Genomic DNA, 113334 nt, shown 5'->3' with positions numbered 1-113334 from the left:
GGAGTTCGAGAGTCGTTGTGCCGAAGGTGAGCACCTTGGTGTAGTCCGCGAGAGTGGTGAAGACTCGCTGATAGCCGGTGACAAGCGCGGCGACTTCCCCAAGGCCGACGGACTCCCCATCGCGGTCGAGGAGCCGCTGATGAATAACGGGCGGGGGCGCGGTCAGATGGACGAACAGACCCTTGCGATTGATCACACTCTCCGCCAGGTCGAGCGCCTCGCTCCAGGTGATGCGTGACCTGCCGCGGTGCAGGGGGCCGTAGACCAGCTCACTGATGAAGCAGCGATCGAAGAGGATGCGGCCGGCACCGCTGAGGATCTCGCGGTACCGGGTGGCCAGGTCGAGATGGTCCGGCGTCCTGGGAGAGTGGATCACCCGGAAGCCGTGCTGCACTGCGAACCGCTCCGCGAGTGTGCTCTTCCCTACCCCGTCGGGACCTTCGAGGACGAGTGTGTCGTGGGTGGTGGCCATCTCTTCGAGGTTCACAGCGTCAGCCATGCCCGTACCGCTTCCAAGTCGGCGAGGTAAGCGTGGACGGCGTACTGGATCATGAGATTGCGCTGGTTCGGTTCGCGGCCGGAAGCGTGGGTGTATGTCGGGCGCGGATGGAACGCGGCGATCCGCACGCCGGAGGCGAGAGCGGCACCGATCAGAAGAGCGGTACCCGGCGGGGTCTCAGGTCCGGAGACGTCCGCCAGGAAGCGCGGCGCATCGCACGCTGTGGTGAAGTCACCGATGGCTTCAGCGATCGGGTCGGCGACAGCGAATCGGCGGGGCAGCGCGAGGCGATGCCCCGCCCCCAGACACAGGCGGGCGAGGCGATCGTGGCCCCACGCCGCGTAGGGGGACCCCTCGACGTAGACGAGTCCGTCCCTGCGGCGGGGCGTCGGCTGGGGGCAAGGAGACGGCAGCTCCAGTACGGCGTCGACCGCCGTGTCGAGCGCGGTGTCGATCTGAGACAGGTTCCGGGCACCGAAGGCGGCGTAGTGGGTCGCACCTTTCTGAGGCGAGGAGGACGGCGGTCCGAGGTGAGGTATCCGGATGGTATGCCTGGCTACGGCCTGGATGAGCGGGTCCGGGAAGTCGAGGGGAGCGCCGTTCTTGGTGAGGGAGTAGGTCTGGAAGTCGGTTGTGAACAGGAGCACAGGGACGCCGATAGCGGCGGCGTAGCCGATTTCCATGCAGACTCCGTCGTCGAGGCTCGGTCCGTGGAGGATCGCGATCATCGCGTCGAGGCGGCCGAGGCGTTCCCGGTCCAGCTCGAACAGGCGACGGCCCTTGACCTCGGCGACCAGCTCCTCCTCGTCGGTGTCGCAGAAGGGCAGGAAGACCCGCTCGGAGCCGACCTTTTTGGCAAGCCGCTCGGCGAGCGCGGCAGCGAGGGCGCGGTCGTGAGCGGCGAAGAGCCGATGGGCTACGTAGATGGACACCGGAAGGAGCCCTCCGAATCGGTGATCAAGCACGGGGTCGCGCCGGGACAGGAAGGGGCGGAGCCGCCACGAAGTGGGCCGCTGCTTCCGTCGCTTCGGCCAGAGCCTGGGTGGGTGTAGCGCCCCGGGACCGGTGCGCTAGGAAGGCGCCGGCCAGGGTGTCACCGGCGCCCGACACCTCTCGTGGTGGCTGGGAAGGAGGCAACACCGAGGCGGCCTCTCGGCCGAAGGACCACACCCGGGCCGGGCGAGGCCCGTCGGTCACTACGACTTCCGGCAGAGCCGTCGTATCGGCGAGGGACTGAAGGAGCCGGTGTTCAGCGGCGTTGACGAACAGTGCGCTTGCCTGGTTGAGCCAGGGGGCGGCGGTCCGGATCATGGTCTCTGCACTGGTCAGAAAGAAGTCGATGCTGAAGGTGGCCCTGTGGTGCGTGAGTCGGCTGAGGACGGCTGCCGCATCAAGAGGGTGGCGGCAGCAGACGTGGTACTCGCCGTCCGGGTACCGCTCGATGTGCGCTAGAACGTGGTCGGTCAGTCGTTCGGCGACGCCGTAGGCGGCACGGACATTGATGAGTTCGCCCTGGAGGTTGTACCGCAGGTCGAAGCGGGTGGACGGCCCTTCGGCCTTACTGCACGCCGACCAGTCGATGCCGCCCAGCCCCGGCGCCTGTGGTACGTGGGCCAAATCCTGGCCCAGGACGCAGACCGGTGCGGCGTGGCGGCCAGCCCTGGCCGCCGCGAGCGCCACGAACAGTGCGGCTCCGCCGATACGAGCACCTCCACGGTGGTTCGGGTAGCGGGTCACGTCCCGGCTGACGTTGCCCAACACGTCGAGGCGCGTCACCCTCGGCCCCTCGTATGGGCAGCCCGGCCGCGGTGGGCGCAGCCGACGGCTCTGACGCACAGCGGCCTGTGGGCGCAAAGCTTCGGCGAGGGGCCGTTCAGGTACAGCCGCTTGAAGTAGATCAGGGTGAGGTGCACCCACCAGGTCGGCTCTGCACCCTCCGGGATGGTGACCTGGTGGTCGTGCTCGGCGGCCAGGGCGCGGAAATCGCGTGCCCGCGCGTGGACAGCGGCTTCCAGGACGTGACGCATCCGTTCGTGGGCCACCGCTCCGGGCGGCAGGTCGATCCCCAGAGCGGGCGCGAGTTTGCTGACCATGCCGGAGTCCACAGGGATGATTCCGCAGTGATATCCGCGAGCGGTGAGGATCGCGCACTGGGCCACCTTGTACGACGCCCCGTGCACGCGCTGTGTGAAGTCGCCGATCAGCTCGTCGTTGTCGGCCGACGCCGACAACGGATCAACGCCCTCCTTGCTCCAGCCTCGCAGCAGCTCGGCGAGCGAGCGCAGGTAGTCGATCCTCGTCCGGGCCAGACCGAGAGGGCGAACCAGCTCGGCGAGTTCGACCTCGGTCGCAGCCACCAGCGCGTCGAAGCCCAGGGCGTCCGCTGCCCGAATGACCTTCGCATAGGTGCCGACCATGCGGTAGGAGACCCGGGTGGACCAGCCGGCGGCGAGCATCCGCACGCGCGGGTCAGTGATCGTCATGGGCCACCACCGGTTGTTGTCGTGGTTGGCCTCGACTTCGGCCCGGACATCCGGCAGTGCGGCGGCTCGGGCAACGAGCCGGTGCACCCGTCGGATCTCCAGCGGCTTCACCGCCGAGCGGCGGACAGTGGTCATGCCGGGACTCCTGAACTGAGGCGGGCGGCGAGGAGGGCCATGGCGAGGTTCGAGGAGAAGACGGGTGTCCGGAGCCGCTGTTCCAGCTCGGTCACCGCCGCAAGGGTGTGCCACCCGGTACAGGACAGCACCACAGCCTGCGCCGCGTCGACCGCGCGCTGCGGAAGCTCCTCCACCAGTGCCAGGACCCTGTCGGTGGTGATCCGCGAATACCCGTCGTCCTGACCGAGGCTCGCGTGTCCCAGGACCTCGATACCGGTCTCCGCGAGCGCGCTGGCCTCGGCCTCTGTGACGTCGATTGGATAAGGCGTGCCGAGCACCACCTGCGTCACATCCGCAGCGGCCAGCGCAGCGAGCACCGCGTCGAACGCCGTGGTGACGCCTGCGGGCAGGTGCGGTCCGCCAGTGAACCCGGCCGATGTACACGCGAGGAGAACCGCGTCCAGCTCGACCTGGGACAGCGAGCCCAGTGCTTCCGCCGAGGCCGCCCGTAGCCCGTGCCAGAACGATGTATCGATGGCAGTCGTTCCAGAGGCTGGGACCAGCCGGGTGTGGTGGAAGACCGTGTTGCGCAAGCCGAGGCGCGGCAGCTCGGTCTCGACCGCCACATTCGCCCAGGGGAGCAGCAGCCCGATCCGCACGATCCGGTGGGCAGCCGCGTCAAGCGCCGCCAGGGTTGCGAGCGATCCGTCAGGCAGTTGGTGCAAGGCGCTCTCCGTAGATCATCCGTGGGGCATGTCCGGTGACCATGAGGTCGGCCGTGGTTCCGAGTGGAACGGCCGCATCCTGTTCCACGACCTGGATGGAGTACGAGCCGAGTCGTCGCCACCAAGTCCCGCCCTGCCCGATGAAGTAGGAGTGCAGGCCCGGCACCCGCAGGCCCGTGGGATACACCCGTTCCTTCATCGGCTGGTCCCAGGTGTGGTCGATGTCCGCCTTCCAGGTGACGAAGTGTTCGGCGGAGGGCAGCGGTTTCCGCTCGCCGAGGGCGGCCAGCGGCGTCCCGGGGAAGGCCCGTGCCAGACGGACGTTGGTGCGGTGGCACAGCAGACCGGCGTCGAGGATCGCTGACAGACCCTGGAGGTTGGCCGCATGGGTCCGGTGGGTCTCCCCGGGCAGGCCGTAGATCAAGTTGAGGCCGGGCAGAAGTGTCGGCAACCCCCCGGGACCACGAGTGGCCCCGGCCTCGTTGACGTTCTCGACCGCCCGCATGAGGACCTCGGGCGTGCACGTCAAGGTGTTCCGCTGGATGACGACGGGGTCGAACGACTCGATGCCCATGGGCGCGCAGTTGCCCTCGGTGCAGTAGGTAGCGACCAGCTTGGCGATGCGCCGACCGACGGGTGAGGCCACGGCGAGGGGGTCCGCGTTGTCGATGTGCAGGACTTCCAGCTCCGGGCACCGTTGGCGGATACCGTCCAGCAGGGCACGAATCGCCTCCTCGTCCCGGTTGCGGTAGGAGAAGAAGCAGGTCTGCTGGCCAAGTCGGAAGTTGCGGACTCCGCTGGCGTAGAGCTGCTCCACCTCGGTCACGACGTCGTCCACCTCGCGGAAGGCAACTAGCGGAGACTTGGCCGGTTCATTGCAGAAATCGCAGAACTTCCGGCGCGTGCAGCCCCGGTACAGCTCCAGTTCGGCGATCGGCCGCCAGGGCATCTGCTCGATCAGGCCCGTGAACGAGTCGCGGTCGCGCCGCATCTGCCGGTAGTCCGCCGGCCGGCGACTCCCTAGGAGGAGATCGCCCGACGTCACGGTATGGGTGTGGATGGCGTCGAACAGCCCGGCGTACTCAGCAGACGCCGCGGTGGCATACGTGGACAGCGGGCCCAGCAGGAAGCGGTGCCCTCGGGCGCAGGCGAGTGCTCGGGCAATCTCCGGCAACGACCCGTTCACTGCGTGGAGGTGAGTCGACGGGACCGCGTCGCCTGCTACCACAACGACGATCTCGGCGTCGCGCAGAAACTGAACGGCGTTGTTCCGGTTGACGGTGGTCGAGTATGTGAGCGGGTCGCTCTGGGGCGGCTCGACGGCCGGTTTCCCTCCTGCCAGACACCATCTCACGTCATCGATGGTCAAGTACCGGACGTCAGCCTCGGGGCGGGTTCGGCGCAGTGCGGACCAGGCGGCGCGCACGTAAGTCGACAGATAGGGCGGTACGCCGAGACCGCTGGGCTCGACGGTGAAGCAGTCCAGGATGACTACGGGCCGCATGTCTCTCCCTTCGGAGCCGGGGCGTCGGTGTGCTCCAGCGGGATGTACGCCGGGCGGCCGACAGCCCGCAGCGCTCCCAGTCTCATCACTCACCGGGCACGGGAGGAGGGGGTGAAGGGGTTGTTCGGTTGCACGGAGGTTGGTCTGTCATCCCTGAGTGTTCGACACTGAGACACAGAGTGATTGACAGGGCATCATCTACTCATGGGCGGTGATACGACGAGGGCAAGCGGGGGCAATACGGCCCTCATGGCCCGTATCAAGGAAGCGGGTTGCTCGAACGCGGCCTTGGCTCGGCGAGTCAACGAGTTGGGCGCCCTCCAGGGCGAGATCACGCGCTACGACAAGGCGTCGATCACCCGCTGGGTCCAGGGGATGACCCCCAAGGGCAAGTCCCCCCAGTTCATCGCCGAGGCGATCAGCAGCTTCTTGGGCCGGCCCGTTTCTCCCACCGACCTCGGGTTTCCGCAGCAGGCCCAGCGGTCCGTGGTTGCCCGTGCACTGTCGTACCGTGAAGACGTGGGCGAAACACTGCACACACTCGCGGAGCTGGGCTCCACGGACATCTCGCGACGCAGCCTGCTCGGGGCTGTCCCGTTCGTCGCGAGCGCTCTCACGGACCCGCAAAGGCAGTGGCTTCTGTGGCTCCTCGAAGACGAGCAGGCTCCTCACCTTGCCGCTGTGGCAGGAGGCGGACCCGTCGAGCAGGTCGGAGCCATGATCGATATGTTCGACCTGATGGACAACCGCTTTGGCGGCGGGAACGTTCGTCCCAGCATCGTCGGCTATCTCAGTACCCAGCTCACCCCCATGCTCCAGCAACGTGGTCTTCCCGCGAACCAGCGGCGCACCCTCTACGTCTACGCCGCGAAGTTGGCCGCCATGGCGGGCTGGTGCTCGTACGACACGGCTGATTACGGCCTTGCCGAGCGATACATGATCCAAGCACTTCGTCTGTGCGCCGAGGGCGGTGACCAGGTCCTCGGCGGACAGATCCTCGCGGGCATGTCCCACCTCGCGACCAGCCTCGGCAGTCCCCGGGAAGGCGTCGCCCTGGCCCGCGCCGGTATCGTGACCGCCAAGTCTTCGGGCAGTCCCCTCGGGCTCATGCGTCTTCACGCCATGGCTGCCCGTGGACACGCCATGCTGGGCGACTCCCGACAGGCAACAGCCTCGCTCGCTGCTGCCGGAGCCGCCATGGAGCGGAGTCGCGGCCCTGCCGAGGAGTCCCCCTGGGTCCGCTTCCTCGATCACCACTACCTGGAGGCCGAGGCCGCTCTCGTCCACCGTGATCTCGGCGAGGCGACGGAGGCCGAACGGCTCGCGGCAGCCTCGGTCCAGGCCAACGCGGACCGGCGTCGGCGGCAGGCGATCAGCAGCTCGGTGCTGGCGACCGCACTCCTTCAGCAGGATCGCCTGGATGAAGCGGTGGGCACGGCCAGTGGTGCACTGGACCTGCTCGGTGGAGTCCACAGCGAACGGTCCGTGCAGGCTCTGCGCGACTTCCGAGCCCGTCTCACCCCACGTCGCCACGAGACGATCGTCCGCGAGTTCGAGCGCAAGGCCCGCCCGGTGCTCGGTATGTCCGCCGCCTGAACCGAATTTCAGTAGCCCTGCGCAGTCGGTGCGTTCTGTCCTCGGTCCACGGGAAGGTTGACTCCCGTGACAGCGCGGGCCTGGTGGGAGAGCAAGAAGGCGATCACGTCCGCAACCTCCTCGGGACGCACCAGCTCACGCCCCGGGAACTCCGCAGTGAATCGCTCGTAGGCGACGGGATCCTCCTGCCGCATTCGGTCCCATCGCTTCCCCGGGATCATCATGGACCCAGGGGAGACGGCGTTCACACGGATGCCGTGCGGGCCCAGCTCACGTGCCAGTGAGGACACCATGTGGAGCTGTGCGGCCTTGCTTGCCCCGTACTGGGCCTGCGGCCCGGGCTTCCAGCCGGAGATCGATGACACGACCACGACCGACCCGCCCCCGGAAGCCCGGAGGTGAGGGGTGACGGATGCGGCGAGTCGGGCGAAGTGGCCGACGTTCAGGGCCCAGGTAACCGCCCAGTCCTCGGGAGTAGCTTCGGTGATACCTCGGCCCCGGGCACCTCCCGCGCAGGCGACGGCACCGTCAAGGCCGCCGAACGAGGCAGCAGCCGAGACCACGAACTGTTCCAGTCGTTCCGGTTCGGTGACGTCCAGCGGCTGGGTGAACAGCTCATCGCCGGCACCGAGAGATCGGCGTAGTCCGTCCAAGGACTCCGCCTTTCGCGCGCAGGCGGCGACCCGGGCTCCTTCGGCCAGTAGCAGGCGGACCACTTCCCCGCCCAAGCCTCTGGAACCACCCGTCACCACGAAGCGTCGGCCCGTGAATCTGCCTGCATCAGGGGACGAGCGCCTTGCCCGCTCCGTGTTGCCTGTCGTGCGTACAACCTCCGGCCCGCCGTGCCATCTGACGTGTTTCAAGCCATCCTCCCTGTGTCCTTCTTCTTCGCTCGTCGCAGCGGTTCTCTTGTGGTCGTGCCCGATTCGGGACAGACGCGCAGCCGGCGATCAGCCGGCCTCGGTGTCTCTTGCTCGGGCACAGCACGTCTCCGGCTTCGAGCCTGCCGCAACCCAGGCCGCGGAGCCGGGTTCGGGCAGTCCAACATGCATCGAGCGAAAGGCGGCGGCCGTGCTCCGCGCTTCTCGCCCACTCGGGAGGCACACCGTGTCCCAGGCACCACCCCCGCGAACCAGGCTCCTGCTGGCCGACACCCCGGATGCCGTCGGGCTGGCCAGGCTCCACATCACCAACGTTCTCGCCCGCTGGGGTGTGCCCCCAGACAGCGTCGAGACCGTCAAGCTTCTGGTGTCCGAGCTGGCGACCAACGCCGTCCGGCACCCGAATAGGAGGGAACAGCAGCGTTCCTCCGAGGCCGACCAGCACGCGGCCGGGACCTTCGAGATCATGCTGGATTCCGACAACGACACCATCCGGTTGTCGGTCTGGGATCGAGATGCTCGGCCGCCCGTTCTTCAGGAGGTCGGTGTCGAGGCCAGCGGAGGGCGAGGAGTCTTCCTCGTCGCCGCGATGAGCCGACGATGGGGCTGCTACCCCGCGAACGGGCGCCCGGGGAAGGTCGTGTGGGCGGAGGTGTCCGTCTGCCCCGAGGAGCGCCGCGCCGAGAGCGATTGGGCGGAGGTGTGATGGACCTGATTGTGCGGGTGGGTCACACGCTCGGGAGCGTGGCGCTGGTGGTGGCGGGTGTGTTTCTGGCGCTGTTTGCGATCTTTTTGTGGATCGTGCGGGCACTGGCCAGAGCGGAGGACGGGGAGTGAGTTGGGTGCCGAGCAGTGCGGCGCCGGCCGTGTCGGATGAGCACTCGTGGGTGATCGGGCCGTGCTAATTCTGGTGCGGCTACCGGCAGACGTTGATTCTGCGGGTTGGGACGATCTCGACAGAGCGGCCGGTGGCGCACGCGCCGTTGTACGCGTGCGGTCCGTGTCTGGAAGCGCTCGGTGCGGCGGTGGAGGACTACACTCACGCAGCCGGGCACCTGCCCATCGATGACGACGGGCGTGACGTCCCCCTGTACGCACCGCCGGAGTGGAACCGCCCTCGTGTGCTGCGGTCGCGGCCGGGAGGTAAACACCGCAGGCCGTCCACGCGGCTGGGGCTCGCGTGGTGGGAGCTGATCGCGGGCGGCGAATAACAGCCAGCGTGGTTACTCCCGCTTTCTGCCGGGGAGCCTCGACCACCGATGCTCCCCGTGGCAGCGGCCCGGTCGCCCGGGGGCTGGAAGAGATCTTGCGGATCATCTCCTGTCCGAGGCCCGCTGCCGACCGAGCCCAAAGATGTTGAGGGCCGCCGCCCTGTCCCAGGACGGCGGCCCTCAACGGCGGTTTCCCGGACACCCACGCAGGTAGCCGGAACCCCTGATTTAGATGTCGAAGTAGAGCTCGAACTCGTGCGGGTGGGGGCGGAGCTGCATCGGGGCGATCTCCTTCTCCCGCTTGAAGTCGATCCACGTCTCGATCAGGTCGGCCGTGAAGACGCCGCCGGCCTGCAGGTACTCGTTGTCCGCCTCCAGGGCCTCGAGGACCGCGGGGAGGGACGTCGGGACCTGCGGAAGCTCGGCGTGCTCCTCGGGGGCCAGCTCGTAGAGGTCCTTGTCGATCGGCTCCGCCGGCTCGATCTTGTTCTTGATGCCGTCGAGGCCCGCGAGCAGCAGCGCGGAGAACGCCAGGTACGGGTTGGACGACGGGTCCGGGGCGCGGAACTCGACGCGCTTCGCCTTCGGGTTCGAGCCCGTGATCGGGATACGCATGGCGGCCGAGCGGTTGCGCTGCGAGTAGACCAGGTTGACCGGGGCCTCGAAGCCGGGGACCAGGCGGTGGTACGAGTTCACCGTGGGGTTGGTGAACGCCAGCAGCGACGGGGCGTGCTTCAGGATGCCGCCGATGTAGTAGCGCGCCATGTCGGACAGGCCCGCGTAGCCCTGCTCGTCGTAGAAGAGGGGGCTGCCGCCCGCCCACAGCGACTGGTGGACGTGCATGCCGGAGCCGTTGTCGCCGAAGATCGGCTTCGGCATGAAGGTGGCGGTCTTGCCGTTGCGCCAGGCCACGTTCTTGACGATGTACTTGTACAGCATCAGGTCGTCGGCGGCGGCCAGCAGCGTGTTGAACTCGTAGTTGATCTCGGCCTGGCCGGCGGTGCCCACCTCGTGGTGCTGGCGCTCGACCTTGAGGCCGGCCTTGATCAGCTCCAGGGTGATCTCGGCGCGCAGGTCGGCGAAGTGGTCCACGGGCGGGACGGGGAAGTAGCCGCCCTTGTAGCGGACCTTGTAGCCGCGGTTGCCGCCCTCCTCGATGGCGCCGGTGTTCCAGGCGCCCGCGATGGAGTCGATGTGGTAGTAGCCGGCGTTCGACTTGGTCTCGAAGCGCACGTCGTCGAAGACGTAGAACTCGGCCTCGGGACCGAAGTAGGCCGTCTCCGCGATGCCGGAGGAGGCGAGGTACGCCTCGGCCTTCTTCGCCACGTTGCGCGGGTCACGGCTGTACGCCTCGCCGGTCACCGGGTCGTGGATGAAGAAGTTGATGTTGAGCGTGGAGTCCTTGCGGAACGGGTCGATCCGCGCGGTGGTCAGGTCGGGGACCAGCGCCATGTCCGACTCGTGGATGGCCTGGAAACCGCGGATCGACGAGCCGTCGAACATCACCTGCGCGGTCGGGTCGAACACCTCGGCCGGGATGGTCAGGTGCTGCATGATGCCCGGCAGGTCGCAGAAGCGGACATCGACGAATTTCACGTCGTTGTCCGCGATGTACTTGTTGATCTCGTCGGCGTTCTGGAACATCCGATGTCCTCCTAGCCCCGGCCGTGGAGGGACGGGGATGTGCAGCTCGGGGTACGGCCCGTGCGCGGGCCTGCCGCTGCGACCCTATGGACACGCCATTTCTCGGGCATGACTCACTTGTTTCACCGATGTTAACCGGACTTCTCGGCCGATACCGGTGACGGGCCGTGTGCGGCGCCGCGCTACCGTGGGGCCGTGGACAAGCGGCAGGCAATCGGCTCCTGGCTCTCCGGACCCCGCGCGGCGGCCGAGGACATGGGCGTGGACTTCGGCTACCGGGGCGAACGCCTCGGTCTCCCCGAGACGGGCCCCGGGTCCGTCGCCCGGTTCGGCAGGCGGCTGGCCGCCATCGCCGTGGACTGGGTGCTGTGCAATGTGATCGCATACGGTCTGCTCACCGATCGCGGCGACCCGGCCGCCGTGAGCGACTGGGCGCTCGCCGTCTTCGTGGTCATGTCCCTGATGACGGTCGGCACGCTCGGGTTCACGCCGGGCAAGCGGCTCCTCGGGCTGCGCGTCGTCGCGGTGGGCGGCGGCCGGCTCACGTTCCCCCGCGCGGCCCTCCGCACGGTGCTGCTGGGCCTCGCGGTCCCCGCGCTGATCTGGGACCGGGACATGCGCGGCATGCACGACCGGCTCGCCGGCGCCGTCGAGGTCCGCGCCTGACCGGCGAGCGGCGCCGTACGCGAACGGGCCGGCCCCCCGAGGGGAACCGGCCCGTTCACGTTCTCTCCGCCCGTCGGCGGGTCAGCGGCTGCGGGGCGGCTTGTTGCCCCTCGGCATCCGCATGCCCTTCGGGAGCGGCCCCTTGGGCAGCGGCATGTTGCTCATGAGGTCGCCCATCGCGCGGAGCCGGTCGTTCACCTCGGTGACGCGCGGCCCCGCCAGGACCCGCGGGTACTTCAGGATCGTGGTCCGCAGCTTCTTGAGCTCGACCTGCCCCTCGCCCTGCCCGATGAGCACGACGTGCACCGGCACGTCCGAGACCACGCGGTTCATCCGGCGGCGCTCGGCGGCGATCAGGGTCTTGAGCCGGTTCGGGTTGCCCTCGCCGACGAGGACCACGCCGCACTTGCCGACCGCGCGGTGCACGACGTCCTGCTGCCGGTTGGCCGCGATCGCCGGGGTGAACGCGATGCCGCGCTTCATGTTCTCGAGCACGGCGGCCGCTGCCCCCGGCTGTCCCTCCATCTGGCCGAACGCCGCGCGCTCGGCCCGCCGCCCGAAGACGATCGCCGTCGTCAGCAGGGCCACGAGGGCACCGAGAATGCCCAGGTAGATGGGGTGTCCGAGCAGGAATCCGATGATCAGGACCACCGCGAAGGTGCCCAGACCGACGGCGGAGATGATCCAGCCGATCCAGCGATCGGACCGCCGGGTCATCTTGTACGTCAGGGCGATCTGCTTGAGCCGCCCCGGATTCTCGGAATCCTGTTCCTTGTCCTTCCGCGCCATGCGCGCAAGTCTACGGGGCACCCCGCGCGCCGCCGCGCGCGGTGGCCCGGAAGAGCGGCTCAGGGGCGAGGTACGGGCAGGACGGCCGCCCGCCCGGTGCCGCCGCGGCCCGCCGCGACGGAGGCGAGCACGCGTTCGACCTCGCCGCGGGCCGCGGCCCGCTCGCGGTCGGCCAGTACGGCGGCGCGGGCGTTCTCGAGAGCCGTGCGCTGCCCGCCGCGCAGCAGCATCCCCTCCAGCGTGCGCAGCGTGCGCCGTACGGACGGACGCGCGGAAGCGGTGTTCGCCATGGCCGGACCCCTCCCCAGGGCGGTCGGACTGTATGTCCCGATGGTTGTCTGCCGGTGTTACGACGCCATGACCCGGGGGTCAAACCCGGTGAAAGCCCGGACGACGGCCGCCCCGCACCCCCGCGGCACGGCCGCCGTCCGCCCGCGCGACGTCAGGCCGCGGGAACGCCCTCGCGCCGCTCGACCGCCTGCCGGTACAGGCGGCCGGCGCGGTAGGAGGACCGCACCAGCGGCCCGGACATGACGCCCGCGTAGCCGATCTGCTCGGCCTCCTCCTGGAGCTCCACGAACTCGTGCGGCTTCACCCACCGCTCCACCGGGTGGTGCCGGGGCGTCGGCCGCAGGTACTGGGTGATCGTGATCAGCTCGCACCCGGCGGCGTGCATGTCGCGCAGGGCCTGGCTGACCTCCTCACGGGTCTCGCCGAGGCCGAGGATCAGGTTCGACTTGGTGACGAGCCCCGCCTCGCGCGCCAGCGTCAGCACCCGCAGGGACCGCTCGTAGCGGAACGCGGGACGGATGCGCTTGAAGATCCGCGGGACGGTCTCGACGTTGTGCGCGAGCACCTCGGGACGGCTGCCGAAGACCTCGGCGAGCTGCTCGGGCACCGCGTTGAAGTCGGGGATCAGCAGCTCGACGCCGGTGCCCGGGATCATGCCGTGGATCTGCCGCACGGTCTCCGCGTACAGCCACGCGCCGCCGTCCGGCAGGTCGTCGCGCGCGACCCCGGTGATCGTCGCGTACTTCAGTTCCATCCGCCGCACCGACTCGGCGACGCGGCGCGGCTCGTCCCGGTCGAGGTCGGCCGGGCGGCCGGTGTCGATCTGGCAGAAGTCGCAGCGCCGGGTGCACTGCTCGCCGCCGATCAGGAAGGTGGCCTCCCGGTCCTCCCAGCACTCGAAGATGTTGGGACAGCCCGCCTCCTGGCAGACCGTGTGGAGGCCCTCCCGCTTCACGAGGCCGTGGAGCTCCTTGTACTCGGGGCCCATCCTGGCGCGCGTCTTGATCCATTCGGGCTTGCGCTCGATGGGGGTCTGGCTGTTCCTCACTTCGAGGCGCAGCATCTTGCGGCCGTCGGGTGCGACAGCGGACACGTCCGGCTCCCTACCACTTTCGATTCTTCGGCGAACACCAGCGTACGCCTGTGCTTCTGGGGCTCCGCACGCCCGCCGGGCTGTGAGCCGGACGGTCGGAGGGGGAGCGGCGGATCAGACCGCGCGGGGCAGCGGTACGGCGGACTCGACGACCTCCCGCAGGTGTTCCTCCATGACGGGCAGCACCTCGCGCACCGTGACGTCGCGGCCGAGCTCCTGCGAGAGCGACGTCACACCCGCGTCCCGGATGCCGCACGGCACGATGCGGTCGAACGAGGTGTTGTCCGGGTCGCAGTTCAGGGCGAAGCCGTGCATGGTGACGCCCTTGGCGACACGGATGCCGATCGCGCACAGCTTGCGGTCCTCACCGCGCTGTCCCGCGTTCGACGGGGCGTACTCGGGGCCGTTCAGCCGCGGGTCGAACTCCTCGTCGTGCAGCCGGGGGTCGAAGTCGAGGGACAGGCCGCCGAGCGCCGCGGCCACCGCGCCGCCGGACCGGTCGTCGTCCACCGATTCGCCGAGGACCCACACGCCGCTGCGCCCCTCGACCCGCGTGGTGGCGAGGCCGAAGTCGGCGCACGTCCTGATGACGGCCTCCTCCAGACGCCGCACGTGGGCGATGACGTCCACCGGCCGCGGCAGCTTCAGGATGGGGTACCCGACGAGCTGGCCGGGGCCGTGCCAGGTGATCTTCCCGCCCCGGTCCACGTCGATGACGGGGGTGCCGTCGAGCGGACGTTCACTGTCCTCGGTACGCCGCCCGGCCGTGTACACGGGCTGGTGTTCGAGGAGGAGGCACGTGTCCGGGATCTCGTCCGCGAACCGGGCCGTGTGCACCCGCCGTTGCTCCTGCCATCCCGCGTGGTACTCCACGGCTTCCGTCCCGAAACCGAGATGGACAAAGCGCAGCTCGCTCACCGCGACCGCTCCTCTTTCCGGCGCGTCTTCCGGCGCGTCTTCCGGTGGTTGTTCCGGCGCATCCGCACTGATGCCCTGGTTCTCGCCTCCACTGTAAGCCCGCGCGTCCGGCCCTCCCGGGCCGGGCTCGTCCTCACACATATGGATGAACTCTGCGTCGCGCCCGCGAGGCGAACCGGTCGGACCAGTACATTCGCGCCGTTCCAGCCGCACAGCCGTAAGGCAGGAGACCGCATCGCCGATGTCCACGGAACGACCCGGAGGAACCCCCTCCCCCCAGTCCTCCCCACCGCGTACGCCGAACCGCCAGTTGGCCGCCCTGATCGCCGAGGCGGGGTTCTCCCACGCCGGCCTCGCCCGGCGGGTGGACCAGCTCGGCCTCGAACACGGCCTCGATCTCCGGTACGACAAGACGTCCGTCACCCGATGGCTGCGCGGCCAGCGCCCGCGCGGTACGACCCCGGCGCTCATCGCCGAGGTCTTCACCCGCCGGCTCGGTCGCCGGCTGTCCGCCCAGGACCTCGGTCTTGAGGCGTGCGCCCCAGTCTACGCGGGTCTCGAATTCGCGACCGGCCCGGCCGAGGCCGTCGACATCGTGTCGGGGCTGTGGCGCAAGGACTCCGGCAGCTACGCCGAACTGCGCAAGATCGCGTTCACACCCGCCGGGCTCGTGGTTCCCAGCCGCGACTGGCTCATCGGGCGCCCCGACGAACGGGTCGCCCGGGGCGAGCCCCCCGAACCCCAACCCCACGCCGGTCCCGCCACCGCCCCCGGCGGGTCCGGCCTGCCCACCGCCCGGGTGCCCGAACAGGTCCGCGGCTCCGGCCGCGCACCGCTGGGCGCCCCGCACGGCGCGGTCCGTCCGCCGGCGGGCCGGCCGCTGCGGCCCGGTGTGCTCGACAGGCTCGACCGCACGGCGGCCCTCGACCCGAGGGCGCCGCACACCGCCGACCGGCTGGACCGCGTGGAGCGCGGCCCGGGCCAGCGCGTCACGGGCGGCGACATCGCCGCGCTCCGCTCGGTCGCCGACCTCTTCCGCGGCCTCGACCAGACGTACGGCGGCGGCCACGCCCGCCAGGCCCTCGTCCGCTACCTCGAACACGAGCTGGAGCCCATGCTGCGCGGCTCCTACGGGGAGCAGGCCGGCCGCCGCCTGTTCGCCGCCGCAGCCGACCTGACGCGGCTGGCCGGCTGGACGGCGTACGACATCGCCGCCCACGGTCTCGCCCAGCGGTACTTCGTGCAGGCGCTGCGCCTCGCGCAGGCGGCGGGCGACCGGGCGTACGGCGGGTACGTCCTGGTGTCGATGAGCCGGCAGGCCGTCTACCTCGGGCACGGCCGCGAGGCGGTGCAGCTCGCGCGGGTGGCGCAGCAGGGGATGGGCGGCTCGGTGCCGCCCGTCGTCCAGGCGCTGCTGCACGCGGCCGAGGCGCGCGGGCACGGCCTGCTGGGCGAGGTGCGGGCCTGCACGGCCGCGCTCGCCAGGGCGGAGCGCGCCCTGGAGGCCGCACGGGCCGGGGACGAGGTGCCGCAGTGGGCGCGGTCGTTCGACGAGGCGCAGCTCGCGGACGAGTTCGGCCACTGCCACCGCGACCTCCAGCAGTACCGCTCGGCGGCGCGCCACGCGGAGCGGTCGCTGCAGTTGCGGGCGCCGGCGTTCGCGCGCAGCCGCCTGTTCTGCCGGGTGGTGCTGGCGTCGGCGCGCCTGGGTCTCGGGGACGTGGACCAGGCGTGTGCCCTGGCCGCCGAGGCGGCGCAGCAGGCGGCGGAGATGCGGTCGGCCCGGGCGTACGAGTACGTCCAGGACTTCGAGCGCCGTCTCGAACCCTTCCGTGACGCGGCGGCGGTCCGCGTGTACCGGGAGAAGGTGGCGGCCCTGGCGTGACACGCCCCGCACCCGGGCCGGTACGGCCCGGGGCGGGCGGGGGCGCGGCGTGGCGGCGGGGGCGCGCCGGGCCGCCCTCGTCACGCGTCCGCCGCCGTCCGGACGACGACGGCCCGCGCACCGGTGTCCCGTGCCGTGGGGGAGGGGACCGCGTCAGTCCCGGCCCACCGGTTCCGGCCCGCCGGCCGCCGCGGTGGCGCAGCGGCGTGCCAGGCGCGCGAAGGCGTCCCTCAGCTCGTCCGGACCGACGACCTCCATGTCGGCGTCGAACCGGCTCGCGGCGGCGGCGAGGCCGACCCACGACCAGGACTCCAGGACGAGCCGGCAGCGGTCGGGGCCGAGTTCCTCGACGACACCGTCGCGCACGTACGGCGCCACCTCGGCGGCGGGCAGCCCGAGGACGACCTCGCCCCGGCACGGCGCGTGCGCCGGGCCGCCGGCCCCCTCGAACCGGCCGGTGATGAAGGCGGCCACCGAGCCGCCGGGCAGGTCGCGCGGCGTGAAACGCGGTCCCGTCGGGACGCGCGGGGTGATCCGGTCCGCGCGGAAGGTCCGCCAGTCCTCCCGGTCGAGGTCCCAGGCGACGAGATACCAGCGCCCGCCCCAGGTGACGAGGTGGTGCGGTTCGACCCGGCGCACGGCCGGTGCCGCTGCGCCCGCCGGCGTGTGGTCGAAGCGCAGCACCTCGCGGGCGTGGACGGCGGCGCCGAGCGCCGCGAGCACCCCGCCGCCGACGCGCGGCGCGGGCCGGGGCGTGGCGCGTTCGACGGCGGTGACGTCGAGGGCGTCGATCCGGCGGCGCAGCCGGGCGGGCATGACCTGACGCACGGTGGTGAGCGCCCGTGCCGCCGCCTCCTCGATGCCGGCGCCCGTGGTGGCGGCGATCCGCAGGGCGACGGCCACGGCGACGGCCTGCTCGTCGTCGAACAGGAGCGGGGGCAGCTCCGCGCCCGCCCCGAGCCGGTACCCGCCGTCGGGTCCCTTGGCGGACAGGACGGGATAGCCGAGGTCGCGCAGGCGGTCGATGTCGCGGCGCACGGTGCGGGGGCTGACGTCCAGCCGCTCGGCCAGCAGCGCTCCCGGCCAGTCGCGGCGGACCTGGAGGAGCGAGAGCAGCGACAGCAGGCGCGCCGAGGTCTTCTGCATGATTCCCATCCTGCCCCCGGTAGAGGTCACGACCTGGCCGCTGCCGCTGGGACGGTGGTCACCGTGCGAGGCGCCGGGCCGCGGCTCCGCGCCGGCACGTTCCGTACCCGATCCGTCGAGAGAAGAGATCCACCATGTCCGTCAGCACCGTGACCCACCTGAACTTCCGGGGCGACGCCCGGGCGGCGCTCACCTTCTACCGGTCCGTCTTCGGCGGGGACCTCGCCGTCGTCACCCACGGGGACACCGGCGAGGCCCGGGTGCCGGCCGAGGCCGACCAGGTGTCCTGGGGACAGGTGACCGCCGAGGGCGGGTTCCGCGTCATGGCCTACGACGTGCCCTCGCACCTGCCGTGGGACCGGGGCGAGAACGCCTTCTTCGTCTCGGTCCGCGGCGCCGCGGCCGAGGAGATCACCGCCTACTGGGAGGGCCTGTCCGAGGGCGCGACGATCGTTCAGCCGCTCGGGCCGGCCGGCTGGGCGCCGCTGTACGGGATGCTGACCGACCGGTTCGGCGTCACCTGGGTCCTGGACGTCGCCGCCGCCTGACCGCGGCCCCACACGACAGGAGCTTCGGGACGTGACGACAGCGAATGCGGGGCGCCGCCGCCCGGCGGCCGTGCTCGGCACCCGCGCCCTGAACCGCGCCACACTCGCCAGGCACCTGCTCCTCGACCGCTCCCCGATGCCGCCCCTCGACGCCGTCGCGCACCTGTGCGGGCTCCAGGCGCAGGAGCCGCAGGAGCCGTTCACCGGGCTCTGGTCGCGGCTGCGGGCGTTCGACCCGGTGGCGTTCTCGGGGCTGCTGACCGGGCGGCGGGTCGTGCGGACGCACCTGATGCGCCGCACCGTCCACCTCGTCACCGCCGGGGACGCCCTGGCGTGGCGGTCTCGGCACGACGCCATGCTGCGCGGCCGTGTCCTCGGGACGTACCGCCGCGAGCTGGCGGGCGTCGACCTGGACGCGCTCGCGGCGGCGGGCCGGGCGGTGCTGGCCGACGGCGCGCCCCGTTCCATGACCGAGCTGGTACGGGCGGTCGCCGACCGGTGGCCGGGCCGCGCGCCGCGGGCGCTCGGCGAGATGCTGGTCGCCGCCCTCGTCCCCATGGCGCAGCTCCCGCCGCGCGGGGTGTGGCGGACGCGGGCGGGGGTGCGCAACGTGCCGCTCGCCGCCTGGCTGGGGCGCGAGCCCGACCCGCCGGACCCGGACGGGACCGACCGGGCGGGGCGGGAGCTGGTGCGGCGCTACCTGGCGGCGTTCGGCCCCGCCGCGTCGGCCGATCTGCGGGCCTGGTGCGGCCTCGCGGGGCTGCCGGCGGCGGTGGCCGCGCTGCGCGGGGAGCTGGTCTCCTTCCGCGACGAGCGGGGAAGGGAACTGCTCGACCTTCCCGACGCGCCGCGGCCGGACCCCGACACCCCGGCACCGGTGCGGTTCCTGCCCGCGTTCGACAACGCGCTCCTCGGCTACCACGACCGGAGCCGGATCGTGGACGACGCGCACCGCGGCCTGTCGGTGGCGGGCGCGCGCGTCGTCCTGGTCGACGGCCGGGTCGCCGCCACGTGGGACGTCGCCTCCGGGACGGTGACCGTCACCCCGCTGGACGGCCGTGGCTGGCCGGGGGCCGAGCGCGACGCCGTGGCCGAGGAGGGGCGGGCGCTGGCGTCGTTCCTCTCCGACGGCGACAGCGACCGCGTGGAGATCGCGGGCACTCCCCGCTGAGCGGGTTCACCACTCCCGCATGTGCCGCGTGACGACGGCGAGGACGCGTGCGCGCAGCTCCGGCTCCGCGGCCGGGTCGAGGTCCTCGGCCGTGAGGACGGCGTCGGTGAAGGCGTCCGGCCCCGCGGGCGGGGACTCGCGCAAACGCCGGGTGTCGGGCGGGGGAGGCAGAAACCGAGGTCGACGCAGAGTTCGTGGAGGAGCTGACCGACGCGCTCCCCGCGTTCGTCGTCCTGTGGCCGCATCGAAGCAGCATGCACCGTGCTCGGCCGGCGCGGTACCCCCGGGGACACCGCGCCGGCCGGGTCAGCCCGCCGGTACGGGGGCGGGGGAGGGGGCGGCGATCCCGCGCGGTTCCTGGTCGGCCGGCAGCCCCAGGTCCGTGAGCAGCGCGCGGGCCGCGCGCCGCGCCGACGCGAGGTCGCCGGCGAGGCCCGGCAGGTCGCGGTGGTCGCCGCACACGTACAGCCCGCCGAGCAGCCGCGCCGACCGCGGCCCGGTGTACGGCGGCGGCACGACCGGCACGGCGTACGGGTCGTGATGGACGGCCAGCAGCCGCCACTCGTCGGCCGGGACGCCGTACAGCTCGGCGAGCTGCGGTCGCGCCGCCTTGTCGAGGAGTTCGGCCGGCTCGCCCGCCCGGGCGCCGAGCGCGACCGAGGTGACGAGGGTGCGGCCGGCCGGCGCGCGGGACGGGTCGGCGGCCGAGGCGGGCAGCGAGTACGCCAGCGGCCCGCGGCCCGCCGTGTCGACGAGCAGCGCGGCGGCGCCCGTGAGCCGGCCGGGCGCGGCGTGGTGCAGGACGGTGACGGGCCGGAACTCGGGCACGCGCAGCCCCGGCAGCAGTCGCGCCGCCTCGGGCGCGCCGGTCGCGACGACGACGGCGCGGCACCCGAACGTCCCCAGTCCGGCCGTCCGCACCTCGGTGGTGGCCACGGAGGTGACGCGCGCGCCGGTGACGACGGCGCCGGCGGGCAGTCCGGCGGCGAGGAGGTCGGGCAGCGCGGCGGACCCGCCCGCGGGCAGTCCGATGCCGCGGCGCGCCACCGCGCGCAGCGTGAGGTCGCCGAGGCGGCTCGAGGTGGCGAGGTCGGCGTCGTGGAGGAGCGCGGCGAGCAGGGGACGCAGGACCCGCTCCGCCATGCGCGGGGGTATGCCGGGGGCCGCGAGGGCCTCCCGCGCGGTGGGTTCCTGCCGGGGCCGGGGGACGCGGGCGAGCGTGGCCAGGCCGGCGCGCAGCCAGGCGTGGTCGAACGCGGTGGGCAGCGGCCGCAGGCCCGGCGCGGCGCCGATGCGGTGCGGGTGGGGGCCGGTGCCGTGCAGAACGATCCCGCCGGTGAGGCGCCGCAGCGGCAGGGGGCGCGGCAGCCGGGCGAGGGCGGCCGATCCGGGCAGCGCCAGGCGGCTGCCCCGGTCGAGCCGGAAGCCGGCGTGTTCCTCGGTGGCCATGCGGCCCCCGATCCGTCCGGCGGCTTCGAGAACGGTGACGGTCAGGCCGGCGGCCGCCAGCTGCTGGGCGGCGGCGAGCCCCGCCGGGCCGGCTCCGACGACGACGACGTCGGACTCCGTGCGGTGCGGTCGGCGCTTGAGCACGTGGCCTCCTGGTGAGGTGGTCGGTGCGTCCGAGCGGCGGGCTCAGGACCGGGGTGGGGTCATGAGGGTTGTGGTGCCCGCTCGTGGCGCGGGCAACGCCCGAACCGCCTGTGACCCTCTCACGCGGTCCACGCCCGGTCAGGGCGCGTGCCCCGGGCACGGGGGCACACCGACGGCGCGCCGCCGGGCGCGGAACCCGCCGATGGCGCCGTGTCCCGCGTCGCCCGGCGGCGGCGCGGCGCGTTCGGTGCCCGGGTGAACGGTCAGGTCAGTGCCGCCCGTACCGCCGATTCCACCGTCGGGTGGCGGAACGTGAAGCCCGCCTCCAGCAGCCGCGCCGGAAGGACCCGCTGGCTGCCCAGCACGTCCTCGGCGAACTGCCCGAGCACCAGCCGCAGCAGCGGAGCCGGTACGGGGAAGACGGCCGGGCGGTGCAGCACCCGGGCCATCACGCGGGTGACCTCGCGGTTCGTCACCGGCTCGGGGCCGGTCAGGTTCACCGGCCCGGACAGCCCACCGCCCGCGTCGCCGTCGAGCGCAAGCAGGAACCGCAGCGCCGCCACGTGGTCGCCCAGCGAGATCGCCGACCAGTACTGCCGGCCGTCGCCGAGCCGCCCGCCCAGGCCGGCGCGGAACAGCGGGAACAGCCGCCCCCACGCCCCACCCGACCGCGCCACCACCAGGCCGGTCCGTGCGAGGACGGTACGGACGCCGGCGTCGGCCGCCGGCCGCGCCGCCGCCTCCCAGGCGACCGACACGTCCGCAAGGAACCCGCTGCCCGCGGGCGCCGACTCGTCCACCGCGCGGTCGCCCGTGTCGCCGTACCAGCCGATCGCGCTGCCGCACAGGAACGTCGCGGGCCGCCGGTCCAGGGACGCGATCGCGGCCGCGACGGCCGCCGTGCCGAGGACCCGGCTGTCCCGCAGCACCTGCTTGTAGTGGGTCGTCCAGCGGTGGTCCGCCACCCCGGCGCCCGCGAGATGGACCACGGCGTCGCAGCCGTCGATGGCGGCGGCCGTCATCTCCTGCTGCCGCCCGGACGGGTCCCAGCGCGCCTCGTCCGGGCGGGACGGGGCGCCGCGCACGAGCCGGACGACCCGGTGCCCGTCCCCGCGCAGCGCCCGGACGAGCGCGCCGCCGATGAGCCCGGACGAACCGGTGACCGCGATACGTGCCATGGCCCCATCCTCGCCGATCATGCCGACGCGGGGCCACCCGCCGCGTCCCGCGCCGCGCCCCCCGGCGCGCCGCCGCCGCGGAAGCGCGCCCACAGCGCCGGGTAGGCGGCCGCGAGCGCCGCCGGGTCGTCGAGGTCGGGGCGTACGCCCTCCGGCGCGCCCGGCGGTTCGGGCAGGCCGAGGTCCGGCAGCTCGTCGCCGGTGAGGCGCTCGTACGCGTCGTACGCCGCGAACCCGAACTCCTCCGCGTCCGCCGCCACCGCCGGGTCGAAGCCGGGCGGCAGCAGCCGCGCCAGCGCGTCCGGGTCCTGCAGCGCCCCCTCGAACACGTCGCGCCCCCCGGCGATCAGCAGACATCTGACGTTCTCGAACGTCTCGTCGTCCACCGGCGGCCCGTCCCCGGCCCCGACGACGACCTGCGCGGCACCCCACAGGTCCCACCGGTACGCCCGGCCGAGGCGCGACTCGACGTGGCGGGCGAAGTCGGTGACGGTCTCGGGGTCGAGGTCGCACAGCCGCTCCACGAGCAGGTCGGCGTGCGCGTCGGGGGCACCGTCCGCCGCGGCCCGCGTGCTGTCCACCAGCTCCCAGAAGTCCGACTCGTACATCACGCCACCAGCATCCGCGCCACGCGCCCGGACCGCACGCCGAACCGTCCCGGCGCGGGACGGCCGCACACCTCGGAAAACCTGACAGAGGATGACCGGTATCCCTGCGAGTCTCGGACCATCACCCCGCACGACCATGGGAAGGAACCCTGTGCAGCAGCAGACCGACGCCCCCCTCGCCGGCCGGACCGCCCTCGTCGCGGGCGCGACGCGCGGTGCCGGACGCGCCATCGCCGTCGCGCTGGGCGCCGCCGGCGCGACCGTCTACGTCACCGGCCGTACCACCCGTACGTCCGTCAGCGAGGTCGGCCGCGCGAGCGAGACCATCGAGGGCACGGCCGAACGCGTCACCGCCGCCGGTGGCGAGGGCGTCGCCGTCCCGACCGACCACCTCGACCCGGCGCAGGTCCGCGCCCTCGTCGCCCGGATCGACCGCGAGCAGGGGCGGCTCGACGTCCTCGTCAATGACATCTGGGGCGGCGAGCGCCTGATGGACTACCCCTTCACTCGCCCGATGTGGGAGCAGGACCTGGACAAGGGCCTGCGCATGCTGCGGCTCGGCGTCGAGACGCACCTCATCACGAGCCACTGCGCCCTCCCGCTCCTCACCCGCCGGCCGGGCGGGCTGCTGGTCGAGGTGACGGACGGCACCGCCGAGTCGAACGCCCGCTACCGCGAGCAGCTCTTCTACGACCTCACGAAGTACGCGCCGATCCGCATGGCGTTCGGCCTCGGCGAGGAGCTGGCGAAGGTGGGGTGCGCGGCGGTGTCCGTCACGCCGGGCTTCCTGCGGTCGGAGCAGATGCTGGAGGAGGCGTTCGGCGTCACGGAGGAGAACTGGCGGGACGCCATCGCGAAGGAACCGGTGTTCGCGGTCTCCGAGTCGCCCGCGTACGTGGGGCGGGCCGTCGCCGCGCTCGCGGCCGACCCCGGGGTGGCGCGCTGGAACGGCCGGTCCCTCTCCAGCGGGCAGCTCGCCCGGGTGTACGGCTTCACCGACACGGACGGGTCGCGGCCGGACGCGTGGTCGTACATCAGGGACAAGGTGTACGAGGGGAAGGACGTGGACGTGGCGGACTACCGGTGAGCCGCCGTCAGCGGTCGTAGAGCGCCGCCATGCCGCGCGCAGCCGCGGCGAGGTCCGCCCGCAGCTGCGGCGGACCCAGCACCTCGCACTCGGCGCCGAGTGCGAGGAACTGTTCGCGGGCCACGGCGAGGGACTCGACGCGCAGGACGGCGGTGATGCGGCCGGCCGCGTCCGGCGGTCCCGCGGCGGCCAGCGCCTCGGCGGCCGCCGTCCGGTCGGTGACCCGGTGCAGTGCCCGGACGCCGGCCGGGGTGAGGCGCAGTTCCACGGTCGCCGTCAGGAGGGAGCGGGCGAAGGCGGCCGACCGTTCGGCCCAGAAGTCCGGCAGGTCGAACGCCGGGTCACGGGTGAACGGATCGGCCGCCGGGACGGCCCGGGAGAACCGGTCGACCCGGTACACGCGCCACGCGTCCCCGCCCTCGTGGTCGGGCACCCTGGCGGCCAGGTACCAGACGCCGGCCTTCAGCACGAGACCGTACGGCTCCAGCGTCCGCGTGACCGCGGTGCCGTCCCGCCGGGCGTACCCGGCGGCGAGCCGTCGGTCCTCCCAGACGGCGGCGGCCACGGCGGGCAGCAGCGCGGGCGTCGCGGGCGGCTGCCACCAGCCGGGCGCATCGAGGTGGAACCGCTGCGCCGCGCTGCCGGCCGCGTCCCGCAGCTCGGGCCGCAGCGCCGCCGACACCTTCAGCCGTGCCGCCGACGCGGCGTCGGCGAGGCCGAGCGCGCGCAGCGCGGCGGGGACGCCGGAGAGGAACAGGGCCTCGGCCTCGTCGCGGCCGAGGCCGGTGAGGCGGGTGCGGTAGCCGTCGAGGAGCCGGTAGCCGCCGCCGCGGCCGCGGTCGGCGTAGACGGGGACGCCCGCCTCGGACAGGGCCTCCACGTCGCGGGCGACGGTACGGAGGGAGACGCCGAGTTCCGCGGCCAGCTCGCCGGCGGTCATGCCCCGGCGGGACTGGAGCAGCAGGACCAACGAGATGAGCCGGGCAGCGCGCACCGGCCCATCATGGCGGGACCGGCCCCGCCCGGGGAGGGGCGGGGGAGGTGAACCGTGAGGGCCGGGTCCCGGCCTTGGCGCGACATTCGGGACCCGGGCCTCCAGTGGGAACCGCACCGCGGGGCAGGACAGGAGCTTCGCGGCGGGCTCGCTTGCGGTGAAACCATAGCCCTCTGATCGATGATCGATCAAAGGGTTCGGGTCAAAAAATCATCGAATCGGAGAAATTGGCACGGGATGCCAGGCGCTCAGGCACGGGGTGCACAGTTCAGGACATGCTCCTTGACCAGCCGCCCGATCTCCGGGTCACGGCGGGTGAACGCGTCGACCAGCTCCTGGTGCTCCTCCGCGTACGACCGCTGCCGCGTCCCCAGCCAGCGGATCGACAGGGCCGTCCACACCTCGATGCCCAGGGACTCCCAGGTGTGGAGCAGGACGCTGTTGCCCGCGGCGCGGACCAGCGCCCGGTGGAACGCCACCGTGTGCCCGACCTGCGCCTCCGCGTCGGCCAGCCGGTCCGCCTCGTACAGCGCCGCGACCTCCGGCGACAGCTCCGAGACATCCCGCGCCAGCCGCTCCGCAGCCAGTTCGGCCGCCATCTGTTCGAGCCCGGCGCGGACCGGGTAGATCTCCTCCAGATCGGCGGCGGCCAGCGCGCGGACCCTGACCCCCTTGTTCGGCACCGACTCGATGAGCCGCAGCGCCTCCAGCTCGCGCAGCGCCTCGCGTACGGGCGTCTGGCTGACGCTCAGCTCGACGGCGATGCGCCGCTCCACGATCCGTTCGCCCGGCTGCCAGCGCCCGCTGACGATGCCCTCCACGATGTGCTCGCGGATCTGCTCGCGCAGCGAACGCACGATGGGCGGACTCATTCCGCACGCTCCTGTCCTGATTCGGCCCCGGCCCGGAACGGGTCGGGGGAGGCGGCGAGACGGCCGCGCCCCGCCCGGAGAGCTCCGGGCGGGGCGCGGCGCGGTCCTGCTGCCGGGTTACAGGCCGAGCTCACCCTCGAACTGGCCGGCCTCCAGACGCTCCTTCACGTCGCCCAGGTAGCGGGCGGCGTCGGCGCCGTCCACGAGCTGGTGGTCGTAGGAGAGCGTCAGGTAGACCATGTCGCGGATCGCGATGGTCTCGCCGAGGTCCGGGTGGTTCACCACCACGGGACGGCGCACCGTCGCCCCGATGCCCAGCTCGGCGACCTGCGGGTAGTTCACGATGATCGTGTCGAACAGCGCGCCGCGCGAACCGGTGTTGCTGATGGTGAAGGTGCCGCCGGACATGTCGTCGGGCGTCAGGCCCTTGCCGCGGACCTTCGCCGCCAGCTCCGCCGTCTTCTTCGCGATGCCGGCCAGCGACAGGTCGCCCGCACCCTTGATGACGGGGACCATCAGGCCCTTCTCGGAGTCCACGGCGATGCCGACGTTCTCCACGTCGTGGTACGTGACGGTGCCGTCGTCGTTGATCCGGGCGTTGATCGCCGGGTGGGCCTTCAGCGCCTCGGCCGCCGCCTTCACGAAGAACGGCATCGGCGACAGCTTCACGCCCTCGCGCGCCTGGAACGCCTCCTTGGCCTTCGCCCGCAGCCGCATCAGGCGCGTGACGTCGACCTCCACGACCGTGGAGAGCTGCGCCTGGTTCTGCAGCGCCTTGATCATGTTCTCGCCGATGACCTTGCGGATACGGCTCATCTTGACCGTCTGGCCGCGCAGCGGGGACGGCTGGACCGGCGCGGGACCGGACGGCCGCGCCGCGGTGGCGGCGGCCGCCGGGGCGGGGGCCTTCGCGGCCTCGGCCGCGGCCAGGACGTCCTGCTTGCGGATACGGCCGCCGACGCCCGAGCCCTTGACGGACGTGAGGTCGACACCGTTCTCCGAGGCCAGCTTCCGGACGAGCGGCGTGACGTACGCGCCGTCCGTCGCCGGGGCGGGCTCCTGGGCGCGGCGCGCGGCCGGGGCCTGCGCGGGCGCCTTCGGCTGCGCCGGCGCGGGGGCCGCGGCCGGAGCGGCGGGCTGCGCCGGGGCGGGGGCCTGTGCGGCCGGTGCGGGGGCCGGAGCAGCCGGGGCTGCGGGCTGCGGCTCGGGGGCCTTCGCCGGCTCGGGGGCGGCGGGCTCGGCCGGGGCCGGGGCGGCCGGAGCGGCCCCCGCGGCACCGATGACGCCGAGCTTCGCGCCGACCTCGGCCGTCTCGTCCTCGCCGACCGTGATCTCCAGCAGGGTGCCGGCGACGGGCGACGGGATCTCGGTGTCGACCTTGTCGGTGGAGACCTCGAGCAGCGGCTCGTCGGCCTCGACGCTCTCGCCGACCGCCTTGAGCCAGCGGGTGACGGTGCCCTCGGTGACGGACTCGCCGAGCGCCGGCAGGACCACGTCGGTGCCCTCGGCCGCGCCGCCGGACGGCTGCGCTGCGGGGGCCTCGGCCGGCTGGGCCGGGGCGGCGGGCTGGGCGGGCTGCGCCGGCTCGGGCTGCGGCGCGGCCTGCTCCTGCTGCGCCGGCGCCGGTGCGGCGGCGGGCGCGCCGGAACCGTCGTCGATGATCGCCAGTTCGGCGCCCACCTCGACGGTCTCGTCCTCGGCGACCTTGATCGACGCCAGGACACCGGCGGCGGGCGACGGGATCTCGGTGTCGACCTTGTCGGTGGAGACCTCGAGCAACGGCTCGTCGGCCTCCACGTGCTCGCCCTCGGCCTTGAGCCAGCGGGTGACGGTGCCCTCGGTCACGCTCTCGCCGAGCGCCGGAAGGGTTACGGAAACCGCCATGGTTTCTGTTGCTCCTTACGAAAAGTGGCGGATGGAAACGCGCTCCGGTGATGTCGCGCCAAGCTCAGTCATGGGAGTGCAGCGGCTTGCCGGCGAGCGCGAGGTGGGCCTCGCCGAGCGCCTCGTTCTGCGTGGGGTGGGCGTGGATGAGCTGAGCCACCTCGGACGGCAGCGCCTCCCAGTTGTAGATCAGCTGGGCCTCGCCGACCTGCTCACCGAGCCGGTCCCCGACCATGTGGACGCCGACGACGGCGCCGTCCCGGACGCGCACGAGCTTGATCTCGCCCGCCGTCTTCAGGATCTTGCTCCGGCCGTTGCCGGCCAGGTTGTACTTCAGCGTGACCACCTGGTCCGCGCCGTACCGCTCCTTGGCACGGGCCTCGGTGATCCCCACGGAGGCGACCTCCGGGTGGCAGTAGGTGACGCGCGGCACACCGTCGTAGTCGATCGGCACCGGCGTGAGGCCGGCCAGCCGCTCCGCCACGAGGATGCCCTCGGCGAACCCGACGTGCGCGAGCTGGAGCGTCGGGACGAGGTCGCCGACCGCCGAGATCGTCGGCACGTTGGTGCGGCAGTACTCGTCCACCAGGACGAAGCCGCGCTCCATGGCGACTCCGGCCTCCTCGTAGCCGAGGCCCTGCGAGACGGGGCCGCGCCCGATGGCGACGAGCAGCAGCTCCGCCTCGAACACCTTGCCGTTCGCCAGGGTGACGCGCACACCGTCGGCCGTGTACTCGGCGGACTGGAAGAAGGAGCCGAGGGAGAAGGCGATGCCCCGCTTGCGGAAAGCGCGCTCCAGGAGCTTGGAGCTGTTCTCGTCCTCGGCGGGGACGAGGTGCGGCAGCCCCTCGACGATCGTCACGTCGGTGCCGAACGACTTCCACGCGGACGCGAACTCGACACCGATCACACCGCCGCCCAGCACGATCGCGGACTTCGGCACCCGGTCGAGGACCAGCGCGTGGTCGGAGGAGATGATCCGGTCGCCGTCGATCGTCAGGCCCGGCAGGGACCTGGGGACGGAACCGGTGGCCAGCAGGACGTGCCGGCCGGTGTACGTCCGGCCGTTCACCTCGACGGCGGTGGGGGACGCGAGACGGCCCTCGCCCTCCACGTAGGTGATCTTCCGGGAGGCCACGAGGCCCTGGAGCCCCTTGTAGAGGCCGGCGATCACGCCGTCCTTGTACTTGTGGACCCCGGCGATGTCGATGCCGTCGAAGGTCGTCCTGACCCCGAACTCACTGCCCTCGCGCGCGGCGTCGGCGATCTCGCCGGCGTGCAGCAGGGCCTTGGTGGGGATGCAGCCGTTGTGCAGACAGGTGCCGCCCAGCTTGTTCTTCTCGATGAGGGCGACGTCCAGACCGAGCTGGGACGCCCGCAGGGCCGCGGCGTACCCGCCGCTGCCACCCCCGAGGATCACCAGGTCGTAAACGGTGCCGGCGTCGTTCGCCACGTCACGTTCCTCCAAGATGGGGTTGTCGGCCGCCGCTGTGGACGGCGGTGTGCGGCTCGCCTGGGTGGTTGAGCCGGGCCCTGTCCTGCCGGAGCCCATCTTCGCACGCTGCCCCGGAAGGCCGGACGCCGCCCGGTGCCCCGGGGCGGGGCGGCGTCCGGCACCGGATCAGCCGGCCAGTTCCCCGTCGGCGACGCGCTCGGCCAGCCGCACCAGGGTGCGGACGGCGGAGCCGGTGCCGCCCTTGGGCGTGTAGCCGAACGGGCCGCCCTCGTTGAACGCGGGACCCGCGATGTCCAGGTGGCCCCAGCGTGTGCCGTCGGTCACGAACTCCTGGAGGAAGACGCCCGCGGTCAGCCCGCCGCCCCAGCGCTCGCCGACGTTGGCGAGGTCGGCGACCGGGGACTTCAGGGTGTCCAGCAGGTCGGCGGGCAGCGGCAGCGGCCAGGACGCCTCGCCGGCCTGCCCCGCCGTCTCGTGCACCAGCGTCCGGAACGCGTCGTCGTTCGCCATGACGCCGAAGGTGCGCTTGCCGAGCGCCACCATCATGGCGCCGGTCAGGGTGGCGATGTCGACGAGGGCGTCGGGGGACTCCTCGCAGGCCCGCGCGAGGGCGTCGGCCATGACGAGGCGGCCCTCGGCGTCGGTGTTGAGAACCTCGACGGTCTTGCCGCCGTACATCGTCAGCACGTCGCCGGGCCGGGTGGAGCTGCCGGACGGCATGTTCTCGGCGAGCGCGAGCCAGCCCGTCACGTTCACCGCGAGCCCGAGGCGGGCGGCGGCGACGACCGTGGAGAACACGGCGGCGGCGCCGCCCATGTCGCACTTCATGGTCTCGTTCGCGCCGACCGGCTTCAGGGACAGGCCGCCGGAGTCGTAGGTGATCCCCTTGCCGACCAGGGCGAGGGTCGCGGCGGCGGCCGGGCTGCGCCAGGCGACGCGGACCAGGCGCGGCGGGGAGTCGGAGCCCTGGCCGACGCCGAGGATGCCGCCGTAGCCGCCCTCGGCGAGCCGCGTCTCGTCCAGGATCTCGACCTCGACGCCGTACTCGGGGGCCGCGCTCTCCACGAGGGCGGCGAACCGGGCGGGGTTGAGCGCGTTGGCCGGGGTGTTCACGAGGTCACGGGCGCGGGCGACCTCCTCGGCCACGACCAGCGCCCGTTCGGCGGCGGCGGTGTGCGACGCCTCGGCGGCGCCCGGGTCGAGCACGGTGATCCGTGCGAGCGGCCCGGCGCCCTCGTGGCCGCGGCCCTTGAACGCGGTGAACGTGTAGGCGCCCAGCAGCGCGCCCTCCGTCACGGCGGCGAGGGCGCCGTCGCCGTCCACGGGCAGCGCGAAGGCGGCGTGCTCGGAGCCGGCCAGGGCGCGGGCGGCCGCTCCGGCGGCGCGGCGCAGCGTCTCGGGCGCGTACGGCTCGCCCGCCTCGGGGGCGGCGCCGAGGCCGACGGCCACCACGAGCGGCGCCGGGACGCCGTCGGGCGTGGGCAGCCTGGTGATCTCCTCGGCCTCGCCCTTCGCGCCGACGGTGGCGAGGGCCGACGCGAGCCGGCCGCCGAACGCCTCGTCCACGGCAGCGGCGGCGGCCGGCCCGGGGGCGGGCACCGGACCCGAGCCGCCCTTGACGAGGCCGATGACGACGGCGTCGGCCGGGACCGAGGTCGCGGAGAGATTGCTGAGGGTCAGTTCAGTCACGGTGCTGTGGTTTCCGTTCCGTCGGGGTCGTCGGCAGCGGCCCGCGGCCCCGCGGCGCCTCCGGGGCGGTGGGGCGGCGGCATCAGAAGACTACGCCCGGCCTCCGGCGCACCGGGCGTACGCCGTACCGCGCCATCCGCGCCGCCGTGCGGGGGTGTTCAGGACGGATCCGTGTCCGTGAGGCCCAGCGACCGGACCGCGGCGTCGATCGCGGTGGCGAGGCGCGCGGGGTCGTGGCCCGCGCGCTCCCTCACCCGCAGGCCGAGGACGGTGGTGAAGAGCAGTTCGACGGCGTCGTCGATGTCGAGGCCGGCGGGCAGTTCGCCCCGGTGGCGGCCCGTGAGAAGGAGGCCGCGCAGCGCCTGCCGGGTGACGTCGAACGCGGCTTCGGTCCGCCGGCGGACCTCGTCGTCGGTCGTGCCCAGCTCGGTGGCCGTGTTGACCACGAAGCAGCCGCGTCCGTGTTCGGCCCCGGGCGGGCAGGTGACCAGCCACAGCATCCAGTCCCGCAGCACCCGGTGGACGGGCCGGCCGTCGGCGTCCGCGACCAGCCGGTCCCCGGCCCGGGCGGATTCGGTGGCCCGGTAGTGGTCGAGCGCGCGGAGGAACAGGGTGTGTTTGTCGGTGAACGTCCGGTACATGCTGCTCGGCGTGAGGTCGAGTTCGTCGCCGAGGTCGCGCACCGAGGTGGCGTTGTAGCCGCGGCGCCAGAAGAGCCCGGTCGCCCTGGCGACCGCGTCCCGCTCGTCGAACTGTCGTGGGCGTGCCATGCGCGCCAGCCTACCGGAGTTGTGGAGCGATCGTTCCCGTACTAGGGTCGCCCGGCGTATGGGAGCGATCGCTCCCGAACGACTGGAGGAGGCGTCGGTGACGACGACGGAACAGGCCCCCGCCCGGGCGGGCGACCCCGGGGAACCGGGACGGAACCACTGGCCGGCGGTCGCCGCCGTGGCCCTGGGCACCTTCCTGCTGGTGACGGCCGAACAACTGCCGATCGGGCTGCTGACCGGCGTGGGATCGGCGCTGTCGGTCTCCGAGGGCACGGCCGGGCTGATGGTGACGGTGCCCAGCCTGGTCGCCGCCGTCGCCGCGCCCGTGGTCCCGGTGCTCGTCGGCGGCATGGACCGGCGCCTGCTGCTGCTCGGGCTGATGGGGCTGATGACCCTCGCCAACGTCGCCTCGGCCCTGGCGCCGGGATTTGCCGTCCTCGTCGCGTCCCGGGTGCTGGTCGGGGTGGCGATCGGCGGCTTCTGGGCCGTCGCGAGCGGCCTCGCCGTCCGGCTCGTGACGCCGGCGCACGTGCCGCGGGCGACCGCGGTCGTCTTCGGCGGTGTCGGCGCGGCGAACGTGTTCGGCGTCCCGGTCGGCACCCTGCTCGGCGACCTCACGGGCTGGCGCGTCGCCTTCGCGTCGCTGAGCGCGCTGGCGCTCGTCGCCCTGCTCGCGCTGCTGGCCGTCCTGCCGCCGCTGGCCGCCACCCGTCCCGTCCGGCCGCGGTTCCTGGCCGAACAGTTCCGCAACCCGGGCGTGCGCGTCGGCATCCTCGCCACGCTGCTCGTCGTGACCGGCCACTTCGCGGCCTACACCTTCGTGAGCCCCGTGCTCCAGGACCTGGCGGGGATCGACGAACGGTTCGTCGGTCCGCTGCTGTTCGGGTTCGGCCTGGCGGGCATGGCGGGCAACTTCCTCGCCGGAGCGGCGCTGGCGCGCAGCCCCTACCGGACCGCGCTGGCCGTCGCCGTGGCCCTGGCGGTCGCGATACCGCTGTATCCGCTGCTCGGCCGGGGACCCGTCGGCGGTGCCGTCCTGCTGATCGTCTGGGGCCTGGCCTTCGGCGGTGTGTCGGTCAGCCTGCAGACCTGGATGATCAGGACGGCGCCGCAGGCCGTGGAGGCGGCCTCCGCCCTGTGGGTGGCGGTGTTCAACCTGTCGATCGGTCTCGGCGCGCTCCTGGGCGGTCTGATCATCGACTCGTTCGCCGTCGAGGGCGTCCTGTGCCTCGGGGGCGCCTGCGCCGTGGCGGCGGTCCTGACGGTGCGGCACGCCCGCGCCGAGGCGAGCCTGTGCTGACGGACCCGCACGCCGTCCCCGGTCCGCCGCGGCCGGGGACGGTCCCGGGTCAGGGCGCGCTCACCGTCCACACGATCAGCGCGACCGTCGCCGCCGTCTCGGCCGCCGCGCCCAGGACGTCACCCGTCAGGCCGCCGAAACGGCGCGCGCAGTGCCGCAGCAGCAGTTCGGCGGCGGCAAGACCCAGCGCGGTGGACAGCAGGCCGCCGAGCGCCCCGACCGCCGGGCGGTCCCACGCCAGGGCGCCCGCGACCGCCGCGCCGAACGCCACGGCGCACCCGACCGCGAGCGCGGCGCCCGTCGGCACCGTCCGCACCACGGCCGCGCCGAGCCCGTCCGGCCGGGCCGCCGGCGGCGCGTCCGTACGGCACGCCCAGGTCAGCGCCGCCCGCGCCACCACGACGGCGCACACGACCGCCGTCAGCGCGCGCGCCCGCCCGTGCCCGTACAGCTCGTACACCGCCGCGATCTGCGCCAGCAGCGTGAGGACAAGGACGAGCACCCCGAACGGCCCGATGTCGGAACGTTTCATCACCCGCAGCGCCTCACCGGCCGGCCGCCGGCTCCCCAGCCCGTCGGCGACGTCGGCGAGCCCGTCGAGGTGCAGGCCCCGGCTGAGCGCCGCGTGCAGCGCGACCGTGAGGACGGCGGTGAGCAGCCGGCCGGCCTCCAGTTCGAGGAGCAGCCAGGACAGCAGCGCGCAGGCCAGGCCGACGACGAGACCGGCGAGCGGCGCGGCCAGCATCCCGCCGCGCGCCGTCGGCCGGTCGAAGCGGGTGACACGGACGGGCAGCACGGTCAGCGTGCCGAACGCGAGGCGCAGCGCGCTGCGTACGTCCGTCCCGGTGGCGGGGGGTGGCCCGGCGGGAGGCGGGGGCGGCGTGGCGTTCATCGGACCGGAGCGTAGCGGTCGACGCTGTCGGCCATGGACGCGGTACTGGACTGGTGGGAGCGGAACATCGTCGACGCGGGCAAGCTGCCGATGCTGCTCGCGCTGCTCGCGTTCATCGTGACCTGGCTCGTGACACGGTGCGTGACACGCATGATCCGGGCCGGCCGCGGACCGTTCCACGACGTGTCGGCGGGCGGCCGGCACATCCACCACATGGTGCCGGGCGTGATCCTGATGTGCGTCGGCGGTTTCACGGGCGTCGGCACGGACGCCGACGGCTGGCCGGCCGCCGCGACGGCGATCGCCTTCGGCATCGGCGCCGGCCTGGTCATGGACGAGTTCGCGCTGATGCTGTACCTGCACGACGTGTACTGGTCGGCGGCGGGCCAGAAGAGCGTGGAGGCGGTCGTGCTGACGGCGGCGCTGTGCACGATCGCGCTGTGCGGCTTCCTCCCCTTCGGGGTGGACAGCGCGGGACCCGAGGAGTGGGCGGCCCGGGGGAGCTGGACGGTGACGCTGCTCGCCAACGTCGTGTTCGCCGTGGTCGCGCTGCTCAAGGGCAAGTACCGGCTGACGGTGTTCGGCGTGCTCGTGCCGTTCGTCGCGCTGATCGGCGCGGTACGGCTGGCACGCCCCGCATCGCTGTGGGCGCGGAAGGTGTACGCCCGCAGGCCGCGCACGGCGGCACGGGCCGACCGGCGGGAACGCGCGCACATGGCCCGCTGGGGACACCTGGAGCGGCGCCTCGACGACCTGCTCGGCGGCACCCCGACACACCCGCGCCCCGCGGGTCCCGGGGGCGGGACCGGCGGCCGGTGACGGAGCCGCGCCGCACCGCGACCAGCCCGCCGCGCCGCAGCCCTGCCAGGGCACGGCTGACGGTCACGCGTGTCAACCCCAGCGTGTCGGCGAGCGCCTGCTGCGCGCCGTCCGGCAGGGGGACCGGACCACCGCCCGGCGTCCCCGCGGCCCGCTCCGGCAGCCAGGCCGCGAGCCGCGCCCCGGCGGACCGCGTGGCCGTCGCGGTGTGGTGCCGCCGTCGATCGCGGCCACCTTGTCCAGCGCACAGGGCGTATCCCCCTCGCCGGACCGCAGCGCCAGGCAGCGGGAGGTGGCAGGCGGGCACACCGGCGTCGCACAGCACCCGCCCCGCGGGGACGTCGCGCGGCAGCGATCCGTCCCGCACCTGCCGCAGCACGGGTTCTGGGAGGCCGGCGAGCAGTGGGTTCTGGGCACCCGGTGCGTCATCGGACACGGACCGGGTCACACCGGCGGCCGTACCCTCGGCGGGTGCTGATCCTCGTCTGCTGACCCGCCTGCACGCGGAGGGCGTGCTCGTCGCCGCCGGACCGTGGGCGGACGACAGCGGGGCCGTCCTCGTCCTCGACACCGACCGCCCCGGCCCGGAGCGGATCGTGGCGGCCGACCCCTACTTCCGCACGCCGGGAGTCCGGGTGAGCGGCGTGCGGGAGTGCACGCCGGGGGTGGGTCCCGGCGGGGCCTGACGCGGCGTCACGTCGCGTCGGCCGCGACCGCCGGCGCGCTGTCGGCGGAGTGCCCGGGACGTTCCGGGAGTTCGGCGGCCAGGGCGGCGGCGGCCCGCACCAGCGGCAGCGCCAGCAGCGCGCCCGTGCCCTCGCCGACCGTCACCCCGTGGTCGAGCAGCGGCTCGGCGGCGAGCCGGTCCAGCGCCTTCGCCTGCCCCGGCTCGCCGCTCGCCTGCCCGGCGAGCCACCAGTCCGGCGCGCGGAACGCGATCCGCTGCCCCACCAGCGCGCACGCGGCCGACACCACGCCGTCCAGCAGCACCGGCGTCCGCCGCACGGCGCACTGGAGCAGGAAACCGGTCATCGCCGTCAGGTCGGCGCCGCCCACCGCGGCGAGCAGCCGCACCTGGTCGCCGAGGACCGGGCGGGCGCGCCGCAGACCGTCCCGGATCGCCGCGCACTTCCGCATCCACGCGAGGTCGTCGATGGGCATGCCGCCCCGGCCCGTCACGACCGACGCGTCCGTGCCGCACATGGCCGCGATCAGCACCCCGGCCGCCGTGGTGCCGCCGACCGACAGGTCGCCGAGGACGATCAGGTCCGTGCCGGCGTCGGCCTCCTCGTCGGCGACGGCCATGCCGAGGCGGAAGGCGCGCTCGGCCTCGTCGGCGGTCAGGGCGTCCTCGACGTCCAGCGCGCCCGAGCCGCGCCGGATCCGGTACCGGGTGACCTCGGCGGGCAGGCCGCCGGGGTCGCAGTCGAGCGAGGTGTCGATGACGCGCACCGGCACCCCCGCCCCGCGGGCGAGGACGGCGCCGGGGCTCGTGCCGTCGAGCAGCGCCCGCACCAGCGTCGCGGCGCTGCCGGCCGGCCGGGCCGACACCCCGCGGGCGGCGATGCCGTGGTCACCGGCGAACACGACGGCGGTGGTCCGCTCCAGGGGCCGCACCGGCACCCGGGACTGGACGGCCGCCAGCCAGGTGCCGATCCCGTCGAGCCGGCCGAGCGCCCCCGGGGCGAGGCCGACACGCGTCCGGCGCTCCTCGGCGCGGCGCCGGAGCCGGGCGCCGGGACGTTCGATGAGGTCGCCGAAGTCATGGAGGTTGAGGCCGCCGTCCGTCATGCGCACGAGACTACCGCCAGCCCGCACACCCTCCCGGCGGCCGACGCAGCACCCCACCTGCCGCAACGGACACGCGCCCCGGCCACGGCCGTTGGCCGGGCATCAGGTGACGCCGACGCACGCGCCGACGAGTTCCCCGGCCGGCTCGCGGGCTGCCCCGATCACGGTCGCCCCGCGTCGCGGCGGTGCACGGCCGCGCATGCATGAGGTGGTGCTCGCCGGCACGTCGGGTTGTGTGTCGGATTCCCGGAGGGGCGCGGGAATCGGGGACGGCCGGTCCGCATTCCCGGCGACTCGGCGCGGCCGCCTGCTACGTCGCTCCCCGGGCGCAGCGGCGCGCGGACGATCCTCGCCGGCGCGTCGGGTCCCCGGCGGGAACTCCTGCTCGTGCCCCGCAGGCACGGTGGACTGGCCGGTCCGCCGCGGAGTGCTCGCCCGTACCGGGTGGCACGCGCAGTTCTGGCCACCCGGGCGCGTTCGGGAGCGCCCCGTCCGCCACGGGGCGGTGTCGCGGTTCCCGCGCCCGGAAGGGAGTGGCCGGGGCTGGTGCGGCCGCCCCGCGTACGGGTGGCCTCCGCGAGAAGCGGGGCCGGTGCCCGCCCGCGCGGGTGCGGGAGGCGTTCCGCATGGCCGCGCGTGGCTCGGGCGGCCGTGCTGCGGTCCGGTCGCATCTCTCGCCCTCCTGTGAGGGGTCGGCGTACCGCGTGGCATGCGAGGGGGAGCCGGGCCGGTGCACGGCGGGCGGCCCCGCCGGGGGTGGTCGCCGTGCTGCGCGACCTCACGTCACGGGTCCGCGTCGCCACCCACCGGCGTGCCGTTTCCGGGCGGACAACGCGCGGCAGGGCCGCCCGCGCCGCCGCATCGCCTGCGCGCCCAGGGGAATCCGGCGACTCGTCGGACGCGGTCCCTCCGCCGGCGCGTGCACCGGGTCGGACATCCGTGCCCCGGCGTTCGACCTGCCGTACCTCCGGGCCGAACGGTCGTCCACCGGTGCTGCCCGTGCCGCACCCCGGTCGGCGCGGGCAGCACCGACCGGGGTGCGGCCGGCCGTCACGGGCGCAGTTGCAGTGCCGTTCCCGCCACCGTCAGCACGACCTGTTCGCACTCCGCCGCCACCGCCGCGTTCAGCCGGCCCAGTTCGTCGCGGAAACGGCGGCCGGCGGCCGTCGCGGGCACCACGCCCGAGCCGACCTCGTTGCTCACCGCCACCACCGTGCGGCGCGTCGCGCGCAGCGCGGACACGAGCGCGCCGGTCCGGTCGGCCAGGTCGCGCGGCGCGCCGGCGGCCCACCGCGCGTCGTCCCAGGCGCCCACCGCGTCCATCGCGTCGGTCAGCCACAGCGCCAGGCAGTCGATCAGCAGCGGCGGCCCGTCGTCCGCCGCCAGCAGCGGCACCAGGTCGCACGTCTCCACGGTCGACCAGCCCGGCGGGCGGCGTTCGCGATGCGCCGCCACCCGCGCCGCCCACTCCCCGTCGCCGTCGCGCCGGCCGCCCGTCGCCGCGTACACGACGCCGGGGAACGCGGCCAGTCGCCGCTCCGCCTCGGCCGACTTGCCCGACCGTGCGCCGCCGAGGACGAGCGTCCGGCGCGGCAGGTCGGGCACGAGCCGGAAGTCGCCCACCGTCACCGTCGTCCCGTCGGGGACGGCCCGCACGCCCGCCGCCGCGAGACGCCGGTGCGTCTCGGCGCCCGGCGGGACGTCGTGGTCCAGGTGCACGGCCACCAGGTCCGTCGTCAGCGCCGCCGCGCCCGCCGCCCGCAGCCGTGCCAGCGCGTCGGGGCGCCCCGTCACGTCCAGCAGGCACAGGTCGTACGGCGGCCCGCCGCCCGGCCCGGCCGGTGCCGCGCCCGGCGGCAGGTACAGCAGACGGCCGCCGTCGGGACCGGTCACCGCGTACCCCGTGCCGGGGACGTCCACGGCGACAGCGCGCACCCGGTGGCCGCTGATCAGCGCGAGATCGCGCCCGTCCGGCAGCCGCACGGCACCCGGCAGCCCGGCCGGCATCTCGGGCAGAGGCCCCCGCCCCGGGTGGGTCAGCAGGACCTGCCGCACCCCGGCCAGCGACCGCCCCGCGCGGGCGGCGGCCAGCGCCGCGCCGGGCGTGAGATCGATGAGCAGCACGTCGTCGATCAGCAGCGAGGTCGCCGTGCGGGCGTCGTCGCCCAGGGCGCGGGCGCACACGGCGCAGGGGCAGCCGGGACGGGGCAGGCCGGCGGGCGCGCCCGTGCCGAGCAGGGTGACCTCCATACGGTGATCCTCTCCGGTACGTCCCGATCGCCCCGCCCCGGCCCCGGCCCGCCGCGCCCCCGCCCGTCCGCGCACACCGGCGCCCGGCTCGCGCGCCGTACGGGCGGGGCGGGCACGCGCGGTGGTGCGCCACGGGCCGGACCGTGCTTTAGTCTGCGGGCAGGCAGTCGCGGCAGGGGATCAGGAGGCGGACATGACGTGGGAATGGCGCTTCGAACGGGCGGACGGCACGGCGACCGAACCGCCCCAGGATCCCGGTGACTTCGGCACCCAGGGCGACGCCGAGTCGTGGATCGGGGAGACCTGGCCCGAGCTGATCGAGGCCGGCGTGGACCAGGTGTCGCTCCTGGAGGACGGGACGAAGGTCTACGGCCCCATGGACCTGCACGCCGCGTCCGACGCCGGCTGAGTCCGCGCGGCGGCGGGGCGGGCACCGCCCGGGCCCTGCCGCCGCTCACGCCTCGCCGAGCGTGACCCGCGCGTCGCGCTTGTCGCCGTCCCGCGCGTAGCGGACGGACACCGTGTCGTCGGGCCGCTGCGCGGCGAGCGCCTCGGCGAGCGACACCACGTCGGTGACGGGTTCGCCCCCGAGTTCCACGACGACGTCGCCGGGCCGCAGCCCGGCCCGGTCGGCCGGCCCGTCGTCCGTCACCTCCACGACGGCGGCCCCGGCCGGCTCGAACCCGTCGCCGAGCACCGTCCGCACGGACACCCCGAGCGCGGCCTGCCCCGAGTCGACGACCCGGCCGTGCTCGATCATCTGGTCGGCCAGGAACGTCACCGTCGACGCCGGGATCGCGAAGCCGATGCCGGCCGCCTGGCCCCCGCCCATCCCCGGGTCGCGGGCGGCGAGCGTCGGGATGCCGATGACCTGCCCGGACAGGTTGACGAGGGCGCCGCCGCTGTTGCCCGGGTTGATCGCGGCCGACGTCTGCACCATGTTGCCGAGGGTGGCCCGCCCCTCGCCCTCGCTGACGGAACGCCCGACCGCCGACACGATGCCCTGCGTCACGCTGGACGACAGGCCCAGCGGATTGCCCATCGCGAGGACGATCTGCCCGACCGCCACCTTCCGCGAGTCGCCGAACGTCGCGGGCCGCAGCCGGTCCGGCGGGTCGTCGAGCGCGATGACCGCGAGGTCCTGGTCCGGGTAGGCCGCCACGAGGCGCGCCGCGAGCGGCTGCTGCCGTGTCGCCAGCAGCACCTCGAACTCCTCGCCCTCCCCGACCACGTGCGCGTTGGTGACGATGTGGCCCCGGTCGTCGTACACGACCCCGGAGCCGAGTCCGTCCTCCGTGGTGATCTGCACGACGGACGGCAGCACGTCCTGCACCACGTCCTGGTAGGCGTCCTGCAGGTCCTCGGTCCGCGTCGGCGCCGGGGCGCGCGTCGCGGTCCTGGCGGCCGCCGGCTCACCCGACGCGGTGGCGCCGGCGGTGCAGCCCGAGGCGCACGCGAACAGGGCCGCCACGCACAGGACGGCGGCGGCCGGCGGACGGGACCGGGGAAGGGACGTTCGCGCCATACGCCGCATTCTGGACGCTGGGGTGCCCGCGGCACGGCAGGGGCGCGCGCGTCGGCGCCCCGGTGGCGCAACCGGCGGGCCGGCCCGGACGCGTCAGCGGCGCGGTTCCTCGCCGCGCTTGATCTGCGGCCGCGGCAGCCGCATGCGCCGCATCTGGAGGGTCCGCATGAGGGCGTACGGGCCGGCGCCGCGCAGGTTCTCGTTCGGGAAGCGCGTCCTGAGCTGCTTCTTCAGGCGCCGCCACAGCAGCACCGAGTCGAGGACGATCGCCACGATCACGACCAGCCACAGCATCAGCGCGATGTTCCTGGCCTGCATCGACGGCAGCATGCTGAGGACGAGGATCACCACGGCGATCGGCAGGAAGTACTCGGCGACGTGCCACTTCGCGTCCACGTAGTCGCGCGCGTAGCGCCGGACCGGGCCGCGGTCACGGACCGGGAGGTGCCGTTCATCGCCCGACAGCAGGGCCTCCCGCTGCTTCGACAGCGCCGTGCGGCGCTGCTCACGGGCACGGCGGGCGGCCTCCTTGCGGTCCGCCGGGGCCTTGGCCGTGGCACGGCGCAGGGCCTCCGCCTCGCTGCGCTTGGGGGTGGGCCGGCCCTTCGGGGCCTGCGGGTCACGCGCCCGCTCCTCGCTCTCCGCGTCGGAGGCGGGGGCGGTCTCTTCTTTCGAACGGCTTCGGAACACCCCCCCAGCCTACGGGCTCCCCTTCCGCCCGGCCCGGGCGGAAGGGGAACGAATCGGCAACGCCGCGCCTCGTCGCCCGGGGCGAGCGCCGTCTCCACCCCAGGCGGGAGACGGCGTGCGCCGCGATCGTCCTGTGGGAGGAGTCATTCGCGGCCGGGCGGTGCGCTAATGGAGAGAGGCCCCGTAGGGTAGTAGGGGATCAGCAGTTTGGTCATCGGTTCGAGCCCGGCAGAAGGGGGCGCGCGAAGCCCATGAGCGGTGTCATGAAGCGGATGGGGATGATCTTCCGCGCGAAGGCCAACAAGGCCCTGGACAAGGCCGAGGACCCGCGCGAGACCCTCGACTACTCGTACCAGAAGCAACTGGAGCTGCTGCAGAAGGTACGCCGCGGCGTCGCCGACGTGGCCACGTCGCGCAAGCGCCTCGAACTCCAGCTCAACCAGCTCAACAACCAGTCCACCAAGCTGGAGGAGCAGGGCAAGAAGGCCCTCGCCCTCGGCCGCGAGGACCTGGCCCGTGAGGCCCTGACCCGCCGCGCCGGCCTCCAGCAGCAGATCAGCGACCTGCAGCAGCAGCACGAGACGCTGCAGACGGAGGAGAGCAAGCTGACGCTGGCCGCGCAGCGCCTCCAGGCGAAGGTGGACGCGTTCCGCACCCGCAAGGAGACCATCAAGGCCACCTACACCGCCGCGCAGGCCCAGACGCGCATCGGTGAGGCGTTCTCCGGCATCTCCGAGGAGATGGGCGACGTCGGCCTCGCCATCCAGCGCGCCGAGGACAAGACGGCGCAGATGCAGGCCCGCGCCGGCGCGATCGACGAGCTGCTCGCCTCGGGTGCCCTGGACGACCCGACCGGCTCCACGAAGGACGACCTGACGGCCGAGCTGGACCGGATCGCGGGGAACTCGGACGTAGAGTTCGAGCTGGAGCGGATGAAGGCGGAGCTGGCCGGCGGCAGCTCGGCCGGGCGCCAGGCCATCGAGGGCGGCTCGCCCGGCGCGGGCACCGAGCCGCAGGCCGGGCAGCAGCAGGAGTCCCCCCGGTTCGACAAGCAGTGAGCGGCCCACGAGACGGCCTGCCGCGAGGACGGGCGCGAGGAGTAGCGACGTGATCGTACGGATCATGGGGGAGGGGCAGGTCCGGCTGGACGACAGCCACCTCCCCGTGCTGAACAGGCTCGACGACGAACTGCTCGCCGAGGTGGAGAACGGCGACTCCACCGGTTTCCGCCGCACGCTCGACGCGCTGCTCGCCGCCGTGCGTGAGCTGGGCTCCCCCCTGCCGGACGACGCGCTCGAGCCGTCCGAGCTGATCCTGCCCGCCGCCGAGGCGTCCATCGACGAGGTGCGCGCGATGCTCACCGACGACGGACTCATCCCGGACTGACCGCCCCCGCCGCCCGTGAATCCCGAGCAAGGCATCCGTGTGGCCGGCTGGCTGCGGCGCCACCCGCTGGCGGCCGACGTCTGCGTCGCCGTGTTCGTGCTCGGGGGCGTCCTGTGCGCCACCGTCACCGTGTACGGGCACGGCGGCGGTGAGGGCTTCGGCAAGCGTCACCTCGCCCCGCACACCCTGCTGCTGACCGTGGCCGCCTGCGCGGCGCTCGTCGCGCGCCGCCGCCGTCCCGTGGCGGTGCTGGCCGCCGTCACGGGCCTCACCGTCCTCGAACTGGTCCTCGGCAGCTTCTCCTACGACCCGGACCAGCGCAGCACGGCCATGGTGATCGCGGTCGTCGTCGCCCTCCTCACGGTCGCCCTGCGCACCGACCGGGCCACCACGCGCCGCGCGGCGCTCCTGCCGCTCCTCGTGCTGCCGCCGGTCGCGATGGTGTTCGGCACCCGTCCCTGGTACTCGTCGGACAATCTCGGCGTCTTCGCCTGGACGGCCCTCGCCGCCGCGGTCGGGGAGGCCGCGAGGACGCGCCGCGCCATGTTCGAGGCCATCAAGGAGCGCGCGGAGCGGGCCGAGGCCACCCGCGAGGAGGAGGCCAGGCGCCGTGTCGCCGAGGAGCGGATGCGGATCGCCCGTGAGCTGCACGACGTCGTGGCCCATCACATCGCCCTGGTGAACGTGCAGGCCGGTGTCGCCTCGCACGTCATGGAGGCGCGGCCCGACCAGGCGAAGGAGGCCCTCGCCCACATCAGGGACGCCAGCCGCCGCGCCCTCGGGGAGCTGCAGAGCACGGTCGGGCTGCTGCGCCAGCAGGGCGAGCCGCTCGCGCCGACCGAACCGGCGCGCGGCCTGGCCGTCCTCGACGACCTGGTGGACGGCTTCCGCAACGCCGGCATGACCGTGTCGGTGGACGCCCCGGCGGCGGCCGGGCACCTCCCGTCGGCGGTCGACCTGGCGGCGTACCGGGTCGTCCAGGAGGCCCTGACCAACGTCCAGAAGCACGCCGGGCCGACCGCGACGGCCTGGGTCCGGATCGTCCGCACGGGGGGCCGGAGCGCTCCGGAGCTGACCGTCACGGTGGACGACGACGGGCCGGTGCCCGCCGCCGGGGACGGCCGTCCGCCCGGCCGGGACGCCGGCGGTGGGCACGGGCTCACCGGCATGCGGGAGCGCGCCGCCGCCCTGAGCGGCAGGTGCGAGGCGGCGCCGAAGGACGGCCGCGGCTTCCGGGTCCGTGTGATCCTGCCGCTGGAGCCGCCGCACCCGGACGCGGAGACGGTCACGGCGGCCCGCAGGACGTGCGGCTGGAGCGGGTTCGCGGCCGACCCCGCCGGGCGGCACGCGTGATACGTGTCGTCCTGGCCGACGACCAGGCCCTGCTGCGCAGCGCGTTCCGCGTCCTCGTGGACTCCGATCCGGGCATGACGGTGACGGGCGAGGCATCCGACGGGGCCGAGGCCGTACGGGTGGTCCGCGAGGCGGGCGCCGACGTCGTGCTGATGGACATCCGCATGCCCGGCACGGACGGCCTGGCCGCCACGCGCGCCATCGGCGCCGACCCGTCGCTGGCGGGTGTGCGGGTGGTGATCCTGACGACGTTCGAGTCCGACGACTACGTGGTCGAGGCGCTGCGCGCGGGCGCCTCGGGGTTCCTCGGCAAGGGCGCGGAGCCGGAGGAGCTGCTGCACGCCATCCGGCTCGCGGCGGCGGGGGAGTCGCTGCTGTCCCCGTCGGCGACCCGGGGCCTGATCGCCCGCTTCCTGGCGCGCGACGGGGCGGGGGGACCGCCGCTCGACGCCGCACGGCTCGACGTCCTCACCGCGCGCGAGCGCGAGGTGCTGGTGGAGGTCGCCGGGGGCCTGTCGAACGACGAGATCGCGCTGCGGCTCGGCGTGAGTCCCCTGACGGTCAAGACGCACATCAACCGCCTGCTGACGAAGCTGTCCGCGCGGGACCGCGCCCAGCTCGTCGTCACCGCCTACGAGACGGGCCTCGTACGCCCCCGCGCGGTCTGACACGCGGGAGTCACGGCGGGCGCTCTCACTGGAAGTAGGCCGACGGTATGTACGGGCGCGGGGGCCGCATGCCGCGCAGGCACAGGAATCCGTCGGTGCGCAGGGCCAGCCCGGCGGCCAGGCCCACGTCGAGCGCCCACTCCTGCTCCGTGGTCAGCCGGGGCACGGTGGCGGCGGTGCCCGGCGGCAGGCTGAGGAGCGCGGACGCGAGGAGACGGACGGCGATCCTGCGGGAGGTGGCGGCGAGGAGTTCGACGCCGCCGCTGTCCGCGTCCAGGTAGCAGTAGCCGCTGCCCGCCAGGTCGTCGGCGACGACGACGCGGCAGTGGCGCAGCAGCTCGTCGTGGTCCGGGCCGTGGGCGCTGCCCCGCAGCCGCCGGTCCACGGAGTCCATGAGGTCGCGCTGCGCCGGGCCGCCCTCGATGGCGGGGCCGTCCGGGACGGTGAGCCGTGACCCGTCGACCGTGCCGGACAGCGTCATGAGCGGGTGCAGCGTGAACCCGGCGCCCCGCAGCACCCGGGCCGCGGCCGGGTGGTCGCCCGCGCAGGCCATGCCGCGCAGGGTGCCGCGCGCGTAGCCGAGGACGTGGCGCACCAGCTCCGTGCCGACTCCCTTGCCGCGCGCCTCGGGGGCGACGGCCAGCAGGGTGAGGCCCCACAGGGTGTCGCGGCGGGCGGCGAGCGCCGCGCCGACGGGCCGCCCGGCGGCGTCCTCGGCGAGCCAGCAGCCCTCCGGGTCGGTGCCGGCGAGGTGCCGGACGACGCGGCGCCGGAGCGCGGGCCGGTCCGCCGCCGTGCCGTCGGCGCCCGTGCCGGCGGTCTCCCCGGCACCGGCGGCGGCGACGGCCCGTACGGCCTCGGCGTCCTCGCGGGTGTCCCGTACGCGGCGCAGCAGCATGCCCTCGATCCTTCCCGCCGCGCGGCTCCGGCGCACACCGGAGGGGGCCGGCCGGCCACGGCGGGCGGCCGGACCCGTGCGTCACGGCAGCGCGAGCATGCGCTCCAGGGCCAGCTTGGCGTAGTGCTCGGTCTCGGCGTCCACGCGGATGCGGTTCACGACCTTGCCGTCCGCGAGCGACTCCAGCGCCCAGACGAGGTGGGGCAGGTCGATGCGGTTCATCGTGGAGCAGAAGCAGACCGTGCGGTCCAGGAAGACGATCTCCTTGCCCTGCGGGGCGAAGCGGTCCGCGAGGCGGCGGACGAGGTTCAGCTCGGTCCCGATGGCCCAGCGGCTGCCCGCCGGCGCCTCCTCCAGCGTCCGGATGATGTGCTCGGTGGAGCCGACCCGGTCGGCCGCGGCGACGACCTCGTGCTTGCACTCGGGGTGGACCAGGACGTTGACGCCGGGGATGCGCTCGCGCACCTCCCGCACCGACTCCAGGGTGAACCGGCCGTGGACCGAGCAGTGCCCCCGCCACAGGATCATCCTCGCCCGCCGCAGCTCGTCGGCGGTGAGGCCGCCGTTCGGCTTGTGCGGGTTGTAGACGACGCAGTCCTCCAGGGACATGCCGAGGTCGCGCACGGCGGTGTTGCGGCCGAGGTGCTGGTCGGGCAGGAAGAGGACCTTGCCCTCGCCGTCGGGGCGCTGCGCGAAGGCCCATTCCAGGGCGCGGCGGGCGTTGGACGAGGTGCAGACGGTGCCGCCGTGGCGGCCGGTGAACGCCTTGATGTCGGCCGAGGAGTTCATGTAGGTGACCGGCACGGTGGAGCCGGCGACCCCGGCGTCGGTCAGCACGTCCCACGCCTCGGCGACCTGCTCGGCGTCGGCCATGTCGGCCATCGAGCAGCCGGCGGCGAGGTCGGGGAGGACGACGGCCTGGTCGTCGGAGGTGAGGATGTCGGCGGACTCCGCCATGAAGTGCACGCCGCAGAAGACGATGTACTCGGCCTGGGGGCGCGCCGCCGCGTCCCTGGCCAGCTTGAACGAGTCGCCCGTCACGTCGGCGAACTGCACCACCTCGTCCCGCTGGTAGTGGTGCCCGAGGACGAAGACGCGCTCGCCGAGCCGTTCCTTGGCCGCGCGCGCCCGTTCCACGAGGCCGGGGTCGGAGGGCGCCGGCAGGTCACCCGGACAGTCCACGCCGCGCTCGCTCGCCGGGTCGGACCCGCGGCCGAGCAGGAGGAGGGCCAGGGGGGAGGGGGTGACGTCCAGGCTCTGGGTGGTGGTCATGGCACCCACCCTTCTTTCCGTAGGAAGCCGACAAGACTTTTCGTCGTATTGACGCAATGGATGATAACCCGCTTCGCGTCAGTCTGACGATGCCGATTACGTCACTCCACCCCGGCGGCCGTGCCCGACCCGGGCGGTGTGTGCGAGCATGGCAACGGCGGTACAACGCTGGAGGACGCCGGAATAAAACCGGACGAGCGGCTGTTGCAGCCCGCTGCCAGAGCATTCCGAACGAGTACCGGGAGAGACGCAGATGTCCGTAACGGAAGAGACCGCCGTGAGCGACGGCATCATCCTTTCCGACGCGGCCGTGGCGAAGGTCAGGGGCCTGCTCGAGCAGGAGGGGCGCGACGACCTCGCGCTCCGGGTGGCGGTCCAGCCCGGGGGATGCTCCGGTCTGCGCTACCAGCTCTTCTTCGACGAGCGGTCCCTCGACGGCGACGTCGTGAAGGACTACGACGGCGTCAAGGTCGTCACCGACCGCATGAGCGCCCCCTACCTCGGCGGCGCGTCCATCGACTTCGTGGACACCATCGAGAAGCAGGGCTTCACCATCGACAACCCGAACGCGACCGGTTCCTGCGCCTGCGGCGACTCGTTCAGCTGACGGGGACCGGCCACCGGCCGGCCGCGCGGACGGAGGCGGCGACCCCCTGCGGGTCGCCGCCTCCGGCATGTCCGCGGCGGCTCAGCCGATGGCCGGCACGCCGTTCTCCAGGACGCGCACCTCCCGGTCGCCGACCGGCGCGTCAAGTTCCACATCCACGCTCTGCCGCTCGGCGACCAGGATGCACTGCTCGCCGGGGTCGCGCTCACCGACGGCGGCGACGCTCACCGTGATGCCGTCCGCCGTCTCCTCGGCCGTGCCGGCGTAGGTGTCGCAGACGCCGGCCCAGAAGGTGACGGTCAGGACGCGGTCCCCGGGCTCGTACGGTTCCACGGACGTGCCGGGGTCCAGGGGCTCGGCGGACCCGTCGGGTGCGTCGGGCGCCGGCTCCGCGGGACCGGCCTGCGTGCCGCCGTCCCCGCTCCCGCTCTCCTCGTACGCCACGGCCGGCTGCGCCGCCTCGTACGGGCCGCCGCCCTCCTGCCCGGCCGCACGGAACAGCCAGGACGGCACCAGCACCGGTTCGTCGTCCGAGTAGCGCAGGGCGTAGCCGAACTCGGCCGTCACCGGCACCGGTTGTGCCGCGGACACGGCGCACTCCACGGCGTCCGTCGGCTCCTCGGCCGCGGCCGCGCCGTCGTGGGGCAGGTCGGGGGCGGCCGGCGGCACGTCGCAGGGCCGGGCCGGCGCGACCTCACCGCCGGAGCCGTCGCTCCCCGCCTCCCCCGCGGTGGGGACGGACGCGTTGTGGGCGTCCAGGGCCTCCCGGGCGCCGGTCACGCCCCGCTCCTCGGCCTCGGCCGGGACGCCGAGCGCCCCCTGCGCGGCGACCACGGTCCCGCGCCCGTCCACGAGCACCGTCGTCTCCATCCCGCTCACGGGCAGCCCGTCGAGCAGCGGGAGGGCGCGGACGACACGGCTGCCGCCGGCCGTCCCGCCCGCCTCGACGACGGCCCGGTCCGGGTCGTCGAGTCCCAGCTCGGCGAGCAGGGGAGCGGCGGCCTCCAGGGCGTCGGACGGGTCGGGCGGCCCGGCACCGATGTCCACGGCCGTTCCGTCGGCCGGGTCCGCGATGTACGTGCCGCCGCCGTACGTCCAGGAGCCGGGCGCGGCGCGCTGCACGGTCAGGCTCGCGGCGTCCGCGTCGGGTCCCGCGGCCACCCAGGAGGCGCCGCCGTCGCGTACCTCCCCGTCGATGCCGAGCGCGCGGGCCAGGCCCGCCGCCGTCTGCCGGTCCACGTCCGCCGCACCGTCCTCGGCGAACCGGTACACCGCGGCGATGCCGGGGCCGTTTGGCAGGTCGCCCTCGGCGACGAGGAGCCGTCCGCCGCCGTCCGGGAGCAGCGGATCGGGGACCGCGGCGTCCCCGCCGCCGGCCTCCGGCCCGCCGGGCACGGCGTCCAGGGCCAGGAACTCGGAGGCCGAACCGGACGATCCGGCCGGTGCCTCGCCGCCGGGACCGCCGGAGCCGCCGGCCACGAGGACCCCGGCCGTCACGGCGGCGACGACCGCGGCGGCGGCGAGCACGGGCACGGCCCGCCGACGCCCCCGCCACCACGGCGCACCCGCCGTGTCCCCGGCGGCAGGGGCCTCCGGGACCCGCTCCTCCGGCCCGGTGTCCCGGCTCGGCGCACCGCCGTCCGTGCCGGACGGGGCAGGGTCCCCCGTCCGGGTGCTCGTGCCGGCATCACCGGTCGCCGCGTCCGCCGGTCCGGCCGTGTCCGGCCCCTCGCCGGCAGGACCCGGCACCGGGGCCGTACCGCCGTGTCCCGCCGTCGTCCCACCGGCGGGAATGTCGCCCGTCATGGCATCGCCTCTCGCAGCATCTCCGAACCGCCGTCGGTTCCACGCCCGTTGGACGGGCCCGCGGGACGGCCGGTTCCCGCCGGTAGCCTGGGTCCCTCCGATCACCTCCAGGAAGCAGACACACCGTGCGCATCGCCGTCTCGGGCTCCATCGCCAACGACCATCTGATGACGTTCCCCGGCCGGTTCGCGGACCAGCTCATCGGCGATCAACTGCACACCGTCTCCCTCTCCTTCCTGGTCGACACCCTGGAGGTGCGGCGCGGCGGCGTCGCGGCCAACATCTGCTTCGGCATGGGCCAGCTCGGCGCCTCACCGATCCTCGTCGGCGCCGCCGGGCAGGACTTCGAGGAGTACCGCGCCTGGCTCGACCGGCACGGCGTGGACACCGGCTCCGTCCGCATCTCCGACCTCCTGCACACCGCCCGCTTCGTGTGCACCACCGACGCGGACCACAACCAGATCGGCTCCTTCTACACCGGCGCCATGAGCGAGGCCCGCCTCATCGAGCTCCAGGCCGTCGCCGACCGGGTCGGCGCCCTCGACCTCGTGCACATCGGCGCGGACGACCCCGAGGCGATGCTCCGGCACACCGAGGAGTGCAGGACGCGCGGCATCCCGTTCGCCGCCGACTACTCCCAGCAGCTCGCCCGCATGGGCGGCGACGAGATCCGCGCCCTGACCGAGGGCGCCGCCCTCCTCTTCCACAACGAGTACGAGAAGTCCCTCATCGAGACGAAGACCGGCTGGTCCCCGGCCGACGTCCTCGCCCGCGTCGGCACCCGCGTCACCACCCTCGGCGCGCGCGGCGTCCGCATCGAACGGGCGGGTGAGCCCGACATCGAGGTCGGCTGCCCCCAGGAGCACGCCAAGGCGGACCCCACCGGCGTCGGCGACGGCTTCCGCGCCGGGTTCCTCGCCGGCCTCGTCTGGGGCGTCCCCCTCGAACGCGCCGCGCAGATCGGCTGCATGGTCGCCACCCTCGTCATCGAGACCGTCGGCACCCAGGAGTACACGCTGCGCCGCGACTCGTACATCGAGCGGTTCACCAAGGCGTACGGCGAGGAGGCCGCCGCCGAGGTCGTCGCCCACTTCGGCTGACCGGCCGGTCAGCTCTCCCGCCGCACCCGGTACGCGACGCCCCCGTCCGGCGCGGGTTCCCCGCCGAGGAACGTCTGCCCCCGCATGCCGCACCACGCCGGGATGTCGAGACGCGCCGCGGGGTCGTCGGCGAGGACGGTCACCGTCCCGCCGACCGGGACGTCACCGATGACGCGCGCCAGCTCGATCACCGGCAGCGGGCACAGCTTCCCCAGCGCGTCCACGGTCACCCCCGCCGCGTCCCGCACGGCGCGGGCGGCCGTGTCCGGTACGTCCGTGAGCTGGGCGCGCACCCCGGCCACCGCGTCCGGCAGGACGGCGAGGAAACGTTCCACCTCCTCGCGCGGCGTGCCCGGCGGCAGCGACACACGGACGTTCCCTTCCGACAGCACGCCCATGGCCCGCAGGACATGGCTCGGCGTCAGCGTGCCGGACACGCACGACGAACCCGACGAGACGGAGAAGCCCGCCCGGCCCAGCGCGTGCAGCAGGGCCTCGCCGTCCACGTACAGGCAGGAGAACGTGACGATGTGCGGCAGCCGCCGCACCGCGTCGCCCACCACCTCCACGTCCGGCACCCGGCGCGGCACCTCGGCCCGCACCAGGTCGACCAGCGCCGCCAGCCGGGCAGCCTCCGCCGCGGCCCCGGCCCGCACCGCGCGCAGCGACGCGGCCGCCGCCACGACGGCCGGCACGTTCTCGAAGCCGGGGGAGCGGCCGCCCTCCCGCTCGTCCAGCGGCGCGCGCGGCTTGAAACGCGCCCCCTTGCGCACCACGAGCAACCCGACACCCCCGGGACCGCCCCACTTGTGCGCGCTTCCCGCGAGCAGCGTCCACGCCCCCGGCACGGCCTCCCAGCCGAGCGACTGCGCCGCGTCCACCAGCAGCGGAACGCCCCGCGCCGCGCACTCGTCCGCGATCTCCGCCACCGGCTGCCGCGTCCCCACCTCGTGGTTGGCCGACTGGACGCACACCAGCGCCGCGCCGCCCCCGGCGTCGATCGCCTCGCCGACCGCGCCGGGCGCCACCCGGCCCGTGCGGTCGACCCCGATCTCCGCCGCATCGCCGCCCGCCTCCCGGTGGGCGTCGGCCGCATGGAGGACGGCCGAATGCTCGACCGCCGACACCAGCAGACGCCGGCTCACCCGGGCGCGGCCCGCCAGCGCCCCCAGGATCCCGGTGTGCAGCGCGTGCGTCCCCGAAGGAGTGAACGTCAGCTCGTCGGGACGGCAGCCGACGGCCTCGGCCGCCGTCTCCCTGGCGGCGTCGAGCAGCAACCGCGCCCGGCGGCCCTCCCGGTGGAGCCGACCGGGGTCGGCCCAGCCGTCGTCGAGTGCGGCGAGGAACGCCTCCCGCGCGACGGGGTGCAGGGGCAGGGACGAGGCTGCGTCGAAGGAAGGCACGCCCGGAACGCTAATACGTCCCGGTGTGTCGCAGGCATACCTCACCGGCCGAACGCCTTCGTCCCCTCCGGCGCGTTAGGCGCACCCTCCCCGCGTGCCGCGTGGGGGCGTCCAGTAGGGTTTGGTCCGCATAAACATCCAAACCCCTGCCCGTGTCAGGGCCGGCCCCCGCTCCGTGCGAAGGCAGCCCGGACCATGGGCGAGACTCTCGGGAAGGCGCTACGTGAGTCCCAACGGCTCCGACCGCTCGTCGCGGCGCCCGATGCGGCGGAGAATTCTGCCGCCGGCGCTCCTTGCGGGCCTGGTCCTGGCAACCGCGACAGGTTGCACATCCGAGGACTTCCCCCGCCTCGGCATGCCCACCCCCGTGACGGAGGAGGCACCCCGCATCCTGTCCCTCTGGCAGGGTTCGTGGGCCGCCGCGCTGGCAACGGGCGCGCTGGTCTGGGGCCTGATCCTGTGGAGCGTGTTCTTCCACCGGCGCTCGAGGACCAAGGTCGAGGTTCCGCCGCAGAACCGCTACAACCTCCCCATCGAGGCGCTCTACACGCTCGTCCCGATCATCATCGTCTCGGTCCTCTTCTACTTCACGGCGCGTGACCAGTCGGAGCTGCTGAAGAACCCCGACCGGCCGAAGAACGTGGTCAACGTCGTGGCCTTCCAGTGGAGCTGGGCGTTCAACTACATCCAGCCGGTCGGCGAGGGCGACGAGTACGCCGAGGACGCGCCGGAGCTGTCGGCCATCCCCGACCGCTTCGAGGACATCTACCCGGAGAACTCCGACGGCGTCCACGAGGTCGGCACGCCCGCGCAGCACGACCCCGACACGGGCGACCCCGGACCGACGCTGTACCTCCCGGTCGGCGAGGAGACGACGTTCATCATCACCTCCCGGGACGTCAACCACTCCTTCTGGGTGCTGCCGTTCCTGATGAAGATGGACGCCATCCCGGGTCACACGAACAGCTTCACCGTGACTCCGACCCAGGAGGGCACGTTCCGGGGCAAGTGCGCCGAACTGTGCGGCACCGACCATTCCAGCATGCTCTTCAACGTCAAGGTCGTCTCCCCCGAGGAGTACGACGCCTACCTCCAGAGCTTGGCGGACGAGGGCCAGACCGGCTACGTCCCGGCCGGCATCGCCCAGACGGACGCCGCCCGGAACGCCGAAACCAACGAGGGGCGAGCGTGAGTATCCTCGAAGAGCGCCAGTCGGCCGACACGGAGGCGCAGCCACCGATCGTCCGGCCCAAGCGGCCAGGCGCGACCGCCATCAAGTGGCTGACCACCACCGACCACAAGACGATCGGGACGCTGTACCTGGTCACGTCGTTCGCCTTCTTCATCTTCGGCGGCATCATGGCGCTCGTCATGCGCGCCGAGCTGGCACGGCCGGGACTCCAGGTCGTGTCGAAGGAGCAGTTCAACCAGCTCTTCACCATGCACGGCACGGTGATGCTGCTGATGTTCGCGACGCCGCTCTTCTCCGGCTTCGCGAACTGGATCATGCCGCTCCAGATCGGCGCGCCGGACGTGGCCTTCCCGCGTCTCAACATGCTCGCGTACTGGCTGTACCTCTTCGGCAGCCTCTTCGCGATCGCCGGCTTCCTCACCCCGCAGGGCGCCGCCGGCTTCGGCTGGTTCGCCTACTCGCCGCTGTCCGACGCGATCAGATCGCCCGGGCTCGGCTCCGACATGTGGATCATGGGCCTCGCCTTCTCCGGCTTCGGCACCATCCTCGGCTCGGTCAACTTCATCACGACGATCATCTGCATGCGCGCTCCCGGCATGACGATGTTCCGCATGCCGATCTTCACCTGGAACGTCCTGCTGACCGGTGTGCTGGTCCTGCTGGCCTTCCCGGTCCTGGCCGCCGCGCTGTTCGCCCTGGAGGCGGACCGGACGTTCGGGGCACACATCTTCGACGCGGCCAACGGCGGCGCGATCCTGTGGCAGCACCTCTTCTGGTTCTTCGGCCATCCCGAGGTGTACATCATCGCCCTGCCGTTCTTCGGCATCGTGTCCGAGGTCATCCCGGTGTTCAGCCGGAAGCCGATCTTCGGCTACATCGGCCTGGTCGCCGCGACCATCACCATCGCCGGCCTCTCGGTGACGGTGTGGGCGCACCACATGTACGTGACGGGCGCGGTCCTGCTGCCGTTCTTCTCCTTCATGACATTCCTCATCGCCGTCCCGACCGGTGTGAAGTTCTTCAACTGGATCGGCACGATGTGGAAGGGATCGCTGAGTTTCGAAACACCGATGCTCTGGTCGGTCGGCTTCCTGATCACCTTCCTCTTCGGTGGTCTGACGGGCGTCATCCTGGCGTCCCCGCCGCTCGACTTCGCCGTTTCCGACTCGTATTTCGTCGTCGCCCACTTCCACTACGTGGTTTTCGGAACCGTCGTCTTCGCGATGTTCGCCGGATTCCATTTCTGGTGGCCGAAGTGGACGGGCAAGATGCTCGACGAGCGGCTCGGCAAGATCACCTTCTGGACGCTGTTCATCGGCTTCCACGGGACCTTCCTCGTGCAGCACTGGCTGGGTGCCGAGGGCATGCCGCGCCGGTACGCCGACTACCTCGACGCCGACGGCTGGACCGCGCTGAACACCATCTCCACGATCAGCTCGTTCCTGCTCGGCCTGTCGATGCTGCCGTTCTTCTACAACATCTGGAAGACCTGGAAGTACGGCAAGCCGGTCGACGCCGACGACCCGTGGGGCTACGGCCGTTCCCTCGAATGGGCCACGTCCTGCCCGCCACCCCGGCACAACTTCATCACGCTGCCCAAGATCCGCTCCGAGTCGCCCGCGTTCGACCTGCACCACCCCGAGGTGTCGGCGCTCGACGAGCTGGAGAACGACGCCCGCCACGAGCTGGAGGCCGTCGGTGGTAAGGAGGCCGGACAGTGAGAATCCAGGGACACCTCTTCGCGTGGCTCGCGGTCTTCATGCTGGCCGTGGCCGTCGTCTACGGCATGTGGTCGAAGGAACCGGTCGGCACCACGGGCCTGTTCCTGGCGTTCGCCCTGTCGGCGATGATCGGGTTCTACCTGGTCTTCACCGCCCGGCGGGTGGACGCCGGCGCCCAGGACAACAAGAACGCGGACGTCGCCGACGACGCCGGTGAGGTCGGCTTCTTCAGCCCGCACAGCTGGGCGCCCCTGGCGCTCGCGGGCGGCGGCATGTTCGCCTTCATGTCCCCGGTCTTCGGCTGGTGGCTGCTCTACTTCACCTTCCCGCTGATCGGCTTCGGCCTCTGGCTGTGGGTGTACGAGTACTACCGGGGCGAGAACCAGAACCAGTAGCCCGCCCCACCGCACCACCACGGGACCCCCGTACGGCCTGTCCGTACGGGGGTCCCACCCGTATGCAGTCACCCAGCGTGCCGCTTCAGGTCAGCGTCCTTACGTTGTGTCCATGAGCCACAAAACTCGGATACAGCTCGGCTGCACGCTGGTACTGGCCCCGCTCGTGGCCGGGCTCACCGCGTGCGGCGGAGGCGCGAAGCCCCTGGCCGGCGAGGCGTACGACGCCGCCGGACAGCTCTCCTTCGGCACCGCCGGCGAACGCGACGGTGCCGAGGTCGATCCGGACACGCCCCTCAGCATCACCGCCAGGGACTCGGGCACCCGGATCACCGACGTGGTCGCCACCGACGGGGACGGCAGGACCCTGACCGGCGAACTGTCCGCCGACGGGCGCGGCTGGCGCTCCACGACGGCGCTCGCCGCCGAGGCCGAGTACACGGTGAAGGTGAGCACCGAGAACGGCGACGGCGACCCCGGACGCGGCGTCCACACCTTCAGGACGGGCGACTCGGAGGCTGATCGGCTCACCGTCGCCTTCGGCCCCGAGGCGGGCACGTACGGCGTCGGGCAGCCCATCACCGCGACGCTCAGCGAGGGGGTCGCCGACCCGGCCGAACGCGCCCTGGTCGAGAGTTCCCTGACGGTCACGTCGGAGCCGGCCGTCGAGGGCGCCTGGCACTGGGTGGACGACAAGGAGCTGCACTACCGTCCCCGCGAGTACTGGCCCGCCAACGCCTCCATCACCGTCACGTCCGGCCTGGACGGCCTGCCCATCGGCGACGAACTGCGCGGTGGGGAGACCAAGAAACTCACCCTGCGAACGGGTGACCGCATCGAGGCCGTGGCCGACATCAGCACCCACCACATGACCGTCTCGCGCAACGGCGAGGAGCTGCGGACGATCCCCATCACCACCGGCAAGGAGGGGTTCGCCACCCGCAACGGCATCAAGGTCGTCCTCGGACGCGAGCAGTACGTCCGCATGACCGGCACCAGCATCGGCATCCCCGCCGGCTCCGCCGAGTCCTACGACCTGCCGGTCTACTGGGCGGCCCGGCTGACCTGGAGCGGCGAGTACGTCCACGGGGCGCCCTGGTCGGTCGGCTCCCAGGGCTCGGCCAACGTCAGCCACGGCTGCACGGGCCTCAGCACGGAGAACGCCCAGTGGTTCTACGAGCTGGTGAAGCCGGGCGACATCGTGCAGCACGTCAACGGCTTCGGCGAGGACATGGCGCCGTTCGGCAACGGGTTCGGGGACTGGAACCTGTCCTGGGACGAGTGGCTCGCCGGCAGCGCCCTCGACGAGGCGTCCGGCGGCGGCACGGCACAGGGCGCGGGCGCCGACCGGGAGAAGGACTCCGGAGGCTCGGACGACGCGAAGGCCGCACGGCTCACCCCCGCCGTCTGACCCCGCGCCACCACGACGGCGGCGGCCGCCCCGGGATCCGGGACGGCCGCCGCCGTCGTCGTGGGTGCCCGGGAGGAGCCGTCCGGAGCAGCGTGCCCCGACCCGGGCGGGTGAATCACACCGTGGCCGGCAGGGCCGAACGCAGCAGCGCCGTCACCCCCGCGGCGAGGTCGGCCGGGTCCACCGGGTGGGCCACGGCGGCCTCGGCGCGGCTCCAGGTCGCCAGCCACGCGTCCTGCGGACGGCCGATGAGGACCAGGACCGGCGGGCAGCCGAAGATCTCGTCCTTGATCTGCCGGCACACCCCCATGCCGCCCGCGGGGACGGCCTCGCCGTCCAGCACGCAGGCGTCGACACCGCCCCGTTCGAGCTCCGTCAGGACGGCGGGCAGCGTGGCGCACTCGACGTACTCCACCGGCGGCAGGTCGGCCGCGGGCCGCCGGCCCACGGCGAGCCGCACCTGCTCACGGGTGTTCACATCGTCGCTGTAGACCAGCACCGTCGCGGTGCGCTGCATCGTTCCTCCGCGGGTCGCGTTGGGTCCGTTGCGCGGATGCTACTCCGTGGACACACCGAACCCCACCCCGAGACAAGTGCCGGAAGGGCGACCGACATAATGACGGGCGTGGCGACAGCAACAGCAGTAGAAACAGGGCACGCGACTCCCTCGGTCAACCGGCCGAACGTCACCAGCGTCGGTACGGTCATCTGGCTGAGTTCCGAGCTGATGTTCTTCGCGGCCCTCTTCGCGATGTACTTCACCCTGCGGTCGGTGATGGGTGCTGACTTCTGGCAGGAGAAGGCCGACGCGCTGAACCTGCCGTTCTCACTCACCAACACCACGATCCTGGTGCTCTCCTCCCTCACCTGCCAGCTCGGCGTCTTCGCGGCGGAACGCGGCGATGTGAAGAAGCTCCGCGGCTGGTTCGTGGTGACCTTCATCATGGGCGCGATCTTCATCGGCGGCCAGGTGACGGAGTACACCGAACTGGTGAGTCACGAGGGAATCTCGATCTCCTCCGACCCGTACGGTTCGGCCTTCTACCTCACCACCGGGTTCCACGGCCTGCACGTCCTCGGCGGACTGATCGCCTTCCTGCTCGTCCTCGGCAGGACGTACGCGGCGCGTCGGTTCACGCACGAGCAGGCCACCACGGCGATCGTCGTGTCGTACTACTGGCACTTCGTCGACGTCGTGTGGATCGGCCTGTTCGCCACCATCTACCTGATCCAGTAGGCGCCGGCCGCCGTTGCCGCACCGCACGCACGCACGCATGCTCGTCCCGACAGCAGCACCGACGCAGAAGATCCTGACACCGGGGTAATCCGTGAAAAAGCTCTCCGCACGACGGCGCCATCCGCTGGCGGCGTTCGTCGTCCTCCTCCTCGCGCTGGCGGCCACAGGGGGGCTGTACGCCGCATTCGCTCCCGCGGGTGAGGCCCAGGCCGACAACTCGGACCAGTCCCTTGCCATCGAGGAGGGCAAGCAGCTGTACGAAGTCGGCTGCTCAAGCTGCCATGGCAGCGGCGGTCAGGGCAGCAGTGACGGCCCCTCGCTGATCGGGGTGGGCGCCGCGGCGGTCGACTTCCAGGTCGGCACCGGCCGTATGCCCCTCCAGCAGCCCGGTCCGCAGGCGCCGGTCAAGCCGGCCGTGTACACGCAGACCGAGATCGACCAGCTCGCCGCCTACATCGCCTCGCTGGGCCCCGGCCCGGCCGTCCCCGAGGAGTCGGCGTACGACCCGGCCGACGGCGACGTCGCCCGCGGTGGCGAGCTGTTCCGCACGAACTGCTCGCAGTGCCACAACTTCACCGGCGAGGGCGGTGCCCTGACGCACGGCAAGGAAGCGCCCAACCTCCACGACGTGGATCCCCGCCACATCTACGAGGCCATGCTCACCGGGCCCCAGAACATGCCGTCCTTCCCGAACACCACGCTGACCGAGCAGGACAAGCGCGACATCATCGCCTGGCTGGACGAGGTCAACACATCGGACTCCGCGAACCCGGGCGGCTTCTCGCTCGGCGGCTACGGACCGGTCGGCGAGGGTCTGTTCGCCTGGACGATCGGCATCGGCGCACTCGTCGCCGTGGCCGTCTGGATCGGCGCCCGGAGCACTAAGGCCAGGAAGTCATGAACGACCACGACGAACACGACGACGCCTCGAAGGCGCAACAGCACGGCGCGCACGGCGACAACCTCCCCGAGCACCGGCAGGCGGCGGGCGACGGCGCGCTGACCCCGGCGGACGACCCGTTCGCCGACCCCGGTCTCCCGCCGCACGAGCCCCGCAGGCAGGACATCGACGAGCGGGCGGCCAAGCGCTCCGAGCGCACGGTGGCCCTGCTCTTCACGGTCTCGATCCTGGCGACCATCGGCTTCATCGCCTCCTACGTCGCCATCCCGATCGACGAGATCGTCTACATCTGGCCCTTCGGCCACGTCAGCGGTCTGAACTTCGCGCTCGGCCTGACGCTCGGCCTCGCGCTGTTCTGCATCGGCGCCGGCGCCGTGCACTGGGCGCGCACCCTGATGTCGGACGAGGAGATCGTCGACGAGCGGCACCCGGTCGAGGCCAGCCCCGAGGTCAGGGAGCACGTCTTCCAGGAGTTCCGCAAGGGCGCCGCCGAGTCGCAGATCGGCCGCCGCAAGCTGGTGCGCAACACCATGCTCGGCGCGGTCGCGGTCGTCCCGCTGGCCGGCGTCGTCCTGCTGCGCGACCTCGGCCCGCTGCCGCACGAGAAGCTCCGCCACACCAAGTGGAAGAAGGGCTCCCTCATCGTCAACGAGTCGACGATGGAGCCGCTGCGGCCGGAGGACATCACCGTCGGCTCCCTCACGCAGGCGATGCCCGAGGGCATGAGCCCGCACGACGAGGACTTCCACGAGGAGATCGCGAAGGCCGCCGTCATGCTGGTGCGCCTCGAACCGGAGGACATCAAGGACGCGAAGTCCGCCGACTGGGGTCACGAGGGCATCCTGTGCTTCTCGAAGATCTGCACGCACATCGGTTGCCCTGCGACCCTGTACGAGCAGCAGACCCACCACGCGCTGTGCCCCTGCCACCAGTCCACGTTCGACCTCTCGGACGGCGCCCGGGTCCTCTTCGGCCCCGCCGGTCACCCGCTGCCGCAGCTGCGTATCACTGTGAACGACGACGGTTACCTCGAAGCGCTCGGCGACTTCGAGGAGCCCCCCGGCCCGAGCTTCTGGGAGCGCGGATGAGTACGGCGACGGATTCCCCGACCACGTCGAGCACGCGGCGGCCGGGCACCAAGGCACCCGCGGGCGAGCGCGTCGCGGACTGGGCCGACGGCCGGCTGGGCCTCTACAGCCTGGCCAAGGCCAACATGCGCAAGATCTTCCCCGACCACTGGTCGTTCCTGCTGGGCGAGATCTGCCTCTACAGCTTCGTCATCATCATCCTGACCGGCGTGTACCTCACGCTGTTCTTCGTGCCGAGCATGGCGGAGACCGAGTACGTGGGCTCCTTCAAGCCGATGCAGGGCATCATGATGACGGAGGCGTACGCGTCGGCCCTCGACATCAGCTTCGACGTCCGCGGCGGTCTGCTGGTCCGGCAGATCCACCACTGGGCGGCGCTCATCTTCGTGGTCGGCATCTTCTTCCACATGATGCGCGTGTTCTTCACCGGCGCGTTCCGCAAGCCGCGTGAGATCAACTGGCTGTTCGGCTTCCTGCTGCTGGTCCTGGCGGTCTTCACCGGTCTGACGGGCTACTCGCTGCCGGACGACGCGCTGTCGGGCATCGGCATCCGCTTCATGGAGGGCGCGATCCTGTCCGTGCCGATCATCGGCACGTACCTCCAGATGTTCATCTTCGGCGGCGAGTTCCCCGGGCACGACATCATCCCGAGGTTCTTCATCGCGCACGTCCTGCTGCTGCCCGGCATCATGCTGGGGCTCGTGGTGGCGCACCTGATCCTGGTCGTCTACCACAAGCACACCCAGTACGCGGGACCCGGCAAGACCAACACGAACGTCGTCGGCCCGCCGCTGCTGCCGGTGTACATCGCGAAGGCCGGTGGCTTCTTCTTCCTGGTCTTCGGCGTCATCGCGGCGATCGCGGCGACCGTCACGATCAACCCGATCTGGGTCATGGGTCCCTACCGGCCGGACCAGGTGTCCACGGACGCCCAGCCGGACTGGTACCTGGGCTTCTCCGAGGGCCTGGTGCGCATGATGCCCGGCTGGGAGTGGGTCATCCCCGGCGGCTACACGCTGAACTTCGGTCTGCTGGTGCCGCTGGCCATCTTCCCGTCGATGCTCATCGCGATCGGCGCGTGGCCGTTCTTCGAGAGCTGGGTCACCCGGGACCCGCGCGAGCACCACATCGCGCAGCGCCCGCGCAACGCCCCGACGCGCACCGGGTTCGGCATGGCGTGGCTGACCGCGTTCGGCGTCACGATGCTGGCCGGCGGCAACGACGTGTGGGCCGTGAACTTCAACCTCTCGATCAACGCCATCACCTGGTTCTGCCGGGTCGGGTTCTTCGTCCTGCCGGTGATCGCGTTCTTCGTCACCCGGCGGATCTGTCTGGGACTCCAGCGGCGCGACCGGGACAAGGTCCTGCACGGCCGGGAGACCGGTGTCATCAAGCGGCTGCCGCACGGCGAGTTCATCGAGGTGCACGAGCCGCTGCCGCCGGAGAAGCTGCACGTCCTCACCTCGCACGACCAGCAGCAGCCGTACGAGATCGGTCCCGCGACCGACGAGAACGGCGTGCAGCGCAAGGTCGGCCCGGTCGACCGGATGCGTGCCCGCATCAGCCGCGGTTTCTACGGCGAGCAGGCGCAGATCCCGAAGCCGACGCGCGAGGAGTACAAGGAGATCACGAGCGGTCACGGGCACCACTGAGTCCCGTCCGAGCGATCACCGCGTCATGAGCGCCGCGGCCCCCACCTGCGAGGTGGGGGCCGCGGCGCTTCCGTTAGGCTCGCCCTGCCGGGGCCGCTCTCCCGCGGCCGGCCCGGCACCCCCGTACGGACGGCCGGAACGGCCGGCGTCCGCCCGATGTCCCGCCAGGAGTGATTCCCATGAGCGCTGTGTTCCCCGCAGGAGGCGACCACGCGGCGGCGCACGCCTGGCCGGACGTGCTGAGCACCCTGCTGGCGGGCCGTGACCTGCCGGCGTCGGCGACGGCGTGGGCGATGGACCGCATCATGTCGGGCGAGGCGACCGACGCCCAGATCGCCGGGTTCGCGGTGGCGCTGCGCGCCAAGGGCGAGACCGTCGAGGAGATGACGGGCCTCGTGAACGCCATGTACGGACACGCGAACCTGATCGAGGTGCCCGGGCCCGCCGTCGACATCGTCGGCACGGGCGGCGACCGCGCCCGTACGGTCAACATCTCGACGATGGCGTCGATCGTCGTCGCGGGGACGGGCGCCCGGGTCGTCAAGCACGGCAACCGGGCCGCGTCCAGCGCGAGCGGTGCCTCCGACGTGCTGGAGCAGCTCGGCATCGCGCTCGACCTGACGCCGGCGCGGGTCGCCGAGGTCGCGCTGGAGGCCGGCATCACGTACTGCCCGGCGGTCACGTTCCACCCGGCGCTGCGGCACGCGGCGGTGGCCAGGGGCGAGCTGGGCGTCGGCACCACGTTCAACTTCCTCGGGCCGCTGACGAACCCGGCGCGTGTCACGGCGCAGGCCACCGGTGTGGCGGACGCGCGGATGGCGCCGATCATGGCGGGGGTGCTCGCCGCGCGCGGCTCCTCGGCCCTGGTGTTCCGGGGCGACGACGGCCTGGACGAGCTGACCGTCACCGCCACCTCGACCGTGTGGGTGGTGCGGGACGGCGCGGTGCGGCAGGAGACGTTCGACCCGCGCGAGATCGGGGTGGCGCTGGCCCCGGTGGAGGCCCTGCGGGGTGCCGATCCGGCGCACAACGCCGAGGTGGCCAGGCGGGTGCTGGGCGGCGAGAGCGGTCCCGTGCGGGACGCGGTGCTGCTGAACGCGGCGGCCGCCCTCACGGCGCTCGCGCCGCGTGAGGTGCCGCTCGCCGAGCAGCTCGCCGACGGGATGGCGCGGGCGGCCGACTCGATCGACAGCGGGGCGGCGAAGTCGGCGCTCGAGCGCTGGGTGGCGGCGACCGCGCGGGCGTAGTGCTGCCTCGCGGGCGGGCGACCCCGCCCGCCCGCGACCCCCTTCTAGGGTCTGTCCGGCGGGTCTTGTCGCGGCTCGCGGCGTCGGATGCGGTGCATCGCAAGGCGCCGGATCGCAGCTCATACCCGTTCGTATTCGCGCGATGCGGCAACGCAGCGAGGTGCCGTAGCCGGCGTCGCGAGACAGGCAAGATCCGCCGGACAGGCCCTAGGAGTCGAGGCCGATCGAGAACGCGGCTTCGAGGTCGTGCTGCGAGTAGGTGCGGAACGCGATGTGCGTCTCCGTCGACTCGACGCCGGGGATCTTGCTGATGCGGCCGGGGATGACCTCGGCGAGCTGCTCGTGGTCGCGGACCCGGACCATGGCGATCAGGTCGTGCGGGCCGGTGACGGAGTAGACCTCGCTGACGGCGTCCAGGCCCGCGATGCGCTCGGCGACCTCGGGGACGCGGTCCACGGCGGTCTTGATCAGCACGATCGAGGTGATCACGGCTGGTCCCTTCGTCCTGTGGTCTGGGTGCGCAGACCTCACCTTAGCCCGCCGCGGCAGACGCGGCCGCTACCAGGCCGTAGGGTGAACGGGGAACACGGACAGGCTGACGGACGGTGTGCGCGGTGACGGAACCCACTGAGGGTGAGGAGGGGACGGGACGACCGGTGGCGGCGGAGCACGACGCCGGACCGGCCGAGACCCTCGACCGCCCCCTGCCCGAACGCGTCCGGCACCGGGTCATCGCCCTGGCCGGTGACGCGTTCGGGGGCCTGCGCATGGGCGAACTCCCTCTGTCACTGCGGCAGTACGCGCGGTTCACGCCGGCCCGGCGGATGAAGTTCGGCGGCAGCGCGATGGCCGCGGCCCTGGAGCGCGACGCGGACTTCCGCGCGCGGGTCGCCGACGTGCTGCGGCACACGGCGTCCGAGCTGGCCGAGGCCGTGGAGAGCGGGACGCCGCCGCCGGCCGCCGACCCCGTCGAGGTGGCCGCCGCCGCGTTCCTGCTCCGCCCGGCCGGCTGGGCCAAGCTCGTGGCGGCGGCGGGCGAGGAGGCGCAGCGCGCCCAGGAGGAGCGGGCTGGCCAGGAGCGGGAACGCGAACTCGCCAGGCTCCGCGACGAGCTGGCGCACGCGAGGTCCGCCGCCCGCGCGGACGCCGAGCGGCTGCGGGCCGAGGCGGAGGCCGCGCGGAAGGAGGCCGACGCCGTCCACCGCAAGCTGCGCGCCGCGCAGAGCGACGTACGGCGCGGCGAGGCGGCGCTGCGGAAGCTGCGTGCCGAGCTCGACGAGGTCCGCGCCGAGGCGGCGGCCGGCCGTACCGCGGCGGAGAGCGAGGCGCGGCGGCTGCGGGGGCGGCTCGCCGAGGTCGAGTCGGCGCTGGAGTCGAGCCGCAGGGCGGTCCGCGAGGAGCGCGGTATCGAGGACATGCGGCTGCGGCTGCTGCTCGACACGGTCCTCGACGCCACCCAGGGGCTGCGGCGCGAACTGGCCCTCCCGCCGGTGCGCCTGAAGCCGGCGCAGACCGTGGACGCCGTGGAGCCGGGGGACGCGGGGCCGCAGGACATCGCGCACCGGGCGCTCGCGGGGGACGACCCGGCGCTTTTGGACCAACTGCTCGCGCTGCCGCAGGCGCACCTCGTCGTCGACGGCTACAACGTCACCAAGACCGGTTATCCGGCGCTGCCGCTGGAGAAGCAGCGGCTGCGGCTGATGGGCGGCCTCGCCGTGCTCGCGGCGCAGACCGGAGCGGAGATGACGTGTGTCTTCGACGGCGCCGAGCTGGCCGCCCCGGTGCTGCTGACGCCGCCGCGCGGGGTGCGGGTGCTGTTCAGCAGGCCGGGGGAGACGGCCGACGAGCTGATCCGGCGTCTGGTGCGCGCGGAGCCGCCCGGCCGTCCGGTGGTCGTCGTCTCGTCGGACCGCGAGGTCGCGGACGGCGTGGCCAGGTCGGGCGCGCGTCCCGTCGCGTCCACGCTGCTGCTGCGGCGGCTTGCCCGGACCTGATCCGGTACGGGCGGCCGGTACCGGTTGCCCGGTGCCGGGGGAGTCGTCCGGTTTCGGTGGAGCGGCGTGGTTCGCGGGCTCCGGTGGCGGTTTCGCGCGGTGCGGGCGCGACGCTGTGTGGGGACACGGCTGCGGCGCGTCGGTGGTAAGTAAAATAACAGCGCCGGGATTTGAACCTGCGAAAGTCCTGTCGCTAGGGTCAGGCGTCGAACCTTCGCGCGGTTGATCACCCCACCCGGGGTGACCGTGAAGGACCGCCGAATCCGCGGCTCGTGCCGTGGGCCGGGGTCGCACGTTCCACCGACCCGGCAGGCGGCTGAGGAAGAAGGAGACCGCCCCAGTGGCGTCCCACCGTCGTCCCAAGCAGCCGAGCCGCGCACGCATGACCATCTTCGGCGCCGCCGCCGGCGCCGCCGTCACCGTCGGCATCACCGCCACCTCCGCGCAGGCCGATCCGCAGCCGTCCATCGAGGACGTGCAGGCGGACGTCGACGCGCTCCACGATGAGGCGGAGGTCATCACTGAGGAGTACAACGGCGTCAAGGAGCGGGCCGACGAACTCGAGGCCCAGGTCGAGGACCTGCAGGACTCCGCGGCCCGCACCCAGGAGGAGCTGAACGAGCTGCGCTCCAGCCTCGGTTCGGTGGCGGCAGCGCAGTACCGCAACGGCGGCCTCGACCCGTCCGTACAGCTGTTCCTCGCCTCCGACCCCGACGCCTACCTCAGCCAGGCGTCCACCCTCGACCAGGTCAGCGGCCGGCAGGCCGAGACGCTGCAGACCATCGAGACGAAGCAGCGCCTCCTCGACCAGCAGCGCGACGAGGCCGCCGACGCGCTCGCCGAACTGGAGGACCTGCGCTCCGAGCTGGAGGACCAGCAGGAGGACATCCAGGACCGGCAGCGCGAGGCCCAGGAACTGCTGAACACCCTCACCGAGGAACAGCAGCAGCAGTTGGAGCAGGAGCGGCTGCAGCAGCAGCAGGAAGCGCTGGACCAGGTCTCGCGCGACTCCGGCCGCTCGGACGTCACCGTGGACGTCGAGGGCTCGGGCTACGCGGGGGCCGCGCTGAGCGCCGCCGCGACCAAGCTGGGCTCGCCGTACGTGTACGGCGCCGCCGGCCCGTCGTCATTCGACTGCTCCGGGCTCACGAGCTGGGCCTACGCCCAGGCCAACGTGTCCCTGCCGCGGACCTCGCAGGCCCAGGCGCAGATCGGCCCGCACCTCAGCCAGAGCGAACTCGTCCCCGGCGACCTGGTGTTCTTCTACGGCGACCTGCACCACGTCGGCCTGTACGCGGGCAACGGGCAGATCCTCCACGCGCCGCGCACCGGCTACAACGTCGAGTACCTCTCCATCAACGCGATGCCGTTCCAGTTCGGCGTGCACGTCGGCTGACCCGGGGCCGTGAGGCGCCGCCCGCGCCACGTTCCGGCTCGGCCGGACAGGTGATTGGAGCGTGGGCGCGCGCCCCCCTGCGCCCCCCGCGTGACCTGCGGTTGCGTCTCCCCGGGCGGCCGTGACGCTGTGTCGCGGTTTCGTCACTTGCCGTGGTGACGCGGCTACATTCTGCTCCGCTTTGGTCCCCACCGAAGGGAGCGCGGCCAGCAGTGGTCACCCACCGACGTCATCAGCACGCCCGTGGCAGGCGCGCGGCACGTGTCTCCGTGGTCTCCGTGGTGTCCGCCACCGCGGCGGCCGCCCTGACGGCCGCGCCCGTGCAGGCCCTCCCCGCGGCCCCGCCGCCCGACAGCGCGGCGGCGGCCCGCGCCGTGGACCGGCTGCTCGCCGACGCCGAACGCGCCGTCGAGGCGTACAACGGCACCGCGGAGCGCGTCGCCGACCTGGAGGCCGACCTGGAACGCACCCGCGACCGCGTCGCCCGCGGCCAGCAGGCCGTCAACGACCTGCGCGCCGACCTCGGTTCCGCCGCGGCGGCCCACTACCGCTTCGGCAGCATCGACCCGACGATCGCGCTGATGCTGTCCGACAGCCCCGACACCTACCTCGACCGCGTCATGGCGTTCGAGCGGGCCAGTGACCGCCGCTCCGGCGAACTGCGCGACCTGCTGGCCGCCCAGCGGACCCTGCAGCGCGTCCGCGCGGAGGCCGACGACCGGCTCGCCGAACTCGCCGCCGAGAAGGCCGAACTCGAACGCCGCAAGGACCGCGTGCAGCGCCGTCTCGCCGACGCGCGGGCCGAACTCGACCGCCTCACCGCCGAGGAGCGCGCCGCCCACGAGGCGGACCGCCGCGAGCGCGCCGAACGCCGCGCCGCGCGCGCCGCCCGCGAGCCGGCCCCCGCGGCCCCGGCCGCGCCGACCGCCGCGTCCGGACGCGCGGCGGACGCCGTGGCCGCCGCGCTCTCCGCCATCGGCAGCCCGTACGTGTGGGGCGCGACCGGCCCCTCGTCGTTCGACTGCTCCGGGCTCGTCCAGTGGGCCTGGGGCCGCGCCGGCGTCGCGCTGCCCCGCACGTCGCAGGCGCAGGCCGGCGCGGGCACGCGCGTCCCGCTGTCCGCCGCCCGGCCGGGCGACATCGTCGTCTACCGCGACGACGCGAGCCACGTCGCGCTGTACGTCGGCGGCGGGGAGGTCGTCCACGCGCCCTACCCCGGCGAGTCCGTCCGGCGGGACCCGGTCGGCATGATGCCGGTGACCGGTGTCGTCCGCCCGTGAGCCGTCGCCCCCCGGCGGCTCGGTATCGTCACACCCGATGCGCACTACGCTGATCGTCACCAACGACTTCCCGCCCCGGCCGGGCGGCATCCAGACGTTCCTGCACAGCATGGCCACCCGTCTCGACCCGGACCGCGTCGTCGTCTACGCCTCCACCTGGAAGCGCGACGCCGGGGGCCGCGCCGCCACCGCGGCGTTCGACGCGGAGCAGCCGTTCCGCGTCGTCCGGGACCGCGCCACGATGCTGCTGCCCACCCCGGCCGTGACCCGGCGCGCCGTCGCGCTGCTGCGGGAACACGGCTGCACCGCCGTGTGGTTCGGCGCCGCGGCGCCGCTCGGCCTGATGGCCCCGGCGCTGCGCTCGGCGGGCGCCAGCCGCCTCGTCGCCACGACGCACGGCCACGAGGCGGGCTGGGCGCAACTGCCCGGCCCGCGCCGCCTGCTGCGCCGCATCGGGGAGGCGACGGACACCCTCACCTACCTCGGCGCGTACACGCACTCCCGCATCGCGCCCGCGGTCGGCCCCGGACCCGCCGCCCGGATGGTCCAGCTCCCGCCGGGCGTGGACGAGAAGACGTTCCACCCCGACGCGGGCGGTGCCGCCGTGCGGGCCGAACTCGGCCTGACGGACCGCCCCGTCGTCGTGTGCGTCTCCCGCCTGGTGCCGCGCAAGGGCCAGGACACGCTGATCCGCGCGATGCCCCGCGTCCTGGCCGCCGAGCCGGACGCCGTGCTGCTCGTCGTCGGCGGCGGCCCGTACCGCGCCGACCTGGAGAAGCTGGCCGGCCGGCTGGGCGTGGCGCGGTCCGTCGTGTTCACCGGCGAGGTGCCGTGGGAGCGGCTGCCGGCGCACTTCGGCGCGGGCGACGTCTTCGCCATGCCCTGCCGCACCCGGTACGGCGGCCTGGACGTCGAGGGCCTCGGCATCGTCTACCTGGAGGCGTCGGCCAGCGGACTGCCCGTCGTCGCCGGGGACTCGGGCGGCGCGCCCGACGCCGTCCTCGACGGGGAGACGGGCTGGGTCGTGCGCGGCGGCGAGCGGACCGCCCCCGCCGAGACGGCCGACCGTCTGATCGCGCTCCTCGCCGACCCCGAGCTGCGGCGCCGCATGGGCGAACGGGGGCGCGCCTGGGTCGAGGAGCGCTGGCGCTGGGACCTGCTCGCCGAACGGCTGCGGGACCTGCTGGACGGCCCGGACGGCTCCTGAGCCGGACCGGGCCGCCGCGCCGTGGCTCCGGCACGGGCACCCGTTAGCCGGACGGGCCGGCCTCCGGACGATGGCGGCCCGGCCGCCCGCCCCCGTGGCGTGACAGGGCCGGGCCGGCCCGCCGCCCGGCCGTGACACCGGCCTCGGTGTCTCACCGCGTCGCCCCGGAACCGGTACCTCCTCGCAGGGGTGGTCGGGCACGCCGCCCGGACGGCGGGTGGTGGAGCCGCGTGCGCGTACCTGGTGCCGCGTCTCCGGGGGTTCCTCATCGCCCCGCGCGTGGTCGTGTCGCGTGTGCGCGGGCAGGGTGTCGCGCCGTCAGGTGACGGGTCCCGTCCGGGTGGGGCGTCCGGTGGTCCGGGGGGTCCGGCATGCGCGACGCCGGTCGTGCGAGCCGGCGGCTCCGGGATCGGCCACCGCCCGGCGCCCTGCGGCCGCATCGCGTCCGCGATGACCGGGGTGACGGGTGCGACCCGCGCCGGGCGCCCGGCGGTCCGCGAGCCGGTCCGGTCGGCTCCTGGAGGGCGCCCGGCTCCGCCCGCCGGGGCCGCGGCGCGGGACACGGGCGCTCCGGCGGAGGCGGGGTCGTACCGCTCGGCCGCTCCACCGGGTCGCCCTCGCGCGGTCTGCCGCGTGGCCGGCCGGTGGGAGCGGCCCCGGTGGTCCGCCCGGCGCGTTCTGTGCCGACGCGGTCGGCTCACGGGTGGGTCCGGCTTCCCCGGCCGAGCGGCCGGAGCCGCTGACCCGGGGCGGTGACGGCCCCGCGTGCACCGGCGCCACGTGGCCCCGGGCACCGCGCCGCGAGCCGGGGCGTCCGCAGGTTCCGGCACCTGGCCGGCCCCGTGCGCCGGAACCGGGATCCCGCGTCGCCGGTCGGCGGGATCCGAACGGCGGGCACGGGCGCTTCGCCGGGCGTCGGGCAGCGGCGACCCGTGGCGGGGCGCCCGTACGGGAACTGGTGCGGTGTCAGCGGGCTCGATGGCGGCCCGGTATCGCGCCCGCCCGGGGCAGGGACCCCGCGGTACCCGGTCGGCGGGGCACGTCCGGGTGGTGCGCCCGGCGGCTTCCGCGCCGGTCCGGACCGGCGCGGTGGACCGCCGTACCGCCTCAGCGCCGACCGGGACGCCGCGCCGCCGGACGGCACCGGTGCCCGCCCGGATCGCCCGGCAGACCCGGTGTCGGCCGGGCGCGGTAGCCTTCGCTGCAGACGGCGACACGAGCACGGACACGCTGCGAGGAGCGAGGGCGATGGCCGAACACACCAGGTCGAGCACCACCATCGAGGCCACCCCGGCCGAAGTGATGGCGGTGATCGCCGACTTCGGCCGCTACCCCGACTGGACGGGCGAGGTCAAGGAGGCCGAGGTCCTGGCGAGCGACGACCGCGGCCGCGCCGAGCAGGTCCGCCTCCTGCTGGACGCCGGCGCCATCAAGGACGAGCACACCCTCGCCTACACCTGGCACGGCCCGGACGAGGTGAGCTGGACGCTGGTCAGGTCCAAGATGCTGCGGGCCATGGACGGCTCGTACCGCCTGGCGCCGGTCGCCGGGGGCAAGCACACCGAGGTCACGTACCAGCTCACCGTGGACGTGAAGATCCCGATGCTCGGCAGCATCAAGCGCAAGGCCGAGAAGGTCATCATCGACCGCGCCCTGGAGGGGCTCAAGCGGCGCGTGGAGAGCCTGCCCGCGTCATGACGGACGCCGAGGGCGGCGGCCCCCGCGTCCTGTTCGTGACCGGCCCCGGCGGCGACGGGACCAGCACGGTCGCCGCCGCCACGGCGTTCGCCGCCGCGCGCGACGGCGCGGCCGTCCTGCTGCTGTCGGCCGAGCCCGCGGGCCGGCTCACCGGGCTGCTCGGCGCGGCACCGCCCGTCTGGCCGGCCCTGCCGCCCCCCGGCCCGCGCGGCGGCGGCCCCGACGCCGCGCGCGTCGACCCGGGCGCCGCGTTCCGCACCGCCGTCCTCGCGGGGCAGCGGCACGCCCGGCCCGTCCTCGACGCCCTCGGCGCCACCGACCTGGACGACGACGAGCTGACCGATCTGCCGGGCTCCCGCGACCTGGCCCTCCTGCACGCCGTCCGCACCGCGCACGACGCAGGCCGCCACGACCTGATCGTCGTGGACCTGCCGCCCGCCGCCGACGCCGTCCGCCTGCTGGCCCTCCCCGAGCAGTTGCGCCGCTACCTGCGCCGCCTCCTCCCGCCGGAACGCCGCACGGCCCGCGCGCTGCGGCCGTTCCTCGCGCAGCTCGTCGGCCTCCCGATGCCCGCCCAGGGCCTGTACGAGGCCGCCGACCGGTGGGACACGGCGCTCGCCGCACTGGCCCGGGTGGTGACGGGTCCCGGCGCCGCCGTACGCCTGGTCGCCGACCCGTCGCCGCGCTCCCTGGCCCTCCTGCACACGGCCCGCGCCGGGCTCGCCCTGCACGGCCTCGCGCTCGACGCGGTGATCGCCAACCGGCTGCCCCCCGAGGACACCGGAGCCCCGGGCGGCCGGGCCGCGCGGCGCCGCGCCGCGGCGGCAGCGCTCGCCGCCGGCCTGCCGGTGCCGGTCGTCGGCGTCCCCCTGCTGGACGACGAGCCGGGGCCCGGCGAACCGGCCGCCGTCCCCCCGCCGTTCCCGCCCGCGCCGCCGCCCGCCCCGGTGCTGGAGGACAGGCTCGCCGCCGACGGCCTGCTCGTCTGGCACCTGCCCGTGCCCGGCGCGCTGCGGGAGGAGACCGGGCTCGTCCGCCGCGGCGACGAACTCGTCGTCACCACCGGGCCGTTCCGCCGCGTCCTGTCCCTCCCGGCCGCCCTGCGGCGCTGCACGGTCGCCGGCGCGGCCCTGACGGACGAGGGCGCGCTCGCCGTGCGCTTCGCCCCCGATCCGGCGCGCTGGCCCGCCGGCGGTGCGGGCACCGGCTGAGGTGTGCCCCGGGCCGTCCCCCGGCGTACCGTCGATGGGGACGGCGGGGCGGCGACGGCGGCCCCGGCAGGACGCGGCAGGACGGAGTTCCCATGCACGACGACACGGCCGGTGGCGCCCCCGGCCAGGAGCCGGGCGGCGAGCGGCCCGACCCGGACGCCTGGGCGACGGCGGCCGAGGAGGACCTGCGCGCCGAACGGGCCCGGCGGCGCGCCCGCGCCGGCGCCCCGCCGGGGGACGCGGCCGAGGAGTTCCGGCGGCTCGCCGACGCGGTGACGGACCGTCTGACGGAGCTCGGTCTCGGCGCGGCCACCGGACCGCTGGCCGCCCGGGCGCGCGCCGTGCTGGAACCCGTCGTCGAGCGCAACGCCGAGGCGTTCCAGCACCTGGCCAACGCGGGCCAGGAACTCCTCGCGGCCTACCGCGCGGCCGCGCTCTCCCAGGAGGGCCGCTGGACGCGCGCCGCCCAGGAGCCCGACCGGCCCGGCACCGCGGGCCCGCGCGACGGGGCCGGCCGCACCGGAGGCGGCACGGACGGCGCGGACAGCGGTACCGACAGCGGTACGGAGACCGGCGGGGCCGGGAGCGGCGACGGTGGCGTGCGGGGCGAGGGAGACGACGGCCCCTCCGGCGCGGGACCGTCCCAGCGCATCGACCTGGACTGATCCTGCCGACAGGGGGGCGGTGCCCGGGACCCCGCTCCGGTACCGTGGGTCGGTAGCGGCTTTCACTCCATCACATGAGGGACACATGGGACTCACCATCGGCGTCGACATCGGCGGTACGAAGATCGCGGCCGGCGTGGTCGATGAAGACGGCACGATTCTCGACACCGGCCAGGTGGCGACCCCGCCCACTCCCGAGGGTGTCGTGGACGCCATCGCCGACGCCGTGAAGGCCGTGGGCAAGGACTCCTCCATCGAGGCGGTCGGCATCGGCGCCGCCGGCTACGTGGACGACAAGCGCGCCACCGTCCTGTTCGCGCCGAACATCTACTGGCGCCACGAGGCGCTCAAGGACAAGGTCGAGCAGCGCGTCGGCCTGCCCGTCGTCGTCGAGAACGACGCGAACGCCGCCGCCTGGGGCGAGTACCGCTTCGGCGCCGGCGCCGACCACGAGGACGTCATCTGCGTGACGCTCGGCACCGGCATCGGCGGCGGCATCATCATCGGCGGCCGGCTGTACCGGGGCCGGTTCGGTGTCGCGGGCGAGTTCGGGCACGTCCGGGTCGTCCCGGACGGCCTGCTGTGCGGCTGCGGGAGCCAGGGCTGCTGGGAGCAGTACGCGTCCGGCCGCGCCCTCGTCCGCTACGCCCAGCAGCGCGCCACCGCGACGCCGGAGGCCGCCGAGGTCCTGCTCGCGCAGGGCGACGGCACGCCCGAGGGCATCGAGGGCCGGCATGTGAGCGCCGCCGCCCGGGAGGGCGACCCGGTGGCGGTGGACTCGTTCCGCGAACTGGCGCGCTGGGCCGGCGCGGGCCTGGCCGACCTGGCCTCGCTGTTCGACCCGGCGGCGTTCATCGTGGGCGGCGGCGTCTCCGACGAGGGCGACCTCGTCCTCGAACCGATCCGCAAGTCGTACCGCAGGTGGCTGGTCGGGGCGCGGTTCCGGCCGCAGGCGCAGGTGCTGGCCGCGCAGCTCGGCGGCCGGGCCGGGCTCGTCGGCGCGGCGGACCTGGCCCGCCAGGGCTGAGCCGGCGCCCGGCGGCATGGCCGCGGACCTCAGGCTCCTCAGCTACAACGTCCGTTCCCTCCGTGACGACAGGGCCGCGCTGGTGCGGGTCATCAGGGCCTGCGCGCCCGACATCGTCTGTCTCCAGGAGGCGCCGCGCTTCGCCGGCCGGCGGTTCCACGCCGCCCGGCTCGCCCGGGCCACGGGCCTGGCCGTCGTCAGCGCCGGCCGCGCCGCGCGGGGGACGGCCGTCCTGGCCCGCCCCGCGCTGGCCGTCGGGACGGCCGCCACCGCCGGCCTGCCGCACACCCCGGGACTGCACCGGCGTGGCCTCGCCCTCGCGGTCCTGTGCCCCGCCCCCGGCGTGCGGCTCGGTGTCGTGAGCTGTCACCTCGGCCTGCGCGCCGCCGAACGCCGCGCGCACGCCCCCCTGGTCCTGGCGCATCTGGCCGCCCTCGGCGCACCCGCCGCCGTCCTCGCGGGAGATCTCAACGAGCGGCCCGGCGGCCCCGCCCACCGGCTGCTGACGGCCGGCTCCCTGCGGGACGCACGGGACGCGGCACCCGAGGGCGGCGGGCACACGTTCCCCGCGCGGGCGCCGGACCGCCGGATCGACATGGTGCTGACGACGGCAGCCGTGCGTGTCCTCGGCTGCGGGGTCCCGGCCACCGGCCCCGACCCGGCGGACCTGCGGCGTGCGACGGACCACCTGCCGGTGCTCGCCCGGCTGCGGCTGTGACACGGCGGGCCGGCGGGACCGTTCAGACGACCGCGCCGTTGCCCGGGTCGGTCCAGTCGTCGTCGTGACCGTCGCGCAGGCGCGTGACCAGCGCCGCGAAGCCCCCGAGGAAACCGCCCACCCCGAGCGTGACGATCCACCAGGTCATCTGCTGCTGGAGCAGCACCGAGAAGATCAGCAGGAGCGGCCCGCCGACCACCGCGATCCAGGCGAGCTTGGTCGACAGCGCCGCGGCCGGCAGGGGCGGCGGCTCCGGCGGGATGAAGTGGTCGTCCTCCTCGTCCTCCGGGGCCTCCCAGTCGCGCGGCCCCGCAGCGGCCCCGGACGGCGGGGACTCGCCGCTCGGCAGGACGCGGTCCACGGTGTCGGTGAGGTCGGTCTCCGCGGCCTTCGGCCACAGCCCCGGCGGATCGGCTGGCTCCTCGCCGTAACCGGCGACGATCGCGGCCCACGCGGCTTCCTCGTCGATCGGGTCGCGGCCGTCGCCGCGCTCCTGGTCACGTTCCGTCACGGGCAGTCTTCCTTGTCGCGAGCCGGGTGATGAAGGCGTCCGTCACCTGAAAGATACGCTCCGCGTCGTGGTCGAGGGTGGCCACGTGGAAGCTGTCCGGCAGGACGTGCTCGGCCATGTCGACCGAGGACACCGACGCCAGCACCCGCGCCGCGTCCGACGGCGGCACCACATGGTCGACCCGGCTGTGCAGCAGGGCCAACGGCTGCGTCACCTGGGGAAGTTCGGCACGGACCAGGGAGAGCAGGGCACGCAGCGAGTGGGCCGCGTGCAGCGGTACCCGGTCGTAGCCGGACTCGGCGGCGCCCGGCTTCGCGATGTCGGAGATCAGACCGCGCGTGCTCGGCACGAGGTGCCGCAGCACGGGCAGCGCAAGCCCCTGCGCGCGCGGAAATGTGATCGCCGGGTTGACGAGGACGACGCCGCTGACGGCCGCGCCGTGCCGTGCGGCGAGACGCAGCGCGAGGGCGCCGCCCATCGACAGGCCGCCGACGAAGACGTGCGCGCACCGCTCCCGCAGCCGTTCCAGCTCGCGGTCCACGGCCGCGTACCAGTCCTGCCAGCCGGTGCTCTGGAGGTCGCGCCACCGCGTGCCGTGCCCCGGCAGCAGGGGCAGTGACACGGTGACGTCCCGTCCCGCGAGGTGTTCGGCCCAGGGGCGCAGGGACTGCGGGGTGCCGGTGAAACCGTGGCAGAGCAGCATGCCGCTCGCCGCCGAACCGTCGTGGAAGAAGGGCTCAGCCCCGGGAAGAAGCCGCACGCGTCAACCCTACGCGGGCCGCTCCGGGGGGCGCCACGGGCGTGTAACCCCGTTAGTGTCGGGCAACGGTCACCACAGGAGGTCACACCGTGCTGTACGGGGCGATGAAGCACTCTCTCGGCGCTGGGCTCAAGGTCGTCTTCCGGCCCTGGATCGAGGGCAAGGAACACGTTCCGGCAAGCGGTCCGGCGATCCTCGCGAGCAATCACCTGTCGTTCTCCGACTCCTTCTTCCTGCCCGCGATGCTCGACCGCAGGGTCACCTTCATCGCCAAGGCCGAGTACTTCACCTCGCCGGGCGTGAAGGGGCGGCTGACGGCGGCGTTCTTCAAGGGCGTCGGCCAGCTCCCGGTGGACCGGGAGGGCGGGCGCAGCGCGTCGGAGGCGGCGATACGCAGCGGGATCGCCGTGCTGGAGCGCGGGGAGCTGTTCGGGATCTACCCGGAGGGCACGCGGTCGCCCGACGGGCGGCTGTACCGGGGGAAGCCGGGCGGCCTGGCGCGCATCGCCCTGGCCACCGGGGCGCCGGTCCTGCCGGTCGCGATGATCGACACGGAGAAGATCCAGCCGCCGGGCCGTGTCGTGCCGAAGCTGATGCGGCCGGGCATCAGGATCGGCGCGCCGCTCGACTTCAGCCGCTACCAGGGCATGGACGGTGACCGCTACATCCTGCGCTCGGTCACGGACGAGGTCATGTACGCCATCATGAAGCTGTCCGGCCAGGAGTATGTTGACGTCTACGCCACGGCCGCGAAGCGGGCCATGGCGGCGGAGAACGGTGCCGGGGAGGGGCCGGCGGCGGACGGGCGGGCCGGCGGGGAGGACTCCACCGGCTGACACCGCGCCCCCGCGGCGGCCCGGCGCTCCGGCGGGGGAGGGGCAGGGGTGGCCTTGCGGGTGATGGTGGTGGACGCGCACCCGGCGCGGCGGGACGCCGTGGTGCGCGACCTGACCGGGGCGGACATGGAGGTCGTCGCGACGGCCGGTGACGGACCGGCCGCCGTGCGGCGGGCACGGGCGGCGCGGCCCGACGTGCTGCTGCTCGGGCTCGACGTGCCGGGGCTGCCGGTCGCCGAGGTGTGCCGCGGGCTCGCGGGCCAGGTGCATGTCCTCGCGCTGTCCGCGGGCGGCGCGCAGGCGGACGTGCTGGCGGCGGCGCGGGCGGGCGCGGTGGGCTGTCTGCCGCGGACGGCCGGGGCCGGCGAGCTGGCCGACGCGGTACGGCGCGCCGCCGCCGGTGAGCCGGTGTTCGCGCCGCACCTCGCGGGGCTGCTGGTGGGGGAGTTCCGGCGGCTCGCCGTGGCGGCCGACCCCGCCGGCGCACCGGGCGGGGGACCGCGGCTGACGGCGCGGGAGACGGAGGTGCTGCGGCTGGTCGCGCAGGGTCTCGTCTACCGGCAGATAGCGGACCGCCTGGTCGTCTCGCACCGGACCGTCCGCAACCACGTGCAGAACGTCCTCGGGAAACTGCGGCTGCACGACCGCGACCAGCTCGCCCGCTGGGCACGCGACAACGGGCTCGCCGGCGACAGGTGAGCACACCGGCCGCCCCGCGTACCCGCGAGGAGGCCGGCGCGGCGGTTCCCGCCGCTGTTCCGCAGCCCCGGGGCCGACGTGGCCCGGACGTTCGCCCTCACCGGTCGCGCGCCGCGCCGGCCGCCTGCCGGGGGCGTGTCCCGGTGGCCGTTCGTCCGGCGGACCGCTTGTGCCCGCGCCCGGCCGCGGTCCGCTCCGGCGCGGTGGCGGCCCGGGCAGTGCGCCCGCCGGGCCGCACCGGATGCCATGCTCTCCACGAGCCGGCTCCCGGTAGGCGTGGCGCGTACCGATCCGACGTGGCCTCCGCCGCCGCGCGGCAAGTGCCGGTTCCGTCGTGTCGCGGCGTCGGCGGTGCTGTGGGGCCGCGCGTCGCGGGACGGCCGTCGGTGCCGGCGCCCCCGGTCACGCGCGGGGTGTCGGGCCGCCGAAGGCCAGGACCAGTGTGCGGCGGGTCAGCAGCCAGCCGTCGCCGGTCTGCTCGAAACGGTCCTCGTAGTGGCCGATGTTCGCCGGGTGGGGCGGTGGCGGGAGCGCGCCGTCCGTCCGGCCGTCCAGCCGGTACGTCACGAAGTACGTCGTGGCGCTGGCCGTCGAAGGGCTCTCGACGTCGACCAGGACATTGGTGCACAGCCGGCGGGAGAGACGGTCGGCCGGGCGGGCGCCGAAGTACGTCCGCAGCGCGGCGCGGCCGGCCACGTACCGGTCGCCACCCGGCCACTCCCACACCCCGTCCGGCGTGAACAGCCCGGCCACCGAGGCCGGCTCGCCGAGGTCGAGACGGCGGACGAAGTCCAGGACGACGCGCTCGCAGGCCCGTTCGGCGAGCAGCCGGTCCAGGGCGGAGAGTTCCATCGCCCCTTTGTACCGGCCGCCCGCCCGGAATCTCGCCCCCTTTTCCGCCGGCGCCCGCGCTCAGGCCGTCGAGCGCGGGCGCACCGTGCTGTCCTCGGACGCCAGCAGCTCCGCCACGATCCGCGGCCCGTCCAGCGTCAGCACCGACTCGGGATGGAACTGCACCCCCCACAGGCCGGGACCGCGCAGCGCGTGCACCTCGCCCGTCACCGCGTCGCGGCTCACCGCCACGCCCCGCGCCGCCAGGTCAGCGGCGGCCGTGTCGTCGCAGCGCGCGGTGTACGAGTTGTAGAAGCCGACGGTCTCCGGCCGCCCGAAGAAGTCCACCGTCTCCTGCGCCCCCTGGTACGGCCGCGCCTTGCGGACCACCGGCAGGCCGAGGTGGGCGGCGATCATCTCGTGGCCCAGGCACACGCCCACCACCGGGTGCCGGTGGTGGGCCAGCAGGTCGGCCGTCAGGCCGCGCAGCAGCGCCATCTTCGGGTCGCCCGTGTCGTTCGGGTCGCCGGGACCCGGGCCGATGACGACCGGCCCCTGGTGGGTGAGCGCACGCTCCCGCACACCGGGCGCGTCGTACCGGGCGACCGTGACCCGGGGGCCGGCCGAGCGCAGCAGGTGCGCCAGCATCGAGGTGAACGTGTCCTCGCCGTCGATCACCAGGACGCTGCCGCGCGGTGTGACGTCGCCGAGCGGCGTCCGCAGCCGCAGCCAGAACGGCGCGAGGCCCGCGCGCCGGCTCGCAAGCGCCGCCCGGACGCGCGGGTCGTCGGCCAGCCGCGGCGGCCCGTCCCCCGCGCCGCGCCCGCCGGCCGGGGCGGGCGGCCGCGCCACGACGCCGAGGGCGGCCAGGACGCCGGCGGCCTTCGCGTGGGTCTCGGCGACCTCGCCCGCCGGGTCGGAGTCGCGCACCAGCGTCGCCCCGACCGGGACGCGCAGCCGCCCGTCGGCCGCGCGGATGTCGGCGGTGCGGATCACGATCGGCGAGTCCAGCGTCCGCGCGCCGCCCGCGTCACGGCCGAGCAGCGCCAGCGCGCCGCCGTAGTAGCCGCGCCCGCCCCGCTCGTACCGGGCGATGACGCGGCACGCGTTCTCCACGGGGCTGCCGGTGACCGTCGCGGCGAACATCGTCTCCCGCAGCACGTCCCGCACGTCCAGGGTGCTGCGCCCCCGCAGCTCGTACTCGGTGTGCGCGAGGTGCGCCATCTCCCGCAGGCGCGGGCCGACGACGACACCGCCCTGGTCGCCGACGGCGCACATCATCTTCAGCTCCTCGTCGACGACCATGGAGAGTTCCTCGGTCTCCTTCGGATCGGCGAGGAAGTCGAGCAGCCCCTCGGCGCTCGGCCCCTGCGGCGGGTAGCGGTAGGTGCCGCTGATGGGGTTCATGACGACGGTGCCGCCGGTCATCCGGACGTGCACCTCGGGGCTCGCGCCGACGAGGACGCGGCTGCCGGTGTGCACGGCGAACGTCCAGTACGCGCCCCGCTCGGCGGCCAGCAGCCGGCGGAACAGGGCGAGCGCGTCGGCCCTGCCGAAGCCGGGGATGTGTCCGGTGAAGGTGCGGCGGACGACGAAGTTGGCGCCCTCGCCGGCGCCGATCTCCTCGCGCAGCACGTCGGCGACCACGCGCGCGTAGGCGTCGTCCGGCACGTCGAACGCGCCGTCCCGCACGGTGACGGCGTGGTCGGGCAGGGCGGCCAGCACGTCCGCCAGGGGCAGCCGCCGCACCCGCTCCGGGATCAGGACGGACAGCGGGGCCGCGTCGTCGGTGACGTGGAAACCGCGCTCGGTGATCTGCCGGAACGGCACCAGGGCGAGCGCCGTGCCGTCGCCGGGGAGGTCGGCGAGGCGCGCGACCTCCCGTACCGGGCCGGTCAGGACCTCGACGGTGTTCTCGTCGTGGCCGGGCGTGCGGCGGCGCAGGAGCGCGAACGGGGTCCGTCCGGCGATGAGGGCGGCCACGACGGCGGCGGCGCCGTCGGCTCCCTCGGCACCTGCGGTGGCGCGGGCACGCCGCGCGGGGGGTTGCGGGGATGCGTCCATGGGGGTCCCTTCCGGGTGGGAGGGACCGCCGCCGAACGCACCGAAGGCCGCCCCTCGGGCGGCCTTCGGTGTCGGTTCGCTCAGGAACGCGCAGTCACGGCGGCCGCCTCGGGGAGGGGCCACCACCACAGGGTGATCTGCTGCGCGGACATGGCGGGACTGTACCCCATGAGTGGCTCTCGTCTCACTCTCCGAGCCACGGGAATCGGGCCGTTGGCCACCCCGTAACCTTGTCACCGTGACCGTGAACGCTGACATCAGCACCAGCAGCTCCGCTCCCGCCGGCTGGCGGGACCTGCCCGCGGCGCAGCAGCCCGACTACCCCGACGCCGAGGCTCTGCGCGCTGTGACCGCCGACCTCCAGGGGTATCCGCCCCTCGTCTTCGCCGGGGAGTGCGACCAGCTGCGCGAGCGGATGGCCGCTGTGGCCCGCGGTGAGGCGTTCCTGCTGCAGGGCGGCGACTGCGCCGAGGCGTTCGACCAGGTGAGCGCCGACCAGATCCGGGCGAAGCTGAAGACGCTGCTCCAGATGAGCGCCGTCCTGACGTACGCGGCGGCGGTCCCGGTCGTGAAGGTCGGCCGGATCGCCGGCCAGTACTCGAAGCCGCGTTCCAAGCCGACCGAGACGCGGGACGGCGTGACGCTGCCGACGTACCGCGGCGACTCGGTGAACGGCGCCGAGTTCACCGCCGAGGCGCGGGTGCCCGACCCGGAGCGGCTGCGGCGCATGTACCACGCGTCCGCCTCCACCCTGAACCTCGTGCGCGGCTTCACCACCGGCGGCTACGCCGACCTGCGGCAGGTCCACGCGTGGAACCAGGACTTCGTGCGCAACTCCGCCTCCGGCCAGCGCTACGAAGCCCTGGCCCGCGAGATCGACAACGCGCTGAACTTCATGAAGGCGTGCGGCGCCGACCCGGCCGAGTTCCACTCGGTCGAGTTCTACGCCTCGCACGAGGCGCTGCTGCTGGACTACGAGGCGGCCCTCACGCGTGTCGACTCGCGCAGCGGCAAGCTGTACGACGTGTCGGGCCACATGGTGTGGATCGGCGAGCGCACGCGGCAGCTCGACGGCGCGCACATCGCGTACGCCGCCACGATCCGCAACCCCATCGGCGTCAAGCTCGGTCCGACGACCACGGCCGACGAGGCCCTGGCGCTGATCGACCGGCTCGACCCGGAGCGCGAGCCGGGGCGGCTCACGTTCATCACGCGGATGGGCGCCGACCGCATCCGGGACGCCCTGCCGGGCCTCGTGGAGCGGGTCACGGCGGCCGGCGCGCAGGTCGCGTGGGTGTGCGACCCGATGCACGGCAACACGTTCGAGGCCGCCTCGGGGCACAAGACCCGGCGGTTCGACGACGTGCTGGACGAGGTGAAGGGCTTCTTCGAGGTCCACAAGTCCCTGGGGACGCACCCGGGCGGCATCCACGTGGAGCTGACCGGGGACGACGTGACGGAGTGCGTGGGCGGCGGCGACGAGATCCTCGTCGGTGACCTGCACCAGCGCTACGAGACGGCGTGCGACCCGCGGCTGAACCGCAGCCAGTCGCTGGACCTCGCGTTCCTCGTCGCGGAGATGTACCGGGCGTAGGCCCGCCCGGCAGGTGCCCCGGGGCGTGGTGGCCGCCACACCCCGGGGCACTGTTGCGCCGGCCCCCGGGACAGGTAAGGTTAGGGTTACCTAATCTGCTGGTGTCCGTGAACGGTGAGGAGGCGCGGCGCGTGTATGTCTGCTCGTGCTTCGGCGTGACCGAGGCGCAGGTGCGTGAGCACGCCGCCGACGGTGCCTGCACGCCGCGCCAGATCGCCAACCGCTGCGGCGCGGGGACGGACTGCGGATCGTGCGTGCGGCGCATCCAGGGCCTCCTCGGCCGCGGCGGCTGCCCGCGGCGGGAGAACCGTACGGCGACCCCCTCCGCGGCCGTGCCGGCGGACGGAACGGCGGCGCCCGCCGTGCTGGTGGAGGCCGCGCGCTGAACCGGTCCGCGCCCGTCAGTGGCGGCCGCGCTCCCCGATGCCGTCGTGGACCACGGTCTCGCCGTGCAGCCCGGGGTCGCCGTCCTGGCCGGGCTGGCGGATCTGCTGGGCGATGTAGAGCGGTTCGCCGAGCTTGTCGATGAGTTCGAGCTGGGTGTCGAGGTAGTCGACGTGGTGCTCCTCGTCGGCGAGGATCGACTCGAAGATCTTGGCCGAGGTGATGTCGTGCTTGGCGCGCATGACCTCGATGCCGCGCCGCAGCCGGTCGATGGCCTCCACCTCGATCTGCCGGTCGGCGCGGAACATCTCCGTCACCGTCTGGCCGACCCGCACGTGGAACAGCCGCTGGTAGTTGGGCAGTCCCTCCAGGAAGAGGATGCGGTCGGTCAGCACCTCGGCGTGCCGCATCTCGTCGAACGACTCGGACCGCGTGTAGGCCGCCAGCCTCGACCAGCCGAAGTTCTCCTGCATCTTGGCGTGCAGGAAGTACTGGTTGATCGCGGTCAGTTCGGCGGTGAGCTGCTCGTTGAGGAACTCGATGATCTCCGGGTCGCCCTGCATGGGCACACTCCTTCCGGGAGAGGGGTGGGGAGGCCGGCGGGCCGTGCGCGCATCGTGGCACCGGCGCGGCATTACGTCCAGTAAGTACACCCTTACCGCTTCTGGCCCGATTTGGGGTGCCGTGGGGCGGGGTGGCGGTGCGGGGGCCTGACCGAGGTCTGTCACCATGGAGGACATGGGACAGCCGCACAGCCACACGGGGGAGCCCGGCGGCGCACTCCCGCCCGGGCAGCGGACACAGCGCGGATGGCCGGTGACGCACTATGGCCCCGTGCCCCGATTCCGGCCGGAGCGCTGGGAGTTCCGCGTCTTCGGGGCGACGGCGGACGGCGGTGTCCGGTCCTGGACGCACGACGAGTTCGGCGCCCTGCCGTACGAGACGGTCGTCGCCGATCTGCACTGCGTGACCAAGTTCAGCATGCCGGGCAGCGAGTGGGGCGGGGTGCGGGCGGCGACCCTCCTCGCCCTCGTACCGCCCGCCCCGGGAGTCACTCATGTGATGGCGTGGGCCGAGTACGGCTACAGCGCCAACCTCCGCCTCGCCGACTTCCAGGACCCCTCCGCCGTCCTCGCCACGCACCGCGACGGCGAGCTGCTGACCGCGGAGCACGGCTTCCCGCTGCGGCTGGTCGTCCCGGGCCTGTACGCCTGGAAAGGACCCAAGTGGCTGCGGGGCGTGGAGTACATGACCGCCGACCGGCGCGGCTTCTGGGAGGAGCGGGGCTACCACAACATCGGCGACCCCTGGCGCGAACAGCGCTACTCCTACCAGGAGGAGCCCGGCGAGGGACCCGAGCTGTGACGGCGGCCCCGCTCAGGCGGGGACGGCACTGCCGCGCAGCGCCTTGAGGCGGAGCGCGTCGGCGGCGTGGCCGTCCCTGCCGCCCGGCGTCTCCAGGATGAACGGGACGCCCTCCGTCACCGGGTGCGCCAGCAGGGCGCGGAACGGCTCGTCGCCGATGTGGCCCGCGCCGATGTTGACGTGCCGGTCCTTGCGGGCGCCCGACACGTCCTTCGAGTCGTTGGCGTGGACGAGGCGCAGCCGGCCGGGGCCGGCGGCCCGCTCCAGCGCGCGGAGCAGCGTGTCGACGCCGTCCGGTGCCGCGAGGTCGTGCCCGGCGGCGAAGGCGTGGCAGGTGTCCAGGCACACGCCGAGGCGCGGGTGCCGGTCGAGGGCGTCGACGTACGGGCCGAGGTCGTCCATCAGCGAGCAGAGCGACGCGCCCTGCCCCGCGGTGGGCTCCAGCAGCAGCCACGGGTCGTCGTCATGGGTCAGCTCGTCGAGGAGCGGGAGCAGCAGGCGCCTCACCTGCGCGAGGGCGGTGGCGCGCTCCCGGCCGCCGGTGGCCGACCCGGTGTGCACGACGACGCCCAGCGCGCCGATCGCGCGGGCGCGGCGCAGCGAGTGGCGCAGGGAGACGACCGACCGCTCGGCCGTCACCTGATCGTGGGAGCCCGGGTTGATGAGGTACGGGGCGTGCACGTAGGCGGGGATGCCGGCGTCCGCGCAGGCCGCCCGGAACTCGGCGTCCTGCGCGGGGTTCCCGGGCGGCGTGGCCCAGCCGCGCGGGTTGGCGGTGAAGACCTGCACGGCCTCGGCGCCGATCGCGCGGGCGTAGGGGATGCCGGTGGCGGCCAGGCCCCCCGCGACGGGGATGTGGCCGCCGACCGGGTTGCGTCGGGGGTGGGTCACGGTCCCAGGGTGCCAGGACGCCGGGCGCGGCGGCGCGGCGGGTCCCGCGGTCAGTAGGGTCCGTTCACATTGTCGATCGAACCGTACCGGTGATAGGCGTAGTTGGCCGCCGCGGTGATATTGGCCACCGGGTCGTAGATGTCGTCCGGGGTGCCCGGGACGTGGTACGTGTCGAATGTCGGCTGGATCACCTGGAGCAGGCCGATGGACGGCGTTCCGTTGATCGCGTTGATGTCCCAGAGGTTTATGGCGTTCGGATCGCCGCTCGACTCGCGCATGATGTTGCGGTACAGGCCGTCGTACGTCCCGGGAATTCCCTGCTGCGCCATGATGGCGAGGGATTCGCGGATCCAGCCGTCCAGCGTGTCCGGGTAGACCTCGGCGGCGGGGGCGGCGGCCGGTGCCTGCGCGGTCCCCGCGGGGGCGCTCGCCGGCTGCGGGTCCTCGGCCTCGGCGGCCTGCTCGGCGGCGCGTTCCTCCTCGGCGGCCTGCTCGGCGGCCCGCTGGTCGGCGGCCTCCCGCTCCGCCTCCTGCTCGGCCTCGCGCTCCTGCCGTGCGGCGCGGCGTTCGGCCTCCTCGGCGGCGTGCCGGTCGGCGGCCTCCCGCGCGGCCTCGCGCTCCGCGAGCTGCAGCTCGCCCGCCGCCTCGGCGCGGATGAAGAAGTCGGCGCGCTCGGCGTCCTGCTGCTGCGCGCTGTCCGGGGTGCCGTCGGAGCCGGCGCGCTGGCCCGGTACGTCATCGGCCTTCACGTCCCAGCCCACCGCGCGTGCGTTGTGGGCCTGGACGGCGGGCTCCTCGGCGTCGGACGAGGCGGGGACGGCGATCAGGGCGAGGGCGGCGACACCCGCGGTGGTGAGGGCCGCGGTCGCCGTTCTCCGGGTGCGGGTCAGTCGTCGGGCACGGATGTGAGCGGGCATTTCGGGGTCCTCTGTTCCTCGCGTGGACGGCGATGGACCTTGTTAACAGCCGCTAAAAACCAAATGCAATGACCCTAAGTACTAAAAGTCTTAGTGGGGGGCACGCCGATTAATCACCCGACCGGCCGGTGCTTCATGGGATGGTCACACCTTTTGGAGCACTATGTGTTTTCGTATGTGACGCGCGTCCTATGGCACGGCTCACAGCGGCGGAGCCTTATTCCGGTGCTAAAGGGAAGAGATGCGCGGGAAAGCGCGCTATTCGGCCGGATCGGGACCTGCGGCCCGCCCGCGCACGGGTCCGACGCCCCGTCCGGCACGGGCCGTCGGACCCTGGCGGTCCGTGCCGGACGGACGCGGCTCAGCGCACCCAGATGGTGATGGTGGAGCCGCGCGGTGCCGTGTCGTCGTACACCGACTGGTTGAAGACCGTGCCGGTGAGGAAGACCTGGTTGACGTTCACCCGGAACCCGGCGTCCTCCAGGATCTCCTTCGCGTCGTCCACGTCCTCGCCGCGCACGTCGGGGACCTCGACCAGCTCAGGACCCTTGGAGAGGGTCAGGGTCACCGTGTCGCCCTCGGAAGCCCGCTCGGAGCTGCCGGGCGACTGGCCCGCCACGTCGCCCTCGTCCTCGTCCGACCACACACGGACCGGGTCGATCTCCACCTCGAACCCGGCCTCGGTCAGCTCACGGGTGGCCTCGTCCTGGTCCATGCCGATGACCCGGGGCACGTCCACCGCCCGGCCCTTGCTCACCACCAGGTCGACCGGCGAGTCGGGGCGCCGCTCGGTGCCCGGCTCGGGGTCGGCGGCGATGACGGCGTTGCGCTCCACCTCGGAGGAGAACTCCCAGTCCACCTCGCCCTCGGTGAGCCCCGCCTCGTCCAGCAGGCGGCGCGCCTCGTCCAGGGGCACGCCGACCAGGTCGGGGACGGCCGTCACCTCGGGGCCGCGGGAGACGGTGATGTGCACCGTGGTGTTGCGGCGGACGCGTTCACCGCGTTCGGGGTCGGTGGAGACGACATGGCCCTCGTCGACCGTGTCGGACCAGCCCTGCTCCACCTCGACGCGCAGTCCGGCGTCCTCCAGCGTTTCGACGGCCTCCTCCTGCGTCAGCCCGTAGACCCCGGGTGTGCGGAGGAACTGCCCGGAGTTCACGTACCAGACGCCGAGGCCGCCGCAGACCAGCAGCAGCGCGGCCACGATCAGCGAGATCCGGCCGCGCCTCGGCAGCCTGCGCCACCGGCCGGGGGGCGGCGGTACGGCGAGGTCGGCGGGGTCGATGACGGCCGTGCGGTCGTCCGGGTCCGCGGGGGCGGCGAGGAGCACGCGCGGCACCACGCGGGTCTCGTCCTCCGGGCCGGTGCCGGCGAGCTCGCGGGTCTCCTCGTCGTCGCCGGGGGCCGGGGCACGGTGGGCGGGCGGTACCGCGTCCAGTTCGGCGTCGGTCAGCACGGCGCGGGCCGCGCGGACCAGGGACAGCAGCGCCGCCGCGTCCTCGGGCCGGGCCAGGGGGTCGCGGGCGGCGGCGGTGGCGACGAGTCCGTCGAGCGCCGGCGCGAGCCCGGGCACCAGGCGGGACGGCGGGGGCACGTCCTCGTGGACATGGGCGTACAGCACGCGGGCGGGGGAGTCGCCGGTGTGCGGCTTGGCGCCGGTCAGGGCCTCGTGGAGCAGGACGCCGCACGCGTACACGTCGGTCCTGGCGTCCACCGCGCCGCCCTCGATCTGCTCGGGCGCGAGGTAGGACACGGTGCCGAGCAGGCTGTCGGTGGTCGCGGAGGTGTGCGTGTCGACGCCCCGCACCAGGCCGAAGTCGGCGACCTTGACGCGGCCGTCGGCGCCGATGAGGACGTTCTCCGGCTTCACGTCGCGGTGCACGAGACCGGCGCGGTGGGCGGCCGCCAGCCCGGCGAGCAGGGGCTCCAGGATGTCGAGGACGGCGCGCGGCGCGAGGGCGCGGCGCTCGCGGAGGACGTCGCGCAGCGTGCAGCCGGCGACGTACTCCATGGCGAGGTAGACGTGGGTGGCGTCGGTGCCCTGGTCGAGGACGCCGACCACGTTCGGATGGTCGAGGCGGGCGACGGCCTTCGCCTCGCGGATGAACCGTTCGACGAACGCGGCGTCGCCGGCCAGGGCGGGATGCATCACCTTCAGTGCGAGCACCCGGTCGAGGCGGGTGTCGAACGCCCGGTAGACCGTGGCCATGCCGCCGGCCGCGATCCGCTCGTCGACGCGGTAGCGGCCGTCGAGAACGTGCCCGATCAGCGGGTCATGGAGGGTGGTGTCCACGACGCACCAGTCTACGAGCCGCCCCCTCCGCGCGGACGGCCGCGGTGACGGGCGGGGTGGGACTGCGACCGAACGGTGACGAAGACCGTACCGTCATACCGTCATACCGTCCGACCGGTAGGGCCTGTCCGGCGGAACCCGCCTGTCCCGCCGCGCATACGACGGGCATGGACTGCGATCCGGTGCCTTGCGATGCACCGCATGCCGCGAACCGCGACAGGACCCGCCGGACAGGCCCCGGTGGAGTGGTCACTCCCAGGCGAGTCCCAGCTCCTGGCGGACGCCGAACTCCGAGTCGACGTACAGGGTCGTGTAGGCGGCTTCGACGGCGGTGTCCAGGGCGTCGCGGTCCGTCGCGCCGGCGGCCGCCTCCCAGCCGGCCACCCCGGCCCGGCGGGCGTCGGCCAGCTCACCGGTGTACGCCGCCACGCCGGGCGACCAGTCGCCGGCCTCCAGCGCGGCGGCCTGCTCGGTGAGGAGGCCGGCCACCTCGGCGGCCCAGGTCCGGTGCAGCTCGATGTCGTCCTCGGGCAGCGGCTCGTCCCACAGCGCGATGTCCAGGGGGCCGGTCGCGTCGAGGTAGGCGAGCTGCTCTGCCGTGAAGTCCGCCTCGTCGCGGCGCAGCGGCGCGTCGAGCTGGCTGCCGGTCAGGCTCTCCAGGACGCACAGCACCGTGTGGTCGCCCGCCTCCCAGACCGCGTCGGCCGGCAGGTAGTAGATCAGGCCCACGTCGTACGGCACCTCCCAGATGTCGACGAGATAGCCGCGCATGTGGGCCAGGCAGGAGTCCCAGACGAGGGCCTCGGTGCCGGGCGCGTAGCTCGGGCCGTCCACGCCCGTCACATCGGCCAGGGCGACGAGTTCTCCGTCGTGCGGCTCGTCGCAGGGGATGACGGTCGCCGTGCCGTCGGTGTCCCCGTACTCGCCCGGGCCGAGGGAGGAGTTGAAGCAGTCGCCCGGGAGGAGACCGAACAGGCTGGTCGTGTCGTCCGTATTCTGGCCGCCGCCGGGCACCTGCTCCTGGCCGGGCGGGGTGCCGTCGTCCTCGGTCGCGCCGCCACTGTCCCCGGGAGCCCCGTCGGTGCCGGGCGCCTCGTCGGTGCCCGGGTCGAGGGTGACTTCCGTACGGGAGTCGCTGTAGTCCTTCCACAGGGGTTCGAGCAGCCCGGCGGGGAAGGCCACGGCGAGGATGAGGAGGATCGAGGACGTGACGGTCACGGAGGCGACCGCCAGACCGTGCCCGCGTTCCCGCTTGGCGTTCGGACGGGCCAGGGCGATGATCCCGAAGAGCAGCCCCAGCGGGAACACGGTGAGGGTGACCACGCCGGCCGTGATCGCCATGTGGTTCCACGGCTCCCGCGGCGCCCAGGGCACCGCGCCGTACTGCGGGGGGTACCAGACACCTGTTCCCGGAGCCGGCGGCGGCGGGGGCCACGGGTACTGAGCGGGAGCCGCGTAGGGGGCGAAGGCGGGCGGCGCGGGCGGCTTCGCGGGCGGAGCCACGGGGACGCCACCGGCACTCCCGGACGGCGGTGCATCGTTTTCCGGCGGGCCGGTGACGTGGTTCCGCGCGAGGTTGGTGGTCGGGGCGTCCGGCGTCGTGGGAGCGGAGCCGGCCGCCCCTGTGGCCGGCGCGGGAGCGGCCCCCGGGACGACGGCGGTGGGTGCATCGTTTTCCGGCGGAGCGTCGGCCGTCGCCTTGCTCAGGCCGACTGTCGGACGGGCCGAGGCCGTTGCGTCCTCACTCCCGGCGGCTGCCGCCGACCGCGTGTCCACGGGCGCGGGTGCATCGATTTCCTGCACATCGCCCGCACCCGCCCCGGCCATGCCGCTCGCGGGTGCCTGCGCCTCGGGTTCCGCCTGGGGTGAGGCGGGGGTCCGGTCGGTGTCCCGCGTGCCCTCAGAGGTCGGTGCATCGTTTTCCGGCGGGGCGCCGGTCGCTGTCTCGGCCGTGCCGCTCGCGGGTGCCTGCGGTCGGGGTTCTGCGTGGGGTGAGGCGGAGGTGCGGCCGGTGTCCCGCGCCGCCGCGGGCGCGGGTGCATCGTTTTCGGGCGGAGTGTCGGTCGCTGCTTCGGCCGTGCCGCTCGCGGGTGCCTGCGGTCCGGATTCTGTCCCGGGTGAGGCGAGGCTCCCGCTGGTGTCCCGCGTGTCCACGGGCGCGGGTGCATCGTTTTCCGGTGGGTTGGCGACGGCGTTCTTCGTGGAGCCGATTGCCGGGTCGGGCGGGGTTGTTGTGTCGTTGTTCCCGGTCGCCGTCGTCGGCTGTGCCGTTGTGTCCGCTGCTCGCGGTTCGTCCGCCGGCTGTGTGACCGTGGGGGCGGGTGTATCGATTTCCGCCGGGGCGCCGGTCGTTGCTTCGGCCGTGGTGCTAGCGGGTGCCTGTGCCCGGGGCTCCGCCTGGGCAGGGGCGGGGATCTCGCTGGTGTCCTGCGTGTCCACGGGAGCGGGTGCATCGTTTTCCGGCCGGCTGTCGGTGGCCTTCGTGAGGCCGATTGCCGGGTCGGGCCGGGTTGTTGTGTCGTTGTTCCCGGTCGCGGCCGTGGGCTGCGCCGCGGTGTCCGCCGGTTGTGTGACCGTGGGGGCGGGTGTATCGATTTCCGCCGGGGCGCCGGTCGTTGTCTCGGCCGTGGTGCTCGCGGGTGCCTGTGCCCCGGGCTCCGCGCTGGGAGAGGCGGTGCTCTCACCGACGGCGCGCGTGACCTCAGAGGCGGGTGCATCGTTTTCCGGCGAAGTGTCGGCCGGCGCCTTGGACGGGCCGACCGCCGGCGCGGGCGCGGCAAGTACATGGTCGTCGTCGGTGTCGGCGGACGGCTGTGGCCCGCCCGCCGTCCGCTCGGTCCCCGACGCCGGTGTATCGATGCCCTGCGGGCCGCCGGGCGCACCGTTGTCCCCGGTCCGCGGCCCGTCCGACGCCCGTTCGGTCCCGGGTGCATCGATGTCGCCCGGGCCGTCGGACCCCGCAGCGCCGCCGTGCGGGGGCTCCCCGCCGGCGGTGTCGGCGCCGCCGGGGCGCTGCCCGTCCCCGCGCCGAGGTGCATCGTTTTCCGGCCGGTCGTCGCCGGCCTTCGTGAGGCCGACCGCCGGGGCGGGGGCGGCGAGCACGTGGTCGTCGTCCTCGTCGGCGGCGTGCGGGACGCCGGCGTCCGGCCCCGACCCGTCCGTCGCCGGCCCGGTACCGGACGCGGCGGGTGCATCGTTTTCCCCCGCGGCCCCGGGCCGTTCCCCGTCGGCGCCACCGCCGTCCGGCCCCCGTCCGGCCACGGGTGCATCGTTTTCCCCGCCGGACATCCCCTCCGCCGGGTCGGCGGACGGTGCGTCCTTCGCCAGGTCGACGGCCGGGCGCCGGCGCGTGCCGTCCCCGCCTGCCTCCGCACCCGCGGCGGCCGGGTCCGGAGGCGTCGGGCTGTCCTCCCGCGGCCGGTCGGCCGGAGGCGGCGGTGTCGTCATGCGGTCCCCCCGAGGGTCGAGGCACGGGCCTGGCACTTCCCCCCACCAGGTGCCCGGATGCTATATCAGTGCGTAAACGCCGGTCGTTCGGGATCGAGGTCCGCGACCCCGTCCGCCGGCGACGAGGCCGTCGCGAAGTGCCGGCGCGGGATCCGCCCCGCCCGCCACGCCAGCCGTCCCGCTTCCACCGCGTGCCGCATGGCCTCCGCCATCAGCACCGGACGCTGCGCCCGCGTCACGGCGGAGGCCAGCATCACGCCGTCGCAGCCCAGTTCCATCGCCAGCGCCGCGTCGGACGCCGTGCCCGCGCCCGCGTCCAGAATGACCGGGACACACGCCCGCTCGGTGATGAGCCGGAAGTTGTGCGGGTTGCGGATGCCGAGCCCGGACCCGATCGGCGAGCCGAGCGGCATGATGGCGGCGCAGCCCGCGTCCTCCAGGTGCCGCGCGACCACCGGGTCGTCGTTCGTGTACGGGAGGACGGTGAACCCGTCGTCCACCAGCGTCTCCGCGGCCTCCAGGGTCGCCACCGGGTCGGGCAGCAGCAGCCGTTCGTCGGTGACGACCTCCAGCTTCACGAGGTCCGTCTCCAGCGCCTCGCGGGCCAGCCTGGCCGTGAGCACCGCCTCGCCCGCCGAGTAGCAGCCGGCGGTGTTCGGCAGCGGCCGGATGCCCAGCTCCCGCAGGACCGAGAGCACCGACCCCTGCACGCCCGGGTCCAGCCGGCGCATCGCGACCGTCGTCAGCTCCGTGCCGGACGCCGCCAGCGCGTCCCGCAGGACCGCCAGGCTCGGCGCACCGCCCGTGCCCATGATCAGACGGGACGTCAGGCGCAGCGGGCCGAGGACCAGCGACTCGTCGGCGCCCTCCCCGGGACCGGCGGCACCGGCCGGCGCGGTGACGGACTCGGACACGTGGATCAGCCTCCCTGGACTGCGGTCAGGATCTCGACGCGGTCGCCGTCGCCGAGGGGTGTGCCGGGCCACAGGGCGCGCGGCACCACGGACTCGTTGACGGCGGCGGCGATGCCGGACGGCGCCGCGCTCAGCTCCGCGACCAGCGCGGCGAGCGTCGTGCCGGCCGCGACCGTGCGCCGCTCGCCGTTGACGCGGACCGTCACGCCCGTGGGCGGGACGGCCTCCTGCGGACCGGTGTTCACGCCGGTACCTCCCGGTGGTCGTGGCTGAAGCGTTGTGCGCTGAACGGCCGGGCGTAGTCCGGCAGTTCTCCGGTCGTGAGGGCGACGGCCATGGCCTCGCCGGTGATGGGCGCGAGCAGCACGCCGTTGCGGTGGTGGCCGGTCGCGAGGAAGAGCCCGGGGAGCGCCGTCGGCCCGAGCAGCGGCGCGTTGTCCGGGCTCGTGGGCCGCAGGCCCGCGCATGTCTCGGCGAGCGGCAGTTCCGTGAGCCCCGGCAGCAGTTCGCGGGCGTCGCGCAGGAGCTGGTACACGCCGCCCGCCGTCACGGACGTGTCCCACCCCTGCTCCTCGACGGTCGCCCCGACGACCAGCTCGCCCGAGGCGCGCGGCACCAGGTAGACCTGCTCGCCCCGCACCACGGCGCGCACCGTCCGCGACAGGAACGGCGCCCCGCCGCCCGACGGCATCCGCAGCCGCAGGATCTGGCCCTTCACCGGCCGCACCGGCACCGCCACCGACGGCGGGATCCCGTCGAGACCGGCGCTGCGGCTGCCGCCCGCGAGCACCGTGCGGTCGGCCGCGAGCACCGTGCCGCCGTCGAGCCGTACGCCGGCCGCGCGGTCGCCGCGCACCACGAGGCCGGTGGCCGTGGCGTTCACGAAGGACACCCCGGCACGTTCGCACGCCGTGAGCAGTGCCGCCACCAGCAGCCGCGGGTCGGTCTGGTGGTCGCCGTCGACGCGCAGTCCGCCGCGCACACCGGGCGCCAGCATCGGTTCGAGCCGGCGGCACTCACGGCCCGTCAGCCACTGGGTGTCCAGACCGCACCGCCGCTGCAGCGCGTGCAACTCCCGCAACTGCGCCCGGTCGTCCGCGTCGAGCGCCACCTGGAGCGTGCCGCAGGCCCGGTACGCGATGTCCGTGCCGGTCGCCTCGGCCAGCTCGGCGGCGAACTCCGGATAGCGCCCGGCCGACGCCAGATTGAGGTCGAGCAGCGCCTCCTCGCCGTGGTGCAGCTCGGTGACCGCCGCCAGCATGCCGGCCGCCACCCGCGCCGCGCCGCCGCCGGGCCGCGGATCGACCAGGGCGGTGCGCAGACCGCGCCCGGCGGCGCGCCACGCCGTCACCAGCCCGATCAGGCCGCCGCCGACGACCGCCGCGTCGTACACGGTCCCGTCGCCGTCGCCGCCGTGGGAACGCAGGTCCACGCGACTCCTCCCTTCGCCGGCATGACCCGGATCAGGTTCGTACGGTCGGAGGCCGCCCGCCTCCCTCTCAGCCCGGTGCGCCGGGCTCCCGTGGGTGTCTTGAGTCTGACTCGCCGTTCAGCGTAGTACGCGCTCCCGCCGGGCGCGGACCGCCCCGCTCCGCGGCCGCCGTAGGCCGCCGTAGGGTGGTCGCCGTGATGAAGCGATGAAGCGGCACGTCGTGATCGCGGGCGCCGGGCTCGCCGGCGTCCACACCGCGGCCCAGCTCCGCGAACAGGGCTGGCAGGACGCCATCACCCTGCTCGGCGCGGAGGACCACGCCCCGTACGACCGGCCGCCCCTGTCCAAGGCCGTGCTGCTCGGCACCGCGACCCCCGCCGACCTCGGCCTCGGCGTCGACCTCGACGCCCTCGGCGTCACCCACCTGCCCGGCCGCACCGCCACCGCCCTGCGCCCCGGCGACCGCGTCCTCGACACCGACGCGGGGCCGCTCCCGTACGACCACCTCGTCATCGCGACCGGCGCCATGGCCGTCACCCTGCCCGGCACCGGGGGCACACCGGGCACGCACGTCCTGCGCACGCTGGACGACGCCCGCCGGCTGCGGCCCGTCCTGGAGAGCCGCGGCAGCGTCGTCGCCGTCGGCGCCGGGTGGATCGGCGCCGAGGCGGCCACCGCCGCGGCGGCGGCCGGCAGCCCGGTCACCGTGGTCGAGGCGGCCCCGCACGTCCTGGCCGGCGCGCTGCCGCCCGCCGTCACCGAACCCATGCGCGCCTGGTACGCCGAGGCCGGGGCGACGCTGCTCACCGGCCGCGCCGTGACGGGAGTCCGCGCGGGCGAGGTCGAACTGGCCGACGGCACCGTCATCGGCGCCGACGCCGTCCTCGTCGGCATCGGTTCACGCCCCGCCACCGGCTGGCTCGCCGGCTCCGGCGTCCCCCTCGCGGCGGACGGCTCGGTCGCCGCCGACGCCGCGCTGCGCGCCGGGCCGCCCGGGGTGTGGGCGGTCGGGGACTGCGCGTCGTTCCCGTCGGCGCGGTACGGGCGGCGGCTCCTCGTCCACCACTGGGACAACGCCCTCACCGGTCCGCGCACCGTCGCCGCCGGCATCCTCGGCCGGGCGGCGGCGCACGACCCGGTGCCGTACTTCTGGTCCGAGCAGTTCGGCCGGTACGTCCAGTACGCCGGCCGGCACGGCGACGGTGACGTCCTGCTGCGGCGCGGCGACCCGGACGGCGGCGACCGCGCCTGGAGCGCGCTGTGGCTGCGGCCCGACGGCACGCCGACCGCCGTCCTGGCCGTGGACCGCCCCCGCGACCTGGCGCAGGGACGCCGCCTCGTCGAGCGCGGCACCCCCCTCGACCCGGACCGCGCGGCGGACCCCGCGACGCCCCTGAAGGCGGCCGCCGCGCGCTGAGCGGCGGCGCAGCGCGTCCCCCGCGAGGAGGGCTCCCGCTGACGACTGTCGGTGCGGGATGGCACGCTGGTCGTGTGACCGAGATTGATGCCAAGACCGACGCCCTCGTCCCCGCCTGGCTCACCCTGCCCGACATCGCGGAGTCCCTGGGTGTCGAGGTGACCCGCGTCCGCCAGTTGGTCAAGGAGGGCCAGCTCATCGCCGTCCGCCGTGGCGAGAACCGCGCGCTCCACGTGCCCGCCGCCTTCATCGACGGCGACCGGGTCGTGAAGGGCCTCAGCGGCACCCTCACTCTGCTGCGCGACGACGGGTTCACCGACGAGGAGATGCTGGAGTGGCTCTTCACCCCTGACGACACCCTGCCCGGCACCCCGGCGCAGGCCCTGCGGGAGAATCGCGGGACGGAGGTGAAGCGCCGGGCGCAGGCGCTCGCCGTCTGACCGCCCGACCAGGCCGGCGCGCGGAGGACCGGCACGGTTCCCCGCGCGCCGCCACCCGTACGACCGCGCACCGCAGACCGCACCACCGCCCGCCACAGCACCGCCCGGGGGACCCGCATGCTCGCCGACGCCCGTCTCTACCTGTGCACCGACGCCAGAAAGCGGCAGGGTGACCTGCCGGAGTTCCTCGACGCGGTCCTCGCCGCGGGCGTCGACATCGTGCAGCTCCGCGACAAGGGCATGGAGGCCGCGGAGGAGCTCGACCACCTCGCCGTGTTCGCCGACGCCTGCCGCCGCCACGGCGCGCTCCTCGCCGTGAACGACCGGGCCGACGTCGCCCACGCCGCCCGGCCCGACATCCTGCACCTCGGCCAGGGCGACCTGCCCGTGCCGGCCGCCCGCGCGATCCTCGGCGACGGCGTCCTCATCGGCCGCTCCACCCACACCCCGGCCGAGGTCGACGCCGCCGCGGCGGCGCCCGGCGTCGACTACTTCTGCACCGGCCCCTGCTGGCCCACGCCCACCAAGCCGGGGCGGACGGCGCCCGGCCTGCCGCTCGTGCGGCACGCGGCGGCCCTCGCGCCCGCCAGGCCGTGGTTCGCGATCGGCGGCATCGATGCGGGCAATCTCGACCAGGTCCTCGACGCCGGCGCCCGCCGCGTCGTCGTCGTGCGGGCCATCACCGAGGCCGACGACCCCGGGAGCGCGGCCGCCGCGCTCGCCGCCCGGCTGCGCGAACGCGCCGGCGCCTGATCCCGTACGCCGTCCGGCCTGCGGACAGCACCCGCCGCGGCCCGCTCCGGTCGGTAGCCTGCAAGCATGGCCCTCGGTATCCCCAGCACGGCGGCGGACCGGGCGCGCACCGTGCGTGACCTGCTCGCCACGGGCGCCCGTTCGTATTCGTTCGAGTTCACCCCGCCGAAGACGGAGCAGGGCGAGCGCACCCTGTGGAACGCGATCCGCCGCGTCGAGGCCGTCGCGCCGATGTTCGTGTCCGTGACGTACGGCGCGGGCGGCTCGTCCCGCGAGCGCACCGTCCGGGCGACCGAGCGGATCACCACCGAGACGACGCTCACGCCCGTCGCCCACCTCACCGCCGTCGACCACTCCGTCGCCGAACTGCGCAACATCATCGGCCAGTACGCCGCCGCCGGCATCCGCAACATGCTGGCCCTGCGCGGCGACCCGCCCGGCGACCCGATGGGGGAGTGGACCCCGCACCCCCGGGGCGTCCGGTACGCGGCGGAACTCGTCAGCCTCATCAAGGAGTCGGGCGACTTCTGCGTCGGCGTCGCCGCGTTCCCCGAGATGCACCCGCGGTCCACCGACTGGGAGACCGACGTCCGGCACTTCGTCGCCAAGTGCCGCGCCGGCGCCGACTTCGCGCTCACCCAGATGTTCTTCTACCCCGAGGACTACCTGCGCCTGCGGGACCGGGTGGCCGCGGCCGGCTGCGACGTGCCGATCATCCCGGAGATCATGCCGATCGCGAACGTCCGCCAGATCGAGCGGTTCAAGCAGCTCAGCAACGCCACGTTCCCCCCTGAGTTGGAAAGACGGATCCTCGCCGTCAAGGACGATCCGTTGGCTGTACGCTCGGTCGGGATCGATTTCGCCACGGAGTTGTGCGCGCGGCTGCTGGACGAGGACATCCCCGGACTCCACTTCGTCACGCTCAACACCACGCTCCACTCCACGGCGACGCTGGACGTCTACAGGAATCTCGGTCTGCACACGCGGACGTGAGGCCCGCTGAGAGGGGCGTACATGGGCTGGACGGTCCTCTACATCGCGTTCGGAGTGGTGGCGCTCTGGCTGCTCGGTGAGGTCCTTCTCCAGTACAAGGCGCGGCTGCGCTGGAGACTGCTGGCGTTCTGCGGCTTCCTCCTGGTCGTCGTCGGCGTCGTGATGCCGTCGGTCGCCGTCATCGCCCTGGGCACCGTCGCGTTCGCGACCGGGCAGACGTTCGTCACCCTGTCGTTCCGGCGCGGGTTCTCCACCGGGTGGGCGCTCGGCGGCAAGCCGGGCACCAGCCGCAGGCGGCGCGGCGTCGTCCGCCCCCTCGACCCGGTGCCGGACGACGCCGAGCCCCTGGACGCGACGCCCGCCGAGGGCGTGCCCCGGATCGACGAGGACGGCGCCGGGCAGGGTCCCGCGCCGGAGGGCGACGGCGACCGGGAGCCGGACCGGCCGCAGGACGACACCCCGTACCAGGACCCGTACCTCTCGGCCTACGCCACCGGCGGCGACCCCTGGGCCGACCAGCAGACCCCGTCCTACGCGGCCCCGCAGGACACCGGCGAGACGTACACGGGCTACCCCGCCGACCCGTACCTCGACCAGCAGCCGCAGCACGAGCACGCCGCGCAGGACACCTACGCCACCGGCTACCCGGGCGACTGGAGCGGCCAGGAATCCGGCCAGTGGCAGACGGCCGGCCAGTACGGCGCGTACTACCAGGAGACGCCGCCCGGCGGCGTGTGGGTGCCCCAGCAGCGGGACGACGACGCCGGCGGCTACGGCTATCCGCCCCAGCAGCCGGCGGACGGGCCGGACGGCTACCCGCAGACCCCCGGGTACGAACCGTCCGACCCGGGCCACTACTACGGCAACGAGCACCGCTACTGATCCCCGCGCGGCGCCGCTCCCGTCAGTACGAGCCGCGCCAGTCGGGTCCCTCGACGATCAGCCCGGCCGCCATCGCGCCCGACATCCCGGCGTGGGCCAGCCCGCCGCCCGGGTGGGCGAGCGAGCCCGCGCGGTAGGCGCCGGGCAGGCGGCCGGTGTTGGGGGCCGCGAGGTGGCTGCCGTCCGCCCCGGCGAGGGCCGGCGGCGGGATCAGGCCGCCGGGGACACCGGTGGCCCGTTCCACGTCGGCCGGCGTGTGCGCGTGCTGCCACAGGACGCGGCCGTCCAGTGCGATCCCGGCGCGCCCGGCGGCCTCCAGCAGCCGTCCGGCGAACGCGGCCGCCGTCCCCGGCGCCGTCCAGTCCACGGCGCCCGCGCCCGTGCCGTGCGGCGCGGCGGGCACCGACAGGGTGACGGCCTCGTGGTCCTCGTCGGGGCGTGACGCGGGGTCGTCGGGCCGCAGCACGCGGACCGTGGGGCCGTCGCCCGGGTCCGCGGGATGCAGCAGCGTACGGTGCGGGGTGCCGACCGGGCGCCGGCCCCGAAGGGCGAGGAAGAGGGTGAAACGGCTCGTGCCCTCCTTCGGCAGGCCGCCGAGCCCCGGTGCCGCCCACACCACGTGCTCGGCCTCCAGCGTCCCGCCGCCCTCCACCTCGACACCGCCGGCCCGCCCGTCCCGCGCCAGCACGCGCGTCGCTGCGGCACCGAAGCGGAACTCCACCCCGCGCTCCTCGCACCGCGCCCGCACCGCGTCCGCCAGCGCGCGCATGCCGCCCGACGGGTACCACAGGCCGAAGGTCTGCTCCAGGTACGCCAGGACGGCCGCGCTCGCTGGCGCCCGCCCCGGCTCGCACCCGTACTCCGCCACGGTCCCCGTCAGGAGCGCGGCGAGGCGCGGGTCGCGCAGCTCGGCGGCGGCCAGCCCGGCGAGTGTGGCGGGCACCTTGCGGCGCAGGAGACCCCTGGCGCGCCACGGGTAGGGATCGACGCCGAGCACCGTCGTGGGGGTGCCGGCGGTCAGCGGCTCCTCCACCAGCGGCCGGCGCGTGGCCTCCCAGGTCTCGCGGGCGCGTCCCAGCAGCTCCGCCCATCGCTCACCTGCGCCGGCGCCGAACGCCGCCTCCACCGCCTGCACGGCGCCCCCGCGCGCCGCCGGCAGCCGCACGGCCGTGCCGTCGGCGAACCGGTGCTCCGCCAGCGGATCGACCCGGTGCAGCGGCACGCACTCCGCCAGCTCGCGGCGCCCCGTCTTCACGAACAGGTCGCGCCACACCGCCGGCAGGTGCAGCAGCCCGGGACCGGTGTCGAACGCGAAACCGTCGCGCTCGAAGCGTCCCACCGCGCCGCCGTGTCCGCCGCCCCGCTCCACCACCGTCACCCGGTGGCCGGCCACGGCCAGCCGGGCGGCGGCGGCCAGGGCGCCCATACCGGCGCCCACCACCACGATCCGAGCCATGCCGGGACCCTACCGGCCGCCGGCGTGCCCCCGGCCGCCCGCCTCCCCGAGCCGCGCGAGCAGCACCGGCGACAGGGCGGCGTGCACCTCGTCGAGCGTCCGGCCCGGGTGGAACGTCCGCCAGTCCAGCGCCCCCACCATCACCGTCCCCAGCAGCGCGCCCGCCGTCAGCTCCACGTCGAGCGCCTCGTCCAGCTCCCCGTCCTTGACTCCCTCCTGCAGCACGTCGGCCACCGCCGCCACCACGTCGGCGCGCGCCGCGCGCAGGGTCGCCGACCAGGGCCGGTTCGCGCGCCACTGCTCCGCCACCAGGAGCCGCGCGAAGTCGGCCCGGGAGGCGACGAACGCGAGCCCGGCCCTCGCCATCGCGTCCAGCGCCGCCCCCGCGCCGCCGCCGCGCGCCCGGCAGGCACCGGCCGCGTCCCGCAGCGCCGCCGTCAGCGGCCCGACGCCGTGCCGCAGCAGCTCCTCGAACAGCTCGGTCTTCCCGGCGAAGTTGTAGTAGACCGTGCCTTTCGCCACGCCGGCCCGTTCCGCGATCTGCTCGACCGTCGTGGCAGCGAAGCCCTGCTCGCCGATCAGCGCCACCGCCGCCTCGTACAGGCGCAGCCGTGTCGCGTCACGCCGGGTGCTCGTGCGTGTCATGGACCGATTCTCCTCCTCCCCGCAGGCCACCCGCGCACCCCCCGGCACGCTGTCCGGACGGATTGTCAGACCCATAGGTCACCATGTCGGCAGATGCACCGTTGAGTGACGACTGACTGGAGGCTCGTCATGACCGGACTGCCGATCGATGTCCCTTCCGTGCCCCGCCGCGCGCCCGTGCCGCACGCCGCGCTGCAGCTCTTCGCCCAGGCCGAACGGAGCTTCGACGAGGCGTCCGTCCTCACCGACCCGGGGGAGGCGTACGTCGCCGCCCACCTGGCCGCCCTGCGGGCCGCCGCGGCCGTCCTCACGGCCAGGGGAGGCCCCGGCGGCGCGGTCCGGGGCCGGCGCCGCATCCGCAGCGTCTGGGAGGTGCTGCCCGAGACGGCTCCCGAGCTCGCCGAGTGGAGCACGCTGTTCGCCGCCAGCGCCGACCGCCGCGCCCGCATAGAGGCCGGCATCAGGGGCGTCGTCGGCCGGGACGACGCGGACGAGCTGCGGCGCGCGGCGGGCTTCTTCCTCCGCCTCGTCCACGAGGCGCTGTTCCCCGGCGCGACGCACCGCACCGTGCGGCTCCCCGCCGGGCGCGAGGACACGGGGGGCCGGGCCGGGAAGTAGGGTGGAGCAGCCCAACGCACCGCACCGCGGCCCGGAGAGCGCCGCGCCGCCGCAAGGAGCCCCCGCCATGCCGTCAGAGCCCAGCGTCCGCGACCCGCAGGGACCGACGGCCGCAGGACCGCACGCCGCCCTGCGCACCGGAGTCGTGTGGGAGGCCCTGCGCGACGCCCTCGCGGAGCGCGCCGCGCGCACCGGCCGTGCCGTGCTCGACGTCCTCGACACCGGGGGCGGCAGCGGCACGTCCGCCGTGCCGGTCGCCGCGCTCGGGCACCGCGTCACGGTGGTGGACCCGAGCCCCGACGCGCTGTTCGCGCTGGAGCGCCGCGCGGCCGAGCAGGGCGTCGCCGACCGCGTGCGCGGTGTCCAGGGGGACACCGGTGACCTGCTCGACGTGGTCGGTCCCGGGACGTTCGACATGGTGCTGTGCCACGGCGTCCTCGAACACCTGGAGGACGCGGCCGCCGGCGTCCGCGCCGTGACGCGCGCGCTGCGTCCGGACGGCGGGACGCTCAGCGTCCTCGCGGCAGGGGTGGGCGGGGCCGTTCTCTCCCGCGCGCTGGCCGGCCGCTTCACCGAGGCGCGCCACGCCCTGGGCGACCCGGCGGGCCGCTGGGGGGAGGCCGACCCGGTGCCGCACCGCTTCACCGTCCCCGCGCTGACGGCCCTCCTGACCGACGCGGGCCTGACCGTCCGCCGCACCCAGGGCGTCCGGGTCTTCGCCGACCTGGTGCCCGGATCGCTCGTCGGCGGCGAGGCGGACGCGCTCCAGCAGCTCGCCCGCCTGGAGGCCGAGGCCGCGGCGCACCCCGCCTACCAGGCGATCGCCGCGCAGCTCCATGTGCTCGCCGAGATTCCCGGCTCCGCACTACCCGGGGAACACTGAGCCCTACTCCTCGTATCATCGACTGGAGGACCCGGCATGACCCCGCACCCGCGGGGGAATGAGTCTGCCACCGCCCCACGGAGTCCGGAGCACGCTGTTGTGGGCGAAACTGGCGCACAGGGGCGGGTTTCACCGGTAGGCATCCCTGCCTATCCTTGAAGGGTCGGATCGGGTCGCCACCGCGACCGACGAGTAGGAGGACTCCGTGCCGCTCTCGGACCACGAGCAGCGCATGCTCGAACAGATGGAGCGAGCGCTGTACGCCGAAGATCCCAAATTCGCGACAACGCTCGAGGGCAATGAGCTGCGCACCTTCACCCGGCGCCGCGTCTACCAGGCGATCGCGGGTTTCGTCATCGGCATCGGCCTGCTCATGGGCGGCATGGTGGCGCAGGAGGTGTGGCTCAGTGTCGTCGGCTTCCTGATCATGCTGGTCTGCGCGGTCGTGGCCGTCACCGGCTGGCGCAGGACGCCCGCGCAGGGCGCCGCGCCCCAGGGGCAGCCACGCGGTCGCGCGGGCGGCCGCCAGGCCCGCGCCCAGAAGCCCAAGCGGTCGATGATGAACCGGATCGAGGACCGCTGGCAGCGCCGCCGCGACGAACGCGACGGCTGACCGGCACCTTCTCCGCCGACCGACCCCCACACGTCAGGGCCGCCCTCCCCCGGGAGGGCGGCCCTCGCGCTGTGTGCGGCGGACGGGCTCCCGGCGGGACCCGCCGCCGTCCCCACGGGGGAGAACAGCCCCTCACCCTGTGCGTACGTCCCGGCCGCCCCGGTGCCTCCCCGGGGCTGCCGGGTCAGCGTGCGGCGCGGCGCGGCAGCAGGCGCCGTCCCATGGACCGCAGCCGCCGCGCGGCGGCCGACCGGCGCTCGGCCAGCGTGCGCATCACCCGAATGGCGGAACGTGGCAGTACCGCCGCCCGCAGCCGCCGCCACCGGGACGCCCCGGCCCGCAGGCCGTCGCGCGCGACCCGGACGTCCCGCGCGGCGCCCGCGGCGGCGGAGCGGCCCGGCCACGGCGCGTACAGCTCCTCCTCCACGGCCGCCGCGAGCCGCCCGACCGCCGCCGCCGCGTCGCCGGACAGCCCGCCGACCCGCACCAGACGGCCGGCCGTCTGCCGCGGCGTCTCCCAGCCGGCCGGCGCGATGCCGATGTCCCAGGCGGCGTCCTGCAGTTCCTCCCATGCGGGGAGCGGCCCCGCGTCCGGGGCGAGCCGGCGTCTGCTCGTCCGCCGCCGCCACAGCGAGGGCCACGCCAGTGCGAGCACCACCAGCAGCACGCCGAGCCCCCACAGCAGGGGAGCCGGCGGCAGCCCCGCCCCGCCGGCCGCGCTCTCCGGGGTGTTCGGCCGGTCGTCGTCCCCGCACTCGGCCAGCGTCGACCCGGCCGCGCACTGCCCGGGCGGCGTCTCGCTCGGCTCGGGCGCCGGGGTCGGGTCGGCGGGAGCGGTCGGCTCGGTGTCCGCCTCGGGCCGCTCGGTCTCCTCCTGGCCCGGCTGCTCCTGCTCCGGCCGCGCGTAGGACGGGCTCGTGCCCTGCCCCGGCGTCGGCTCGAAGCGGACCCAGCCGACCCCCTCGAAGTACAGCTCGGGCCAGGCGTGCGCGTTGTGGGCGCTCACCTCGTAGACGCCGCTCGGCAGTTGCGTCCCCGGTGTGAAACCGACCGCCACCTGCGCGGGGATGCCCAGCGTGCGCGCCATCGCCGCCATGGTGAAGGCGAAGTGCACGCAGAATCCCTCCCGGTTCTCCAGGAACGACACGATCGCCTCGGGGCCGCTGCCGCTCGCGACGGACGTGTCGTAACGGAACCCGCCCTCCTGGGTGAACCAGTTCTGCAGCGCGACGGCCCGCTCCAGGTCGTTGTCCGCGTCCGCCGTGATGTCGAGCGCCTGGGCGTACACCTCGGACGGCAGGTTGTCCGGCACGCGCGTGTAGTACTCGAGGATGTCCTCCGGCGTCGCGGGGGCACCGGTGAGCTGTTCCTCCGTCGGCTGCACCAGCAGCGATTCGACGGTGTACCCGAGGCCCTGGGTCGTCAGGTCGGTGTCGCCCGCGACGAGGGTCTGCGAGCCGCGGTCGAAGCCCCACTCGCCGTCGACGCTGATGTCCTGCGCCGGGTAGGGCACCGGCAGCGAGGTCTGGGCGTAGCCGTCCGCGGATTCCACGACGGTCCGCACCGTCTGCCGCGGCACGTCCGGCGCGAGCCCGGGGACGGGCCACGGCGCGTCCGGCGGCGCGGACTCCTGCCACTCCGACGAACGCCACTCCGTGCCGGTGAACTCGTCCAGCGCCATCAGCCGCAGGTACAGCTCGTCCGGCTCGGGCGAATCCGTCCGGTACAGCAGCAGCGTCCGGTCGGCGGGCTGGTTCAACTGGTCCTGGAGCGCCACGACCGGGTCGAGGGCCAGCACTTCGCCCGAGCCGCCCCGGCCGCCCGCCCGCCCCTCCCGTTCCCGGTCGAGCACCCCCTGGCCCAGGGCGGGCAGCAGGACCGGCGCCAGCGCCGCGAGCGCGAGCGCGAGGACGCCGATACGCCCCCCGGCGCGCAGCCGCGGCGCGGCGCCGGGCGCGCGCAACGCGGTCGCCCCGCCGCCCCCGGGCGCCCCCGGCACACCGCCCGGCGCACCCGGCGTCCCGAGGAAACGCCCCCACCGCGCCGCCCGGTCCCGCCCCTCCGCGAGCAGCAGCACGAGGAAACCGGCCGCCGCGGCCAGGAAGTAGGGCCAGCCGGAGTCGTCCTCGGCCACGCCGGCCGCCACCGAGTACAGCGCGAGCAGCGGCAGACCGGCCGCCGCCGCGCTCCGCGCCGCGACCGCCAGCACATCCACCAGCAGGCCGATCAGCAGCACCCCGCCGAAGAGCATCAGCCGGATGCCGTCCGTCGCCGGCGCGGGCGCCATGTACCGGCCGATGTCGTCGGCGCCCGTGCCGATCAGCCGCCCCAGCGCGTCCAGCGCCTGCGGCCCCGGCAGGAACCCGGCGAGCGCGTACTCCCGGGCGCTCACCACGGTGAGCAGCACGAGGGACACACCGATCTGCGCGGCCACCGTCACGACGGCCGGTGCCCGCCGCCAGCGGGCCATCAGCCCGGTCCACGTCTGCGCCGCGAGCAGCACACCCGCCTGCACCAGCCAGTCGGTGCCGTCCACCAGCGGTTTCAGCGCCACCGCGGCGGCCATCGTCGCCAGCCACCCGGCGCACGCGATCCGCACCCTGCCGTCCATCACGCCGCTCCCGCCACCCCTGCGCCCTGCCCCGTGCCCGTCCCCGCGCGCACCCGCCCGTTCACCCGTACGCCCCGCCCGCGCCGGTCACCTCGGCCGCCGCCTGCTGCCACACCGCCGCGAGCGGCGCGCCGGGCGGCGACGTCACGGCCCGCCACCCGGCGGTCCGCAGGTCGGCGACCCGTCGCGCGTCGCCCATCGGGTCGGCGTGGCCCGCCATGACGAGGGCCACCGCCGCGCCGCGCCGCGGTCGCAGCCGCCCGTACTCCGCCACCTGGTACGCGTCGAGCGCGCCGGTGAACGCCACGAGCAGCCCGCCCTCCGCCGCCCGCAGCGCCGCCTCGGCCGGCTGGAGCGTGCCGCCGGCCGCCGGCTGGACACCGGCCAGCACGTCCAGCATCAGGCCGACCGTCGCGAGGCTGTCGGCGCCCCGCGCGTCGGCGGACGGCACCTCGCCGCCGGAGTCCGTGACGAGCCGCACCTCGTACCCCTGCCGCGCGAGATGCTGCACGGCCGAAGCAGCCCCGGACACCGCGCGTTCGAACGCGGGGTCCTGCGCCCCGGCGAACACGCCGGCCCACCGCGCGTCGAACAGCACCGTGCACCGCGCGCGCCGCGGCTGCTCCTCCCGGCGCACCATCAGCACACCCCGGTGCGCGGTCGAACGCCAGTGCACGCGGCGCACGTCGTCGCCGTGCCGGTACTCGCGCGGGATGACATCGTCGTCCCCGGCCAGCGCGAGCCCCCGCGGCTGCCCGTCGCCCTGCCCTTCGGCGTCGCCGCCGAACCGCACCGGCGGCAGCGGCTCGCTGCGCGGCAGCACCGTCATCAGGTCCGCCACACCGAACGAACGGGTCAGCTCCACCATCCCGAACGGGTCGGCCAGCCGCAGGTGCAGCGGCCCCAGCGGATACCGGCCCCGCACCTCCGAGCGCACGCGGTAGGACACCTCGCGCCGCCCGCCCGGCTCGATCCGGTCGAGCGCGAACCGCGGCCGCGGCCCCAGGACGTACGGCACCTCGTCCTGGAGCTGGAGCAGTCCGCTCGGCAGCCGCCCCACGTTCTCCACGCGGATGAACACCTGCGCGTCGCTCCCCGCCGCCACCCGTCCGGGTGACAGCCGGCGCGTGGCGACGACCCTGCTGCGCGTGCGGTGCACCACGAGCACGCTCACGACCGGCAGCAGCGCCAGCAGCATGCCGACCCGCAGCAGGTCCGGCTGCCCGAGCAGGTAGGCGCACAGCGAAGCGGCCAGCCCGGCCGCCACGAACGACCGGCCCCGGGTCGTCAGCCCCCCGAACGCCGCGCGCAGCGGCCCCCGTTCGTCCACGCCGGTCACCGCCGTCGCCCCGGAGGGCGGCGCCGCGAGCGCCGGCGGCCCGTACGGGGGCGCCGGGGGCGGTGCGAGCGGTGGCCCCGCGGGCGGCGGCGGCCAGCCCATCAGCGCCCCTGCAGGTGCTGCGCCGCGTACGCGTCCGGCACGGGCGTCCGGCGCAGGATGTCGAGGACGAGGTTCTCCGTGGTCTGCCGGTTCAGCTGGGCCTGCGGCGTCGGCAGGAGCCGGTGCGCGAGGACCGGGACGGCGAGCTGCTGCACGTCGTCCGGCAGCACGAACCCGCGCCCCGCCAGGGCCGCCGCCGCCTTCGCCGCCCGCAGCAGGTGCAGCGCCGCGCGCGGCGAGGCGCCGAGCCGCAGTTCGGGATGCGTCCGGGTGCCGACCACGACGTCGACGACGTACCGGTGCACGGCGTCCGACACGTGCACGGCGCGCACGACGTCGATCAGCCGCACGATGTCGGCCGCGTCGGCGGCCGGCGCGAGCCCGTCCAGCGGCGAGGCGCCCCCGTGCGAGCGGAGCATCCGCATCTCCGCCTCGGGCGCCGGGTAGCCCACCGAGACGCGCGCCATGAACCGGTCGCGCTGCGCCTCGGGCAGCGGGTAGGTGCCCTCCATCTCGACCGGGTTCTGCGTCGCCACGACGAGGAACGGCTCCGGCAGCGGATACGTCCGGCCGTCCGCGGTGACCTGCCGCTCCTCCATCGCCTCGAGCAGCGCGGACTGCGTCTTCGGCGAGGCGCGGTTGATCTCGTCGCCGATGACGACCTGCGCGAACACCGCGCCCGGCTTGAACTCGAACTCGCCGCGCTTCTGGTCGTACACGCTGACACCGGTGATGTCCGACGGCAGCAGGTCCGGTGTGAACTGGATGCGCCGCACCGACGAGTCGATGGACCGCGCCAGGGCCTTCGCCAGCATGGTCTTGCCCATGCCGGGAACGTCCTCGAGCAGCAGATGCCCGCCGGCGAACAGGACCGTCAGCGACAGCCGGACGACCTCCGGTTTGCCCTCGATCACGCTCTCCACCGCGCGGCGCACACGGTCTGCGGTGGCGCTCAGATCGGTGAGCGCGCCTGTTTCCTCATAGGTCGTCAACCGGCCCTCCTCGGCCCTGGCCCAGTGCGCCGGACCCCCGCCCGGCGCGGCTGCGTGGGCCGCTTCCGGCTGATCGGGCACCGAACCCGCGCCGGCCGGTGGCCGCCCCCCAGCATTCTTCACACTACGGCGCGGCCCGTCACCGGTCCGCGGCGCCCCCGGGAGCGATCTCGACCTCGCGCAGCCGGCCCGTCGTCACGTCGAGGACGAAGCCGCGCACATCGTCAGTGTGCGGGAGGAACGGCGAGGTCCGCACCCGGACCATGCCCTGGCGCACGTCCTGGTCCAGGTCGGTGAACGAGTCCACCGGCCACGACGGACGCTGCCCCACCTCGTCCTCCAGGCGCTGCCGGAAGTCCTCCGTGAGGCTCAGCAGTCCGCACGCCGTGTGGTGGATCAGCACGACCGAACGGGTGCCCAGCTCCCGCTGGCTGATCGTCAGCGACCGGATCACGTCGTCCGTCACGACACCGCCGGCGTTGCGGATCGTGTGGCAGTCGCCGATCGCGAGCCCGAGCGCCGCCGGGAGGTCGATGCGCGCGTCCATGCAGGTCACGACAGCGACCCGGCGCGCCGGCGGAGCGGCGAGCCCGGGGTCGGCGAACGCGTCCGCGTACCGCCCGTTTGCCGTGACCAGTTCATCCGTGACCTTGTGAGACATGCTGTGAAGGTAATACGGCGGCCTTGCGCACGTCTCCTCCGGAAAGGTGATGCGGGTCACAGGAGGGGTCCGAAACGCCCCACACGATCAACCTCAGTGATTGACCGCGGAAACCTGTGGGCTAGTGTGACGCGCACCGGGAGGCGTGCGCGCTCACGGTCCCACTCCCCGCAGGACGCCGAGGACACCGGCCCGGCCCCCGGGCGTCTTTGCCGTCACCGGCCCACTCCCGTTCGGAAGGCGCATGACGACCAGCAACGACCGGCCGCCGGAAGCCCGGCACCGCCCCGTCATGCTCCGGCGCTGCCTCGACCTCCTCGCGCCCGCGCTGGACGGTCCGGCCCCCGTCGTCGTCGACTGCACGCTCGGTCTCGGCGGTCACAGCGCCGCCCTCCTCGACACCTTCCCCGGCGTCCGCCTCATCGGCCTCGACCGCGACCCGGAGGCGCTGCGCCTCGCCGGACAGCGCCTCGCGCACCACGGCGAGCGCGCCACCCTCGTCCACGCGGTGTACGACGAACTCCCCGCGGTCCTCACCCGGCTGGGCGTCACCCGGGTGGCGGGCGTCCTCTTCGACCTCGGCGTCTCCTCGATGCAGCTCGACGAGGCCGACCGCGGTTTCGCCTACGCCCAGGACGCCCCGCTCGACATGCGCATGGACCAGACGACGGGTCCGAGCGCCGCCGACGTCCTCAACACCTACCCGCCGGGCGAGCTGGTCCGCATCCTGCGCGCCTACGGCGAGGAACGGTTCGCGCGCCGGATCGTCGAGGCCGTCGTACGGGAACGCGCCCGCACCCCCATCACCGGCAGCGCCCGCCTCGTCGGCATCGTCCGCGACGCCCTGCCCCAGGCCGCCAAGCGCACCGGGGGCAACCCGGCCAAGCGCACCTTCCAGGCCCTGCGCATCGAGGTCAACGGCGAACTCGCCGTGCTGGAACGCGCCCTCCCCGCCGCCGTCGCCGCCCTCGGCGTGGGCGGCAGGATCGTCGTCCTGTCGTACCAGTCGCTCGAGGACCGGCTCGTCAAACGGGTCCTCGGCGAGGGCGCAGCCTCCACCGCGCCGCCCGGCCTGCCGGTCGTCCCCGAGCGGTACCAGCCCAGGCTGCGTCTCCTCACCCGGGGCGCCGAGCTGCCCGACGACGAGGAACTCGCCGCCAACCGCCGCTCGGCGCCCGCCCGCCTCCGCGCCGCCGAGCGCGTCCGGGAGGCGGTCTGACGTGGCACCCGGACGGCAGGGGGAGCGGCGGCCCGGCGCGACGCAGACACGCATCACCCGTCTGATCGGCCTCGTGCCCCGCGGCACCTCGACGGCGGCGCGCACCCCGTTCGTCCTCCTCATCGTGCTGCTCCTCGGCAGCGGCATGCTCGGCCTGCTCCTCCTGAACGCCTCGCTCAACGAGGGCTCCTTCCAGCTCAGCGAGCTGCGCCGCCAGACGCAGGAACTGGAGGAGGAGCAGCAGGAGCTGCAGGCCGAGGTGGACGCGTACGCCGCCCCCGACGCGCTCGCCGACCGGGCGGCGGAACTCGGCATGGTCCCGGGCGGGCCGCCCGCGTTCCTCGGCCCGGACGGCTCCCTGCTCGGCGAGACGGACCCGACGCCCGCGCCGAGCCCGGCGCCGACCCGTACCCCCGACCCCGACGCCGGCTCCGGCGACGACGAGGGCCAGGACGCGGGCAGCGGCACGGACTCCGACGCGGCCGGCGGGACGTCCGAGGAGACCGCGGGCGAGCCCACCGGCGACACGCCCCCGGCCGACGACGGAGAAGGGCTGACCCCATGACAGCGCCCCGGCCCCCGCGCCCGCGCGGCCCCCGCACCCCGGACACCGCGCCCCTGCGCCTCGCGAGCCCGCGCCCCCGGCTGCGGCTGGTCGGCCTCGGCCTGACGCTCGTGATGGTGGCGTTCTCGGTCCGCCTGTTCCAGGTCCAGGCCATCGGCGCCTCCTCCTACGCGGACCAGGCCGCCGTCAACCGCTACGTCGAGGAGACCCTGACCGCCCGCCGCGGCGACATCACCGACCGGAACGGCACCGCGCTCGCCACCACCGTGGACGCGTACGACATCACCGCCGACCCCCTCCTCTTCTCCGAGGAGGAGACCGGCGTCCCCGACGCGCCCGAGCGGGCCGCAGCGCTCCTCGCGCCGATCCTCGGCCAGGACGAGCAGTGGCTCACCGAGCAGCTCGACCAGGACGACACCCGCTACGCCCTCCTGGCCCGCCAGCAGACCCCGCAGGTGTGGAGCCAGATCAAGGACCTGCGGGCCAACCTCGCCGAGCAGGACGAGAAGGGCACCGGCGTCCAGGTCCTGTCCGGTCTCTTCGCCGTCGAGCACGCGAAACGCGTCTACCCGAACGAGACGCTCGCCGCCGCCGTCCTCGGCTTCGTCAACAGCGAGGGCATCGGCTCCGGCGGCCTGGAGGCCCAGTACGACGACATCCTCGACGGCGAGGACGGCAGCCTCACCTACGCGCGCTCCGGCGGCCGCCGCGTGCCCACCGCCGGCGAGCACGAGGAGCCGGCCGTCCCCGGCTCCGACGTCGAGCTGACGATCGACCGGGACATCCAGTGGGCCGCCCAGCAGGCCATCAGCGCGCAGGTGGCCGAGTCCGAGGCGGACGGCGGCTACGTCGTCGTCCAGGACACCACCACGGGTGAGCTGCTCGCCCTCGCCGGCACCCCCGGCTTCGACCCGAACGACGTCGCCGCCGCCGACCCCGCGGCCCTCGGGAACGCCGCGCTCGAGGACGCCTTCGAACTTGGCTCCACCAGCAAGGTCATCACCATGGCCGCCGTCCTCCAGGAGGGCGCGGCGACGCCCGACACCCGCGTCACGGTCCCCAACCGCCTGCCCCGCGCCGACCGCGAGTTCGGCGATCACGTGGACCACGAGACGCTGTACCTGACCCTCGCCGGCGTCCTCGCCCACTCCAGCAACATCGGCACCATCCTCGCCGCCGAACAGCTCGGCGACACCCAGGCCGAGGCCAACCAGGTGCTCTACGACTACCTGCGCGCGTTCGGCTTCGGCCGCCCGACCGGCCTGGACTTCCCCGGCGAGACCGCCGGCATCCTCGCCCCGCCCGAGGACTGGGACGCCTCGCAGCAGTACACGATCCCGTTCGGGCAGGGCCTGTCCGTGAACGCAGTCCAGGCCGCCTCCGTCTACTCCACGGTCGCGAACGGCGGCGAACGCATCACCCCCACCCTCGTCCGCGGCACCACCGGCCCCGACGGCCGGTTCGAGCCCGCGCCCTCACCCGAACGGACCCGCGTCGTCGAGGAAGATACGGCGCGGCAGCTCACCGAGATGCTGGAGACCGTCGTGGCCAGCCCGGACGGCACCGGATCGGCCGCCCGTATCCCGGGTTACCGGGTCGCCGGCAAGACCGGCACCGCCAACCGCGTCGACCCCGAAACGGGCGTCTACTCGGGTTACACGGCCTCCTTCGCCGGCTTCGCCCCCGCCGACGATCCGCGCGTCACCGTCTACTGCGTCGTCCAGAATCCGACTGAGGGCCCCTACACCGGCAGCCAGGTCTGCGGACCGATCTTCAACGAGGTCATGCAGTTCTCGCTGGCGGCCCTGCAGGTGCCCCCGACCGGCGAGGAGTTCGCGGGCCTGCCGACCACGTTCGACCCCGAGGACTGACCCCGAGCACCGACGCCGAGGACCCGACCCCGAGGACCGCGCGGACCCCCCGGGGCACTCGCCGGAGGACCACCCGACGCATGATCGAACCGAGCGGAGCACAGCACGTGAGAACCATCACCGACGGGTCCACCTCGTTTAGCTCCACCCCCGCCGCGCCCGGTACGCTCACCGCCGTGTCCCACCCCGAACGGAACCCGCAGGCACCCCGGCCCGAGAAGGTCCCGCCCGTACCGCTGAGCGCGCTCGCCGCCCTGCTGGGGATCGAGGCCCCCGCAGGGGACGTGGGCATCAGCGGCATCACGCACGACTCGCGGGCCGTGTCGCCGGGCGACCTGTACTGCGCGCTGCCGGGCGCCCGCTTCCACGGCGCCGACTTCGCCGGCCAGGCCGCGGGCCTGGGCGCGGCCGCCGTCCTGGCCGACCCCACCGGTGCCGAGCGCGCCGCCGCCACCGGCCTGCCCGTCCTCGTCGTGGCCGACCCGCGTGCCCGTCTCGGCGACCTCGCCGTCGCCGTGTACGGCGACCCGGGCCGTGACCTCCTCCAGATCGGCGTCACCGGCACGTCGGGCAAGACGACCACCAGCTACCTCATCGAGGGCGCCCTGCGCCGCGCGGCGGCCGAGGCGGCGGGCGCGGACGGCACCGTGCCCGCGCCCACCGGCCTCATCGGCACGGTCGAGACCCGCATCGGGACCGACCGGGTGAAGTCCACCCGCACCACGCCGGAGGCCACCGAGCTGCAGGCGCTGTTCGCCGTGATGCGCGAGCGGGGCGTCCGCGCCGTCGCGATGGAGGTTTCCAGCCACGCCCTCGTCATGGGCCGCGTGGACGGATGCGTGTTCGACATCGGGGTGTTCCTCAACCTCAGCCCCGAACACCTCGACTTCCACCCCGACATGGAGGACTACTTCCGGGCGAAGGCGCAGCTGTTCACCCGGGCGCGGTCCCGCCGGGGCGTCGTCAACCTCGACGATGCCTGGGGCCGCCGCCTCGTCACCGAGGCCGAGGTGCCCGTCACCACGTTCTCCGCCGAGGGGCACCCGGACGCCGACTGGCGCGCCGAGGACGTGGTCGCCGGACCGGTCGGCTCGACGTTCACCGCCGCCGGCCCCGGCGGCGTCCGGGTCGAGGCCGCAGCGCCGCTCCCCGGCGCGTTCAACGTCGCCAACGCCCTGGCCGCCATCGCCGCCTGCGCCGCCGCCGGCATCGACCCGGAGACGGCCGCCGCCGGCATCGCCGCCGTCCCGGGCGTCCCCGGCCGCCTGGAGCGCGTCGACGCCGGCCAGCCGTACCTCGCGGTGGTCGACTACGCCCACAAGCCCGACGCGGTCGTCTCCGTCCTCCAGGCCCTGCGCAGGGTCACCTCGGGGGAGCTGCACGCCGTCCTCGGCTGCGGCGGCGACCGCGACCCGCACAAACGCCCCGGCATGGGCGCGGCACTCGCCCGCCTGGCCGACACCGCCGTCCTCACCTCGGACAACCCGCGCTCCGAGGACCCCCTCGCGATCCTGGCCGCGATGCTGGCCGGCGCCGCCGAGGTGCCCGCCCACGAGCGCGGCACCGTCCTGGTCGAGGAGGACCGCGCCGCCGCCATCGCCGCCGCCGTGGCCCGTGCCAGGCCCGGCGACACCGTCCTGGTCGCCGGCAAGGGACACGAGCAGGGACAGGACATCGCCGGAGTCATCCGGCCCTTCGACGACCGAGTGGAGCTGCGCGCCGCCATCGAGCGCGGCAGCTCGCATGCACCCCACGACCCCGACGCCAGGCGAGGCCCGCTGCAGTGATCCCCCTATCCGTTGCTGAGCTCATCAAGGTCGTGCGGGGAGAGCCGCACGACATACCGGAGCCGCCACCCCGCATCACCGGGCCCGTGGTCATCGACTCCCGGCAGGCCGAGCCCGGCTCCCTCTTCGCCGCCCTGCCGGGCGAGCGCGTGGACGGCCACGACTTCGCGGAGCGCGCCGTCGCGGCGGGCGCGGCGGTCGTCCTGGCCGCCAGGCCGGTCGGTGTGCCCGCCGTCGTCGTGGACGACGTGGTGGCCGCGCTGAGCGAGCTGGCGCGCCACACCGTCCGCACGCTCGCGCCGACCGTCGTGGCCCTCACCGGCTCCGCGGGGAAGACCAGCACCAAGGACCTCATCGCGCAGCTCCTGCGCGAGGCGGGCCCCACGGTCTGGACGCCCGGCTCGTACAACAACGAGATCGGCCTGCCCCTGACCGCCCTGCGCATCGAGGAGTCCACCCGCTACCTCGTGCTGGAGATGGGCGCGCGCGGCATCGGCCACATCCGTGACCTGACCCGGCTGACCCCGCCGCGCATCGGCGCCGTCCTCAACGTCGGCACCGCGCACATCGGCGAGTTCGGGGGCAAGGAGGCCATCGCCCGTGCGAAGGGCGAACTGGTCGAGGCCCTCCCGCCGGCGGCCGCCGGCGGCGTCGCCGTGCTGAACGCGGACGATCCCCTGGTGCGTGCCATGGCGAGCCGCACGGAGGCCCGTGTCGTGTACTTCGGCGAAGCGAAGGACGCGGCGGTGCGCGCCGAGGACGTACGCCTGTCGGACGCGGGCACGCCCGCCTTCCGGCTGTGCACCCCCACCGGGTGCGCCGACGTGACCATGCGGTTGTACGGTGAGCACCACGTGTCGAACGCGCTTGCCGCTGCGGCTGTTGCGCATGAGGTAGGCATGTCCGCGGACGCCATCGCTCAAACCCTGGCGACCGCGGGCCCGCTCTCCCCATGGCGCATGGAGGTCACCGAGCGGCCGGACGGCGTGACGATCGTCAACGACGCCTACAACGCCAATCCCGATTCCATGCGCGCCGCGCTGCGCGCCCTCGCCGCCATGGGCGGGGCAGCCAAGGACCGGGGGGGCCGGACCTGGGCGGTGCTCGGTCCGATGGCCGAGCTCGGCGACGACGCGCTCGCCGAGCACGACGCGGTCGGACGGCTCGCCGTCCGGCTCAACGTCAGCAAGCTCGTGTCCGTGGGCGGCCAGGAGGCCGCGTGGCTGGACATGGGCGCCAAGAACGAGGGTTCGTGGGGTGAGGAGTCGGTGCACGTGTCCGACGCACGGGCAGCGGTGGAGCTGCTGCGCGGTGAACTGCGGCCGGGAGATGTGGTGCTGGTGAAGGCGTCCCGGGCCGCCGGCCTGGAGCGGGTGGCGCTCGACCTGGCGGCCGACGGCCGCGGTGCCGGCGCCGACGGCGATGGCGAGGTCGCCGCCCGATGAGGCAGA

General features: G+C 74.2%; 106 protein-coding genes, 2 pseudogenes and 1 riboswitch (2 of these 109 cut by a window edge). Of the genes and pseudogenes, 55 read left to right on the top strand and 53 right to left on the bottom strand.

What is annotated here, in order from left to right; all coding sequences use genetic code 11:
• The 6 genes in view from EMA09_RS05610 to EMA09_RS05585 are tightly spaced (at most 25 nt apart) and all read right to left on the bottom strand, a layout consistent with a single transcriptional unit that may run on beyond the window.
• Nucleotides 1–499: the 5' portion of a hypothetical protein gene (locus tag EMA09_RS05610; protein ID WP_129839482.1), read on the bottom strand. It extends 14 nt beyond the left edge of the window; only the first 499 of its 513 coding nucleotides appear in the window; its start codon is at nucleotides 497–499; its stop codon lies off the left edge, out of view.
• Nucleotides 484–1431 carry a nucleoside 2-deoxyribosyltransferase gene (locus tag EMA09_RS05605; RefSeq protein ID WP_129839480.1) on the bottom strand — a complete coding sequence of 316 codons (948 nt, stop codon included), beginning with the start codon at nucleotides 1429–1431 and terminating at the stop codon, nucleotides 484–486. Before EMA09_RS05605 ends, EMA09_RS05610 begins: the two co-directional genes overlap by 16 nt.
• 25 nt (nucleotides 1432–1456) lie before the next feature.
• Entirely contained in the window at nucleotides 1457–2275 is an 819-nt protein-coding gene (locus EMA09_RS05600) for a PfkB family carbohydrate kinase (RefSeq protein ID WP_129839478.1), read from the bottom strand.
• A complete protein-coding gene (locus EMA09_RS05595) occupies nucleotides 2272–3117 on the bottom strand; it encodes a hypothetical protein (RefSeq protein WP_129839476.1) in 846 nt (281 codons plus the stop codon). Before EMA09_RS05595 ends, EMA09_RS05600 begins: the two co-directional genes overlap by 4 nt.
• On the bottom strand, nucleotides 3114–3824 hold the full coding sequence (locus EMA09_RS05590) for a hypothetical protein (protein ID WP_129839474.1): 711 nt from the start codon (nucleotides 3822–3824) through the stop codon (nucleotides 3114–3116). Before EMA09_RS05590 ends, EMA09_RS05595 begins: the two co-directional genes overlap by 4 nt.
• The gene (locus EMA09_RS05585) at nucleotides 3808–5328 is read right to left on the bottom strand and encodes a radical SAM protein (protein WP_129839472.1); all 1521 of its coding nucleotides are present in this window, start codon (nucleotides 5326–5328) and stop codon (nucleotides 3808–3810) included. The genes EMA09_RS05590 and EMA09_RS05585 overlap by 17 nt, the downstream gene beginning before the upstream one ends.
• Before the next feature lie 249 nt (nucleotides 5329–5577).
• On the opposite strand from EMA09_RS05585, the gene EMA09_RS05580 reads away from it, so the two are divergent.
• Nucleotides 5578–6924, top strand: a complete 1347-nt coding sequence (locus EMA09_RS05580) for a hypothetical protein (protein WP_240796241.1) — start codon at nucleotides 5578–5580, stop codon at nucleotides 6922–6924.
• 8 nt (nucleotides 6925–6932) lie between these two features.
• Here EMA09_RS05580 and EMA09_RS05575 read toward each other — a convergent pair whose 3' ends face one another.
• Entirely contained in the window at nucleotides 6933–7673 is a 741-nt protein-coding gene (locus tag EMA09_RS05575; protein WP_346655867.1) for an SDR family oxidoreductase, read from the bottom strand.
• A gap of 358 nt (nucleotides 7674–8031) precedes the next feature.
• Here EMA09_RS05575 and EMA09_RS05570 point away from each other — a divergent pair, with 358 nt between their 5' ends.
• On the top strand, nucleotides 8032–8511 hold the full coding sequence (locus EMA09_RS05570) for an ATP-binding protein (RefSeq protein ID WP_240796240.1): 480 nt from the start codon (nucleotides 8032–8034) through the stop codon (nucleotides 8509–8511).
• Nucleotides 8511–8642 carry a hypothetical protein gene (locus tag EMA09_RS29260; protein ID WP_276324158.1) on the top strand — a complete coding sequence of 44 codons (132 nt, stop codon included), beginning with the start codon at nucleotides 8511–8513 and terminating at the stop codon, nucleotides 8640–8642. Before EMA09_RS05570 ends, EMA09_RS29260 begins: the two co-directional genes overlap by 1 nt.
• Nucleotides 8643–9244: 602 nt before the next feature.
• Here the strand turns inward: EMA09_RS29260 and glnA are convergent.
• Nucleotides 9245–10660 (bottom strand): type I glutamate--ammonia ligase, encoded by a 1416-nt coding sequence (gene glnA / locus EMA09_RS05565; protein ID WP_129839466.1) that lies wholly within the window; start codon nucleotides 10658–10660, stop codon nucleotides 9245–9247.
• A 195-nt stretch (nucleotides 10661–10855) separates the two neighbouring features.
• Between glnA and EMA09_RS05560 the strand changes: the two genes are divergently transcribed.
• Nucleotides 10856–11326 carry an RDD family protein gene (locus EMA09_RS05560; RefSeq protein ID WP_129839464.1) on the top strand — a complete coding sequence of 157 codons (471 nt, stop codon included), beginning with the start codon at nucleotides 10856–10858 and terminating at the stop codon, nucleotides 11324–11326.
• Nucleotides 11327–11407: 81 nt separating this feature from the next.
• On the opposite strand, the gene EMA09_RS05555 is transcribed toward EMA09_RS05560, so the two are convergent.
• From EMA09_RS05555 to lipB, 4 genes are all read right to left on the bottom strand, one after another.
• A complete protein-coding gene (locus EMA09_RS05555) occupies nucleotides 11408–12115 on the bottom strand; it encodes a DUF4191 domain-containing protein (protein WP_129839462.1) in 708 nt (235 codons plus the stop codon).
• Between the two features lie 59 nt (nucleotides 12116–12174).
• The gene (locus EMA09_RS05550) at nucleotides 12175–12405 is read right to left on the bottom strand and encodes a hypothetical protein (protein ID WP_129839460.1); all 231 of its coding nucleotides are present in this window, start codon (nucleotides 12403–12405) and stop codon (nucleotides 12175–12177) included.
• A 152-nt stretch (nucleotides 12406–12557) separates the two neighbouring features.
• Nucleotides 12558–13499: a lipoyl synthase gene (gene lipA, locus EMA09_RS05545; protein WP_129839458.1), complete on the bottom strand. Its 942-nt coding sequence runs from the start codon at nucleotides 13497–13499 to the stop codon at nucleotides 12558–12560.
• Nucleotides 13500–13613: 114 nt separating this feature from the next.
• Complete coding sequence (gene lipB / locus EMA09_RS05540; protein WP_129839456.1) at nucleotides 13614–14417, bottom strand: lipoyl(octanoyl) transferase LipB; 804 nt, start codon at nucleotides 14415–14417, stop codon at nucleotides 13614–13616.
• A gap of 241 nt (nucleotides 14418–14658) precedes the next feature.
• Between lipB and EMA09_RS05535 the strand changes: the two genes are divergently transcribed.
• The gene (locus EMA09_RS05535; protein WP_129839454.1) at nucleotides 14659–16302 is read left to right on the top strand and encodes a regulator; all 1644 of its coding nucleotides are present in this window, start codon (nucleotides 14659–14661) and stop codon (nucleotides 16300–16302) included.
• 153 nt (nucleotides 16303–16455) lie between these two features.
• Here EMA09_RS05535 and EMA09_RS05530 read toward each other — a convergent pair whose 3' ends face one another.
• Entirely contained in the window at nucleotides 16456–17448 is a 993-nt protein-coding gene (locus tag EMA09_RS05530; protein WP_129839452.1) for a WYL domain-containing protein, read from the bottom strand.
• A gap of 134 nt (nucleotides 17449–17582) precedes the next feature.
• Between EMA09_RS05530 and EMA09_RS05525 the strand changes: the two genes are divergently transcribed.
• Together EMA09_RS05525 and EMA09_RS05520 are read left to right on the top strand one after the other, a co-directional pair.
• Entirely contained in the window at nucleotides 17583–17996 is a 414-nt protein-coding gene (locus EMA09_RS05525) for a VOC family protein (RefSeq protein ID WP_129839450.1), read from the top strand.
• Between the two features lie 31 nt (nucleotides 17997–18027).
• Complete coding sequence (locus EMA09_RS05520; RefSeq protein WP_129839448.1) at nucleotides 18028–19167, top strand: winged helix DNA-binding domain-containing protein; 1140 nt, start codon at nucleotides 18028–18030, stop codon at nucleotides 19165–19167.
• Between the two features lie 6 nt (nucleotides 19168–19173).
• Here EMA09_RS05520 and EMA09_RS28835 read toward each other — a convergent pair whose 3' ends face one another.
• The 4 genes from EMA09_RS28835 to EMA09_RS05500 all read right to left on the bottom strand — a co-directional run bounded on the left by EMA09_RS28835 (nucleotide 19174) and on the right by EMA09_RS05500 (nucleotide 22546).
• Nucleotides 19174–19311 (bottom strand): hypothetical protein, encoded by a 138-nt coding sequence (locus EMA09_RS28835; RefSeq protein ID WP_240796239.1) that lies wholly within the window; start codon nucleotides 19309–19311, stop codon nucleotides 19174–19176.
• 162 nt (nucleotides 19312–19473) lie between these two features.
• Nucleotides 19474–20760 (bottom strand): FAD-dependent oxidoreductase, encoded by a 1287-nt coding sequence (locus EMA09_RS05510; protein ID WP_129839446.1) that lies wholly within the window; start codon nucleotides 20758–20760, stop codon nucleotides 19474–19476.
• A gap of 263 nt (nucleotides 20761–21023) precedes the next feature.
• Nucleotides 21024–21938, bottom strand: coding sequence for a TIGR01777 family oxidoreductase (locus tag EMA09_RS05505; protein ID WP_240796238.1), 915 nt, complete (start codon nucleotides 21936–21938; stop codon nucleotides 21024–21026).
• Between the two features lie 17 nt (nucleotides 21939–21955).
• A complete protein-coding gene (locus EMA09_RS05500) occupies nucleotides 21956–22546 on the bottom strand; it encodes a DUF4240 domain-containing protein (protein ID WP_129843843.1) in 591 nt (196 codons plus the stop codon).
• A gap of 151 nt (nucleotides 22547–22697) precedes the next feature.
• On the opposite strand from EMA09_RS05500, the gene EMA09_RS05495 reads away from it, so the two are divergent.
• On the top strand, nucleotides 22698–23633 hold the full coding sequence (locus tag EMA09_RS05495; protein WP_240796237.1) for an SDR family oxidoreductase: 936 nt from the start codon (nucleotides 22698–22700) through the stop codon (nucleotides 23631–23633).
• A 7-nt stretch (nucleotides 23634–23640) separates the two neighbouring features.
• Here the strand turns inward: EMA09_RS05495 and EMA09_RS05490 are convergent, their stop codons facing one another.
• From EMA09_RS05490 to EMA09_RS05465, 6 genes are all read right to left on the bottom strand, one after another.
• Entirely contained in the window at nucleotides 23641–24627 is a 987-nt protein-coding gene (locus EMA09_RS05490) for a WYL domain-containing protein (RefSeq protein ID WP_129839441.1), read from the bottom strand.
• 248 nt (nucleotides 24628–24875) lie between these two features.
• Nucleotides 24876–25499, bottom strand: a complete 624-nt coding sequence (locus EMA09_RS05485) for a GntR family transcriptional regulator (RefSeq protein ID WP_129839439.1) — start codon at nucleotides 25497–25499, stop codon at nucleotides 24876–24878.
• 117 nt (nucleotides 25500–25616) lie between these two features.
• Nucleotides 25617–27383 (bottom strand): 2-oxoglutarate dehydrogenase, E2 component, dihydrolipoamide succinyltransferase, encoded by a 1767-nt coding sequence (gene sucB / locus EMA09_RS05480; RefSeq protein ID WP_129839437.1) that lies wholly within the window; start codon nucleotides 27381–27383, stop codon nucleotides 25617–25619.
• Between the two features lie 64 nt (nucleotides 27384–27447).
• On the bottom strand, nucleotides 27448–28836 hold the full coding sequence (gene lpdA, locus EMA09_RS05475) for a dihydrolipoyl dehydrogenase (RefSeq protein WP_129839435.1): 1389 nt from the start codon (nucleotides 28834–28836) through the stop codon (nucleotides 27448–27450).
• 168 nt (nucleotides 28837–29004) lie between these two features.
• Nucleotides 29005–30528, bottom strand: a complete 1524-nt coding sequence (locus EMA09_RS05470) for a leucyl aminopeptidase (RefSeq protein ID WP_129839433.1) — start codon at nucleotides 30526–30528, stop codon at nucleotides 29005–29007.
• A gap of 158 nt (nucleotides 30529–30686) precedes the next feature.
• Nucleotides 30687–31298 carry a TetR/AcrR family transcriptional regulator gene (locus tag EMA09_RS05465; RefSeq protein WP_129839431.1) on the bottom strand — a complete coding sequence of 204 codons (612 nt, stop codon included), beginning with the start codon at nucleotides 31296–31298 and terminating at the stop codon, nucleotides 30687–30689.
• 58 nt (nucleotides 31299–31356) lie between these two features.
• Between EMA09_RS05465 and EMA09_RS05460 the strand changes: the two genes are divergently transcribed.
• Nucleotides 31357–32598: an MFS transporter gene (locus EMA09_RS05460; RefSeq protein ID WP_206305906.1), complete on the top strand. Its 1242-nt coding sequence runs from the start codon at nucleotides 31357–31359 to the stop codon at nucleotides 32596–32598.
• A 49-nt stretch (nucleotides 32599–32647) separates the two neighbouring features.
• On the opposite strand, the gene EMA09_RS05455 is transcribed toward EMA09_RS05460, so the two are convergent.
• Nucleotides 32648–33490, bottom strand: coding sequence for an adenosylcobinamide-GDP ribazoletransferase (locus tag EMA09_RS05455; RefSeq protein WP_129839429.1), 843 nt, complete (start codon nucleotides 33488–33490; stop codon nucleotides 32648–32650).
• 33 nt (nucleotides 33491–33523) lie between these two features.
• On the opposite strand from EMA09_RS05455, the gene EMA09_RS28830 reads away from it, so the two are divergent.
• Nucleotides 33524–34309: a hypothetical protein gene (locus EMA09_RS28830; protein WP_240796236.1), complete on the top strand. Its 786-nt coding sequence runs from the start codon at nucleotides 33524–33526 to the stop codon at nucleotides 34307–34309.
• A 58-nt stretch (nucleotides 34310–34367) separates the two neighbouring features.
• Here the strand turns inward: EMA09_RS28830 and EMA09_RS28825 are convergent.
• Nucleotides 34368–34616: pseudogene (locus EMA09_RS28825) on the bottom strand (Crp/Fnr family transcriptional regulator); the annotation flags it as partial.
• A 205-nt stretch (nucleotides 34617–34821) separates the two neighbouring features.
• On the opposite strand from EMA09_RS28825, the gene EMA09_RS28195 reads away from it, so the two are divergent.
• A complete protein-coding gene (locus EMA09_RS28195; protein ID WP_168220644.1) occupies nucleotides 34822–34995 on the top strand; it encodes a hypothetical protein in 174 nt (57 codons plus the stop codon).
• Nucleotides 34996–35002: 7 nt separating this feature from the next.
• Here EMA09_RS28195 and EMA09_RS05445 read toward each other — a convergent pair whose 3' ends face one another.
• Both EMA09_RS05445 and EMA09_RS05440 read right to left on the bottom strand, forming a co-directional pair.
• Complete coding sequence (locus tag EMA09_RS05445; RefSeq protein WP_129839427.1) at nucleotides 35003–36100, bottom strand: nicotinate-nucleotide--dimethylbenzimidazole phosphoribosyltransferase; 1098 nt, start codon at nucleotides 36098–36100, stop codon at nucleotides 35003–35005.
• 1050 nt (nucleotides 36101–37150) lie between these two features.
• Nucleotides 37151–38350, bottom strand: coding sequence for a bifunctional adenosylcobinamide kinase/adenosylcobinamide-phosphate guanylyltransferase (locus tag EMA09_RS05440; protein ID WP_129839425.1), 1200 nt, complete (start codon nucleotides 38348–38350; stop codon nucleotides 37151–37153).
• A 193-nt stretch (nucleotides 38351–38543) separates the two neighbouring features.
• Between EMA09_RS05440 and EMA09_RS05435 the strand changes: the two genes are divergently transcribed.
• Nucleotides 38544–38759, top strand: a complete 216-nt coding sequence (locus EMA09_RS05435) for a hypothetical protein (RefSeq protein ID WP_129839423.1) — start codon at nucleotides 38544–38546, stop codon at nucleotides 38757–38759.
• A 45-nt stretch (nucleotides 38760–38804) separates the two neighbouring features.
• Here EMA09_RS05435 and EMA09_RS05430 read toward each other — a convergent pair whose 3' ends face one another.
• Both EMA09_RS05430 and EMA09_RS05425 read right to left on the bottom strand, forming a co-directional pair.
• Nucleotides 38805–39875, bottom strand: a complete 1071-nt coding sequence (locus EMA09_RS05430) for a trypsin-like peptidase domain-containing protein (protein WP_129839421.1) — start codon at nucleotides 39873–39875, stop codon at nucleotides 38805–38807.
• A gap of 93 nt (nucleotides 39876–39968) precedes the next feature.
• Nucleotides 39969–40565 carry a DUF3043 domain-containing protein gene (locus EMA09_RS05425; protein WP_129839419.1) on the bottom strand — a complete coding sequence of 199 codons (597 nt, stop codon included), beginning with the start codon at nucleotides 40563–40565 and terminating at the stop codon, nucleotides 39969–39971.
• 251 nt (nucleotides 40566–40816) lie between these two features.
• Here EMA09_RS05425 and EMA09_RS05420 point away from each other — a divergent pair, with 251 nt between their 5' ends.
• Genes EMA09_RS05420 through EMA09_RS05405 form a run of 4 tightly spaced genes read left to right on the top strand, consistent with a single transcriptional unit; the run spans nucleotide 40817 to nucleotide 43972 of the window.
• Nucleotides 40817–41623: a PspA/IM30 family protein gene (locus EMA09_RS05420; RefSeq protein ID WP_129839417.1), complete on the top strand. Its 807-nt coding sequence runs from the start codon at nucleotides 40817–40819 to the stop codon at nucleotides 41621–41623.
• 49 nt (nucleotides 41624–41672) lie between these two features.
• On the top strand, nucleotides 41673–41951 hold the full coding sequence (locus tag EMA09_RS05415; protein ID WP_129839415.1) for a hypothetical protein: 279 nt from the start codon (nucleotides 41673–41675) through the stop codon (nucleotides 41949–41951).
• Nucleotides 41952–41966: 15 nt separating this feature from the next.
• Nucleotides 41967–43304: a histidine kinase gene (locus EMA09_RS05410; RefSeq protein ID WP_129839414.1), complete on the top strand. Its 1338-nt coding sequence runs from the start codon at nucleotides 41967–41969 to the stop codon at nucleotides 43302–43304.
• On the top strand, nucleotides 43301–43972 hold the full coding sequence (locus tag EMA09_RS05405) for a response regulator transcription factor (protein WP_129839412.1): 672 nt from the start codon (nucleotides 43301–43303) through the stop codon (nucleotides 43970–43972). Before EMA09_RS05410 ends, EMA09_RS05405 begins: the two co-directional genes overlap by 4 nt.
• Before the next feature lie 25 nt (nucleotides 43973–43997).
• Here EMA09_RS05405 and EMA09_RS05400 read toward each other — a convergent pair whose 3' ends face one another.
• Together EMA09_RS05400 and nadA are read right to left on the bottom strand one after the other, a co-directional pair.
• Nucleotides 43998–44870 (bottom strand): GNAT family N-acetyltransferase, encoded by an 873-nt coding sequence (locus tag EMA09_RS05400; RefSeq protein WP_129839410.1) that lies wholly within the window; start codon nucleotides 44868–44870, stop codon nucleotides 43998–44000.
• A gap of 81 nt (nucleotides 44871–44951) precedes the next feature.
• Complete coding sequence (gene nadA / locus EMA09_RS05395; RefSeq protein WP_129839408.1) at nucleotides 44952–46142, bottom strand: quinolinate synthase NadA; 1191 nt, start codon at nucleotides 46140–46142, stop codon at nucleotides 44952–44954.
• Between the two features lie 253 nt (nucleotides 46143–46395).
• Here nadA and EMA09_RS05390 point away from each other — a divergent pair, with 253 nt between their 5' ends.
• A complete protein-coding gene (locus EMA09_RS05390) occupies nucleotides 46396–46749 on the top strand; it encodes an iron-sulfur cluster assembly accessory protein (RefSeq protein WP_129839406.1) in 354 nt (117 codons plus the stop codon).
• 81 nt (nucleotides 46750–46830) lie between these two features.
• On the opposite strand, the gene EMA09_RS05385 is transcribed toward EMA09_RS05390, so the two are convergent.
• Entirely contained in the window at nucleotides 46831–48555 is a 1725-nt protein-coding gene (locus EMA09_RS05385; RefSeq protein ID WP_129839404.1) for a hypothetical protein, read from the bottom strand.
• Nucleotides 48556–48680: 125 nt separating this feature from the next.
• On the opposite strand from EMA09_RS05385, the gene EMA09_RS05380 reads away from it, so the two are divergent.
• On the top strand, nucleotides 48681–49655 hold the full coding sequence (locus EMA09_RS05380) for a carbohydrate kinase family protein (protein ID WP_129839402.1): 975 nt from the start codon (nucleotides 48681–48683) through the stop codon (nucleotides 49653–49655).
• An 8-nt stretch (nucleotides 49656–49663) separates the two neighbouring features.
• Here the strand turns inward: EMA09_RS05380 and EMA09_RS05375 are convergent, their stop codons facing one another.
• Entirely contained in the window at nucleotides 49664–51058 is a 1395-nt protein-coding gene (locus EMA09_RS05375) for a cysteine desulfurase/sulfurtransferase TusA family protein (protein ID WP_129839400.1), read from the bottom strand.
• 223 nt (nucleotides 51059–51281) lie between these two features.
• On the opposite strand from EMA09_RS05375, the gene coxB reads away from it, so the two are divergent.
• From coxB to EMA09_RS05355, 4 genes are all read left to right on the top strand, one after another.
• Complete coding sequence (gene coxB, locus EMA09_RS05370) at nucleotides 51282–52250, top strand: cytochrome c oxidase subunit II (RefSeq protein ID WP_129839398.1); 969 nt, start codon at nucleotides 51282–51284, stop codon at nucleotides 52248–52250.
• A 47-nt stretch (nucleotides 52251–52297) separates the two neighbouring features.
• Complete coding sequence (gene ctaD / locus EMA09_RS05365) at nucleotides 52298–53971, top strand: cytochrome c oxidase subunit I (protein WP_346655866.1); 1674 nt, start codon at nucleotides 52298–52300, stop codon at nucleotides 53969–53971.
• Complete coding sequence (locus tag EMA09_RS05360) at nucleotides 53968–54366, top strand: cytochrome c oxidase subunit 4 (RefSeq protein WP_129839394.1); 399 nt, start codon at nucleotides 53968–53970, stop codon at nucleotides 54364–54366. The genes ctaD and EMA09_RS05360 overlap by 4 nt, the downstream gene beginning before the upstream one ends.
• Before the next feature lie 112 nt (nucleotides 54367–54478).
• Nucleotides 54479–55777: an Ig-like domain-containing protein gene (locus tag EMA09_RS05355; RefSeq protein ID WP_129839393.1), complete on the top strand. Its 1299-nt coding sequence runs from the start codon at nucleotides 54479–54481 to the stop codon at nucleotides 55775–55777.
• A gap of 115 nt (nucleotides 55778–55892) precedes the next feature.
• Here EMA09_RS05355 and EMA09_RS05350 read toward each other — a convergent pair whose 3' ends face one another.
• Nucleotides 55893–56294, bottom strand: a complete 402-nt coding sequence (locus EMA09_RS05350; RefSeq protein ID WP_129839391.1) for a response regulator transcription factor — start codon at nucleotides 56292–56294, stop codon at nucleotides 55893–55895.
• A 99-nt stretch (nucleotides 56295–56393) separates the two neighbouring features.
• Between EMA09_RS05350 and EMA09_RS05345 the strand changes: the two genes are divergently transcribed.
• From EMA09_RS05345 to trpD, 5 genes are all read left to right on the top strand, one after another.
• Nucleotides 56394–57014, top strand: coding sequence for a heme-copper oxidase subunit III (locus EMA09_RS05345; protein WP_129839389.1), 621 nt, complete (start codon nucleotides 56394–56396; stop codon nucleotides 57012–57014).
• 91 nt (nucleotides 57015–57105) lie between these two features.
• Nucleotides 57106–57915, top strand: coding sequence for a c-type cytochrome (locus EMA09_RS05340; RefSeq protein ID WP_129839388.1), 810 nt, complete (start codon nucleotides 57106–57108; stop codon nucleotides 57913–57915).
• The gene (locus EMA09_RS05335) at nucleotides 57912–59003 is read left to right on the top strand and encodes a Rieske 2Fe-2S domain-containing protein (protein WP_129839386.1); all 1092 of its coding nucleotides are present in this window, start codon (nucleotides 57912–57914) and stop codon (nucleotides 59001–59003) included. The genes EMA09_RS05340 and EMA09_RS05335 overlap by 4 nt, the downstream gene beginning before the upstream one ends.
• The gene (locus EMA09_RS05330; RefSeq protein ID WP_129839384.1) at nucleotides 59000–60655 is read left to right on the top strand and encodes a cytochrome bc complex cytochrome b subunit; all 1656 of its coding nucleotides are present in this window, start codon (nucleotides 59000–59002) and stop codon (nucleotides 60653–60655) included. The genes EMA09_RS05335 and EMA09_RS05330 overlap by 4 nt, the downstream gene beginning before the upstream one ends.
• 179 nt (nucleotides 60656–60834) lie before the next feature.
• Nucleotides 60835–61902 carry an anthranilate phosphoribosyltransferase gene (gene trpD, locus EMA09_RS05325; RefSeq protein ID WP_129839382.1) on the top strand — a complete coding sequence of 356 codons (1068 nt, stop codon included), beginning with the start codon at nucleotides 60835–60837 and terminating at the stop codon, nucleotides 61900–61902.
• A gap of 207 nt (nucleotides 61903–62109) precedes the next feature.
• Here the strand turns inward: trpD and EMA09_RS05320 are convergent, their stop codons facing one another.
• A complete protein-coding gene (locus EMA09_RS05320; protein WP_129839380.1) occupies nucleotides 62110–62391 on the bottom strand; it encodes an Lrp/AsnC ligand binding domain-containing protein in 282 nt (93 codons plus the stop codon).
• Nucleotides 62392–62558: 167 nt separating this feature from the next.
• On the opposite strand from EMA09_RS05320, the gene EMA09_RS05315 reads away from it, so the two are divergent.
• The 9 genes from EMA09_RS05315 (at nucleotide 62559) to EMA09_RS05275 (ending at nucleotide 73098) form a co-directional block, all read left to right on the top strand.
• A complete protein-coding gene (locus EMA09_RS05315; RefSeq protein WP_129843841.1) occupies nucleotides 62559–63896 on the top strand; it encodes an NYN domain-containing protein in 1338 nt (445 codons plus the stop codon).
• 382 nt (nucleotides 63897–64278) lie between these two features.
• Nucleotides 64279–65292 (top strand): C40 family peptidase, encoded by a 1014-nt coding sequence (locus EMA09_RS05310; protein WP_206305905.1) that lies wholly within the window; start codon nucleotides 64279–64281, stop codon nucleotides 65290–65292.
• Nucleotides 65293–65561: 269 nt separating this feature from the next.
• Nucleotides 65562–66572 (top strand): C40 family peptidase, encoded by a 1011-nt coding sequence (locus tag EMA09_RS05305; protein WP_240796235.1) that lies wholly within the window; start codon nucleotides 65562–65564, stop codon nucleotides 66570–66572.
• A 37-nt stretch (nucleotides 66573–66609) separates the two neighbouring features.
• Nucleotides 66610–67779, top strand: coding sequence for a glycosyltransferase family 4 protein (locus EMA09_RS05300; RefSeq protein WP_129839374.1), 1170 nt, complete (start codon nucleotides 66610–66612; stop codon nucleotides 67777–67779).
• Nucleotides 67780–69027: 1248 nt separating this feature from the next.
• On the top strand, nucleotides 69028–69477 hold the full coding sequence (locus EMA09_RS05295) for an SRPBCC family protein (RefSeq protein WP_129839372.1): 450 nt from the start codon (nucleotides 69028–69030) through the stop codon (nucleotides 69475–69477).
• The gene (locus EMA09_RS05290; protein WP_129839371.1) at nucleotides 69474–70688 is read left to right on the top strand and encodes an ArsA-related P-loop ATPase; all 1215 of its coding nucleotides are present in this window, start codon (nucleotides 69474–69476) and stop codon (nucleotides 70686–70688) included. Before EMA09_RS05295 ends, EMA09_RS05290 begins: the two co-directional genes overlap by 4 nt.
• A 92-nt stretch (nucleotides 70689–70780) precedes the next feature.
• Entirely contained in the window at nucleotides 70781–71353 is a 573-nt protein-coding gene (locus EMA09_RS05285) for a DUF5304 family protein (protein WP_129839369.1), read from the top strand.
• An 85-nt stretch (nucleotides 71354–71438) separates the two neighbouring features.
• Nucleotides 71439–72380, top strand: a complete 942-nt coding sequence (locus tag EMA09_RS05280; protein WP_129839367.1) for an ROK family glucokinase — start codon at nucleotides 71439–71441, stop codon at nucleotides 72378–72380.
• A 16-nt stretch (nucleotides 72381–72396) separates the two neighbouring features.
• The gene (locus EMA09_RS05275) at nucleotides 72397–73098 is read left to right on the top strand and encodes an endonuclease/exonuclease/phosphatase family protein (RefSeq protein WP_129839365.1); all 702 of its coding nucleotides are present in this window, start codon (nucleotides 72397–72399) and stop codon (nucleotides 73096–73098) included.
• Nucleotides 73099–73120: 22 nt separating this feature from the next.
• Here the strand turns inward: EMA09_RS05275 and EMA09_RS05270 are convergent, their stop codons facing one another.
• Together EMA09_RS05270 and EMA09_RS05265 are read right to left on the bottom strand one after the other, a co-directional pair.
• The gene (locus EMA09_RS05270) at nucleotides 73121–73609 is read right to left on the bottom strand and encodes a hypothetical protein (protein WP_129839363.1); all 489 of its coding nucleotides are present in this window, start codon (nucleotides 73607–73609) and stop codon (nucleotides 73121–73123) included.
• Entirely contained in the window at nucleotides 73596–74369 is a 774-nt protein-coding gene (locus EMA09_RS05265; RefSeq protein WP_129839361.1) for an alpha/beta fold hydrolase, read from the bottom strand. The genes EMA09_RS05270 and EMA09_RS05265 overlap by 14 nt, the downstream gene beginning before the upstream one ends.
• Before the next feature lie 89 nt (nucleotides 74370–74458).
• Here EMA09_RS05265 and EMA09_RS05260 point away from each other — a divergent pair, with 89 nt between their 5' ends.
• Together EMA09_RS05260 and EMA09_RS05255 are read left to right on the top strand one after the other, a co-directional pair.
• The gene (locus tag EMA09_RS05260) at nucleotides 74459–75205 is read left to right on the top strand and encodes a lysophospholipid acyltransferase family protein (RefSeq protein WP_129839359.1); all 747 of its coding nucleotides are present in this window, start codon (nucleotides 74459–74461) and stop codon (nucleotides 75203–75205) included.
• 63 nt (nucleotides 75206–75268) lie between these two features.
• The gene (locus EMA09_RS05255) at nucleotides 75269–75904 is read left to right on the top strand and encodes a response regulator transcription factor (RefSeq protein ID WP_129843840.1); all 636 of its coding nucleotides are present in this window, start codon (nucleotides 75269–75271) and stop codon (nucleotides 75902–75904) included.
• Nucleotides 75905–76306: 402 nt separating this feature from the next.
• On the opposite strand, the gene EMA09_RS05250 is transcribed toward EMA09_RS05255, so the two are convergent.
• Both EMA09_RS05250 and EMA09_RS05245 read right to left on the bottom strand, forming a co-directional pair.
• The gene (locus EMA09_RS05250; RefSeq protein ID WP_129839357.1) at nucleotides 76307–76756 is read right to left on the bottom strand and encodes a nuclear transport factor 2 family protein; all 450 of its coding nucleotides are present in this window, start codon (nucleotides 76754–76756) and stop codon (nucleotides 76307–76309) included.
• 60 nt (nucleotides 76757–76816) lie between these two features.
• Nucleotides 76817–78799 carry an anthranilate synthase family protein gene (locus EMA09_RS05245; protein ID WP_129839355.1) on the bottom strand — a complete coding sequence of 661 codons (1983 nt, stop codon included), beginning with the start codon at nucleotides 78797–78799 and terminating at the stop codon, nucleotides 76817–76819.
• Between the two features lie 238 nt (nucleotides 78800–79037).
• Here EMA09_RS05245 and EMA09_RS05240 point away from each other — a divergent pair, with 238 nt between their 5' ends.
• A complete protein-coding gene (locus EMA09_RS05240; protein WP_129839353.1) occupies nucleotides 79038–80393 on the top strand; it encodes a 3-deoxy-7-phosphoheptulonate synthase class II in 1356 nt (451 codons plus the stop codon).
• Between the two features lie 131 nt (nucleotides 80394–80524).
• On the top strand, nucleotides 80525–80779 hold the full coding sequence (locus EMA09_RS05235) for a (2Fe-2S)-binding protein (RefSeq protein ID WP_129843839.1): 255 nt from the start codon (nucleotides 80525–80527) through the stop codon (nucleotides 80777–80779).
• A 90-nt stretch (nucleotides 80780–80869) separates the two neighbouring features.
• Here the strand turns inward: EMA09_RS05235 and bfr are convergent.
• Nucleotides 80870–81340 (bottom strand): annotated as a pseudogene (gene bfr, locus EMA09_RS05230) (bacterioferritin); the annotation flags it as partial.
• 166 nt (nucleotides 81341–81506) lie between these two features.
• On the opposite strand from bfr, the gene EMA09_RS05225 reads away from it, so the two are divergent.
• Complete coding sequence (locus EMA09_RS05225) at nucleotides 81507–82142, top strand: sulfite oxidase-like oxidoreductase (RefSeq protein WP_168220643.1); 636 nt, start codon at nucleotides 81507–81509, stop codon at nucleotides 82140–82142.
• 12 nt (nucleotides 82143–82154) lie between these two features.
• Here the strand turns inward: EMA09_RS05225 and EMA09_RS05220 are convergent, their stop codons facing one another.
• The 7 genes from EMA09_RS05220 to thiO all read right to left on the bottom strand — a co-directional run bounded on the left by EMA09_RS05220 (nucleotide 82155) and on the right by thiO (nucleotide 92036).
• A complete protein-coding gene (locus tag EMA09_RS05220; RefSeq protein WP_129839347.1) occupies nucleotides 82155–83033 on the bottom strand; it encodes a deoxyribonuclease IV in 879 nt (292 codons plus the stop codon).
• 50 nt (nucleotides 83034–83083) lie between these two features.
• Nucleotides 83084–83950, bottom strand: coding sequence for a transglycosylase SLT domain-containing protein (locus tag EMA09_RS05215; RefSeq protein WP_129839345.1), 867 nt, complete (start codon nucleotides 83948–83950; stop codon nucleotides 83084–83086).
• Nucleotides 83951–84311: 361 nt separating this feature from the next.
• A complete protein-coding gene (gene pknB / locus EMA09_RS05210) occupies nucleotides 84312–86243 on the bottom strand; it encodes a Stk1 family PASTA domain-containing Ser/Thr kinase (RefSeq protein WP_129839343.1) in 1932 nt (643 codons plus the stop codon).
• 249 nt (nucleotides 86244–86492) lie between these two features.
• On the bottom strand, nucleotides 86493–87584 hold the full coding sequence (locus tag EMA09_RS05205) for a DUF4190 domain-containing protein (protein ID WP_129839341.1): 1092 nt from the start codon (nucleotides 87582–87584) through the stop codon (nucleotides 86493–86495).
• Between the two features lie 2171 nt (nucleotides 87585–89755).
• Entirely contained in the window at nucleotides 89756–90604 is an 849-nt protein-coding gene (locus tag EMA09_RS05200; protein ID WP_276324157.1) for a thiazole synthase, read from the bottom strand.
• A 5-nt stretch (nucleotides 90605–90609) separates the two neighbouring features.
• Nucleotides 90610–90810: a sulfur carrier protein ThiS gene (gene thiS / locus EMA09_RS05195; protein ID WP_129843837.1), complete on the bottom strand. Its 201-nt coding sequence runs from the start codon at nucleotides 90808–90810 to the stop codon at nucleotides 90610–90612.
• A gap of 35 nt (nucleotides 90811–90845) precedes the next feature.
• Nucleotides 90846–92036, bottom strand: a complete 1191-nt coding sequence (gene thiO, locus EMA09_RS05190; RefSeq protein WP_129839339.1) for a glycine oxidase ThiO — start codon at nucleotides 92034–92036, stop codon at nucleotides 90846–90848.
• A riboswitch (TPP riboswitch) is annotated at nucleotides 92028–92139 on the bottom strand. It overlaps the preceding gene by 9 nt.
• Nucleotides 92140–92241: 102 nt before the next feature.
• Between thiO and EMA09_RS05185 the strand changes: the two genes are divergently transcribed.
• The 5 genes from EMA09_RS05185 to EMA09_RS05165 all read left to right on the top strand — a co-directional run bounded on the left by EMA09_RS05185 (nucleotide 92242) and on the right by EMA09_RS05165 (nucleotide 96521).
• On the top strand, nucleotides 92242–93453 hold the full coding sequence (locus EMA09_RS05185; protein WP_129839337.1) for an FAD-dependent oxidoreductase: 1212 nt from the start codon (nucleotides 92242–92244) through the stop codon (nucleotides 93451–93453).
• A gap of 74 nt (nucleotides 93454–93527) precedes the next feature.
• A complete protein-coding gene (locus EMA09_RS05180; RefSeq protein WP_129839335.1) occupies nucleotides 93528–93893 on the top strand; it encodes an Rv2175c family DNA-binding protein in 366 nt (121 codons plus the stop codon).
• A gap of 117 nt (nucleotides 93894–94010) precedes the next feature.
• A complete protein-coding gene (gene thiE, locus EMA09_RS05175) occupies nucleotides 94011–94646 on the top strand; it encodes a thiamine phosphate synthase (RefSeq protein WP_129839333.1) in 636 nt (211 codons plus the stop codon).
• A 66-nt stretch (nucleotides 94647–94712) separates the two neighbouring features.
• A complete protein-coding gene (metF, locus tag EMA09_RS05170) occupies nucleotides 94713–95639 on the top strand; it encodes a methylenetetrahydrofolate reductase [NAD(P)H] (RefSeq protein ID WP_129839331.1) in 927 nt (308 codons plus the stop codon).
• A 21-nt stretch (nucleotides 95640–95660) separates the two neighbouring features.
• Nucleotides 95661–96521, top strand: coding sequence for a hypothetical protein (locus tag EMA09_RS05165; protein WP_206305904.1), 861 nt, complete (start codon nucleotides 95661–95663; stop codon nucleotides 96519–96521).
• Between the two features lie 22 nt (nucleotides 96522–96543).
• Here the strand turns inward: EMA09_RS05165 and EMA09_RS05160 are convergent, their stop codons facing one another.
• Nucleotides 96544–97977, bottom strand: coding sequence for an NAD(P)/FAD-dependent oxidoreductase (locus EMA09_RS05160; RefSeq protein ID WP_129839329.1), 1434 nt, complete (start codon nucleotides 97975–97977; stop codon nucleotides 96544–96546).
• Nucleotides 97978–97986: 9 nt separating this feature from the next.
• A complete protein-coding gene (locus EMA09_RS05155; protein ID WP_129839327.1) occupies nucleotides 97987–98622 on the bottom strand; it encodes a TetR/AcrR family transcriptional regulator in 636 nt (211 codons plus the stop codon).
• A 129-nt stretch (nucleotides 98623–98751) separates the two neighbouring features.
• Here EMA09_RS05155 and EMA09_RS05150 point away from each other — a divergent pair, with 129 nt between their 5' ends.
• From EMA09_RS05150 to EMA09_RS05140, 3 genes are all read left to right on the top strand, one after another.
• Complete coding sequence (locus tag EMA09_RS05150) at nucleotides 98752–99240, top strand: SAV_6107 family HEPN domain-containing protein (protein ID WP_168220641.1); 489 nt, start codon at nucleotides 98752–98754, stop codon at nucleotides 99238–99240.
• A gap of 67 nt (nucleotides 99241–99307) precedes the next feature.
• Nucleotides 99308–100123 carry a methyltransferase gene (locus tag EMA09_RS05145; RefSeq protein WP_129839325.1) on the top strand — a complete coding sequence of 272 codons (816 nt, stop codon included), beginning with the start codon at nucleotides 99308–99310 and terminating at the stop codon, nucleotides 100121–100123.
• Between the two features lie 205 nt (nucleotides 100124–100328).
• Nucleotides 100329–100736, top strand: coding sequence for a DUF3040 domain-containing protein (locus tag EMA09_RS05140; protein WP_129839323.1), 408 nt, complete (start codon nucleotides 100329–100331; stop codon nucleotides 100734–100736).
• A gap of 184 nt (nucleotides 100737–100920) precedes the next feature.
• Here EMA09_RS05140 and EMA09_RS05135 read toward each other — a convergent pair whose 3' ends face one another.
• The 4 genes from EMA09_RS05135 to EMA09_RS05120 all read right to left on the bottom strand — a co-directional run bounded on the left by EMA09_RS05135 (nucleotide 100921) and on the right by EMA09_RS05120 (nucleotide 106441).
• Nucleotides 100921–103347 (bottom strand): DUF3488 and transglutaminase-like domain-containing protein, encoded by a 2427-nt coding sequence (locus EMA09_RS05135; RefSeq protein WP_129839321.1) that lies wholly within the window; start codon nucleotides 103345–103347, stop codon nucleotides 100921–100923.
• Nucleotides 103348–103408: 61 nt separating this feature from the next.
• Nucleotides 103409–104788 carry a DUF58 domain-containing protein gene (locus EMA09_RS05130; protein WP_129839319.1) on the bottom strand — a complete coding sequence of 460 codons (1380 nt, stop codon included), beginning with the start codon at nucleotides 104786–104788 and terminating at the stop codon, nucleotides 103409–103411.
• Nucleotides 104788–105780, bottom strand: a complete 993-nt coding sequence (locus tag EMA09_RS05125) for an AAA family ATPase (protein WP_129839317.1) — start codon at nucleotides 105778–105780, stop codon at nucleotides 104788–104790. Before EMA09_RS05125 ends, EMA09_RS05130 begins: the two co-directional genes overlap by 1 nt.
• 139 nt (nucleotides 105781–105919) lie before the next feature.
• Complete coding sequence (locus tag EMA09_RS05120) at nucleotides 105920–106441, bottom strand: carbonic anhydrase (RefSeq protein WP_129839315.1); 522 nt, start codon at nucleotides 106439–106441, stop codon at nucleotides 105920–105922.
• 244 nt (nucleotides 106442–106685) lie between these two features.
• On the opposite strand from EMA09_RS05120, the gene rsmH reads away from it, so the two are divergent.
• From rsmH to mraY, 6 genes are all read left to right on the top strand, one after another.
• Complete coding sequence (rsmH, locus tag EMA09_RS05115; RefSeq protein WP_129839313.1) at nucleotides 106686–107660, top strand: 16S rRNA (cytosine(1402)-N(4))-methyltransferase RsmH; 975 nt, start codon at nucleotides 106686–106688, stop codon at nucleotides 107658–107660.
• 1 nt (nucleotide 107661) lies between these two features.
• Nucleotides 107662–108225: a hypothetical protein gene (locus tag EMA09_RS28600; RefSeq protein ID WP_206305903.1), complete on the top strand. Its 564-nt coding sequence runs from the start codon at nucleotides 107662–107664 to the stop codon at nucleotides 108223–108225.
• Nucleotides 108222–110096 (top strand): penicillin-binding protein 2, encoded by a 1875-nt coding sequence (locus EMA09_RS05105; RefSeq protein WP_129839311.1) that lies wholly within the window; start codon nucleotides 108222–108224, stop codon nucleotides 110094–110096. Before EMA09_RS28600 ends, EMA09_RS05105 begins: the two co-directional genes overlap by 4 nt.
• 107 nt (nucleotides 110097–110203) lie before the next feature.
• Complete coding sequence (locus tag EMA09_RS05100) at nucleotides 110204–111883, top strand: UDP-N-acetylmuramoyl-L-alanyl-D-glutamate--2,6-diaminopimelate ligase (protein ID WP_240796234.1); 1680 nt, start codon at nucleotides 110204–110206, stop codon at nucleotides 111881–111883.
• Nucleotides 111880–113328, top strand: coding sequence for a UDP-N-acetylmuramoyl-tripeptide--D-alanyl-D-alanine ligase (gene murF, locus EMA09_RS05095; protein WP_129839307.1), 1449 nt, complete (start codon nucleotides 111880–111882; stop codon nucleotides 113326–113328). The genes EMA09_RS05100 and murF overlap by 4 nt, the downstream gene beginning before the upstream one ends.
• On the top strand, nucleotides 113325–113334 hold the 5' portion of the coding sequence (mraY, locus tag EMA09_RS05090; RefSeq protein ID WP_129839305.1) for a phospho-N-acetylmuramoyl-pentapeptide-transferase. It continues 1055 nt past the right edge of the window; 10 of the gene's 1065 nt are visible here — the first part of the coding sequence; its start codon is at nucleotides 113325–113327; its stop codon lies beyond the right edge, outside the window. Before murF ends, mraY begins: the two co-directional genes overlap by 4 nt.

Source organism: Streptomyces sp. RFCAC02 (genome assembly GCF_004193175.1).
In the GTDB taxonomy this organism is placed as follows: domain Bacteria; phylum Actinomycetota; class Actinomycetes; order Streptomycetales; family Streptomycetaceae; genus Streptomyces.
The sequence above is the reverse complement of the archived record's forward strand: the minus strand, read 5'-3'. Positions and strand labels throughout refer to the sequence as shown.

Coding starts and splice junctions, on each gene's coding strand:
- EMA09_RS05595 (WP_129839476.1), bottom strand. CDS start 3,117: ATGACCACTGTCCGCCGCTCGGCGGTGAAGCCGCTGGAGATCCGACGG.
- EMA09_RS05585 (WP_129839472.1), bottom strand. CDS start 5,328: ATGCGGCCCGTAGTCATCCTGGACTGCTTCACCGTCGAGCCCAGCGGT.
- EMA09_RS05580 (WP_240796241.1), top strand. CDS start 5,578: ATGGCCCGTATCAAGGAAGCGGGTTGCTCGAACGCGGCCTTGGCTCGG.
- EMA09_RS29260 (WP_276324158.1), top strand. CDS start 8,511: ATGGACCTGATTGTGCGGGTGGGTCACACGCTCGGGAGCGTGGCGCTG.
- glnA (WP_129839466.1), bottom strand. CDS start 10,660: ATGTTCCAGAACGCCGACGAGATCAACAAGTACATCGCGGACAACGAC.
- EMA09_RS05555 (WP_129839462.1), bottom strand. CDS start 12,115: ATGGCGCGGAAGGACAAGGAACAGGATTCCGAGAATCCGGGGCGGCTC.
- EMA09_RS05550 (WP_129839460.1), bottom strand. CDS start 12,405: ATGGCGAACACCGCTTCCGCGCGTCCGTCCGTACGGCGCACGCTGCGC.
- EMA09_RS05535 (WP_129839454.1), top strand. CDS start 14,659: ATGTCCACGGAACGACCCGGAGGAACCCCCTCCCCCCAGTCCTCCCCA.
- EMA09_RS05530 (WP_129839452.1), bottom strand. CDS start 17,448: ATGCAGAAGACCTCGGCGCGCCTGCTGTCGCTGCTCTCGCTCCTCCAG.
- EMA09_RS05525 (WP_129839450.1), top strand. CDS start 17,583: ATGTCCGTCAGCACCGTGACCCACCTGAACTTCCGGGGCGACGCCCGG.
- EMA09_RS05505 (WP_240796238.1), bottom strand. CDS start 21,938: ATGGCACGTATCGCGGTCACCGGTTCGTCCGGGCTCATCGGCGGCGCG.
- EMA09_RS05500 (WP_129843843.1), bottom strand. CDS start 22,546: ATGTACGAGTCGGACTTCTGGGAGCTGGTGGACAGCACGCGGGCCGCG.
- EMA09_RS05485 (WP_129839439.1), bottom strand. CDS start 25,499: ATGAGTCCGCCCATCGTGCGTTCGCTGCGCGAGCAGATCCGCGAGCAC.
- sucB (WP_129839437.1), bottom strand. CDS start 27,383: ATGGCGGTTTCCGTAACCCTTCCGGCGCTCGGCGAGAGCGTGACCGAG.
- EMA09_RS05465 (WP_129839431.1), bottom strand. CDS start 31,298: ATGGCACGCCCACGACAGTTCGACGAGCGGGACGCGGTCGCCAGGGCG.
- EMA09_RS05460 (WP_206305906.1), top strand. CDS start 31,357: ATGGGAGCGATCGCTCCCGAACGACTGGAGGAGGCGTCGGTGACGACG.
- EMA09_RS05455 (WP_129839429.1), bottom strand. CDS start 33,490: ATGAACGCCACGCCGCCCCCGCCTCCCGCCGGGCCACCCCCCGCCACC.
- EMA09_RS28830 (WP_240796236.1), top strand. CDS start 33,524: ATGGACGCGGTACTGGACTGGTGGGAGCGGAACATCGTCGACGCGGGC.
- EMA09_RS05445 (WP_129839427.1), bottom strand. CDS start 36,100: ATGACGGACGGCGGCCTCAACCTCCATGACTTCGGCGACCTCATCGAA.
- EMA09_RS05440 (WP_129839425.1), bottom strand. CDS start 38,350: ATGGAGGTCACCCTGCTCGGCACGGGCGCGCCCGCCGGCCTGCCCCGT.
- EMA09_RS05435 (WP_129839423.1), top strand. CDS start 38,544: ATGACGTGGGAATGGCGCTTCGAACGGGCGGACGGCACGGCGACCGAA.
- EMA09_RS05430 (WP_129839421.1), bottom strand. CDS start 39,875: ATGGCGCGAACGTCCCTTCCCCGGTCCCGTCCGCCGGCCGCCGCCGTC.
- EMA09_RS05420 (WP_129839417.1), top strand. CDS start 40,817: ATGAGCGGTGTCATGAAGCGGATGGGGATGATCTTCCGCGCGAAGGCC.
- EMA09_RS05400 (WP_129839410.1), bottom strand. CDS start 44,870: ATGCTGCTGCGCCGCGTACGGGACACCCGCGAGGACGCCGAGGCCGTA.
- nadA (WP_129839408.1), bottom strand. CDS start 46,142: ATGACCACCACCCAGAGCCTGGACGTCACCCCCTCCCCCCTGGCCCTC.
- EMA09_RS05390 (WP_129839406.1), top strand. CDS start 46,396: ATGTCCGTAACGGAAGAGACCGCCGTGAGCGACGGCATCATCCTTTCC.
- EMA09_RS05385 (WP_129839404.1), bottom strand. CDS start 48,555: ATGACGGGCGACATTCCCGCCGGTGGGACGACGGCGGGACACGGCGGT.
- EMA09_RS05355 (WP_129839393.1), top strand. CDS start 54,479: ATGAGCCACAAAACTCGGATACAGCTCGGCTGCACGCTGGTACTGGCC.
- EMA09_RS05350 (WP_129839391.1), bottom strand. CDS start 56,294: ATGCAGCGCACCGCGACGGTGCTGGTCTACAGCGACGATGTGAACACC.
- EMA09_RS05345 (WP_129839389.1), top strand. CDS start 56,394: ATGACGGGCGTGGCGACAGCAACAGCAGTAGAAACAGGGCACGCGACT.
- EMA09_RS05335 (WP_129839386.1), top strand. CDS start 57,912: ATGAACGACCACGACGAACACGACGACGCCTCGAAGGCGCAACAGCAC.
- EMA09_RS05330 (WP_129839384.1), top strand. CDS start 59,000: ATGAGTACGGCGACGGATTCCCCGACCACGTCGAGCACGCGGCGGCCG.
- trpD (WP_129839382.1), top strand. CDS start 60,835: ATGAGCGCTGTGTTCCCCGCAGGAGGCGACCACGCGGCGGCGCACGCC.
- EMA09_RS05310 (WP_206305905.1), top strand. CDS start 64,279: ATGACCATCTTCGGCGCCGCCGCCGGCGCCGCCGTCACCGTCGGCATC.
- EMA09_RS05300 (WP_129839374.1), top strand. CDS start 66,610: ATGCGCACTACGCTGATCGTCACCAACGACTTCCCGCCCCGGCCGGGC.
- EMA09_RS05295 (WP_129839372.1), top strand. CDS start 69,028: ATGGCCGAACACACCAGGTCGAGCACCACCATCGAGGCCACCCCGGCC.
- EMA09_RS05290 (WP_129839371.1), top strand. CDS start 69,474: ATGACGGACGCCGAGGGCGGCGGCCCCCGCGTCCTGTTCGTGACCGGC.
- EMA09_RS05285 (WP_129839369.1), top strand. CDS start 70,781: ATGCACGACGACACGGCCGGTGGCGCCCCCGGCCAGGAGCCGGGCGGC.
- EMA09_RS05280 (WP_129839367.1), top strand. CDS start 71,439: ATGGGACTCACCATCGGCGTCGACATCGGCGGTACGAAGATCGCGGCC.
- EMA09_RS05275 (WP_129839365.1), top strand. CDS start 72,397: ATGGCCGCGGACCTCAGGCTCCTCAGCTACAACGTCCGTTCCCTCCGT.
- EMA09_RS05255 (WP_129843840.1), top strand. CDS start 75,269: ATGGTGGTGGACGCGCACCCGGCGCGGCGGGACGCCGTGGTGCGCGAC.
- EMA09_RS05250 (WP_129839357.1), bottom strand. CDS start 76,756: ATGGAACTCTCCGCCCTGGACCGGCTGCTCGCCGAACGGGCCTGCGAG.
- EMA09_RS05245 (WP_129839355.1), bottom strand. CDS start 78,799: ATGGACGCATCCCCGCAACCCCCCGCGCGGCGTGCCCGCGCCACCGCA.
- EMA09_RS05225 (WP_168220643.1), top strand. CDS start 81,507: ATGGAGGACATGGGACAGCCGCACAGCCACACGGGGGAGCCCGGCGGC.
- EMA09_RS05215 (WP_129839345.1), bottom strand. CDS start 83,950: ATGCCCGCTCACATCCGTGCCCGACGACTGACCCGCACCCGGAGAACG.
- EMA09_RS05205 (WP_129839341.1), bottom strand. CDS start 87,584: ATGGCGATCACGGCCGGCGTGGTCACCCTCACCGTGTTCCCGCTGGGG.
- EMA09_RS05185 (WP_129839337.1), top strand. CDS start 92,242: ATGAAGCGGCACGTCGTGATCGCGGGCGCCGGGCTCGCCGGCGTCCAC.
- thiE (WP_129839333.1), top strand. CDS start 94,011: ATGCTCGCCGACGCCCGTCTCTACCTGTGCACCGACGCCAGAAAGCGG.
- metF (WP_129839331.1), top strand. CDS start 94,713: ATGGCCCTCGGTATCCCCAGCACGGCGGCGGACCGGGCGCGCACCGTG.
- EMA09_RS05165 (WP_206305904.1), top strand. CDS start 95,661: ATGGGCTGGACGGTCCTCTACATCGCGTTCGGAGTGGTGGCGCTCTGG.
- EMA09_RS05160 (WP_129839329.1), bottom strand. CDS start 97,977: ATGGCTCGGATCGTGGTGGTGGGCGCCGGTATGGGCGCCCTGGCCGCC.
- EMA09_RS05155 (WP_129839327.1), bottom strand. CDS start 98,622: ATGACACGCACGAGCACCCGGCGTGACGCGACACGGCTGCGCCTGTAC.
- EMA09_RS05150 (WP_168220641.1), top strand. CDS start 98,752: ATGACCGGACTGCCGATCGATGTCCCTTCCGTGCCCCGCCGCGCGCCC.
- EMA09_RS05145 (WP_129839325.1), top strand. CDS start 99,308: ATGCCGTCAGAGCCCAGCGTCCGCGACCCGCAGGGACCGACGGCCGCA.
- EMA09_RS05135 (WP_129839321.1), bottom strand. CDS start 103,347: ATGGACGGCAGGGTGCGGATCGCGTGCGCCGGGTGGCTGGCGACGATG.
- EMA09_RS05130 (WP_129839319.1), bottom strand. CDS start 104,788: ATGGGCTGGCCGCCGCCGCCCGCGGGGCCACCGCTCGCACCGCCCCCG.
- EMA09_RS05120 (WP_129839315.1), bottom strand. CDS start 106,441: ATGTCTCACAAGGTCACGGATGAACTGGTCACGGCAAACGGGCGGTAC.
- rsmH (WP_129839313.1), top strand. CDS start 106,686: ATGACGACCAGCAACGACCGGCCGCCGGAAGCCCGGCACCGCCCCGTC.
- EMA09_RS05105 (WP_129839311.1), top strand. CDS start 108,222: ATGACAGCGCCCCGGCCCCCGCGCCCGCGCGGCCCCCGCACCCCGGAC.